The organism is Nonomuraea sp. NPDC050643, from assembly GCF_040654715.1.
Classification (GTDB): Bacteria; Actinomycetota; Actinomycetes; order Streptosporangiales; family Streptosporangiaceae; genus Nonomuraea.
On record NZ_JBFAIM010000058.1, the window covers coordinates 1 to 90,516 of the forward strand.

The following is a 90,516-nucleotide window of genomic DNA, read 5'->3' on the forward strand; positions in this document are numbered from 1 at the left end:
CGCCTACCTGCGGCGCAGGATCCGGGTCCGCCTCGGCAACCGCCAGCTCGCCGGCCTCGGCCGCCCGGTGGCCGCCACCGTCCGGTGGAGCCCGGCGCCCCGCCGTTCGGCGGCCAGGTCCGGCCCACTGGCCGGTGTTGCGGGCAGGGCCTTCGTAGCAGGCTGAACGCATCGGGCCGACGACGGGCCCGAGCCCGGGAGGACGCCCGCGGGCCACCGGCATCGGTCATGTGCCCGGCCGTCGCGGTCCGCCGGTTCCGCCGGCAATAGACTCGGCGCGGAGAGAGGGATGTGAGCAGGGTGGTCGTGAAGCCGGCAGGGAGCCACCGATGACCGAGCCCCCGATCCGGTTGCTGATCGCGGACGATCATCCCGTCGTCAGAGACGGGCTGACCAGCATGTTCGCCGCCGCGCCGGGATTCGAGGTGGTGGGCGAGGCCGCCGACGGCGCCACGGCCGTGCGGCTCGCCGAGGAGCTGCGGCCCGACGTGGTCCTGATGGACCTGCGCATGCCGGGCATGGACGGGCTGACCGCGATCACCGAGCTGACCAGGCGCGGCGTCACGGCGCGCGTGCTGGTGCTGACCACCTACGACACCGACGCCCACGTCCTGCCGGCGATCGAGGCGGGCGCGACCGGCTATCTGCTCAAGGACTCACCCCGGGAGGAGCTGCTGCGCGGTGCGCGGGCCGCGGCCAGGGGAGAGACAGCGCTCTCTCCCTCGGTGGCCGCCTGGCTGATGAACCGGGTCAGGACGCCCGCGCCGCAACTGCTCAGCCAGCGGGAGCTCGAGGTGCTCGAACACGTGGCGGCCGGCAACACCAACCGTGAGGTGGCCGCCCGGCTGTTCATCACCGAGGCCACGGTCAAGAGTCACCTGCTGAACATCTACGCCAAGCTCGGCGTCAGAGACCGCGCCGCCGCCGTGGCGGAGGCGTTCAACCAGCGCCTGCTCACCCCCGAATCGCCGGAGTCACCCTAGCGGCCGTGCGGGTTCCTCATCGTGGAGACGCGGTGGGAGTGGCGAGACGGGAGTCGGCCTCGCCGAGGACGCGCTCGATCGGGGCGCAGGCGTCGCAGGTCCACAGGCGTACGGTGCCGTCCCCGTGCGCGGTGGCCAGCCGTACGGCGGTGTCCCCCAGAGCGGTGGGCGGGCGGAAGGTGATGGCCTCCACGCTGGCGGCGAACCCGCTGACGGCCAGGGGAGTGCCCGGCCTGCCGTCGTGCCAGATGCGTACCGTGTCGTCGTGCCCTCCCGCGGCCACCCAGCGGCCGTCCGGGGCCAAGGCCGCCTGCCAGACCGCCCCCTGGTGCCCGCGGAGCACGACAGGGGCGCCGCCGCGGGCGGGGATGTCCCATAAGCGGACGGTGGCGTCGGTGCCCACGCTGACCAGGCGCCGCCCGTCCGCGCTGAACCGCACCTCCCACACCATGCCCTCGTGCCCGCGCAGCACCGTCGGCGGGCCGAACGAGGCCGTGTCGTACAGGCGGACGAGGCCGTCCAGCCCGGCCGTGGCCACGAGGCGGCCGTCGGGGCTGTAGGCGACGTACCGGAGCATCTCGGGGCTGACCTCGATCACCCGAGGCTCGCCCGCCTCGTCGACCGGCCAGACGCGCAGGGTTCCGTCGTTGCTGACGCTGGCCACGTGGCGTCCGTCGGGGCTGAAGGCCACGGCGCCGACCGGCTGGGTGTGCCCGCTCAGCACCCGGGGTTTGGCCGCGCCGGTGAGGTCCCACAGGCGTACGGTGCTGTCGCCGCTCCCGGTGGCCAGCAGCCGGCCGCCGGGGCCGAAGGACACGCCGTACACCCCGCCCTTGTGGCCGCTCAGCACGCGGGGCTCGGCCGTGCCGGTGGTGTCCCACAGGCGGACGGTGGCGTCGTCGCCGGCGCTGGCGATCATCGTCCCGTCGGGCGACAGGCACAGGTTCCACACCGCGCCGCGGTGGCCGTGCAGGATGACGGGCTCGCCCATGACCATGGCGTCCCAGACGCGGATGGTGCCGTCGTCGCCGACGCTGACCAGGCGGCGTCCGTCCGCGCTGAACTCCGCGTTCCACACCACCCGGTCGTGGCCGCGCAGCACCAGCGGATCCCCGCCGCCGGCGGGGTTGAAGACGCGGATCGAGCCGTCGTCGCCCGCGGTGGCCAGGCGGTGCCCGTCGCGGCTGAACGCCACCCCCTCCACGCTGCCCTCGTGCCCGCGCAGCACGACCGGCTCGGCGCCACGCTTGCCCATCGTCCAGACCCTGATGGTGCCGCCGACGTCAGGGGTGGCCAGCAGGGTCCCGTCGGGGCTGAACGCCATGCGCTTGACCGCGTCCGTGTGCCCACGGAGCACGACGGGGTCCGCCCGGCTCCTGAGGTCCCAGACCCGGACCAGGGTGTCGCCGCCGCCCGAGGCCACGTACCGCCCGTCGGGGCTGACGGCCAGGCCCGACGCCGCGCCCTCGTGGGCCTTCATGACGATCGGGTCCGCGCGGCCGGTCAGGTCCCACACCCGTACGCTGCCGTCGTCGCCCGAGGAGACCACGCGCCGCCCGTCGGGCCCGAACACCACGTTCCAGACCGGGCCCTTGTGCCCGCGGAGCACGACCGGGTCCGCGCCGCCCGCCAGGTCCCACACCCGTACGGTGCCGTCCAGGCCGGCGGTCGCCAGCCGGCGGCCGTCCCGGCTGAAGGAGGGGCTCCACACCTCGCCCTTGTGCCCGCGCAGTTCGACCGGCGGCTGCGCGGACAGGTGGTCGCCCTGCCAGGCCCACACTCGTACGAGCCCGTCGACCGTGGTGACGGCGACCCGGTCACCGCCGGGGGCGAAGGCGACGCCGAGCGTACGCCGGAACCCCGGCAGCGTGACCAGCAGCCGATCCTCGATCAGCGCCTGCCGCAGGGCCGTCTCGGCCTCCACCGTCGGCCACATCCCGTAGGCCTGCCTGGCCAGGCGCAGCCCGCGCCCGGGGCTGAGCGGCAGCTCGCCCTGGGCCTCGGCGGCGAGCTGGCGGGAGACGGCGGTGTCCCGCTGGTCGGCGGCCTCGCGGGCCTGCGTCCCGGCGATGCCGGCCAGCACGCTGACCACGAGCACCACCGCGAGCAGCGCGCCCACCAGCAGCCGGGCCAGCCGGCGGCGCCGGGCCCTGGCGATGGTCTGGCTGCGGCGGGAGGCGTCGAGGAAGGCCTGCTCCAGGAGGTTCAGCCGGTCGGCGGAACGTCCGTCCCAGCCCGACAGCCGCACCCCCCGATACAGGAACGCCTCGTCCCTGCCGTGCTGGTCCCACTCGGTGGCGGCCTCGGTCAGCCGGCGGTGGACGAGCAGCAGTTCGCGGTTCTCATTCAGCCAGCCGCTCAGCCGGGGCCAGCCGTGGATCAGCGCCTCGTGCGCGATCGTCACGCTCTCCTCGTCGGCCGTCACCAGGCGGGCGGCGATGAGCCGGTCGAGCACCTCGGCGGCCGTGTCGTCCCCGGTCAGCTCGGCGCGCGGGGCCCGGCGGCGGGCGTCGTCCGTGCCGTCGCCCGGGGTGATCAGGCGCAGGAAGAGGTGCTGGACCAGCTCGCGTTCGCGCGGGGCCAGAGCGCCGTAGACGCTCTCGGCCGTCTGCGCGATCGCGCCGCTCACCCCGCCCGTCGCGCGATAGCCGGCGACCGTGAGCGCGTTGCCGCGCCGGCGGCGCCAGGTCTCCAGGAGCGCGTGCGAGACCAGCGGCAGCCCTCCCGGCTGCCCCCTCGCCTCGTCCACGACCAGTTCCACCAGCTCCGCGCTCACCTGTACGCCCATGCGCCTGGCCGGCACCTTGACCACGTCGCGCAGGTCGTCGTCGTCCATCGGCCCGACGAGTAACTGGCCGTTCTGCAGCACGGTCACGAGCTGGGCGTATCCGGCGCACCGGGCGTAGAAGTCCGCGCGCACCCCCACGACGACCCGGGACGAGGGCTCGCCGGCGACGGACTCCAGCGCGGTGATGAACGCCCTGCGCTCTGCCTCGTCCGGGCACAGCGTGAAGATCTCCTCGAACTGGTCGACCACGACCAGGATGGGGGAGACCGTCCCGGCCACCTGACGGACGACGCCGGCCGCGTTGCGCGGATCCGCGCGTACGAGGCCGAGCACGGCGTCCGCGCCCAGGCCCGCCGTGTCGGCGAGGCGGCCGGCCAGCGCCCGCAGCGGTTGTTCGCCGGGCGTGAGGAAGGCCACCGGCCAGTCGGCGCTCCCCTCCACGGCCTCGGCGCCCAGGGCGGGGAGCAGGCCCGCGCGCAGCAGCGACGACTTGCCCGAGCCCGAAGGGCCCACGACGACCAGGAAAGAGGCTTCGAGCAGTCGTTCGCACAGCGTCGTCACCAGCCGCTCGCGTCCGGCGAACAGCCGCGCGTCCTGCGGCTGGAAGGTGCGCAGCCCGAGATAGGGCGCCTTGCCGTCCTCCGCCGCCGGATCCAGGCCCTGCAGTTGCTCGTTGAGCAGGCGCCAGCGCTCCTCCCACTGTTCCGGCTCCCCGCCGCAGGCGCGCACATAGGCGAGGGTGACCGCGAGGGTCGGGACCATGGTGCCGCTGGCCGCCTCGGCGAGCGCGGTGACCGAGAAATGCGCCCGCCGCGCCAATTGGCGATAACTCGGTGTGCCGGCTTTGGCGCGCAGTTCCCTGAGCTCGGAAGCGAACTGGTGTAATGGGCCGCTGCTCGGGTCAAGCTTCCGCTCGGGTCGCCCCATAAAGCACATGATATCCCGCAACGGTCAAGGGCCATCGTGGGCACCATTACGAACACGGTCTTTGTCACGGCGATATCGCGGGCGCGTACGGCTTTCGGCCGTACGCGCCCGCGATCACTTCCGCCGCTCCGATCAGTGGCAGCTCGTCAAGCTGAACCGGAAGGAGCTGTACCTGTTGTCATAGACGGCGTTGTAGGTCCGCCCGTCGCTCCATACGGTCTGGCTGTCGCCCCGCCAGAAGGAATCGGTGTAGAAGATGGGGTCGCAGCCCGAGGTGGCGCTGATCGAGGAGATCCGATCGTTGACCCCGGAGCCGTCCTGGAAGCGGTTGTTGCTGAAGTTGTTGTCGGCGGTGGTGAAACCGGCCACGGTGCCGCCTCCGCCGCGCCCCTCGTAGACGCACACCTGGTCGGTGCACGCCGCGTTGGCGGACGAGGCCGTGCCCGCGATGAGGGCGCCGCCGGCGAGGATCCCGGCGACGAGCGCGCGCTTGATGAATACCATGATCATCCCTTCGTGGGGTGAAGCCGGGAGCGGTCGCCCCCGGACACTCGTGGGGCAGGCGGTGCTCAGCCGGTCGCGCGTACGCGGGTGGCCGCCGCGACCTGGGCCGCCACCGCCTTCCTGACCTGCTCCAGGCGGGCGGCGTGCTCGCCGATCGCCTCGCGCTGGTAGGCGGCCTCGACGTTCGCCCACACCCGCGCCAGGCCGGTGCTCTCCTTGCAGCGCACGTCCGCGACGGCCGTGGCCCGCTCGCGCCGGGTGGGCTCCGCGCTCGCGAACCGGGGGTCGTTGTTGGCGTCGGACGGGGTCCGGTAGTGGTGGCCGGCGTCCTTCATGCACGCGGACCACGCGGCGAAGACCTGCCGGACGCGCTCGTCGGCCTGCGACCGGTTCCAGGTCAGGCCACGCAGATTCTGGACGAACTGCAGGTCGGGGGCGGGCCCCGCCGGGTTCAGGGCGTCGGCGGCCGCGCCCCGGCAGCCGCCCACCGGGACCTCCTTGCCGCCCAGCAGGTACGGCCCCCGCCCCGTGGCCGCGGTGACGTGCTCCGCCGGCAGGCTCTCGCCCTCGGACCGCCCCGGCGCGTCGGGCTCCGGCTGGTGGTAGCCCCGCGTACGGGCCGCCGCGGCGTCGGTGAGCAGGTACCGATCGCGGTTCGGCTCCGTGGTGACCGGCGTCGGCCGTTCGCCGCCGGTCCTGATCCCCAGCCGGGACATGCAGCTCCGGTACAGGATCGTGGAGGCGTCGGCGATGATCCGCTGCTGGGCCGGAGAGGGGGTGAAGGCGTCGAGCGGGAGCGTGAAACCGGGAACCGCCGGGTCGACGCGTTCGATCCCGGCCGGCTCACCCGCGGTCGTACGCGCCGCCGGCTCCGGTGAGAGCGCGCAGCCGGTGAGCGCCACCGCCGTCACGGTGAGCAGGACCCGTGACATCGGCGCGGTCGACGGCCGTTTCTGCTGCCTCATGATGTTCCTCGTGAATCGACGGCATGGCGGAAAGCCTGCGAATCGCCGGACGAGGATGCCCCTTGCTGGTTATTCGGGCGTGCCGAAATCAAGGCCAGAGCCACAATTCGGCGCGCTCGTGTTGATCCACCCGTCGACGACGGAATTCGTCGCCGGCAGGGAATCCTCCCCCGGATCACAGCGAATTCATGGAGTTTCGCGGTGCTGCGTCCAATCCCTCGGCCGATTCCCCGGCGTCCCCCGTGGAGCGTTGGGAGCGGACGCCCATCAACGTAGGCGGGCCGCCGCGTCGTCCGACAGTGGCAGGACGCGCAGAACAAACAAGGGGACCCGCTGAACAAACAAGGGTTCGCGCCGCAGCGTGGACGTTCCCGGCCGGTGGCCCGTCTAGCCTGGGTCAGGGCGTGCGGTCACCCGGTGGGGCCGCGTTCGGCGAGTGAGGGAGACGATGTCGGCGACGCGACTGCTGGTCCTCGGCGTGGTACGTCGGCTCGGCCTGGCACACGGCTATCTGGTCGGCGCCGAGCTGGAGTCGTGGGAGGCCGGGCAATGGGCCGGCCTCAGGTCGGGATCGATCTACCACGCACTGCGTCAACTGGCCAAGGACGGCCTGCTGGACACGACCGAGGTGCACGAGTGGCCCGGCCGCGTCGACTACGCAATCAACGACAAGGGTGAGGCGGAGTTCCTGCGGCTGCTCAGGTCCGCGTTGAGCGTGCCCGACCGGCGTCCGGAGGTGTTCGGCGCGGCCCTCGCGTTCCTGTCGGCGCTGCCGAAGGAGGAGACGATCGCGCTGCTCAAGGAGCGGTCGCGCGCCCTGGAGGACGAGGAGGCGCGGATCGTGACCGCGGCGCGGGAGGGCACGCGTCCGGAGCACCTGGCGGGGCTGTTCGACCTGCACGCGAAGCAGGCGGCGGGCGACGCGGCATGGACGCGCGGCCTGATCGTACGGCTGGAGCGGGGTGAGCCGCCGGCCTGAGCGGTCCGGCGCCGGTTTGACGGTGAGCGCGCGCATGCCTCATAGTTCGATAACCAAATTTGGTTAACCAAATTTGGTTACCCTCCGAAGGAGCTCCATGCGCGTCCCCACCGCAACAGCGGCACTCCTCCTCACCCTCACCCTGGCCCCACCGGCGGCCAACGCCGCCACCACCACCTGCGAGCCCATTCGCGCCGACGTGGCGATGACCTCCGGCGGCCCCGCCGACCAGCGGGTGGCCGGCACCCTGTGCCTGCCACGCGGCCGCGCCGCCACGGTCCAGTTGCTCATCCCCGGCGGCTTCTACGGCCAGGCGTACTGGCAGATGCGCGGCGACCGGCGGCGGCCCTCCTACGTCGAGACGATGACCATGGCCGGCTACGCCACCCTGGCCATCGACCGGCTCGGCACCGGCGCGAGCACCCACCCGCCCAGCACCCGCTTCACGCAGGACACCCACCAGATCGTCGTGCGCCGGCTCATCGACCGACTGCGCACGGGCCGCATCGGCGGCCATCGCTTCGCCAAGGTCGTCCTGGTCGGCCACTCGCTGGGCTCCACCCTGGCCCGCACGATCGCCGCCGCCCACCCGGCCGAGGTCGACGGCGTCATCCTCACCGGCGAGTCGAGCGCGCCCGACCAGAGCGCCTTCGAGAAGATGGGCGCGCAGATCCACCGCGCCGCCGACGATCCGCGCTTCGCCGGGCAGGGACTCGACGACGGCTACCTCACCACCCGCCCCGGCATGCGGGCCACCTGGTTCTACCACCGGCCCAACACGGCGCCCCACGCCATCGCCGCCGACGAGGCCGCCAAGACCACCGACGTCTTCCCGCCGGGCGACTCCTACACCCCGCCCTCCATCAACAAGAACATCCAGGTGCCGGTGCTGATCGTCAACGGCGAACACGACCGGCTGCTCCTCCCGGCCCGCTCCTCCGCCGCGCTGCGCGCCCAGGAGGCCCCGTTCTACGGCCCCCGTGCCAAACTGGAGGCCATGGTCGTTCCTGACACCGGGCATGTGCTCAACCTGCACCGCACCGCGTCCACCTGGTTCTCCAAGGTCCGCGACTGGGCCGACCGTCGCGTGGGCGGGGCCGCCCGATGAGCTCCGAGCCCCTCGACAGCCCGACCGGGTGGGTGGCCGACCACGTCAGGAAATACGTCGAGACCGACGGCGCCCGCGGTCACGTCTTCCATGGCGCGCCCACCCTGCTGATCACCACCACCGGCCGCCGCTCAGGGCTGCCCCGCCGGACCGCGCTCATCTACGGCCGCGACGACGAGCGCTATCTGGTGGTCGCCTCCAACGGAGGCGCCGACGACCATCCGCTCTGGTTCCACAACCTGCTCGCCCAGCCGCGGGTGCGGATTCAGGTCGGCGCCGACGTGTTCGACGCGGTGGCCCGACCGGCGACCGGGGATGAGCGGCCCCGCCTGTGGGAGATCATGGCGGAGCTCTGGCCGAACTACACGGGCTACCAGCGCAAGGCGGCCAGGGAGATCCCGGTCGTGGTCATCGAACGCTCCTGATCCGGGCCCTGCGTCACCTGCGCTGCGTGACCAGCCCCGCGTCACCTGCGCGCGGTGCGGATGGTCAGGCGGCCGTAGGGGAGCTCGCCGGTGATCTGGACGTGGAGCCGGCCCGGACGCGGGGTGCCCGCCACCTTGGAGCGCACGCTGCCCCATTCGGTGCGCACCCCGTCGGCGTTCGCGCTCGCGCCGGCGGGCAGGATGATCGTGGCGCCGCCGTACGTGAGCCGGAGCTCGATGTCGACCCGTGCATGCCGGACGAGGGCCCGGGACAGGTCGAGCCGCACCCTGCCGTACTCGGAGTCGATGCGCAGGTGGCGCGGCACCTGCCAGTCGCCCGCCCGGACGATCTGCCCGCCGGTGGACCCGAGCCGGACCGTCTCGTCCGGCAGGTCGCCGACGATGGGCCGCAACTCCTGGAAGGAGGTGGCGGTGAGCGCCAGTTCGAGGCGCTGCTCCAGCTCGGCCGGGGTGAGCCGGCCGTCCGCGTACGCCTGCTGGACCAGCTCCACCGCCGTGTCACGATCCTGGTCGGAGACGTGCGCCGTGGCGCGGTTCATCGGCTGACGGCTCTCTTGTACAGCCGCGTGGCCAGCGGCACGAACACGATCAGGATCACGATCGACCACGCGAACGACACCGGCACCGCGTGCCGCAGCGGCCAGGCGGTGGGCGCGGGAATGGCCGGGCTGATGTTCCCGAACAGCTCGCGCGCGGCCTGGACGAGCGTGGAGACCGGGTTCCATTCGGCGATCGGCCTCAGCGCCCCGGGCAGGCGTGCGCTGTCGACGAAGGCGTTGGACAGGAAGGTCAGCGGGAACGACACGATGGTGGCCACGTTGTTGAAGGTCTCAGGCGTGCGCAGGGCCAGCGCGACCGTCGCCGTCACCCAGGAGAAGGCGTAGGAGAACAGCAGCAGCATCACGAATCCCAGCGCGGCCTCAAGCGGCGAGGTGTGGACCCGCCACCCGACGATCAGTCCGACGAGCGCCATCGTGGTCACGCTGGTCACGTTCATGATCACGTCGCTGACGGTCTGGCCGGTCAGCACCGCCGAGGGGGACATCGGCAGCGTGCGGAACCGGTCGAAGATGCCCTTCTGCAGGTCCTGCGTCAGCGTGTAGCCGGTGATCTGCGCGCTCATGACGATCGTCATGACGAAGATCCCGGGGAGCAGGTATTCGCCGTACGACATGCCGGGCAGGTCGATCATGCTGCCGAAGATGTAGGTGAAGAGCAGCACGAACACGATCGGCAGCATGATGACGCCGCCCAGCAGGTCGGGGGCTCGCCGGATCTTCAACGCGTTGCGCTTGGCGATCGTCACGCCGTCGGCGACGGCCATCTGCAGGGTGTTCATCGGACGGTCTCCTTGGTCTTCTCGTCGGCCTGGTGTCCCGTGAGGGTCAGGAACACGTCGTCCAGGGTCGGCCGGCGCAGCCCGGCATCGCGTACGACGATCCGCTCGGCGGCCAGGTGGCCGAGCGCCTGGGTCAGGGCGGCGACGCCGCCGGCGACCGGGATCGTCACCTGGAGGGTGGCGGCGTCGCTCTGCGGCTCGCCCACGGCCAGCGGCGCCAGCGTCCGCGTGGCGGTCGCCAGGTCGGCCAGGTTCGTCACCGACAGTTCGATCCGGTCGCCGCCGACCTGGGCCTTGAGTTCGTCGGCGGTGCCGAGCGCGATCACGTGGCCGTGGTCGACCACCGCGATGCGGTCGGCGAGCCGGTCGGCCTCCTCCATGTACTGGGTGGTGAGCAGCACCGTCGTGCCGCCCGTGACGAGCTCGGAGATGACGTCCCACAGGCCCGCCCGGGCCCGCGGGTCCAGGCCCGTGGTGGGCTCGTCGAGGAACAGCACCGGCGGGTTGGCGACCAGGGCGCCGGCCAGGTCGAGCCGCCGCCGCATGCCGCCCGAGTAACCCTGCACCGGCCGGTCGGCCGCGTCCGTCAGGTCGAAGCGGTCGAGCAGTTCGCGGGCGCGCTGTCGGCTGCGCTTGACGCCCAGGTGGTAGAGACGGCCGACCATCTCCAGGTTCTCGGCGCCCGTGAGGTGGTCGTCGACGGCGGCGTACTGGCCCGAGGCGCCGATGTGGGCGCGCAGCGCCTGCGCGTCGCGTACGACGTCGAACCCGGCCACCGTGGCCCGCCCGGCGTCCGGCTTCAGTAACGTGGTCAAGATCCGTACGGTGGTGGTCTTGCCGGCGCCGTTCGGGCCGAGCAGCCCGAACACCGTCCCCTCGGGAACGGTCAGATCCATTCCGTCGAGGGCGGTCACGTTGCCGTACGTCTTGACCAGACCCTCGGCCACTATCGCGTCAGGCATGACAATCTCCTTCGTCGTCAGGAATGGTGGATGGCGATGTCGCCGTAGGTGGTGTGCGCCCGCACCTCGACGACCTGGTCGGACGGGCCGGGGCCGTCGCTGGGGGCCAGCGAGACGTCCACGGTTCCGTACGTCGAGCTCACGTCCAGCCACGCGGCGGTGCCCTCGCGGATCCCGAGCTCCAGCCCGCCGCCGGTGGTCTCCATGACGACCGAGCCGGACACGATCTCGCCGATCCGCACGCTGCCGTACGCGGTCTTGGCGGCCACGCCGTCCAGGGCGCGGTCGACGGTGCTGTCGCCGTGGGCGGAGTTCAGCCGCAGCTCGCCGGTGATCTCGCGCAGGCGGATCTCTCCGTGGGAGTTCCTGATCACCGCCGTGCCGTCGATCTCGCCGATGCGGATGCTGCCGTGGGTCGTCGTGACGTCGGCGTGCCCGGACGACCGGGTCACCGAGATGTCGCCGTGCGTCGTCTTCAGCCGCAGCCGGCCGGCCTGTTCCACCCGGATGTCGCCGTACGAGGTGGTGAACGTCACCTCGCCGACCGGCCCCCGGCAGCGCAGGCCCGCCGCGCTCTTGGCGTCCACGTGGGAGCCCGCCGGCAGGTCGATCGTCACGTCGATCGAGCCGTCGCCGTGCAGCAGCGAGCGGGCCCAGCTCGTGGGGGACTCCACGAGTTTGTCGAGCGAGAGGCCCCAGCCGGACGTCGACCCGGCCCAGTCCTTGTCCGTCCGCACCAGGAGACGGCCGTCGGTGTACTCGATCTCGGTGTGCTGGGCGGCCTGCACGTCGGCGTCGTTGTGCGCGTCGCTCGGGCGGACCTCGACGACGGTGTCGGCGCGGTCGCTCGCGTTGATCCGGATGGTGGCGGTCGCCGTGTCGATGGTGACGAGAATGGGTTCGGGGGTGTCGAAGGCCGGCATCGCGGTCCCCTTGTCGTAGGTTTGCATGGTCGTCAGCGCACCCAGCCGCTGTAGCGCTTGCCGCTCTGCTGAGCCGGGCCCCGGCCGGCGGACCGGCCCGCCTGGCCGGGGTCGAGCGCGGCGGAGACGGCGCGGACCAGCCAGGCGTTGACCGACAGCCCGTCCCGGGCGGCCGCCTCTTCGATGCGCGGCTTGAGCTGCTCGGGGACCCGGAGCGAGATCCGGGACGTGCCGCCCTCTTCGGTGTCCGGTTGCGGCGGTGGCGGGGCGGGTGGCGGGGCGGACGGCCGGCCTCTTTCGCCTTCGTCCTCGAACGACCCGCCGGGCGTCGATGGCGTCACGACGAAGCCGGGGTCGCGGCCGCGCAGGCGCACCTCGACCGAGCCCGGCGCGAGATCGCGGGTGATTTCGTCCGCGGCGGCGGACAGGGCCTCCAGCAGCGCGAGGCGGGTGGCCGACTCGAGCGTCGCGGCGAGCCGCTCGGCCAGCGCGCGAGCCTCCTCGCCGCCGGCCGCGGCGGCGATCGCCAGTTCGCGGCGGAGGTGATCGACGTACGGAGCAAGGTCCATGGCGTCACTATGACATCATGATGGCGTCAACTCAACCCATAGTCGTGAATGGGTGACGTCATCGAGGCGTCATGACCCGCCGTCCCGGCCGGGAGAACGACGGTACGGGGCCGTTACCAGCGCGGACACGGCCAGGTCTCGGCGGTTGCCGGAGGCGTCGTCGGGCAGGCCGGGACTCGCCGCCGACCCCTCCCGGCGGGACGGTGACCAGCGCCGCTCCCGTCAGGCGAGCAGGAGCGCGTTCGCCGGGGTGATTCGCCGAGGCCGAGGGCGGCGACGGCCGCCTGGCGGATGGTCGCCGGCACGCCGACCAGGGCGAACGCCTGCGTCAGCGGATGGCTCAGAACCCCGCGCACGGCCGGAGTCGGAAGGATGGGAGGGTCGGATTCGTCCTCCGGCGCGAGCTTCGCGCCCTGTGAGGCTCAGCCGAGGGGAGTCCGGACGAGCGCGGAGCCAGACCCCCGACCGGTCCGGGGATCTGGCGTCCCGTGGTCAGCGCGCGCTGGAGGCCGCGCGATAGTGCAGGTCCTGTACGTACGGCGCCGCGGTGATCGCGTACGGCGAGACGACCTTGGCGACCGTGGCGGAACCCCTGGTCACCGTGGCCGAGGCGGTGCCCGCCTGCAGCGGGAGCGTCTTGGCCGACACTCCGGCGGGCGCGTCATAGGTCTGCGTCGTGCCGCCGACCGTGACGGACACCTTGCCCGCCGCGGTCAGCATGGTCAGCACCTCGACCGTGTCGCGGGCCGCCGTGCTGCCACCGCGCAGCTTCATGAGCTTGGTCTGCGCGTACGACGGCGCCGCCGCGACCGGCTGGATCCTGTGGGTCAGGTACGCCACGTCCTTGGTGACCTTCGGGCAGCCGAGCTTGTAGCAGGTCAGGTAGTAGGCGTTGATGTCCAGATAGGTCCACCCCGCGTTCCTGGAGGGGGCGAACTGGGTGTTCTCCGAGTAGTCGTTCCAGGTGGTGAGCTGGACCCAGTCGGCCTTGCCGTCGATCGCACCCTTCCACGAGGCCCGGAGGTTCTCGGTGTTGCCGGCCTCGTCGAAGATGCCCTGGTTCGGACGCTCGTCCTGGACCGACACCGGCTGCATCCAGATCTTGTCCATGCCGTGGGCGCGGTCGATGTTGGTGCCCAGGCCGGCGTTGCCCGCCGGGTTGCGGTTGCCCCAGTTCGAGAAGCCGTAGCTGATCGAGGCGAAGGCGTCACGGTGCTTGTTGAAGTCGAGGAAGCAGGGCACCAGGGCCACCTTGATCCCGTGCTCCGTCTCCATGGTCTTCATCCAGTCGGACCACCAGGCGGCGGTCCGGCCTTCGGCCTTGAACGGCGCCACGACCAGGCGGTTGTCGGCGAGGCGATAGACCGACTTCGAGGCGGCGAGCTTGGCCATGGCCGTGGCCAGTGCGGCGCCGTCCACCGAGGCCAGTCCGTTGGTGTCCGGCATGAGCACGATCTTGAAGCCGGGGTCGACGGCTTCGGCGGCCTTGATGAGGTTCTGCACCCGGGTCCAGTGCGCGCTGGTCACCGACAGGATGTCGACGGTGAAGCCGTCCAGCCCTGCGGCGATGGCCTGCTTCACCTCGGTCTTGAAGTCCGCCACCGCGTAGTCGCCGGTGAGCGGGCCACGTCCCAGCGGCCGGTCGCGGAGCAGGCCGCCGTACGCGGCGTGCTTGCCGCTCTCGCCTTCCGGCTTGAGGTAGTTCCTGGCGTAGTAATCGTTTTCCGGTGCCTGGTTGTCGAGCGAGAGCGGGTAGGGGGTGAAGTAGTGCGCGAAGACCTTCTTGCCCGAGGCCCGCAGCGCCGCCGTACCGGCGAGGGTGAAGGGCAGCGGCCCGTCGGTCTGCTCGTCCTCCCCGCTCCCCTCGGTGTAGGTGACGGTGAGCTTCGGCCCGCGGTTCCCGGTCTCACGCGAGGACATCAGGACGGTCGTCGTGGCGGACGTCCCCGTGAGGGCGAACGCGTAAGTGCCGTCACCCTCGACGGCGGACGAGACGTCCAGTTTGGCCGTCGCGCCGGTCGTGAAGCCCGTGTGCGAGGCGATGACGCTCTCGCCGACGGCCGGCCGGGTGTTCCAGGTCGTGGCGGCCTCGGTCCACGAGCCCGTCACCTGGCGGGCGGAGACGGTGGTGTCGGTCGTCCTGGCGGAGACGACGTCGAGGGTGACCTTGACGTCCTCGGCGTCCTCCGGGATGCCGGTGACCTTGAAGCGGGCCAGGGCGATGCGCTGCCCCGCGGTGGCGCTGCCGCAGCCGGCGCCGCAGACGCTCACCCAGGTCGCGGCGGCGAAGCTCTTGGCGGGTTCGGCCTGGCTGATGAACACGTCCTCCGCGGCGGCGAAGGTCACGCTGACCGGTGCCGCGGCGGACGCCGGTAAGGGCGCGACGACAGCGGTGCCCAGCGTGGCGAGGCCCGCCACCGTTGCCAGGAGCGCCCGATATCGGTTGATCATGAAACTCCCTTGACTCTCGATACGGCTCCGCCGAAGCGGAGCCGCCTTGCGTGGCCAAGGATGGAACAGATCAAGCCTCTGTTCCGACCATTCCGGATAAATGATCATATTTGGAACGTTGCCAGTTTTCCGGGACACGCGGTGTCATGTCGCCTTCCGCGCGGATGGCAGCCGCATGTGCCGGCTGAGCACCGACCGTGCCGTACGTACGTCGACCAGCGCGAGGCCGGACCCCAGCGCCGCCTCGGCGATCGCATGGGCGTTCACCCCGCTGATCGTCGAGGCGCGGGCGCCGAGCGCGCTCCCGAGCGCGGCCAGATCGGGAGGCGGCACGATGGCCGCGCCGGCGTCGCCGCCTTCCAGGTTGAGTCGCTGATACTCGGTGCCCAGAGCCTGGTCGTTGAGGACGAACACGGTCAGATCCGCTCCGGCCCGCGCCGCCGTGTCGAGCTCCGCCGCGTGCATCATGAACGCGGCGTCCCCTTCGAAGACCACGGTCTTGCGCCCGGGAGCGCCGAGTGCCACGCCGATCGCCGTCGTGAGCGCCTGCCCGATGGACCCGAAACCCTGCGCGGCGAAGAACCGGCCCTTCGCTGGCGCGGTGACGAACGCGGCGGCGAAGCCCGAGCAGTGCCCGTTGCTGATGACCACGTTCGCGTCTTCGGGGATGTGCTCGTCGATCTCCGCCAGCGCCCGCCGGGGATCGACCGTGCCGTCCGGGATCGGCGGGGCGAAGTCGCGCAGGTCCCCACGCCAGCAGTCGGCGGACGGGCCGACCGGTGTGAACCACGGCTGCCGGCCGGCCGCGGAGCGCGTCAGGGAGACCACCTGCTCCAGGGTTCCGGCCGCGTCGCCGTGCAGGGTCTCGGTCTTCCCGGCGCCGGCGGACTCGCTGACGACTCTCACGACGTGGGCCTCGGCGAACAGACGCGCCGATTGCGTGGTGCTGCGGCCCATGGTGGCGCCGATCGCCACGACCAGGTCGGCGCGACCCAGGACGCGCTCGGCCGCGGGATGCGCCAGCCCTCCGGCGATCCCCAGGTCGAGACGGTGGCCGTCGAACAGCCCCTTGGCGGGCAGCGTCGTCGCCAGACCGGCGCCGAAGCGGTCGGCCAGCGTCCGCAGCAGGCCGGGGGACACACCGTCCACGGCGCCGCGCCCCGCGATCAGCACGGGACGCGCCGATGCGGCGAGAAGGCGGGCCAGCCGTCCGGCGGCGGCCACGTCGTCGCCGCGCGGGGGCGGCGCGTGGGTGCGGCAGGGCGCGACGCTCTGCTCGTCCACGGGGGAGGTCAGGAGGTCGGCGGCGACGCCGAGCACGACGGGCCTCGACTCGGCCCGCGCGCGGGCGATCGCGTCGCCGAAGGCCGCGGCCGGGCTCTCACCTGGCGTCATCCGCCGGTAGACCGCCTCGCACGAGGCGGCGAAGGAGGCCTGGTCGAAGGTCTGGGCTCCCTGATAGCCCGCGGGCGTCTCCGCCGCGACGAGGACGAGTGGCGACCGGTTGCGGGCGGCCACGAGCAACGAGGTCGCCACGTGGCTGAGCCCGGGACCGTGCGTCACCGAGCAGATCCCGGTACGTCCCGACGACCACCCGTATCCCTCGGCCATGGCCACCGCCGCGCTCTCGTGCCGGACCTCGACCACATCCACCCCGCGGCGCCGGAGCGCGATGAACAGGTGCATGTTGCCGTCGCCCATGAGGCCGAAGACATGGGTGCACCCGGTTTCCGCGACGGCCTCGGCGAACGCCTGCGCGTGGGTGGGAGTGATGCCGCCGGGCGCGCTCAAATCGCATGCCTCCTGAATCCGTGGCTGCCCATGAAGAATCTCCTTGAAATGCACGAGGTCACCTACCGGCCGCCCGCGACAAATGCTCCGAGAAGAACGGGAGCACTTTCGTCTCGATTCGCTCGGGAATTCGGTTGGTGTGATTGCCGCGGTAGATTTCGAAGGTGTGCGGAACGCCGTAGTCGCTCAGAATGCGATCGAACTCGGTGAGATTCGCCGCGATGTTCGTGTCCTGGTCGCCGACGTCGAAGGCGATGTCCTGCCTCCTCAGGTTGCCGACGTACTGGTCGACCATGGCCAGCGGCCGGTTGGCGGTCATCCGGGCCAGGACCGACGCCTGGGGCTCGCCGTTCCTGAAGGGCGAGTCGTAGTAGAGCGGCGGGTTCTTGGGGTTGGGCGCCCACGACGCCGCCGCGGCGACCGCGCTCCTGATGCTCGCGGGGATCTGGCTGTAGTGCTCGGGCGGCGCCTTGAGCGCCTCGAACGCGGCGATCTCCTCCGGGGTGTCCGGGATGTTGCTGGTGGGCGAGATGCAGCACGAACTCAGCACGTAGAGCGCCGAGAAGACGTCGGGGTGCTTCATGCCGATTCTCAACGCACCGTAGCCGCCCATGGAGTGACCTGCCAGTCCGCGGGCCTCGGGGCGGCGGATCGTGCGGAAGTGCGCGTCGACGTACGACACCAGTTCCCGCGCGACGAAGGTCTCCCAGTCGCCGGTGGTCGCCCCGCTGGAGTAGTTGCCGCCCCCATAGACGGTCATCGCGTTCGGCGTGACGATGATCATCTCTTTCGAGGCGCCGGCCCGGATCGCCCGATCGGCGAGGGTCGGGATGTGCGTCCCCGCCCCTGGCCCGAAGTAGCTCAGATCCGTCTCCGTGAACCCGTGCAGCATGTAGAGGACTGGGTAGCTCCGGCCCGACCGGTAACCGGGAGGCAGGTAGATCGAGACGTCGCGGTCGGGTGAGTCGCCCTCGAGGTTTCTCTCCAGTGATTTCGCGTGCACCTGGACGCGTACGACGGTGCCGGTCGCGCTCTGCTCCGGCCGGGCCGGGGGTGTGCTCCGTTCGGCCGCCGCGCGCTGCTGGGGAATGCCCACGGAAATGGCGGCGAGAACACCGGCCAGCACTATTCTGCCGCCCCGCGTCCTGCGATTGGTCATGCTGCCTCCTGGTGCCGGGCATTTCACTATGTGCCTTGTTCGCCGGTGTCTCCATAGGGAAGTCGATACGGCCGGATAATTCAATGCGTCAAAGAGAAGGATTCGTGATCGACCGATAAGGCGCGGTCACCGGGGCAGATGCCGGCGGACCTGGGCCGGCAGGACGGCGGCGCCGGCCCCGGCGAGGACGGCGAGCGCGACGCAGGCCACCGGCAGCGAGAACGCCCCGGTCAGCGCCGCCACCGCGAGCGGGGCGACGGAGGGCCCGAGATCGGTCGTCAGCCGCCACGAGCTGAGGAACGGCGCGGGCGAGCGCGGGTCGGCCAGATCCGACCCCATGGTGGCGACGACACCGCTGCTCCACCCGTTGGCCACCGCCATCACCAGCGTGCTGGACAGGTGCCACCAGGGCCCGCCGGGCAGGTGTGCCGCGAGCGCGAGACCGAGGTGCGACAGCCCGAACGCGATGAGAGCCGGCACCGCGACCGCCAGCCGCCCCCAGCGGTCGGTCACCACCCCGCCCAGGTAGAACAGCGAGAAGTCGATCCCCGACGCGACCCCCACGATGAGCGCGATCGTCACGTCGTCGAAGCCGGCGGCGGCGCCCACGAGGGGCACGAGTATCCGCCGGGTGCCGCGCAGCGTGCTGATGACGGAGATGGTCAGGCCGAGCGTCAGCAGGACGTCGCGGCGCTCCCACATCGTGCGGAACACCCGCGGATCCGCTCCGGCTCCGGCGTCGTCCCGCGCTCCGGCCGGAAAGGGGGTCAGCGCCACGACGACGGCCAGGATGCCGGACGCCCCCACGACGGTCAGGAAGCCGCCGCGTACGTCGCCGGTGAGATGCAGGGCGGCGGCCGCGAGGAACGGCCCGGCGAACATGCCCAGCCGCGTGGACCCGGCGAGGACGGAGAGCGACCGGCCACGGACCTCGACCGGGACGGCCACGGTGACCCACGCGTGGCGGGCCATGGCGAAGACGGCGACCCCGCCCCCGATCAGCAGCGCGGCGGCGGTCAGGACCACCAGGGACGGGGCGAGGTAGGCCCCGAGCCCGCCGAGCATCGTGGCCGCCGTCGACGCGAGCATGACCGGCCGCTCCCCGAACCTGGCTACCAGCCACCCGGCGGGCAGCGCCATCGCCAGTTGACCGACGGTCGTCATGGCGGCGACCACGGCCCCCATGGCGGTGGACCCCGTCAGCGACATGGCGGCCAGCGGGAGGACGGGAATCACCGCGCCCTGCCCGCAGCCGTGCAGGACGTTCGGGATCAGGACGGTCGGCACCAGGTCGCGCCACGGCACCTTCGGTCGCGGGGTGGTCGTCAAGCCGGCCCCGCAACGGGCGGCCACGCGTGACGACGATCGCTGGGCACATCCATGGAACTCCTCAACGGCATCCGGCGTAGGCTCGACGGTACGAGAGATTGTTGACAATGTGAAGAACAATTTTGGCGATCGTCTACGCGGACGGACCGATAAGCCCAGCCTTATCGGTCGAGTAGTAAGTCAACGCTTTTGGGGTCTGACGTCCGGTTCTAGTGTTTCTGGCAAGTTACGCGGAGGCCATCTCGTGCTCAGTGAGGAATGCATCCGAATGTGGAAGCCGATAACCATGAGGCTCAGAACGGTACTCGTCGGATCCGTGGCCGTGAGCTCCCTGCTGCTCGCGGGATGCGGGAGCGCCGGCGATGGGGCGGACGTCGCGAACCTGCCCAACAGCGCCGCCGCCGCGGGCGGCCTTGACGCCCTGGTGCAGAAGGCCAAGGAGGAGGGCGAGCTCAGCCTGTACGCGGCCACCACGGAGAAGTCCACCACCGCCTGGGCCAAGCATTTCGAGCAGAAGTACGGGATCCCCGTCAAGCTCTACCGGGACGGCAGCACCACCCTCTTCCAGAAATGGGCGCAGGAGGTGGGCGGTGGTGTCGACAACGCCGACATCGTCATCCAGAACGTCTACCAGCTCTGGCAGGACGCCAAGACCAAGGGCTGGATCACCGGCTACAAGAGCGCCAACTACGACGGCTACGACTTCGAGAAGGTCCTGCCCGGCACCGGCCTGGCGGGGGTCGTCTACCCTCTGCACCAGAGCATCGGCGCGGTGGCGTGGAACACCAAGGTGACCACGCCCGCCCAGCAGGAGCTGCTGCGCAAGGATCCGGTGGCCGCGCTGACGGACCCCTCGTTCAAGGGCCAGATCGCCCTCGGCGACACCGGCGGCGCGACCACCGGCGGAAACTACGCCAACGTCATCCTCCACCAGGCGGACAGGTACGGCTGGAAGTGGCTGGAAGGCGTCGCGGCCAACGACCCGGCGCTCTTCGAAAGCCAGATCCCCATCGCCGAGCAGCTCGTGAAGGGCGAGTACGCCCTGACCTTCGGCACCGACACGCTGTACAACGACTACATCGCCAAGGGAGCCCCCATCGAGTACAAGTACCCGGACCCGACGAACGCCGCCCTCTGGATGATCGGGCTCCCGACCCGCACCCCGCACCCGTACGCAGCCCGTCTCTTCCTGGAATGGGCCACCTCCGACGAGGGCCACGACCTCATGGCCACCCTCGGCTCGGGCCTCGGCACCCGCACCGGATGGGCCGACGAACGCGCGATCGCCAGGCAACCGTGGTACGCCGACCCCGTCATCTGGTACGGCATGGCCGCCGCGCCCGAGCTCCAGGGAAAGGGCTTCGCCGACTTCGTGAGCAAGGTGAACGCCACCCTCGGCAAATGACGGATCCCACGGGCGGCCGGACGGCCGCCGGTCCACCGGCAACGCGTGGACCGGCGGCCGTCTTCGGCGTGCCGGAGCCCACGCGACCTCCCCACCTCGACGAATAGGATGCGACGATGACGCCCCCAAGCAGCGATTGGCGGCACACCAGCCGCCAGAGGCTCATCGCGGGCCTGACGTTCGACCAGCTCTACACCTTCCAGACACTGGCCCGCGCCGGCTCGTTCCGGGCCGCCGCCGCCGAGCTGATGCTCACCCAGCCGGCCGTCTCGCAGCGCATCCGCCACCTGGAACACCTGCTGGGCTGCACCCTGTTCGAGCGCCGGCAGGGCGCGCGGTCGGAGGTGACGGCGGCCGGCCGGGAGCTGATGAGCTTCGCGGAGGACATGCTCGGGCGCGCCGATCAGTTCCACCACCGGCTCGAGCAGATGAAGGACCTCCCCGAGAACTCCACGCTCACGGTGGTCAGCGACTCCGACCACATCAAGCATCTGCTGGTCGAAGCCGTGATGGCCATGAAGGAGGCGGCGCCGTCCATCCGCGTGATCATCAAGCACGAGCCGTCGCGGCAGGCGTGCACGCGAACCCTGTCCGAGGGCCAGGCCGACCTGGGCATCTGCCGCTATCCGGCGCCCAGCGAGTTCCCGAGTCTCGGGATGATCGAGGAGCGGATGTATCTGTACGCCCGCCCGGACGACCCGATCCACCTGCTGGCGGAGGGCGACCGGATCGGCCACCTCGGGCAGGCGGACTTCGCGACCTTCGCCGAGGGGATGCGCAGCCGCCAGCTCGTGGAACGCTGGGCGGAGAAGGTCGGCGCGTCGCTGCGGATCGTCCTGGAGTCCCGTGGCCTGGAGGCGATGCGCACCTACGTCACCCGAGGGCTGGCCCTGGCGATCCTGCCGGAGTTCTGCGTGGGGGAGGACCTGCGCGGCGGACAGCTCCGAGCCGTCGAGGCGCCGGGCCTTCCCCTGCTCAGGCGTGCCGTCATCCTGACCCCACCTGACCGGGAGGTCGCCCCCGCGACCCATGCGTTCCTCGGCATGCTGCCGGTCAAGCTCGGCGCGTCACTGACCGCCGCGCCGCCCTCGGTGCCGGTGACCGCCTGACCAGCGGGTCTCAGCTTCCGAGCACCGTGGTCGGCTCGCCGGCGGCGTCCTCATGCGCGGAAGGGGCCGGGTCGCCGGCGTCCTCCCGGTGGAACCAGGTCAGGTTCTCCGGGGTGACGAGCAGGGTCTGCTCGGCGCCGATCTCCGGCGGCCGGGACGTCGGCCCGGTGACCGCCTGCACGCGTAGCCGGTGCCGGCCGGCCTCGTACGTGCGCTCGAAGTGATCGCCGAGGAACTCGCTCGAGACGAGCCGGGCCCTGAACGTGTTCCCGCCGGACGAGGCGGTGCCCGTCTCCTCCGGCACGCGTACCCACTCGGGGCGGAAGACGACGGAGATCGCGTCACCCTTCGCGGGGCAGTCGGCCGCCGTGGCGCGGGCGATGTCGAGCACCGTCCCCGGCCCGAGACCGGTGACCTCCACCGTGAAGGCGTGGGCGCCGACGTCGGCCACCGTGCCGGGCACGACGTTGGCCTCGCCGACGAACGTCGCGACGAACGCGTTCTCCGGCCGGTGGTAGAGCGCCCACGGGTCGCCGACCTGCTGGATGACGCCCTGGTTCATGACCACCACGCGGTCGGACATGGACAGCGCCTCGGACTGGTCGTGCGTCACGTAGAGCACGGTGATCCCGGTCCTGCGCTGGATCTGCCGAATCTCGTCGCGCATCCTGGCCCGGAGCTGGGCGTCCAGGTTGCTCAGCGGCTCGTCCATGAGCACCAGGCTCGGTTCCGTGGCCAGCGCGCGGGCCAGGGCGACGCGTTGCTGCTGCCCGCCGCTGAGGTCGGTCGCGTGCCTGCCGGCGAACTCTCCGAGGCCGACCAGGTCCAGCATCTGCTGGGCCTTGGTGCGGGCCTGGGCCCTGGGCATCTTCTTCGCCTTGAGGCCGTACATGACGTTCTCGAGCGTCGTCATGTGCGGCCACACGGCATAGGACTGGAAGACCATGTTGATGTCCCGCTTGTGCGGCGGGATGTTGACGGCGGGGGAGTAGAGCCGCGCACCGCCCAGGGTGATCTCCCCGGACTGCGGGACGTGCAGCCCGGCGACGCAGCGCAGCGTCGTTGTCTTCCCGCAGCCGCTGGGGCCCAGGAGGGTGACGAACTCGGAGCGGCCGATCTCCAGATTGACGTCGGAGACCGCCCGCGCGCGGCCGTAGCCGGCGAAGAGCCCCTTGACCACCAGGCCGTCGTCCACTGATCCGTTCACCTCGTTCATGTCTTTCTTGCGGTGTCGTCCGCGCCCATCAGACGCGGTTGTGCAGGTTGCCGGGGCGGAGCACGGCCCGCATGATGACGATCCACGCGATCATGAGGACGGTCTCGATCAGGCCGACCACGGCGGCCGCCGGCAGCGAGGCCTGCTGGGCGTAGTTGAAGGACAGGATGGACAGCAGCATGGTGTCGGGGGTGTAGAGCAGGATCGCGGTGTTGATCTCGCGGACCGTGAACAGGAAGACCATGATGACGGCGGCCGCTATCGACGGCCGCATCAGCGGCAGCAGCACGGTGGACACCATCCGGGCCCGGCTCGCCCCGCACATCCGCGAGGCCTCCTCCAGGGACTTGTCGATCTGGGCGAAGCCGTTGCCCGTGACGCGGGTGGCGTGCGGCAGGTACGACGCCACGTACGCGACCACCATGACCGCCAGCGTGCCGTAGAGCGGCGTGCCCAGGTACAGGGCGAACACGCCGGTGGCGAAGACGATCCCCGGGACGGCCAGGGGCGCCATCGCGACGGAGTTCAGCAGCCCCGAACCCCGGTGCCGCACCCGCTCCGTCACGTACGACGTCAGCGTCCCCACCGCGACGGCCGCGAGGGCCGTCGCCACGGAGACCACCACCGTGTTGACCAGCGCGCCCTTCAATTCGGGCGTCGACAGGACCCCCATGAAGACCTCGGTGGTGAACCGGATCTCGTCCAGACTGCTCGACGTGCTGAAGGCGCGCAGGCTCAGAGCGGCGTACGGCAGGATCGTGGTCACGAGGGCGTAGACGACGAGCAGGAGGATCACCGCGTACCTGCTCCCGCCCAGGTGGATCCTCTTCCTGTTCTGGGACTTGCCGGTGACGGTGACGAACTTCGACGACTGCCGCAGGCCGCGCTGGTACAGCCACAGGCCGACCACGCTGAGCAGCACCAGCATCGTGCCCAGGGCGGCCGCGAGGGCGTAGTCGCTCGGATAGCCGTTGGTGGCCCGGTAGACCGTCACGGCCAGGGGCCGGAAGCTCATCTTCGCGCCCAGCAGCGCGGGCACCGAGAACATCCCGGTCGCGCTCACGGTGACGAACATGACCGACGACAGCATCGCGTGCCGGACGGCCGGCAAGGAGATGCGCAGCGCCGTCTGCAGGGTGCCGCGCCCGTTCATGTGCGAGGCCTCCTCCAGGCTCGCGTCCATGTTCTGCAAGCTGCCCGACACCAGCAGGTAGCCGTACGGCACGTAGTGGAGCGCCAGGATGACGATCAGCCACTCGAACGTCATGACGTTGATCGAGGCCCAGGCCGGCAGGCCGAGGTCACGCGCGAGCTGGTTCAGCAGCCCGGTACGCGGCGCCCCCAGCTCCAGGAACGCCAGAGCGCCGATGAACGGCGACAGGAACAGCGGCGCGATCACGACGAGCTCGAACAACCGCCGCATCGGCACGTCCGTGCGCGCCAGGATCCAGGCCAGCGCGGCGCCCAGAGCCGTGGCCAGGACCCCGCAGGCCAGCGACATCCCCATGGTCTCGGCCAGGACCCGCCAGATCTGGGGCGAGCCGTACGAGTTCGCCAGCGCCTCCAGCGTGAAGGTGGCCAGCGGGTCGCGGGGATTCTCCGAGATCGCGCCGATCAGCACCAGCGCGGTCGGCAGGAACACCAGAAAGGTGAGGAGCAGGATGACGAGGACGATGAGCGCCCGATTGCCCCGCGGACCTCTTCCGGGCGACGTGCGCCTCATCCGCAAAACCTCCAGATCCGTGATCGAGCGATGGTCAGCCGTCAAGCCGCAGTCTGCCGACCCCTCCATCGATCTCGATCGCCGTATCGTACTCAGCCGAAAGGTGCCGGTATCGCTCCAGGACGCGGGCGCCGTTGACCTGGTCCGCGGCGAGGGGCCGGCCCTCGGTCAGCGGATGTCGCGCCGACTTGCCGGTCTGGCGAGTGATCTTCGCCTCCTTGGACACCTCCCGGCCGAGCTCGACCGGGTGGAGCGTGACGCCGGTGAGTCTGCCGCCGGTGAAGCCGACCTTGATGACGGCCGAGCTCCACCACGTCTCGGAGGGGCCGTCGAGCCCCGGGTGCAGCGGGTGGAGGTCGGGGGTGAGGGTGGGCAGCGCGTCGACGTCGTGCCCCCAGGTCTCGTAGCTGTCGAACGGGACGTGCTCGAGGAACTCCGACTGGGCGAAGAAGTTGCCCAGGCCGTAGAAGATGGGCTTGCCGCGGTAGATCTCGATGCCGAGGGTCCGGTGCCAGCCGTGGCCGACGAAGACGTCGGCTCCCGCCTCGATGGCGCGGTGGGCGAACTCGCGGACGAACCGGGGCGGCCGGTCGCCGCGCGGGCCGTCGGCGATGTTGAAATGATGGGCGACCATGACCAGGTCGGCCATGGCGGCGGCCGAACGGATCGACCGCAGGTTGTCCTCCAGATCGCCCCGGTGGCACTCCGAGACGATCTCGTACGTCTCGCCCTCGCGGAAGACCATCTCACCCGCCGCCGACTGCCCGCCCGGCAGGTTGTACTGGAACTCCTCCTCGGTCAGGACCCGGCCGGTCTTGCCCGGCCCGCAGTCCTCGCTGGTCCGCAGGATGTTCAGCCGGTCCGCCGCCGACCTCAGGTGCCGCGCCGCCTCCGCCGGCACCGTGTAGGTCATCGTGACCCGCAGCGGGTTGATGCCCGGTCGGCCGGCCATGGTCTCCTTGGGCCGTCCGGCCCATTCGTGGGGGCGGTTGCCGGAGCTGGTGGCGATCAGCGCCATCCGTCCTTGGGGGGTCTCGACGTACACGGGGGCACGTGCGTCGTCGAGGTCCTGGCCGGTGCCGGCGCAGGCCAGCCCGGCGGCCCGGCAGGTCTCCAGCGTGGCGAGCAGGCCGCGCTCACCGAAGTCGAGGCTGTGGTTGTTCGCCGTGGACATCACGTCCACGCCGAGCCAGCGCAGATCCCGTGCGATTCGGGGGTCGGCCAACATGTAACTGCCGAACCAGTCTCCGCGGCCCGGATGGACTTTCGAGAATTCGGCGAAGTTCATCTCCAGATGCGCGTACGCGACGTCCGAGCCTTTGAACAGGTCGCGTACCTCCTGGAATTCCTTCTCCGCATGCATGGAGAACGGCCTGGTCACCATGCACTCTCCGGCGATCGCAACCGACCAGTCGGCGTTGTCGGACATGCAGCCTGCACTTCCTTTCCGGCGGAATTCTGACGGCAATCGCCCGTGGCGACGCGACTGTCAATGAGGTTTCCGCCAGGTTAGGCGGGCCGTCGAACGCCCAAAAGTGCACACTTTCTGCTCGGCCTATCAGCGGCACTTATCACCCGCCCGGCGGATCGCCGGGCGGCTCGTGCCGTGGCGTCAGCTTCCCGGGCGCGGCGACGGCGTCGCCCTCAGGCCGTCGAGGGTGAGGTCGAGGAGGCGTTCGGCCTGCTCCCGCTGCTCGGGCCGGGCCGAGGTGAGGGCGATGCCGGCGAGGGCGGCGAACATGTCGGCCGGGCGGATGTCGGAGCGGATCGTCCCCGCGGCGGCCTCCATGAGGGAGGCGAGGGCGGCCTGGATCATCGCGTGGCTCTCGGCGTGCGGGTTGGTCCCGGAGGCGACGAGGGCCCGCAGGGCTTCGGCCATGCCGAGTTTGGCGGTGGCGTAGTCGATGAAGCGGCGCGTCCACGCCCGCAGGGCCTCATCGGGCGGCAGCGTCGCCAGCAGGTCGGGAACGGCGTCGCACAGCCGGGCCACCTCGTTGCGGTAGGCCGCCTCGATGAGGAGCTCGCGGGTGGGGAAGTTGCGGTAGAGGGTGCCGGTTCCGACGCCGGCCTCCTTGGCGATGCTCTCGAAGTGCGCGTCCAGCCCCTCCTCGGTGAACACGCGCACCGCGGCCGCCAGGATCTTGTCCCGGTTGCGCTGCGCGTCGGCCCTCAGCGGACGTCCCGCGTCCCGGCTCATCGGCGGCCCACTCCTCTCCCCGTTTGCTAAGTGGAGGCGTCGCCACTTACTGTGAGACGAAGTGGCGGCGCCTCCACTTTCACTTTAGGGCATGCACCGGCCTGCCCTTACTCACCTACGGAAGGACTGTCGACCATGTCGGGAATCGAAGGCAAGGTCGTGGCGATCACGGGCGCCGGCAGCGGCATCGGCGAGGCGACCGCGCTCCTGCTCGCCGAGCGCGGAGGCAGGGTCGTGCTCGGGGCACGCCGTTCCGAGCGCCTCGAGGCCCTGGCCGCCCGCATCGTGGCGGCCGGCGGCGAGGCCGCCTGGGCCCGTACGGACGTGAGACGGCGCGAGGACCTGTCCGGCCTCGTCGACCTGGCTCGCGACCGCTACGGCAAGCTCGACGTCCTCGTCGGCAACGCCGGGGTCGGCCTGATCTCACCCCTGGACGACCTGCGCGTCGAGGACTGGGAGGAGATGATCGACGTCAACCTCAAAGGCGTCCTGTACGGCATCGCCGCCGCCCTGCCCGTCTTCCGCGAGCAGGGCTTCGGGCACTTCGTCAACATCGTCTCCACCGCCGGCCAGCGCGTCGTCCCGCTCCAGTCGGTGTACGCCGGCACGAAGAGCGCCGTCAGCACCATCTCCGAGGGCCTGCGCCAGGAGGCCGGCGACAGCCTGCGCGTCACCGTCGTCTCACCCGGCTTCGTCCGCACGGACCTGGCCGAGCGCATGGAGCCGGGGGTGAAGGCCCGGATCGTCGACCAGATGGACAGGATCGGGCTCTCACCGGAGGCGGTCGCCCGCGCCATCGCCTTCGCCATCGAGCAGCCGGACGGCGTCGACGTGGGCGACATCGTCGTCCGTCCTACGGCCCAGGCCTAGGGAGCGCCGCCACGGCCGCCCGCCCCTCTCGACCGCCGGAGTCTCGTGGGTAACAATCGGCGCAGACGCCACGAACGCGCCACAGAGCACAGGCGAGGAGCAGGGCTGTGGTCGATGCGATATACAACGTCCTGGGCCCGGTGCGGGTGTGCGGACCGCACGGCCCGCAGGTTCACCTGAGCGGCATGCAGCGCGCGGTGCTCGCCGGCCTTCTCCTCAACGTCAACACGCTGGTGTCCAGGGAACGGCTGGTGGAGGCACTGTGGGAGAAGCCCCCGCTGTCGGCGGTCTCCAATCTCCAGACCTACATCGCTCGGCTGCGCAGGGTGCTGCCGCCCGGCACCAGGCTGCTCACCAAGGAGACGGGGTACCTTTTCGAGGCGCGCGTCGAGGAGGTCGACCTCCTGCGCTTCGAGCAGGCGATCCGGCTGGCACGGAGCGAGGCCAGGGTGGGCGACGTCCGCGCCGCCGTCCGGCAGCTCGAAACGGCCCTGTCCATGTGGCGGGGAAGGCCCGCCGAAGGCACCAGGCTCGCCGGGGGCATGCTCGCCCGGGTGACCGAGCTGGAAGAGCTGGCGGCCACGGCGCGACTGGACCGGGCCGAGGCCAAGCTCGCTCTCGGCCTGCCCGCGGAGGTGATCGAGGACCTGCGCCTCTTCGTCGCCGAGCAGCCGCTGCGCGAACGCGCCTGGCAGTTGCTCATGCTCGCGCACTCACGTACGGGACAACGGGACCGGGCGCTCGAGGACTTCCGGCACGCCCGCTCGGTGCTCGTCGACGAGCTGGGCATCGAGCCCGGCGAGGACCTCCGGCACCTTCAGGCCGCCATCCTGGCCGGCACCAAGCCGGTGAGCGACCCCGCCCCGTGGACACCGATCTGCCAGCTCCCGTCGGACGTCAACCACTTCAGCGGCAGGGAGGCCGAGCTGGCCACCCTGGACGCGCTGCTCCCGCTCCGGGACGACGAGCCGCCACGTGCCGCCACGACCTGCGTGATCAGCGGCACGGGCGGGGTCGGGAAGACCTCGTTCGCCGTACGCTGGGCCCACCGGGTGCGCGACCGCTTCCCCGACGGCCAGCTCCACGTGGACCTGCGGGGATTCAGCCCCGCCGCGCCACCCATGCCGGCGACCGAGGCGGTGCGGATCCTGCTCGGCCTGCTCCTGCCGCCCCACCACCGGATGCCGTCCACGTTCGACGAGCAGATCGGCCTCTACCGGACCCTGCTCACCGGCCGGCGGGTGCTCGTCCTCCTGGACAACGCCCGCGACCCGGATCAGGTGCGCCCGCTGCTGCCTCCGTCGCCGGGAAGCCTCACCCTGGTGACCAGCCGGACCGCGTTCACCGGTCTGATCGCCGCCGAGGGCGCCCATCTGCTGCCGCTGGCGCCGCTCTCCGAGACCCAGGCCGGCGAGTTGCTGACCCGCCGCCTGGGCGAGGACCGGGTGGCGGCCGAACGGGAGGCGGTGCGCGACATCATCAGGGCGTGCGCGGGGCTGCCGCTGGCCCTGGGCATCGTCGCCGCGCGGGCCATCATCGACGCCGGCCTGCCGCTCGTCGCCCTGGCCGAGGAGCTCCAGGCGGAGACCACCCGGCTGGACGCCCTGCGAACCGACGAGCTCACCACCGACCTGCGGGAGGTCTTCGGCGCCTCCCGCAACGTGCTCGCCTCCCCGACCGCCGGCGTCTTCGCCCATCTGGGCCTGGCGCCCGGCCACGACATCAGCCTGCCCGCCGCCGCCGGCCTCATCGGCCGCCCGGTCGCGCACACCCGTACGCTGCTGCGCGCCCTGGAAACCGCCCAGCTGCTGCACCAGCACGTCCCCGGCCGGTACCGGATGCACGACCTCGTCCGCCTCTACGCCATCGAACGCGCGAACCTCGACCTCAGCGCGGACGACCGTGCCGCCGCCGTGCGCCGTCTGGTGGACTTCTACCTGCACACGTCGTACGAGGCCGACCGTCTGCTCTCCCCCCACCGCCGGGGCGTCTTCGAGCTGGACGCGCCGGCTCCCGGCCGTCACCCGCCCGCCCTGCCGGACGCGGCGGCGGCCCAGGCCTGGTTCAGAGCCGAGCACTCCTGCCTGCTCGACGCGCAGCGGCTGGCCGTCGAGCACGATCTGCACGTCGCCGCCTGGCAGTTCGCCTGGACCCTCGACACCTTCCACCTACGCCAGAACCTCCTCCAGAACGGCGTCTCCGCATGGTCGACGGCGTCCAGAGCCGTCGAACACCTGAAAGACCCCTCCGTGCACGCCTTGGCGCGTCAGATGCTCGGCCGCGCCTGCGCCCGGGCGGGGCGGCACGCGGAGTCCCTGTCCCGTTTCGCCGACGCCCTGGCTCTGTACGAGCGATCGGGAGACCTCGCCGGCCAGGCGCATGTCCACCACTCGCTCGCGATCGCCTGGGAGGATCGGGAGGAGCACGAGCGGGCCCTGTTCCATTTCGAACGCGCGCTGCTCCTGCACAGAGATCTCGGCGACTCCGTGGGAGAGGCCAACGCGCTCAACTCCCTGGGCTGGAACCACGCGTTGCTCGCCGACTTCGCCCAGGCCCAGCGGCACTGCGAGCGGGCGCTGGTCCTGCAGCGGCGGCACGGCGACCTGGTCGGCGAGGCGGCGACTCTCGACAGCCTCGGCTACATCGCCCACCACCTCGGCCATCTCGCCCGTGCCCGCACCTACTACCACCACGCCCTGACCCTGCGGCGCGAGAACGGCAACGCCGGCCAGGAGGCCGAAACCCTCACGCATCTCGGCGACACCCACCACGCCCTGGGCCAGCGGGCCGAGGCCGCCCGGGTATGGAGCCAGGCACTCGCCATCTACCGGGCCCAGCACCGCACCGCGAGAGAGCGGCACGTACAGGCCAGGCTGGACGCCTTGAACGCGGTCGAGGAAACCGGAGCCGCCGCGCTAGCGTGACGGCATGGCGGAGACCCAGCGTGAGCCCGTGCCACGCGTCGACTCGGGTGAGCTCGACACGGCCCTGGCGTTCCTGTCGTTCGCCCGGCACTGCGTGCTGAAGAAGGCCGGCGGGCTGCCGGACGAGCACCTGCGCCGCGCCCTGGTCGGCAGCGGCACCTCCATCCTGGGCCTCGTGCAGCACCTGGCCGAGGCGGAGCGCTACTGGTTCGGCCACCACCTCGCCGGGGCCGCCTGGGACGCGGACGGGGAGCACGGCATGACCGTCCCGGCCGGCCGCGCCGCCGCCGACGTGCTGCGTGACTACCGGGCGGCGATCGAGGAGAGCGACCGCGCCATCCGCGCCGCCGGCGACCCGGAGGCACGCTTCGCCGTCCCGGTCGACGGCAACCGGCACACGCTCCGGTGGGTCATCGCCCACATGACGAGCGAGACCGCCCGGCACGCCGGGCACGCGGACATCCTGCGGGAGCAACTCGACGGCACCACCGGCCGCTGATCGCAGGACCGCCCGACGTCACGAGGGAGCGGCCTCGTCGTCGCGGGACCGGCGGCCCCTTCTTCCCCGTCGTGGCGGCATGCTGAGCGCGACGCCACCACGGCCCCGGCGATGACCTCCAGCGACGCCACGGTGGCGCCCACCGCGGCCGACAGCCGCCGCACGGCGTTCACCCCCAGGATGTACGCCACCACGGTCGCGACCAGCACCATCCACAGGTACGCCACCAGCACCGGCAACCCCTGACCACCCGCGGCGGGCCTGACGGGCCCCGCGAACGCCTCCCACGGGACGTCCCAGGGCCGCGCGAACGGGATCAGCACCACGACCGCCCCCGCCATCCCCCAGGCGATGAGCCCGAGCGGGTCCATCTCGTCCCCGAAGCTATCGTTCATCAGGAAATATCCGGCGGAGCACGCCCCGGCCAGCAACCCCAGCACCAGGCCCAGCCCGTCCAGCCGTACCTCCCGCCACACCTCGACGACGATCCCGAGGCCCACGACCGCGACGACCGCCCCGACGTACGCGGCCCGCGCGAGCCGTACCTTCCGTACGAGCCGGACCCACGCCACCACCATCACCGGCGCCGTGCACAGTGCCGAAGTTCGAGGACCAGGGCGCGATGGTCGGACACCTCGGGTGCGGTCATGATCTCGAACCGTTTCACGGCCGCGGGCTCGGAGACGAGCAGGTAGCTCGCATGCCGTACGGGCTTGGGGTAGCGGGCGGTCCTGGTGTCGGCCTCCCGTACCAGGTCGGTCAGTCCGAGCCCGGCGAGGACCTCGAACGTCTCGCTGCCGGGCAGCAGGTTGAAGTCGCCGCACACCACGGTCAGGTCGCCGTTCTCGCGCAGGCCGGCGATGAGTTCGGCGAGCCGTTCGGCCTGTGCGCGGCGAGCCGGGGTGTCGGCCTTCCCGCGCGCGTCCCGCAGGCCGTGGAGGTTGACGACGGTGACGAACCGCCGCGCCTCGGGGTCGAGGACGCGTACGGCCAGAGCGGCACGGGGCCGGCCGTCGCTCGGCCACTCGTCGCGGTGCTCGGCGTAACCGCCGTGCACGAACGCCGACCGCATGCCGACGATGGGCAGCGTCTCGGCGACGAAGGTGGCGACCCCGAAGTCCTGCTGGTGCGAGCGGTGGCCGTGGTCTCGCGCTTGGACGGGCCCGGAGTCGCTCGCGACGAACAGGCCCTGATGGTGGGGGAGCCGCGAGCGTACGTCGGCGAGGAGGTTCGCCCGCTGCGGCAGCGATCGCTCCGCGTCGTCGAACCGTGTCCAGCCGTGGACGGACGGGGTGCGCGTGACCTCCTGCAGGCACAGGATGCCGGCGTCGCAGGTGTCGAGCCAGGGGGCGAGTTCGTCGAACATCGCGCCGCCCCAGGCGTTGAGGGAGATGATCCGCACGGTGACGAACCTAGATCAAGGCCGACGTCACGCTGGGGGCCGGGTTCGCTGCTTGCTGACCGATAGAACCAAAATGGTCAGTCTGTTGGGTAGGGTGGCGGCAACACGACGGGAAGGAGCCGCCATGAAGGACGAAGCCGGGCGTGGCCGGGCACTGGTGGTGGGGCTCGGGATCGCGGGCATCGCCACCGCGCTCCGGCTCCGGCAGGTGGGCTGGGAGCCGGTGCTGGTGGAGCGGGCCCCGGCACGCCGCTCGGGCGGGTACTTCATCATGCTGTTCGGCACCGGCCTGGCCTCCGCGCGGCGGCTGGGCGTGCTGGACGCGATCGGCGACCGCACCCCGCGGCTCGCCCCCTACGAGGCGAACCGGGCCGGACGTCTCACCGCCGGCATGAGCCTGGCCGGCCTGCCCGGCAAACCGCGGGTGGTGCTGCGCGGCGACATCGAGCGGGCGCTGTTCGCCGCGCTGCCGGCCGACGTGGAGATCCGCTACTCCACCGTGCCCACCCGCATCACCCAGGACGACTCCGCGGCGGAGGTCACCCTCCACGACACCGCCTCAGGCGCCACCGTCACCGAGCGCTTCGACCTGGTGGTGGGCGCCGACGGGATGCGCTCGACCGTACGCGGGCTCGCCTTCGGCCCCGAGGACCATCTGCACCCGCTGAACTACATGATCGCCGCCACCGTCCTGGACCGGCCGGTCGAGGGCATCGACCAGGACCAGGGCCTGACCCTGGCCGAGCCTGGACGCTCAGCGTGGATCTTCCCCTTCGCCGACCACGCTCCGGGCCTGCTGTTCTCCTATCGCGCCGACGACATCGACGCCCAGTTCGCCCGCCCGCCGATCGAATCCATCCGCGCCGCCTTCGGCCCCCAGCCCACGGGGCCGCTCCTGGAGAGGCTGCTCACGGCGTTCGAGCAGGCTCCGGAGTTCCTGTTCGACTCGGTGAACCAGGTCAGGATGCCGAGCTGGCATCAGGGCCGGGTCGTGCTGGTCGGCGACGCCGCCTGGTGCGTGACCTTGTACGCGGGCATGGGCGCCTCCAGCGGTATCGCCGGAGGCGAGCTCCTGGGCACCATGCTGCGGCGCCATCCCGGCGACCTGCCCGCCGCCCTGGGTGCGTGGGAGGCCCGGATGCGGCCGTTCATCCAGACCGAGCAGGACACGGCGCTGATCATGCGCAGGATCTTCACTCCCCACGACCGCAAGGAGCAGATCCTGCGCTCCGCGATGCTCCGCCTGATGCGCGCGCCGGTCATCGGGCGGGCCATGGGCAAGATGATGAACGGCGCGGACATGAAGAACAAGCAGTTCGACGTCGCCGCCGTCTGACACGTCCGGGGTGACGCCCGGGTCAGTGGTGGCCGCGGGTGCGGGCTTCGGCGGTGGTCTTCAGGTCGTGCAGCCAGGCTTCGAGACCTTTGCCGAGGAAGTCGGTGGCGAGGGGCACGTCGGTCTCGATCTGGTCGCCGGCATGGGTCTCCTCCGTGCGTACGAGGACGCCGCCCTTGACCGGTGTGAAGGTCCAGACGTGGACGCCCCGGTCGATGCGCAGTCCCTTGCCGATCGCGGGGCCGGTCCAGCGGATGCACTTGCCGTGCTGGAGCTGCCGGACGGTGGAGGTGATGACCAGCGTGGTGGGCGGGCTGACGGGCGTGGCGGGCACCGGTGTGGTCCACCGGAACCGCGAGCGCTCGCGGAGCGGGCCCGGGTCCAGGCGCTCGGCGGTGGCGACGGGCTTCTGCCACGAGGGCCAGCGCTCCACGTCGGTCTGCACCTTCCAGACGGTGCTCAGCGGCGCCTTGATCAGGGTCTCGGTCCGATACCGGATCTTCGCGGTGGAGTCGACGCCCTTCCCGCGACACTGGAGCCCACCGCCGTGGTCGGCGCCCGAGCGGGCCTGCGCGGCGGGGACGCCGCCCGCGAGTACGCCGGTGACGGCGAGCGAGATCGTGAGCGCGGCGACGCGGGCGCGTCGGCGGGACGAGCGGTTGCTGGACCTGGTCATGGAGATTCCTTCCGTTGTGGAGCGAATACTTGGGTCGGGCACTGCGTAGGAGGGCCGGCTTCAGCGCCGGCGGGCCCGGAGGATCGCCACGATGAGGGCGGCGGACGCGGCGACGATCAGCCCGGCGAACGCGGGGTGCATGTCCTTGGACAGGCTCGGCGCGCCGTCGGGCCGGGTCAGCCAGATGACGAGCGGAACCGCGTACGTGGCGGCGACGAGCACGGCCGCCCAGCGAACCGTCCGGTCGCGGGCGTGGCGGACGGCGCCGACCAACGCGATCACGACCGGGATGATCGCCAGCATGGCGAACTGGCCGAGCACCATCACGGGGACCGCCCAGGAGGAGACGGTCACCGCCCGCGGAGTGGGCCGGCCGGTGCTGACGAGTGACGTGGATGGAGCGGTCATGACGGTCTCCTTCATCTGCTGGAGCTTCGTGCTTTCGTTAGAAGTTATAACTAACGGACGAAGGAGAGTCAATAAGATGGGTGATAGCATCTAACTAAATCTTCAAGATGAAGCTTCACAGCCGGGAAGGTGGCCGGGGTCATGGCCCAGACGGACACGAAGACCCCTCGCGAGCGCTATCGGGCTCAGGTACGCGCGGAGATCAAGCAGCACGCGTGGGAGCAGATCGCCACAACGGGGGCGTCCGCGCTCTCCCTCAACGCGATCTCCAAACAGATGGGCATGAGCGGGCCCGCGCTCTACCGCTACTACGCCAGCCGGGACGAGCTGATCACCGACCTCATTAGGGACGCCTACCGCAGCGTCGCCGACACTCTCCGCTCGGCCTCCGCCGCAGGCGCCGACCTGGCCGAGCTGGCGCACACCCTGCGCCGCTGGGCGCTGGAGGACCCCCAGCGGTATCTCCTCATCTACGGCACCCCCGTCCCCGGCTACCACGCGCCCGACGACATCACGAGCATCTCATTCGAGACCATGGCGATCCTGCTCGATGCCAGCGCGACGCTGCCCTCGGACGGTCCCGCGACGCCGTTCGACACGCACCTGGCGGAGCACCGCGACTGGGCGGGCGACCACCCCGCCTCACCCGCGGTCCTGCACCGGGGCCTGAGCTTCTGGACCCGGATGCACGGCGTACTGTCCCTGGAACTCGCCGGCCACTTCACCGGAATGGGCTTCGACCCCGCCCTGCTCTTCACGGCCGAACTGGACGCCCTGCTGGCGCACTGAACGACGCCGTGATCTGGAGCAGGACGGGGTCGCGACGCTGACATGAGCGGCCGTCCCACCTTCACCCGCCGATGCAACCCCCTACCGGGCGGCCGGAAGCACGGACACCGCCTTGGCCATCGCCGGATCGCGGCCCTCGCGCAGGGTCGGCTCCTCGGCGAAGCCGACGCCGGCGCGACCGTTCGACCCCGACCGGTTGCAGCACGATCGCGGCCTCCATGAGCTTGGTCTGGGACGCGATGCGGTAACGAGAACCCGGGGGGATACGCCCGCCCCTGCCCCCGAGCAGCCGCGAACCCGCCGTCCCCTGCCCCACCCGCTTGCCGTCGACGTACACCTCTCCGATGACGCCCACCACTCCGTCGGTCTGCGCCACGACCTCCACCGCCTGCCGGACGTCTCCCAGCTCGACCTGGCCGGCGGCGGCCGCGGGTCCTGGGACGCTCAACGCCGGCGCCGCGCATGCCAGCCCGGCGGCTCTCCCACGCATCATGGTCGATCGCCCTTTCCTGGCGGGACTTCGAGGGTGATCACATCTACCGTCCGGCACCGACCGCCAGCCGATCGGCCGGCCATATGCGGCCCATATGCGGGCGTTGCGATACTGCCCGGATGCGCGTGCTCCTGGTCGAAGACGAGCAGCCCCTCGCCGGGTACATCGAAGCCGGTCTGCGCAAGCACGGCTTCACCGTCGACGTCGCCCTCGACGGCCAGACGGCTCTCGACAAGTGCGACATCACGCCGTACGACGTGGTGGTCCTGGACCGGGACCTGCCGGTCGTCCACGGTGACGCGGTGTGCCGCCGGCTCGCCCAGCGGGGGGTGTCGCGGGTGCTGATGCTGACCGCGTCCGGCGCCGTGGAGGACCGGGTCGGCGGGCTGATGCTGGGCGCGGACGACTACCTGGGCAAGCCGTTCGCGTTCTCCGAGTTGGTCGCGCGGGTCCACGCCCTGGTACGGCGCAGCGCACCGGCCCGCCCGCCTGTGCTGCGCGCCTCCGGCGTGGCCCTGGACCCGGCCCGGCGTAGCGCCGAGCGGGACGGGCGGCTGCTGCGCCTGACGCCCAAGGAGTTCGGCGTGCTCGAGCAACTGCTGGCCGCCGGCGGTGACGTGGTCCGCGCGGAAACCCTGCTGGACAAGGTGTGGGACGAGCACGCGGACCCGTTCACCAACGCGATCCGGATCACCGTCGGCACGTTGCGCCGCAAGCTCGGCGACCCGCCGCTGATCGAGACCGTCACCGGCGCCGGCTACCGGATCGGCGGCGCAGGATGGCCCGGCTGACCGCGCGGGCCCGGCTCGCGGCGCTGCAGACCGCCCTGGTGCTGGTCGCCGGTGCCGCGTTGTCCGCGTTGACGTACCTGCTGATGCCGTGCCGCGCGTACTTCACCCACCTGGACTCGACCGGCTCCGCCCTGACGACCATGCCCCAGCCGATGCCGGCGCAGACCGAGGAGTTGCGCGCGCTGGCCGACCGGGTGCAGGCCGACACCCTGTCCGCGCTGCCGGCCCAGGCCGGTCTGGCGCTCATCGTGGTGACCGCCCTGGCCGCCGTACTGAGCTGGCTGGTGGCCGGCAGGGTGCTGCGGCCGATCCGGGTGATCTCGTCGACCGCCCGGCGGCTCTCGGCCGAGAACCTCACCGAGCGGGTCCCGGTCACCACCCCCGCCGACGAGCTGTCGGCGCTGGCGGGCACGGTCAACGGGATGCTGGACCGCATCCAGCGCGGCGTTGCCGAGCGCGACCGGGTCCTGGACAGCCAGCGCCTGTTCACCGCCAACGCCGCCCACGAGCTGCGTACGCCGCTGACCACGGCCCGTACGGCGATCGACGTGACCCTGGACGGAGACCCCAGCCGCGCCGAGCTGATCTCGATGGCCGGCGACGTGCGCGGCGCCGTTGAGCACATGCAGCGCGTCCTGGACGGGCTGCTGCTGCTGGCCCGCAGCCAGGCCGGCCAGGGAGCGCGCGAACCGGTCGACCTGGCCGCCATCGCCGCCGCCACCCTCGCCGCCGCCACGGCGCGGACGGCGGCCGCCGACGTCGCCGTACGACCCCGGCTCCGGCCGGCGCTGGTCAGCGGCGAACCGGTCCTGCTGGAACGGATGATCGGCAACCTGGTCGACAACGCCATCCGCTACAACCACGCGGGCGGGCACCTGGCCGTCGACACGGACACGGCGGGTGGCCGCGCGGTCCTGCGCATCTCCAACACCGGCCGGCGCATCCCGCCCGACGAGGTGCGGACCCTGCTGGAACCGTTCGTCCACGGGCAGGGGACCAGGGTCCGGACCGATGGTCTGGGGCTGGGACTGTCGATCGTACGCGCGGTCGCCCTCGCCCACCGCGGTCGAATCACCCTGACCGCCCGTGGCGGCGGCCTCGACATCACCATCGACCTCCCACGGAGCCGAGATCGCCGGCCACCGCATCAAGATGATCCGAACGGACCGATCCGGCCGGCGACAGCCTGACCGTCCGCCTCGGACGCCATGACAGGCCGGTTGATCAGCGGCCGCACGACGGGCTTCGAGACGCGCCATAGGAGCGCCCACGCCGACAAATGCCGTGACGAGATAATTCGTCACGGCATTTGTCGTTCAGCTTTTCAAGCGGGCGAGGACGATTTCGACTTGATCGCCGATCGTCATGCTACGAGATGCCCGCGCGCTAGTCGCCGGCGTAGTGGTGATCGAACTCGTTGTGGCCCCACTTGTCCTGGCGGCGGTCGAATTCCTTGTGACCCCACTTGTCGGACTTGTCGGCTTTGTCGCTGTGGAATCTGTCCACGTTGCCGTAAACGAACTTACCGAAGACGAGCTTGTCGTGGCCCCACTTGTCCTGGCCCCACTTGTCGTGGTGGCGGCCCCACTTGTCCTGACCCCACTTGTCGTAGTGGCGGTCGTACTTGTCGTGGCCCCACTTGTCGTGGTGGTGGTCGGCCTTGTCGTCGTGGTGGTGGGACTCGTCGTGACCCCACTTGATGGGCTGGTCGTCCTTGTCGCCCTTGTGAACCTTGTCGGACTCGTCGTGGTCGTCGTGGTCGGTCTCCTTCTGCTCGTCCCACCAGAAGGGGCCGCACGCGCTCGAGACGAAGCTCGGGCAGCCGACGGCCAGCATCTCCGTTGACACGTAGCCGGCGTTGGCCTGGAGGGCGACTGAGCTCGCGCTCGCCACTCCCTGGAGCGGCGGGACGAACATGAGACCGGCGGCCGAAGCGGCCAGAGCTAGCGTCACGATGCGCCCGTGATGGGGCGTACGCGATCGCTTGATTTCGGTATTCACGTGTTTTTGTTTCCATTCATGGGTAAATCGGCGCGAAATCCGGCGGCCATATTTCAATAGACATCCGGACGGAAGCAGACATACCCACTAGGATCATTTCATTTACCTCAATGAAGCTAAACAACCATTCAAATCCAGCGGTGTCAAAGAGGCCATCGCCCAACAACGATTTTGGCGCTGTTTGCACGTCGCGAGGCATATCACGACACTCGTTCCCATGAATTGACGTTCGGGCACCCCGTGACGGAGTGGCGATCAAGGAACGCGCCATGAGGCCCAAGCCACATTGATCTTGCCGTAAATCCATTTGATCACGACAGCACCGACGGAGGCGGCGGCAGCGGCCACCACACGGTTGACCAGGACCCACCGGAGCAGGGACCAAACGCCCTCGACCCCCATGGTCGATCGAGACGCTGCCGATGCTGAGCCCGGTTGTGGCGTCAGGCGGAGCGGGCGTGGCCGTTGAGTGCTTCGCGGCGGTATTTGCGCCCGGTGGTCTCGTGCACCCCGAGCGCACGGGCGAGCGCGGCCCCGGTCATGGTGGGATCCTGCGCGAGCAGGGCCGCCACCTGGGCTCGCCGGTCGCTGTCCTCCCGAGCCTCGCCCGCCGGTGCGTCCTGGCTTGCCCGTGGGGCCGCCACTTCGGGCTCGGCGGGCACCGACCGGCGCTCGACGGGTTCCTGTGCCGGCTCGCCTCGGTCGATCCGTGGCGTGGCGGGCACCACCGGTCCGGGCTGCGGCACCCGTGGGGCCTGGTCCGAGGGGACGCTCGGGGGCGCGGGCTCGGCCGGCGCTTGCTCGGGCTGTTCAGAGTCGCGTGCGCGATCGGCGAGTTCGCGACCCGAGCGGACCACCCACATGATCAGCTCATAGGAGATCACCAACGCGATCGCCGGCCAAGCGGCCAGCGCTGCGGCCAGGGGGCCTCGCTCGATCCCGTGCAAGATGTTCGCCGCCAGCGTCGCGGCCACTCCCAGTGCCAGCGCCCAGCGGGCCAGCGCCGGCACCGCCAGGCGGTAGCGGGCACACCACAGCAGCACCATGGAGGAGGCGTAGATCATGCCGTCCACCGTCGCCGGGACCAGATGCGCCGACAGTTCGTCCTCGGCACCGTACTTCTCGATCACCGCCACCGCATGCCAGTACGACACCCACGCGGCCACCGCCGCGACCGCCAGCACCACGACCGTCATCGACACACGGATCAGCCGATCCCCGCCCCGCGGCTCCTGCTTGACCCCATTCACCCCAGAAATGGTGCCATGCCCGATGCCTCACCATGTGCGCATCAGTCACTTCTGCGACGCCCTAGGCCCTCAGCCTCACGCCAGACGGTCTCGCGATGAGGTGTACAAGGACGACTATTCCCCGGTCGCCAGGAGGTGGAACCGCAGGCGGACTGAGCCCCCCGGGGCTTCGGCCGAGGTCGGGATCACGCACCCTGACATCGAACGACTCGAATACTCGTCGGCCGGTCTGCACCACCAGGTGGAGCAGGGCATGGTCGCGGCGTCCGTGTCAGGTCGAGCGGTCGGCGAGGTCTCGGCCCGGCCGCCACGCCGAGCGCATCATCGCCGTGGCTTCTTCCATGCGTACCGACACGACGAAGTCGTCAGGTGAAGTTGGCGAGGATGGTGGCGAAGTCGAGCATCTGCCCGGCCGGCTGCCGCCCCGTCTCCACCGTTCCCGCCGCCTTGACCTCGCCGTAGAGTGCGCCGACGTGCGACACCACGGCCTCGCGCACCCCGGCCGGGTCGCGCTTGAGCAGGGCGGCGAGCATGGCCCGGTGGTGGGGGTCGAAACGCTCGTCGGCCCGGTTCAGTGCCAGCGTGTGCGCGCGGAACTCGGCCATCTGCGGCACCAGCGCCAGGTACATCTGCAGGAGCAGGTCGTTGTGCGCGGCGCGGATCAGGCTCTCATGGACCAGCTCGTCGGTGCGGACCAGCACCTTCAGGTCGCCCTTGCGCCGGGCCGCCTCGTGCTCGCGGCAGCGCGCCGCCACCTCGTCGAGGTCGGCCTGCTCGGCGCGCACGCAGGCCAGCCCGGACGCGGCCAGCTCCAGCCCGATCCTGACCTCCAGCACTTCGGCGATGGCCGGGCCCTGAGTGGCGCTCCAGTGCACGAACTGCGGCGTCGGCTCCGGCTCCGTGCGATGCCGGACGAACGTGCCGCGCCCCCGCACCACCTCGACCACGCCCAGCGTGTGGAGCTTGCGGATGGCCTCGCGCAGCGAACTGCGCCCGACCTGGAGCTGGCGGGCCAGCTCGGGCTCTGAGGGCAGCCGGTCACCCGGTCGGAGGGTGCCGGAGTCGATCTCGGCCATCAACTGCTCGGCGATGACATCGGGCAAGGGGGTGCGAGCGAGCGACTCGTACCGAACCTGGTCGCGCGTCTGCTCGATGCTCACGCCGATATTCTGCCACACCCGTTGACTGATGTCAGACAGCAGACTAGCTTGCGGGACTAATCCCAGAAGGAATGGTGGTGATCTCGTGATCAAGGTGGGTGTTCGCTTTCCGCCGGCCAGGCGGGCGGACCAGATCGCCGAGGAGGTGCGGCGCGCCGAACGCTACGGGTTCGACGTGGCCTGGATCGCCGACTCCCAGCTCCTGTGGCGAGACGTGTACGCGGCCATGGCCGTGGCCGCCACCAAGACCGATCGCATCGCGCTGGCCACCGCCGTGACGAACGTGGTCACCCGGCACCCGACCGTGGTGGCCTCCGGCATCAACACGGTGGCGGAGCTGGCGCCGGGCCGCGTCATCCTGGGCCTGGGCACGGGCGACAGCTCGGTGAAGCCCATGGGCATCCGCCCCTCGAAGCGGGCCGAGCTCCAGGCGGCCATCGAGCAGATCCGCGCGCTCCTGAACGGCCAGGACTGGGAGTACGGCGAGCGGCGGCTGCGCCTGCGCGACGCCGGCGGCGCGGTGCCCGTGCACATCGCCGCGAGCGGGCCGCGCACGCTGGAGCTGGCCGGTGAGGTGGCCGACGGGGTCGTCACCCTGGCCGGCGTCTCGCCCGAGACGCTCGCCCAGACGACGGCGGCGGTACGCAAGGGCCTGGACGGGTCCGGCAGGGACTTCGAGTTCACCGTCGGCGCGTTCTGCAAGGTCACCGACGACCTCGAACGCGACGCGGCCGTGCTGAAGCCGATCTGCCTGCACATGGCGACCATCGGCGGCCAGGACTTCCTGCGGATCGCCGGCATCGAGCTGGCGCCTCCACCACACGTGCCCGAGGTCTACCCGGACATGGTGCACGCCGAGGACTGGGAGCTGGCGATCGAGCACGCGTCGAAGTGGGTGACGGACGAGATGGCGGTGCGGTTCGCACGCACGTTCTGCCTGTTCGGCACCGTGGACGACATCGTGGAGCGGGCCAGGCGGGCGGTCGAGCTGGGCGCGACGGGCTTCTACCTGCGGCACGTCGGCAACTACACGCTGCCGAGCGAGCTGATCGAGAGCTTCGGCGGCGACGTGCTCCCGCGTCTGCGAAAGCTCACATGACCGCCACCGTGAGCACGACCGCCCCCCTCACCGGTGAGTACGTCGTGGACACGCTGGCGGCCCTGGCCCGCGTGCCCTCGGCCGTGCCGCTGGGCGTGCGGACGCTCATCGACCCGGACCACCCGACGCTCGTCCACTACGTCCAGGACCACCTCCGCCCGAAATTCCTGGAGGCCGGCGCGACGGACATCATCGACCTGCCCGCCAACCAGTTCGCCGTGCGGTTCGGCGACGGGCACGGGCCGGTGCTGGCGCTGATGGCGTACACGCCGACGCAGCACCACAACCTCATGCCCGATCCCTGGTCGGGCCGCATCCGCACGCCCATCGAGCGGGGCGTGGACGAGCCCTGCCTGTTCGGTCAGGGCGTCTCGCAGAACAAGGCGCACCAGGCGTGCCTGCTGGACCTGGCCAGGTGGATCGTGGCCGAGCGGGTCCCGCTGAACGGCACGCTGCTGCTGTGCGTGAACAACGAGGGACGCAGCAGCCACGACTGCTCACGGGCGATCCTCGACGCCCTCCCTTACCGCCCCGACCTGGTCGTCCAGCTCTTCTGCACCGGGTTCGAGGTGTCGGTCGGCAACCGGGGCCGGGTGGACGTGATCATCGACGTCACGGGGCAGGCGACGCACTCGTCGAGCCCACCGAACGAGGGCCGGGTCATCGATATCGTCGCCGACGTGGTCATCAGGCTCCGCGAGCTCGACGCGACCGTCCGGGCCCGCGCGGAGCACCCCGAGCTCGGCCGCGAGCAGGTGGTGCCGTACCTGGTCGGCTACGAGCCGCTGGCCCCGCACACCCTGCCGGCGTCGGCGCGGATCACGGTGGACCGGCGGCTGCTGCCCGGCACCGACCCCGCCGAGGCGGCCGCGGAGATCGCGGCGGCACTGGAGGGGATCGAAGGCTGTGAGGTCAGGCCGGGGGTCACGATGCTGCCCGCCTACCTGCCGCCGGAGCGCCGCGAGGTGCTGGGCGCGCTCGACGCCGCCGTCGCGGCCCGGCTGGGGGAGGCCAGGCACGGCGTCTACGGGGGTTCGTTCGACGCGGGCGGGCCGTCCGAGCGCGGCATTCCCACCGTCATGTTCGGGGTGCCCGCCGAGGGCGATCTTCTCGGCGACGACTTCGTACGGCTGTCCGCCGTACGCGACGAGGCCGCCGTGCTTCGTGACACCGTCACCCGCTTCCTGAGGAAGTGACCTCCATGGCCCATCAGTCCAGCTCCACCCGGGTCGTCCTGGCCAGCCTGGCCGGGACCACGATCGAGTGGTACGAGTTCTTCATCTACGGCACCGCCGCGGTGCTGGTGTTCGACAAGCTCTTCTTCCCCAGCTACGACGACCTGGTCGGCACCCTGTTGTCGTTGTCGACGTTCGCCCTGGCGTTCGTGGCCAGGCCCATCGGCGGGGCGCTGTTCGGGCACTTCGGCGACCGGCTCGGCCGCAAGTCCATGCTGGTCGTCACGCTGTGCCTGATGGGCGGCGCGACGCTGTGCATCGGCCTGCTGCCCACGTACGAGACCATCGGCGTGGCCGCCCCGATCCTGCTCGTGCTGCTGCGCGTGGTGCAGGGGCTGTCGCTGGGCGGCGAGTACGGCGGCGCGGTCCTGATGAGCGTCGAGCACGCGGCCCGCGAGCGGCGCGGCTTCTTCGGAGCGCTGGTGAACACCGGCGCCGCCTGGGGCCTGCTGCTCGCCAACCTGGTGTTCCTGCTCACCTCGCAACTGTCCGACGACGCCTTCCTGACCTGGGGCTGGCGGATTCCGTTCCTGCTGAGCGCGGTCCTGGTCGGCCTGGGGCTGGTCATCAGGCTCAAACTGGCCGAGAGCCCCGACTTCCAGGAGGTCAAGGAGCGCGGCGAGGTCAGGAAGACGCCGATCGCCGAGGTGCTGACCGAGCACTGGCCGAGGGTGCTGCTGATGTGCCTGGCCTACATCCCGGCCGGCGCCACCTTCTACATCGCCACCGTCTACTCGCTCAGCTTCGGCGAGAAGCAGCTCGGGCTGGATCGCGACATGATCCTGGAGCTTGTGCTGCTGGTCAACGTGTTCAGCATCGTGGCCATCCCGTTCTTCGGGTGGCTGTCGGACCGCGTCGACCGCAAGCGGATCTTCTGGATGAGCATCGTGCTGATGGCCGCGCTGCCGTACGTGTGGTTCACGGCCTTCCAGACCGGCTCCTTCTGGCTGATGCTGCTCGGCTTCATCGTGCTGTTCATCCCCTACACCGCCAACTACGGCACGATGCCGACGTTCTTCGCCCACGTCTTCCCGCCCGCGGTGCGCTACACGGGCATGTCGGTCGGCTACACGCTCGGCACGGTGTTCGGCAGCGGCCTGGCGCCGATCATCGCCACCTGGCTGTACGACAGCACGGGCTCCTGGCTCGCCATCGCGATCTACATGACCGCCGTCGGCGTGGTGGGGACGGTGGCCGCGCTGTTCCTGACCGAGCGGGCCGGCTCCGGTCGGACTGAGCGGGTGGTGGCGTGACGGAGTTCCACACCGCGTTCCACACCGCGTTCCACACCGCGTTCCACACCGCCACGGACCTGCGGCACGCCTGCGAGCTGAGGGCCGCCCACCCGGAGGCCACCCTGCTCGCCGGCGGCACGGACGTCATGGTGGGGCTCAACTTCGGGCACCGATCCGCGACCGCGCTGCTCGATCTTTCCCGCGTTCCCGAGCTGCGCGAATGGTCGCGCGACGGTGACACGGTCACGCTCGGCGCGGGCGTGCCGTACACGCGGATCGTGGCGGAGCTCGGCGGCGCGCTGCCGGGGCTGGCGCGGGCCGCGCGCACGATCGGCTCGGCGCAGATCCGCAACCGGGCGACGGTCGGCGGGAACGTCGGCACGGCCTCGCCCGCCGGCGACGCGCTGCCGCCGCTGCTGTCGGCCCGCGCCTCGATCGAGCTGGCCTCGATCCGGGGCACGCGCTCGGTGCCGGCCCGCGAGTTCTTCCTCGGCCCAGGGCGTTCCGTGCTGGCCGGGGACGAGATCGTGACGGCGGTGCGGATGCCGGTGGCCGCGGGCGAGTTCGCCAAGCTCGGGCCGCGCAACGCGATGGTGATCGCGGTGGCGTCCGTGTCGGTCACGCTGGACCCGGCCCGGCGGCAGGTGGGCTGCGCCGTCGGGTCGGCCGCGCCGACGCCGCTCGCCACGGTGGAGGCGGAGGAGTTCGCCACCGCCGAGCTGGACTGGGACGGCGGGCGCGAACTGCCCGCACCGGCCGCGGCCCGGTTCGGCGAGCTGGTGGCACGGGCCACCGCGCCCATCGACGACGTGCGCGGCAGCGCCGGCTACCGCCGGCACGCCGTCGCCGTGCTCGCCCGGCGCACGCTGGAGTGGGCCTGGCGGGAGAGTCGCGCGAACACGGGAGGAGCCGGCCGATGAGGGTCGATCTGGAAGTGAACGGGGCTCGCCGCAGCCTCGACGGGGTGGAGGGCGGCGAGAGCCTGCTCTTCCTGCTGCGCGAGCGGGTGGGGCTGCCGGGCTCCAAGAACGCCTGCGAGCAGGGGGAGTGCGGCTCGTGCACGGTCTACCTGGACGGCACGGCCGTGTGCGCCTGCCTGGTGGCCGCCGGGCAGGCGCACGGCTCGGCGGTGGTGACCGTCGAAGGGCTGGCCGACGGGGACGAGCTGCACCCGGTGCAGCGGGCGTTCGTGGACGCGGGTGCCGTACAGTGCGGATTCTGCACCCCCGGGCTGCTCGTCGCCGTGCACGACCTGCTGGCCAGGCGCGCCGACCCGGACGAGCCGGAGATCCGCGAGGCGCTGGCGGGCAACCTGTGCCGCTGCACCGGCTACGAGAAGATCTTCGAGGCCGTCCGGCTGGCCGCGGGGCGGTCCCGATGACGATGACGCGCCCGATCACGGCCGACGGCGTGGGCACCTCGGCCCGCCGGCCCGACGCGGTGGCCAAGGTACGCGGCGACTTCGCGTACTCCTCCGATTTGTGGCACGACGAGATGGTGTGGGGCGCCACCGTCCGCAGCCCCCACCCGCACGCGCGGATCCTGTCCGTGGACGCCTCCGCCGCGCTCGCGCTGGACGGCGTGCACGCCGTGCTCACCGCCGCCGACGTGCCCGGCGTCAATCGGTACGGGCTCGAACGCCGCGACCAGCCCGTGCTGGCCGAGGACCTGGTCCGCTACGTCGGCGAGGCCGTCGCGATCGTCGCCGCCGACACGCCCGCGCTGGCCCGCCGCGCCGCCGGGCTCGTCCACGTCGGCTACGAAGAACTGCCCGCGGTGACCGACGCCGAGCGGGCGCTGGAGAGCCCCGCCCTGCACGAGGGCGGCAACCTGGTACGCCACCTGCGCATCCGCCGCGGCACGCCGCGCCAGGCGGACGTGGTCGTGACCGGCGAGTACGAGGTCGGCATGCAGGACCAGGCGTTCCTCGGCCCGGAATCCTGCCTGGCCGTCCCCGACGAGACGGACGGCGTCGACCTCTACTGCTCGACGCAGTGGCTGCACGTCGACCAGGACCAGCTCGCGGACTGCCTGGCCCGGCCCAAGGACAGCGTGCGGCTCACGCTGTCGGGCGTGGGCGGCGCGTTCGGCGGCCGGGAGGACCTCAGCGTGCAGGCCCACGCCTGCCTGCTGGCGCTGCGGCTCGGACGCCCGGTGAAGATGAGCTACGGACGGGAGGAGTCGTTCTCCGGCCACGTGCACCGCCACCCCGCCCGGATGCGCTACGAGCACGGCGCCACCCGCGACGGGCGGCTGCTCTACGTCAAGGCCGACATTCTGCTCGACGGCGGCGCCTACGCCTCCACGTCGCCCGCCGTAACCGGCAACGCGGGCTGCTTCGCGACCGGCCCCTACGAGGTGCCCGCCGTGGAGGTGGACTGCCGGGCCGTCTACACCAACAACCCGCCCGCCGGGGCGATGCGCGGCTTCGGCGCCGTCCAGGTGTGCTTCGGCCACGAGTCGCAGATGGACAAGCTGGCCGCGGCGCTCGGCCTGGACCCGGTCGAGCTGCGGCGGCGCAACGCCGTGCGCACCGGCTCGGTGATGGCGACCGGGCAGCGGGTCGACGGGCCCGCCCCGGTCGCCGAACTGCTGCGCCTGGTCGCCGGTAAGCCCATGCCCCCACCCGCCGGCGACGACCTCCGGCTGCTGCCCGGCGGCACGTCGAACTCCACGCGCGCCGCGGAGCTGGTGCGCGGCGTCGGCTACGCGCTGTCGGTGAAGAACATCTGCAAGTCCGCCGGGTATGACGACTTCGGCACCGCCCGCGTACGGATGTACGCGCACGAGGGCGGCCCGGCCGCCGAGGTCCACACCGCCGCGGCCGAGGTCGGCCAGGGCCTGGTGACCGTGCAGGCGCAGATCGCGCGGACCGAGCTGGAGATCGCTCTGGTGACGATCCTGCCCGCCGACACGGCCGTCGGCGACGCCGGCACCTCCTCGGCCTCGCGGCAGACGTGGATCTCCGGCGGAGCCGTACGGGCGGCCTGCCTCGCCGTGCGGGCCACGCTCCTGGAACGCGCGGCCGGCCTGCTCGGCGAGCCCGCGGCGGACCTCGTCTACGGAAGCACGGTGTCATCGCCGTCGGGCCGGACCGTCGAGCTGGCGGAGCTGCTGGCCATGGGAGACGTCGACGAGACCGCCGTCTTCCGCCACCGCCGGACCGAGCCGCTCGACCCGGAGACCGGGCAGGGCGAGGCCCACGTGGCCTACGCCTTCGCCGCGCACCGGGCGGTCGTGGACGTGGATCCCGAGCTCGGTTCGGTCCGCGTGGTGGAGATCGCCTGCGCGCAGGACGTCGGGAAGGCGATCAACCCCGTGGCGGTCGAGGGCCAGATGCACGGCGGCATCGCGCAAGGGCTCGGGCTGGCCGTGATGGAGGAGATCCAGGTGCGCGACGGCCGCATCCTGAACCCGTCGTTCACCGACTACCTGATCCCTACCACGATGGACATGCCGCCGACCGTGCTCGACATCCTCGAACTGCCCCGGCCCGACTCACCGTACGGGCTGACCGGGGTGGGGGAGCCACCACTGCTGTCGGCACCGGCCGCGATCGCAGCGGCCATCCGAGCCGCCGTAGGCGGCACCGCCGCAGGGGCGCTCGACCGGATCCCGATGACACCAGAGGCCGTCGCAACCGCCGTCCTCGCCTTGGCTGTGGAGCCTATGGCGTGAGGGCTGGAGTCGTGAGCCGGGCCACCTCGATATCGTCGATGCCTGGGAACACGTCGAAACATCCCTTGGACAGGGATTTCCTGTCGATCCAAACAGAAATCGGAGTCGACAGGCGAAGATCGAGGCTGTGAGGCCACTCGCGCGGCGTCAGGCGAGGTCGGCCTCCTCGGCAGGTGTGAGGTGACGTTGATCGACGATCAGGCCGAGGTGGTGGGCGTTCCAGAAGAGCGGCAGCGCTCTGGCGGGCGGCTTCCTCCTAGGTGTCGATTGTCATGAATACCATAGGGGGGTATGGTATCGCCACGGACGGTGACCTGAGGAGGGGTGGGCATGGCCGGATACAGCGGCACCAAGCAGGACCACGCGATGCGGTTGCGTCGCGTGGAAGGGCAGATCCGCGGCCTGCAGCGGATGGTCGAGGAGGACACCTACTGCGTCGACATCCTGACTCAGGTGTCCGCGGCCACCAGTGCACTGAAGTCGTTCTCATTGTCGCTGCTGGAGGAGCATCTGGCTCACTGCGTGGCCGAAGCCGCTCGGGAGGGCGGACCGGAGGCCGGCGCGAAGGTGAAGGAGGCCAGCGACGCCATCGCCAGACTGGTGCGGTCCTGACCCGCGCGCGAAGGCCAACGCGGCTCGCAAACTCCCCTGCCGCGAGCCTGCAACTCTGTCCACTACGCCCTTCGTAGCAGCTAGAGGGTCAGGAAGGAATGGCAGTGATGGGCGAGGAACGCCACCACGCCGGGCGCCGTCGCCAGTGTGGCTGGACCACTGAGAAGGGTTGTGACGGCCAGGACCCCAGTGATGCGCTCACGGCGACCGAGCGGCGCCTGCGGGTGCAACATCCGGCGGACGCGGGTCAGCGCCGTTTCCCCGCCTGCGCCCAGCGCGAAGGCCGGCACCTTGCCCGTCGCTAGACCAACCAGGGCTGCCGCAAGGTGGACACGCTGGTGTCGGCGTGCCGCAACGTCATCGGCCAGTAGTTCGATCAGGCGCGCGACCTCCCTGCGGGCCTGCTCGAAAAGGGGCACGCGGGGGAAGGCCCGCGCCATGGCCTCGGAGATGGCGAGCACCAGGTGGTGACGCCCCCGCAGATGCGCTCGCTCGTGGGCGAGTACGGCGGCGACCTGCTCGGGGGCGAGCGAGCGCAGCGCGCCGGTCGTGATGACCGTGTGCCCCTTCCGGCCAGGCAGGCAGTATGCCAGGCGCTCGTCGTAATCGACCACGAGCGCGTCGAGGTCGAAGTCGTGTCTCCCCAGGAGGGTAAGGGCCTCGGCGTGCCGGCGCCGCTCACGGCGGGCGCGTAGCAGGACCGCCGCGCCCATGTAGGCCACACGGGTCAGGATGAGGCCGCCGACCACGAGAGCCACACGGGCGCTGGTCGAGTTCAGGGCCGCCTCGTCGCTGAGCAGGGCCGCGCAGGCCTCGAACAACTCGGCCAGGCCATGCCCCACCACGGAGGCGGGCACGGCGGCGGCGAATGCCGACAAGAGTGCCGAGGCGATCACCGACACGCCCGCCGCCTGCCACATGGCGATGGCCAGCCGTGGCGCCCGATCGGCCCAGGCGGCTCGCCTCAGTAGCCTCGGCAGTGTCAGAGCTGCGAAGACGACGTACAGGGCGAGGACGATCGCCACTGTCATGAGCGACGTTCCCTGGGTGGGTAGACCTGAAGTGCCGCCTCCAGTGCACTGGCCTCCTCGGCACTGAGTCGCTCGAGGAAGTGCACCAATGTGGCAGCCCTGTTACCGCTGTTGGCCAGGGACTCACGCATCACCTCGGCGGTGTAGGCCTCCTTCGACGACACCGCCTCGTAGATGTATGCCCGCCCGACAGGCTGCCGCTTGAGCAGACCCTTGGTGTGCAGCTTGTCCATCACGGTCATGACCGTGGTGTAGGCGATGACGCGGTCTTTCTGGAGATGCTCCAGGACATCCCGCACCGAGGCCGGTTGCCTGATCGCCCACATGCGGTCCATGATCGCGGTCTCCAGTCCTCCCAGGCCACGCACCATTTGACAGTCTCCTCCGGAGCCGATCCGGTTATCCTACCGAGGATCGTAGACGCGTGGCCGGGAGAGTCTTCTTCACGACAGCGAGTGCAGGCGGTCACCTGGTGAAGGCCGAAGTGGGCAAGATCTCCGGCGTCACGGCCGTTGACGTCGATCTGGTCACCGGCAAGGTCACCGTGACGGCGAACGAGCCCGTCGGTGAGGCTCTTGTGCGTGATGCCGTGGAAGAGGCGGGATACGAGCTGACCTCTGCCTGACCGAGGCGTTGGAAAGAGGAGTTTCTGACGCTCCTGGTGAACGCCCGGGAGCCGGGTGCCGTACGTCTATGTGTGGCGGCACCCGGTCGGCTTTTCGCTGGTTCTACGAGCCGCCTTAGTACACTGATGGGTATCATGACGTGCTGATATCCAGGGAAGGGCGGTGGGATTATGCGGAAAGACCGTATGGCGCGTGTGGCGCGCGCCGTCCTGCTCGTTGCCCTCGCCCTTGGTGTGTGCGGCATGCATACCTTGGGGCATCTGGATGGCCGGCATGGTGGCACCGCCGCCGGCGGGCACGCCATGGAGGTCGTTGCGCCTACGCCCCTCCCGGTTGTTCCCGCTGGGCTCCAGGCCTTCGTTCCTGACCGTGGGATGCCCGGGTTCGACCCGACGGACGTGTGCCTGGCCATTCTGATGTCGTTCGTCGTCCTGCTGTTGACCGCTGCCTGGATCAAGGTGGGACGGCGGGCCGGTGCCAGGGGTGGACCGCTTTCGTCCGTCCAGCAGATCGCCCGACCGCCGCCAAAGCACATTTCCCGGCGGCTGGCGATTCTCTCGATGTTGCGCATATAGGCCGATGGCTCGTGTGGACAGGCTTCGGAGCCTGCCCGCGCACAGGCCGACGGTTCGACACATCGAGAGAAGAAACAACCATGCGTATCAACCGCAAGATGTCCATTGCCATGGCCGCGGGCGCCCTTGCCCTGGTGACCGCCTGTGGTGGGAGCAGCGATTCCATGGCAGGACATGAGGGAGTGAGCAGCAGCAGCGCGCCGGCCGCGACCAGCGCCGGCGCCCAGCCCTCGGGGACCTTCAACGACGCGGACGTCATGTTCGCGCAGATGATGATTCCGCACCACGAGCAGGCGGTCGAGATGGCCGACCTCGCGGCGACGCGTGCGAGCGATCCGGAGATCAAGGAGCTCGCGACGAAGATCAAAGCGGCTCAGGACCCAGAGATCCAGACCATGAAGGGCTGGCTGACCGAGTGGGGCAAGGCCGCGCCCGAGGCCGGCATGGGGCACGACATGCCCGGCGTCATGTCCGAGGAGGACATGAAGAAGCTCGACGGCGCCAAGGGCAAGGAGTTCGACAAGCTGTTCGCGCAGCAGATGATCGCCCACCACAACGGCGCGATCGAGATGGCCCGCACCGAACAGGCGAATGGTTCGGACCCGAAGGCCAAAGAGCTCGCCAAGGCGATAGAAGCCACGCAGCAGGCCGAGGTGGAGCAGTTGCAGAAGATTCTGGATCGGCTCTGACCTCATGACCCGTCCGAGTGTGGTCCGCACTCGGACGGGTCAAGGGGCTCGTTTGGGCCGGTTGGTCGCCGCTCGATCACATTTGACGGCGGTTGCGGTAGGCGGCGGTCTTGGCGCGAGCCGTACATGCTGCGCTGCAGTAGCGGCGGGAAGCGTTGCGAGTCAGGTCGATGTAGACCGCCTCGCATTGGTGCGCCTCGCACGCCCCGAAGCGTTCGGGGCCGTAGCCGTCGACGATCAGGGCCAGCGCCGTGGCGAACTCGCCGCCCAAGGCTTCCACCTGAGTGCCGCCCCAGCCGTGGAAGTGCAGGTGGAAGGGCTGGCCGACGTCCTCGACCAGGTACGGCTGCGCGCCGTACCTGCGGATCATCGCATTGATGTGGGAGGCCTGGCCCGCCGGTCGTTCGGCCAGCAGCGCCTGCCGTAGCTCGGCGGCCAGCTCGGCCAGGCGCGGGCCCGCGTCCGGAAGGGCGCGCAGGGACGCGCTCGCCTGGTCTCCGAGCTGGGCGGCGAACGCCGTCACCAGGTCCTCGCCCGCCAGCGGCTGAACCGAGGCGCCACCCCGCCGGCGCGCCGTCGCCAGGTTGACCAGCTCGGCTATGAGCGGAGCCTGCCGGGTCACGTTACAGGCTATTTCCACTTGACTAGTAACACCTCTCCGTGTGTCATAGGCGTAATCCAGTTAGATGGTAACGGAGCTGCCGTGTTCGTGTCCTATCGCCGTTTACTCGCCCATCCGGGTGTCCCTTACCTGCTCGTCGCCGGGCTCATCGTCAAGCTGGGCACGCCCGTGCTGAGCTTCGCCCTGTTGCTGGACGCCGTCGACAAGCTCGGCTCCTATGCCGGCGCCGGGCTCGTCCTCACCGGCCACGCCCTGGCCCTGGCCTTGTGCGCGCCGCTGGGCGGGCGCATCGCCGACCGATACGGCCCGCGTCCTGCCTTGACCGGCTACCTGGCAGCTCACGCTCTCGCTTACGCCCTGCTCCTGCTCGCCCCGCCGACTCTGATGATCGGTGCCGCGGTGCTGCTCGGTGCCACCACCCCGCCCGCCGGATCGGTCATCAGAAGCGCCTGGCCACGCCTCGTCCCCGCCACCTCGCTGCCTGCCGCCTACGCGATCGACAACGCCGTGAACGAACTGATGTTCATTGTCGGCCCTCTGCTCGTACCGGTCCTGACCTGGTTCATCCCGGCCCATGGCGTGGTGACGGCCGCTGGGGCCGCCGTGCTGCTCGGCACCGCACTGCTGCGGATGTCCTCCGCAATGAGGCAGGTCGCGCCCGCCCCGCCGGGCCGGTTTCATCTGGCCGGGCCGCTCACCCACCGGCGCACCCTGCTGCTGCTGATCATCGCCGCCTCCGGCACGTTCACCTTCGGCTGTCTGCGCATCGCCACGGTCGCCTCGGCCGCCACGTTCGGCTCGGCAGCGTCCGCCGGCGTGCTGATGGGCCTGCTGTCAGCCGGCGCCCTCCTCGGCACCCTCGGGTACGGCGCCCGAGCCTGGCCCATCACCGGCGGACGCCTGCTCGTCGTGCTTCCGCTCGCGGAAGCGGCCGTTCTGCTGGGCGCAGGCTGGGCACCCGGCTTCGTGTCGCTCGCCGTACTGATCACTCTTGTCGGGCTGGTGACCGGGCCGCGCGACGCCGCCGTGCCGACTCTTCTCGCCGACCACGCTCCAGCCCGCTACCGCACCGAGGTCTTCGCCTGGCTCAACACCTTCATGTGGGCCGGCTACGGCCTGGGCACCGCCGTCGCCGGTCGGCTCATCGGCCCTGAGGACACCGGCACCGCCGCCTTTGCGGCGGCAGCCGTCGCAGCCGTGGCAGGAGCGATCCTGGCGGTCGTCACCCACCGATACTCCTCGCCGGCGCCGGCCAAGGCGCCTTCCCATGAGTCCGATCACATAACCGATGGTTGAGGCAGGCTTTCACCGCCGGGCAAGGACAGGGCCGTTCCCTGCCCGGTGTGGCAAGGGGGGCCCGTCAGTGACGTGGTCGTCTGCTGATCGCGTTGGCGATCGCCGCCGCCACTCCGAACACGGGATCCCGGCCGGGTTCGCATGAAGAGAACAAGGGCTGGCAAATTGCCTTGGTTCACCCACTCGACCTGGTCAATGCCCTCTTGGGCTTCTCGTCTGTCAGTGCGGTACGACGCCCTCGGCCAGGACCCGCCGGTAGTTCGTCACGCGATCTTCGACGGTGTCCAGGCAGCAACTGGAGCACTTCACCTGCTCCGCGGAGGTGTAGTAGAGGCAGCAGGTGTTGCGTAGATAGAACAGGCCTTCACGGTCGTTCTCCCTGAGGCGGATGACACTGCCCAGGCGGCCGAGATCGCCGGTGGCTGCGGTCAAGAAGCTTTGGTAGGCGCCCTCCAACTGATCGATGTCACCGCCGCGGCGGCTGGCGATGCAGAAGGCCGCCGCGCAGCCGTGGGCCACGCCGCCGTAGAGCTGCCGCAGCCCGGCGCGGGTACGTACGCGCATCGCCCGCGCCAGCGGCAGCAGATGATCGTCCAGCACCCACGAGACCAGCGTCTCCACAGGTGCCTCGGCGACGGTGGGTTCGCGGAGACCGACGGCTTCGAAGCCGTGGTGCGGGGAGAGCCGGATGGCGACGTTCCGCGGACGCATGTCGATCACCTTGCCGTCCACGGCCCAGGCGAGGAGGGCGGAGGCGGTCACGGTGCCCGCGTAGACCGCCATGACGGTCAGTGCGGTCGCGTGGTCGGAGACCTGGCCGCTCGCGTGTCGCTCGGCGTCGAGCACCTGGCCCAGCTCGTCGGAGGATGGGTCCAGCAGCCGGTCACAGCCGATCCAGTCCTCTCCTGGTGCGAGCCCGCGCTCCAGCCGGAAGCGGTCGCCGAAGGATTCCAGGCGTGCGAAGACGTCCGTCAAGTCTGTTCGTCCTTTCATGCGGTACGAGCCGCGTCGAGCAGTTGTGCCGTGTAGACGTGGGCGGGCGCGTCGGCCAGGTCCGCGGAGAGTCCCTGCTCGACGACCGTGCCGTCGCGCAGCACCACGATCCGGTCACACGACTGCACCGCTTCACCGAGGTCATGGGTGACGAACAGCACGGCCAGGGCGCGATCGGTGGCCAGGGCACGCAGCGTCGTGGCGATGCCGGCGCGGGTGGAGACGTCCAGCATCGAGGTGGCCTCGTCGGCGACCAGGAGGAGCGGATCGGCCACAAGCGCTCGGGCGATGGACACGCGCTGCCGCTGGCCGCCCGACAGTTGACCGGGGAAGCGCTGCAGGAACTCGTCCGTCGTCGGTAGCCCGGCGGCGCTCACCGCGGCACGCATCCGGGCGGCTCGCTGGTTCCGCGGTGCGCCGATTGTGGTGAGGGGTTCGGTGACCAGGCCGGCGACGCGCATTCCGGGATGCAGCGCGTCGTAGGGGTCCTGGTGCACGAAGCCGATCCGCTGCTGGAGGCGGCGCAGCGCCCGGCCGCGCTGTGCGGTCAGTTCCTCGCCCGCGATCTCGACCTGGCCGCTCGACGGGCGGAGCAGGCCGAGGATGATCCTGGCCAGGGTGCTCTTGCCCGAGCCGCTCTCGCCCACGAGTCCGACGATCTCTCCGGCATGGATGTCGAGATCCACGCCACGCAGCGCCTCCACGGTCCTGGACCGCGTCCGGTAACGGTGATGGACGCCGGTGACACGCACGACCGGTGCCCCGGGGGTGTGGACGCTCCGCGGCACCACCGGGTAGGTCGGCTTGTCGTGGTGGTGGCAGGCCACCTGAGCTTTGCTGCGCGTGCGCAGCGGTGGCTCTTCCAGCGAACACTGGCCGGTGGCCAGGGGACAGCGCGGGGCGAACCGGCATCCGTCCGGCAGCAGCTCAAGGGCGGGGGCGGAGCCGGGGATGCTGCCCCACGGCACCTGGCGGTCCGCGACCGGCGTGGCGGTGAGCAAGCCGGCCGTGTAGGGGTGGGCGTGCTCGGCGGCGAGCGTACGTGCCGGGCCCACCTCGGCAAGCCGTCCCGCGTACATGACCGCGACCCGGTCCGCGTACGGCATCAGCCCGGCGAGGTCGTGCGAGACGACGAGCATGGTGGTGCCGAGTCCGGCGAGCAGTTCGAGGACCTGCCGCTGGGTGAGCACGTCCAGTCCGGTGGTGGGTTCGTCGGCGATCAGCAGTCGCGGCTCGCCCGCCAGCGCCAGGGCGATCGCCACCCGCTGGCGTTGCCCGCCGGACAACTCATGCGGGTAACACCGCAGCATGGCCGGCTGAAGTCCGACGCGTTCGAGCAGTTCGGCGGGATCCGCGCGGCCACCGTGCAGGGTGAGCATCTCGGTGATCTGGGCGCTGATGCGATGCACCGGGCTGAGACCGGTCATCGCGCCTTGGGGAACGATGGCGATCTGGCGGCCGCGGACGTTCGTCCAGTCGGTACGGCCGGCCAGCTCCTCCTGGCCGAGCCTGGCGGACCCGGTCACGGTCGCGGCGGCCGGGAGCAGCCCGAGCAGGGCGCGGGCGAGCGAGGTCTTGCCACAGCCACTCTCGCCGACGAGCGCCACGACCTCGCCTTCCCCGACGTCGAGGGTGATGCGGTCCACCGCCGTCAGTCCGCCGTAGCCGATCGTGAGGTCGCGCAGTGAGAGCGTCATCGGGTGGCCTCCCGGAGCGCGGGGTTGAGGCGTTCTTCGACGGCGATGCCGATGAGGGCCAGGGCGAGCACGGTGAGTGTGATGGCAGCGCCCGGCGGGAGCGCCCACCAGAGCCACGCGTCGGAGAGGAACACGCCGTTGGTCTGCACCCAGAACAGCGTGGTGCCCCAGCTCGGCGCCGTGGGGTCGCCCAGGCCGAGGAAGGAAAGGGTCGCGTCGTAGATGACCGCCCGCATGGCCGTACGGACGAAGACCGGGATGAGCAGCGGGCCGATCAGGTACGAGCCGTGCCGCAGGAGCAGCCACCAGCGCGGCGCGCCCATCGCGCGGGCCACCTCCAGATGACCGCGCGACCACGCGGTCAACACGGCGGCCCGCAGTACGCGGGCCGGGACCGGCCACAGGATCAGGGCCAAGATCGTCACCCGGACACCGAACGACTGCCCGAGGAAGGCAGCCGCCAGGATGTAGAGGATCAGCTCGGGCAGCACCAGCATGACGTCGGTGCCGCGCATCAGCATCGCCGACAGCCAGCGCGGCCCGATCCCGGCCGCCCCGCCGACCAGCGCCGCGAGGACGGTGGTGGCCACGGCGACGATGAAGGCCAGGCTGAGTGAGGTGCCGGCGCCGACGATGAGCTGGTCGAGCAGGTCCCTGCCGAGATCGTCGGCGCCGAGCGGAAGCCCATCGCCCGGAGAGGCGTAGGGCTCCGCCACCCGGGCGCGGCCCGCGTCGTCGGGCAGTGCCGTGCCGTACAGGGCGACGCCGACGACCACGGTGAGGATCCCGGCACCAATGAGCCCCTGGGTGCCCAGGAGGTCACGGCGGGGTGCGCGCAGGAACATCATCGGCCGCCTCCGGTTCTGGCGCGGGGATCAAGCAGCGGATAGGTGGCGTCGGCCAGCGCGTTCATCAGCACGACCATCAGCGTCAGCACCAGGAACGCGCCCTGCATCAGCGGATAGTCGCGGGCCGTGATCGCGTCGAAGGTCAGACGGCCGAGTCCCGGATAGGCGAAGACGGTCTCGACCACGATCGAGCCGGCGGCGAGGAAGCCGATCTCCATCATGAGGATCGTGTGCACCGGCAGCAGCGCCGGCCGCAGGGCGTGCCGCCGGACGAGCCGCCCGTACGGGACGCCCCGGGCGTGCGCGTGCTGGATCGGCTCGCTGGTCAGCACCGTCAGCAGCGACGAGCGGGTGTAAAGGAACAGGTACCCCATCCCGGTCAGGGTCAGGGTGCTCACCGGCAGGATCAGGTGCACCAGCACCCCGGAGACCGTCACCCCCTCGACACCGGACACGCCGAACGTCGGCAGCACCTGGAGCTGCACGCCGAACAGCACGATGAGCAGCATCCCCAGCCAGAACTGCGGGAACGAGTCCAGCACGATGGCCGTGCCGAGCAGCCCCGAGCCCTTGCCCCTCCGCCTTCGGAGCGCGCCCACCACACCGAACGTCACCCCGACCAGCGCGGTGGCCACGATGCTGGTGCCGACGAGCAGCAACGTCCACGGCAGCGCCTCGCCGAGCGCCTGGGTGACCGGGCGCCCGTCGGACAGGGACGTGCCGAGGTTCAGGGTGAAAACGCCGCCGAGGTAGTCGAGGAACTGTTCGGGCAACGGCTTGCCGAAGCCGTACTGAGTGGCGATCTGGGCTCGTTCGTCCGCGGTGAGCCTGGCCAGCGCCTCCGGGCTGCCGAAGAGCTTCAGCGGGCCGCCGGGCAGCGCGCGCGGCAGGGCGAAGTTCAGAGTGAGCGCCACCGCGAGGACGGCGGCGTACTCGGCCAGGCGGCCGGCCGCGTAACGCCAGGTCATTGGAGCTTGAAGTCGACGAGCGAGAACTTGTTGAGCACGGCCGAGCCGTCCTGCCAGGTCCAGCCGCCGTAGACGTCCTTGCGGAAGGCGTAGGCGCCGTTGCGGTAGTAGAGCGTCAGGAACGGCATCTGCTCGGCGATCTGGGCTTGGAGCTGCTTGGCCGCCGCCGTTTTGGCCTCCATGGTGGGGGCCGTGGTGAGGGTCTTGACGGTGGCATCGACCTGGTCGTTCTTGAGCCCGACGATGTTCAGCGAGCCGTCGTCCGGGTCGGAGGCCACGAGCTGGGCGATGGTGCCGCTGCTGAGCATGACGGGGGCCGACCAGCCCCACATGGACATGTCGTAGTTGCGGCCCTTGCGCACGTCGTAGTCGGGCCACACCTTCGCGTCCAGCGAGTCGGAGTCGAGCGAGGCGACCTTCACGGCCACGCCCGCCGTCTTGAGCATGTCGCGGATCAGCTCGGCACTGCGCAGCCGGTCGGTGGACGTGCTCTGGACCAGCAACTCGTACGACATCGGCTTCCCGTCGAGCACCCGGATTCCGTCGGCTCCCGGCTTGGCACCCAGGGCGTCGAGCTCGCGCTTGGCCGCTTCGACGTCGTAGACGGGGGTCAACGGGCCGGGCTTGATGGGGGAGCCGGCGTGGATGAAGCCAGGGTCGCCGGGCGTGCCCTGGCCGAGCAGGGCGGTCTTCACCAGGTCCGTCACGTCGATCGCCTTGGCCAGGGCGCGCCGTACCTCGGGCTTGTCGAACGGGGCCCTGGTCGTGTTGAAGGCCAGCAGCGTGGAGGCGAACTCGGTGCCCTTGACGACGCCGATGTTCGGCTGTCTTTCCAGGGCCTGGAGTTGCTGCGGGGGTACGGTGCGGGCGGACAGGTGGATCTCGCCCGTGCGCAGGGCGGCGAACTGGGTGGACTCCTCGGGGATGACCACGACCTTGACGGTGTCGACCTTCGGCTTGCCCAGGGCGTAGGACGGGTTGGCGGTCAGTGTGTACCCGCGGGCGTTGTCGTACTGGGTGAGTTTGTACGGCCCCGAGCCGATCGCCTTGTCCGTCCCCGCCTCGCTCACCTTCTCCACCGACGACCACAGGTGCTTGGGCAGGATCGCCATGTCGGCCAGGATGCGCCGGGGGAACTCGGGATCGGGCGCCTTGAGGGTGAGGGTCACGGTGTCGCCGCTTGCGGTCACGCTCTCCACCGGTCGGACGTCGATGGAGGAGTCGCCCTCCATGTTCTTCTTGTAGAACTCGACGCTGAACACCACGTCGTCAGCGGTCAGCGGTTTGCCGTCATGCCAGGTGGCCCCGGGCCGGAGGGGCAACGTGAAGACCTTGTTGTCCGTGGTCTGGATCTGCTTGGCCAGCAGCGGCGTGACCGAGTCGCCCTGGACGATCACCAGTGTGTCGAAGATCAGCTTCACCAGGTTGTTTCCCGGGTAGCCGGTCTGGCTGGTGAACGGGGTCAGCGTGCCCTCGTCGGAGGAGATGGCGATCGTGACGCTCTTCGCCGCTTTCCCGCTCTGTGGAGGCTCCGTACCCGTGCCGCATGCGGTCAGAGCTAACCAGAGCGTGGCCGCCGTCGCGAAGAACTTCCTCGGTTGCCGGATCACGGAACCTCCCGGGGGTATAAGAGGTCGAGACCGCCGCCGCGCGGGCGAGCGGTGTTTCATGCGACTCTATAGAGGTTTTCCGTAGATACAAGAGCTCAATATGTAAACTCCGAAATTCCCCATCGGGGCACGCAAGATGCCGATGAACTGCAGATATATGGCGGACGAGCCCTGGACCGGCGATCCGGAAGAAGTCTCTCAGTGTGTCCGTAACCGTTGCGAAGCCCGAACTACTAAGAGCAGTCGTAGGCTGTTGGTCCGCTACGCCTGCGTGGTGACGCGGTCGATCAAGGCCGTCGCTGTTCTGCGCATGCGGTCGCGCAGGTCGGTGGCGTGCGGGCCGCGGGTGAGCAGGAGTTGGTGCGCGGCGCCCACCAGGGCAAGAGCGAGCGCCTCGGCGTCCGCGTCGGCCACGATGCGGCCGTGTTCTTGCTCCGCCCGTAGGTAGGCGGCGAAGGCGCGCTCGCCGGCGTCCATTTCCAGGGTGCCGTCGGCGAGTGCTTCGCCCAGATGGCTGATGATGCTCGGTCTGGCCATGGCGAGTCCGGCGAGTGCGAGCAGGTTGCCCGCGAACAGTACCTCGATGCCGTCCATGAGGTTATCGACCACATCGCCCGTGCCGGCACGCCCCGGCAGGCGCGCCATCCCCGTTCCCGCGCGGCCGGCCCGGTCGAGGAGCAGCGCGGCCAGGAAGGTGTCCAGGTCGGCGAAGTGGTTGTAGAGCAGGCCGGTCGCGCAGCCGGCCTCCTTGGTGATGGCGCGCCCGGTCAGGCCGGCGGGGCCCTTCTCCTGGAGCACGCGTTCGGCCGCGTTGAAGAGCTGTTGCCGTAGGTCCGGGATCGCAACGCCGCGCGGTGACATGGCCAGCAAATCTACCCGATTGCCAAGAATGAGCATGCGCTCATATAGTATGAGCGAGTGTTCATTCTCGACTTGAGGAGGCTTGTGGAGACGCGGGAGTGGTGATCGCCGCAGGGGCATTCATCCGCTACCCGTCGCCGGGCACCGCGCCGGATTCGGCGTCGCAACAGGGGCGATGGCCGTTGTCGTCATCATCGCTCTCACCGTCCTCCGAAGGGAAAGATCATGACCAGAAGAGCCGTCATCGTGGGCGCCGGGATCGCCGGACTCGCCGCCGCGCTGAAGCTGAGCCAGATGGGCTGGGAGCCGGTGGTGATCGAGCGGGCGCCGGCCCGGCGCAGCGGCGGATACATCGTCGCGTTCTTCGGCCGCGGCTACGGCGCCGCCGAGCGCATGGGCATCCTGCCCGCCCTGCGCGAACGTCATGTCGGCGCCGTGGACATGGTCTACCGGAAGGCCGACGGCCGGCACCGATTCGCGGTCTCGGGCGACACGGTGGGCGCCCTGCTCGGAGATCGAGGGCTGACGCTGATGCGCGGCGACATCGAGGCGGCGCTCTACGAGGCGGTGGCGGGCAAGGTGCCGATCAGGTTCGGCGCCACGCTCACCGCCGTGGTGCAGGACGAGGAAGGGGTACGGGTCGAGCTCGGCGACGGCACCGTACTGGAGGCGGAGCTGCTGGTCGGAGCGGACGGGCTGCACTCGAAGGTCCGCGAGCTGGTCTTCGGCCCCGAACAACGCTTCCGCCGCGACCTCGGCCACATGGTCGCCGCCACAACGCTGGACCACCTGCCGGAGGGCGCCCGCGAACACGCCTTCACCACCGTCGGTCGCGTCGGCGGCATCTTCATGATCGCCAACCTGGGGCCGGGCCGTACCGCGGCCTTCTTCACGTACGGCACCCCGGACCCGGCCGCCGAACTGGCCAAGGGCCCACGGCGAGCGCTGGCGGACGCCTACCGGGACATCACCTGGGCCGCTCCCGACCTGATCAGAACCATGCCGGCCGACAACGTGTACTTCGACAGCGTCAGCCAGATCATCGCCGACCGCTGGAGCGACGGGCGCGTGGTGCTCCTAGGTGATGCCGCCTGGTGTGTCACGCTCTTCGCCGGCTATGGATCCTCGCTGGCGGTCGGCGGTGCCGAAGTCCTGGGTGACGCGTTGAGCCGCCATCCCGACGACATTCCGGCGGCGTTGCGTGCATGGGAGGCCGAGCTACGACCAGAGGTCGAGGAACGCCAGGCCATGGGCCGCCGTAGCACCGGCTCCCACGCCCCCGCCAGCCGGCTGGACCTCCTGAAACGCGATCTGCCCCTCCGGTTGGCTGCCTTCCCGCCGGTCACCCGCTGGCTCCGCAGACATCTCCGCCTTCACTGATGTCTCCGTTTGCCACTATATTGCATAGTAGGTGGAGCCGATCGGCGGCTATGGAAGGGCATCATCTTGGCTCTGTGCGCGATCAGACCAGACGATGAATCGTAGTAGCTTTTCGCTGATCTTCCTGCTGTCCGCGGCGATCGCCGTCGTGCTGGCCACGGGTGTGGTGGTTCTCGCCACGTTGAAACCCCTTCCCGAGATCACCAGGCCGGTTGAGCGTCCATCCAGCATGGGCAGGCGCATTCCCCCCACGTCGCCGGCGGCCGAACCGGTCGCGCCGCTGAAGCGGCGTCGCGAGGCCCACCTTCTGGTTCTCGGCGACCGCACGCTGTCCGAGATGGTGGTGGCGAGCGTCCGCGGGCGGACGGGAGTGTCTGCGGTGGAGCCGGTTGATGCGGCCCGGCTGACGATCGCGGGCAGACAGGTGTCCACCATGGGCGTGGACCCGTCGTCATTCCGCTCCTACACGCCCGGTCCCACGGCCCGCTCGGATCCGTTGTGGCAGAGCATCGCAGCAGGTGACGCCGCCATCTCCTTCGGCTTGGGGACGGACGGCGGGTTGGCGCCGGGTAGTTCGGTGAACGCGGGAAGCCTGCGGTTGCGGGTCGGTGCCGTGGCCACCATGGGGCTGGGGATCATCGACGCGGTCGTGTCCAGGCCCACCGCACGGCGCTTGGGGTTGCCGCAGGGGAACGCCCTGCTGGTGAGCGCGCCACGGGCCGACTCCGCCAAGCTCAGGAACGCCCTGTCACGTACGCTGCCCAAAGGGCTCCAGGTCGTCGTCCTCAAGCCCGTGTTCACGCCTGCCCGTACCGGAAGAGCGCCCAGTTCGTTGCCCGGCGACCGGATCCGTACCGCCCTGACCGCCGCCGCGAGCAAACTCGGCGCCCCCTACGTCTGGGGCGCTGAGGGACCCGATGCGTTCGACTGCTCCGGGCTGATCCAATGGGCCTTCGGACGCGCGGGCATTCGCCTGCCCAGGGTGACACACCAGCAGTTCGCCAGCGGCCCGCAGGTGCCGTTCGCGGAGATGCAGCCGGGCGACCTCATCTTCTGGCGGCTCGACCCGACGAACCCCGGCTACATCTCCCACGCGGCGATCTACTGGGGTGACGGGAAGATGATCCAGGCACCCAGAACGGGCGACGTCGTCAAGATCGTGCCCGTGCACACACGCAATCTCGCCGGAGTCGTCAGGGTCTCTCCCGGTTGAGAACTCAGCTTCAGAAGTCCTCCCGGCGCCCGGGCGGCGACGCGCAGATCAGAGTTCGCCGGCGGAAGCCGAGATCCCGCTCGCGCACACCGCTTCGGTCCACGCCGAGATCAGCGGGGCCGCCGCGAAGCCATACGTGCTGCCCTTGCATCGACGACCGATCCATGCGCGGGGACGGGCGCACATGTGGCCATGGCCGTCCGCTGCGCAGCAGGTGCACCTCGTGGATCAAGGCTCGAGAACGGCGTCTCCGTTGAGGTAGCGGCCAGGTGAGGTGCCGACGGTACGGCGGAACGCCGCGAGGAAGGCACTCGGGGTGGCGTATCCCACGGTGTGCGCGACCTGCGCCACCGGCCGTCCTTCGGCAAGGAGAGGCAGGGCGGCGCGCAACCGCATGTGGGTGCGCCAGCGGTCGAAGCTCATGCCCGTGTCGCGGACGAACAGCCGGGTCAGGGTGCGTCGGCTCACGCCGATGGCGCGTGCGTGGGCGTCCAGGCCGCGGGGGTCGGCGGGGTTGTCCAGCAGGGCGTCGGCCACGGCGCGTACCCGGTCGTCCACGGGCGGCGGAACGTCGATCGGCAGGGCCGGCAGCGGGCGCAGCAGGTCCAGCACCACCGCCTCTGCGCGAAGCCGCGCGTCGTCGGCGAGGTCCTCGCGGGCGAGGTAGGCGATCAGGTGGGCCAGCAGCCCGTCGACGCCGACCGCGGTGGGCTCGGTCCAGTCGAGGGCGCATCGCTCCGGGTCGAGGTAGAGGCTGCACAGTATGGCGTCGCGGGTGGCGCCTGTCCGGTGGACGACTCCCGCTGGTAGCCACAGGGCCCGGGTGGGTGGCAGGATCCAGTACGCGTCGTCGACGGCGACGCTGAGCACGCCGCTGCGCGTCCAGGCGAGCTGGTGGTGGGTGTGGCTGTGCGGGGAGATCCACTGCCCCGACTCCAGCGGGAAGCGCCCGACGACGATCACCCCGGCCGAGGCGGGGACGGTGGTGTCGACGGCCTCGATCATGTCCTCAGGGCGTGTCCTCATGGCGTTATTGTCCGGCCTCATCGCGGATTGTGGCCAGCACCGGGCGGCGCATAGCGTCGTCGGGTGCTGATTAATCCTCTATCTCTCCACTCGGCAGACGTATCCGTGGGACACCTGTCATGACGCCGGTGGCTCCTGAGGTCGCCGGTCGCCCTCGGGCGGCGCTGGTCGTGCTGTGCTTCGTACAGTTCATGCTGATCCTGGACGACAACGTGGTGTCGGTCGCCCTGCCCAGCCTCCGAGACGAGCTGGGCTTCAGCGATTCTGGGCTGGCCTGGGTCGTCAACGCGTACTTCCTGACCTTCGGCGGGTTGTTGCTGCTGGCCGGCCGCGCGGCCGACCTGCTGGGCCGGCGCCGTGTCTTTCTCGTCGGGGTGGCCCTGTTCGGGGCGGCGAGTCTGGCCTGCGGGCTCGCCCAGGAGCCGTGGCAGCTCGTGGCCGGGCGGTTCGTCCAGGGCGGGGGAGCGGCCATGGCGGCGCCGACCGCGCTGTCGCTGATCACCCTGCTGTTCCCCGGTGCCGAGGAGCGCACCAGAGCGCTGGGCGTCTGGGGCGCCGTCGCGGCCCTGGGCGGCACGAGCGGCCTGGTGATCTCCGGTGTGCTGACCGACCTCATCTCCTGGCGCTGGATCTTCCTGATCAACCTGCCCGTGGCGGCGGTGGCTCTCGCGCTGCTGCCCCGCCTGGTCGCGGAAAGCCGAGCCACGCGCCGGCCACGCCTGGACGTACCCGGCGCCCTCCTGAGCACGACCGCCGTGCTGTCCCTCGTCTATGGCCTGCTCCAGGCCCGCGAATCGGGCTGGGCGGACGTGGTCGTCATCGCGCCCTTGCTGCTGGCCGCCGTCCTGGCGGCCGGGTTCCTCGCGGTGGAGTCGCGGGCGGCCGAGCCGCTGGTGCCGATGTCGTTCCTGGCCCATCGGACGCGTGCCGTCGCCAACAGCGCGACCCTGCTGTTCTCCGTGGCCATGTACGCGATGGCCTACCTGCTGATGATCCACCTGCAGACCGTGCTCGGATACAGCCCACTCCAGGCCGGCATCGCCTACCTGCCCTACGGTGCCGGGATCCTCGCGGGCATGTGGCTTTCCGCCCGCGCGCTGACGAGGCTGGGCATGCGCTGGGCTCTGGTCCTGGCCTTCCTGGTCAGCGCGGCCGGCCTGCTGATGTTGTCGGGCGTGGCGGCGGGCGACCCGTACGCGACCGGTGTGTTGCCGGGCATGCTCGTCACGAGTCTGGGATGCGGGCTGAGCCTGCCGGTCCTGACGGCGGCCGGGGTTACGGGCACCACCGAGGAGAACGCCGGTCTTGGCTCGGCCTTGTTCACCTCGGTACAGCAGGTGGGCGGGGCGGTCGGAATCGCGGTCCTGGTCACCGTGAGCGCACGTCACAGCGATTCCCGAACCGGTTCGCCGGGCGCCGCGACGGAAGGTTTCGCGTTCGCGCTCACCATCGCCGCCGCCCTCGTAGTCCTTGGAGCCCTCCTCATAGGCGCTCTGCTTCGAGTCCGCCGCTCGGTCTCCGCGTCTGACCCCACCCGCCAGACGCCGGCCCGTCACGGGTGAGAATCAGCCGGCTCGCCCGGAGAGTCGCCAGACCCCCGATCCGTTCGGGCAGGGCTATATGGCCATAGGCGTCGCCTCGGTGGCGGGGGGAGGGGCGGACCGCTCGGCCCGGGAGGGTGGCGAAAGCATCCGCTGTCGATATACCCTCTAGGGGTATTGGTGCGCTCGACTGAGGAGATCACATGCGACGCCTTACCGCCCTGGAACCTGCCGAAGCGCCCGGGAAGTCACGTGAACTGCTGGAGGACATCGTCGGCAGGAGTGGCGGCGTGGGGGAGATGGTCGCCACCATGGCTCATTCGCCGGCTCTGCTGCAGGGCTACCTGGAGTTGTCCCGAGCCATGAAGCGCGTCAAGCTGCCCCGTGCCCTGAGCGAGAAGGTCTCGCTGGCCGTGCAGGAGTGGATTGGCTGCGCCTACTGCCTGGACGCGCACGCGGAGGCGGCCCGCGCGGCGGGGCTCAGCGAGACCGACATCGCGCTCGCCCGCCAGGGCACCTCGACGGACGCCCGTGAGGCGGCCCTCATCGCGATGGCGGTCCGCATTCTGGCCGAGCCGTCGGCCATCGGTGACGAGGACGTGGCGCAACTGCGTGCGCATGGCTGGAGCGATCGGATCATCGCCGAGCTACCGGGGTTGGTCGCTTTGAACCAGCTCACCGGCACGTTCAACCTTCTGGCAGGGCTCGAACCCGCGACGCAGGACGCTTAGGGGCGGCTTGCTCGACGCGTTCGGTCAGCATCGTCGGGAGCACGCTCCCCGCGCTGCGGGCGATTCGTGACCAGGGAAGGATCACTGTCCGGGAGTTAGGGTCCCGTGGGACAGGGGGCCCAGGGTTTCCTGGTCAGCCCGTGGTTTCAGTGAGACGAGCTTCACGGTCATGGGTGCTTCGCGGAAGCGAACTGTCCCGTGGCGATCAGAATCACGACGAGCGCGAGCGGCACGATCCACCCGCTCCAGCCGAGGATCGTCGCCTGCGTGGTGTCGATGCGCTCGCCGGCCTTGGCGAAGACGAGGTAGGTCCCGCCCGCCCCATTGAACGCGGCATGCGCGAGGGCCGCGGGCCACACGGACCCCGATCGGAGCCGCAGCCAACTGAAGACCGCGCCGACCAGGATGCACATGGCGACCATCGCGGTCATGCCGAGCCAGCCCGGCGCATCCGGGTAGTTGTATCCGAGGAGAATGAGCGGAGCGTGCCAAAGGCCCCAGATCACGCCCGAGATCAGGAGGGCTGGGAGTGTACCGAGCGGCATCAGTTTCGGCAGCAGCCACCCTCGCCACCCGAGTTCCTCCCCCAGCGCGGGGATGAGGTTGATGAACGCCGCCGAGGGGAGTGCGGCGAGCTGGATGACGATGAGCGCGCCGATCGGTATCGGGATTTCGGCCACTCCCGCGGCGCCCGCTTGCTCGTCGAGGACCTGTTGGAACGCGGAGAAGTTCACGAAATCGGCCGGGTAGACCCCCAGCAGCGCGCCGATCGGGAGCGCCACCAGGACGAGCGCGATGGACACGATGATCCCCAGCGCCGCGTAGCCGAGCAGGCTCCGGGCCGGTTGCAACGGCCACAGTCCGAGCGTCCACGTCTTGTGCTGCGGCCGCTCGACGAAGAACACGACGACGAGGGCGGCGATCGCGGGGGTCGTCATCGTGGCGACGGCCACGACTGTGAACCAGGGGCCGGCGAGTCCGTCACCGAACCAGAGCGGGAGCGCGAGGAGCCAGGCGAGCGCGAACGCCAGGGTGGTGAACACACCGATGGATCGCAGATCGCGCCTGCTCATGCGGGGTCCGCCTCGGGGCGTGGCCGTCGTCGATCCGCCCGGAGCTGCGATGGTCACGACGTCTGCCTTTCGAGGATGTGCAGACCGGCGATGGTGCGGTCGTCGCGGAACGCGATCCGTACCGTGTAGTCGCCCGCCTCCAGCGCAAGCGGCGTGTTCGTGATCGTCACGTCGCCGGCCCGGGTGACCTCAGGCTCTCCATGCCCTTCGAAGGCTCCCGACAGGCCGACGATCTGCGCCCACGCGGCCGCGAGCGCGTCCTCCGACAGGCCGTCGCGCATGCTCGGATCGAACTGCTCGGTGACACGCGTCCATTGCCCGGATGCGAGGCCCTCGATCACCGAGGCGGCCAGTTCGGCGACGCCGGGTAGGGGCGTGGTGTTCATGGGTTCTCCTGTTCTTGGATCGATCGGTTTGCCGTAGCGCTGAAACGCCGCCTGCCGGCTCACGCCGAGCGCATCACCGATGACCTGCCACGTGGCGCCGTTCTGGCGCGCCTGCTGCACGACGGCACGCACGACGTCATCGGCGGCGGCCTGCATGCTCACGGCGCGCCCTATCGAGTCGGCCCAGTCGTCGCTCCTCGTCAGGACACGTGAGGCGAGGAACGCCTCCATGCGCGCTTTCAAGGCCCGCACCGCCTCTGTCAACGTCTCTTGCACTTGTAAATCATAGCTTTACAAATGGACTGTGCGTCAAGAGAACTTGCCGGGACCATCTGGCTGGAATCGAACGCTAGAGAGCGTTTCCGCAGCTCAGAACCGAAGAGTGGCCGTTAGGGAGTCGGCGGGTCCACGGCGCGCATGGCGTCGGCGATCCAGGCATAGGGCATGGAGTCATGGTCTTCCTCGCTCGCAGTCCCGTTGATCAGCGCCACCAGGGATAGGTACCGGCCGTGAGCGTCGTCGTAGGTGGGGCCCTCGGAGGCGGCTTCCTCTTCAGCGATCTGGCGCATGATGTCGGGTATCTGCCGATACCCGTCGGCCATCCGGTTTCGAACTTCGGGGGTGAGCGGTGTGTCGGACAGCGCGGTGGCCGCTTCCATGAAGCGTGTGACGGCATGCTGGGCCCAGGGGGACCGGGGAGACTCTCCGGCGCGGTACGCGGCGAGGAGTCCCTCGACGAGCGGGGCCCCACTCACATGCATGAAGTCCTGAAACGGCTCGCTCGCCAGGACTCGGGTCTCCGGTGTGGACCAGATGTCGTGCAGGTAGGTACGGACCGCGTCGCGGAACACCGGGTTCGACACCAGGTCGGCCAGGTCGATCCACGCCTCGAGCTGGGCGGCCGTGGGGTCCGCGGGCAGGACTGGGCGCATCGTCCGCAACCGGTCGACGACGCTCTCGGGGACGTCCAGGTCCTCGCCGACGTCGTTCCAGAAATCGTCGATGATCTGTTCGCGTTCCTCGTCGGCCATCCAGACGAGCTTGTGCATCAGGTCGGCCTGAGCGGTGCCGCCCTGTTTGATCAGGGTTCTGAGCACCGCCCGCCTGGCCCGCAGGGTGCGCTCCTGGCGCTCGACGAACTCCAGGTGTGTGGTGAGCAGGTCGTGCAGGGTCGTGCCGCCTTCGAGCAGACGGCGAATCTCCTCCAGGTCGGCGTCCAACTCGCGCAGGGTGCGGACGAGTTCCAGCCGGGCGATGGCGTGGATGTTGTACATCCGGTGGCCGGCCTCGTTCAGGCCCGTGGGCTCGATCAGCCCGGTGTCGGCGTAGAACCGGACAGCGCTCACACTCAGGCCGCTGCGGCGCGCGGCGTCTCCGATGGGGTACAGCTCGTAGTCGTTCATGGGGCCACTGTCGTACCTCAGGCCGCTTGAGGCGCAAGCCGATTACGGATGCAGCCCACCGCGGTGAGGTCGTCCATCTGGCGGTCCAGGAGCCGGCCGGCCGGGCCGCCTCGGATGCGAGCGCGCCCCCTCCAGAACACGACACCGCACCACTCACGCATAACAGCGGTCATCCGGTCGCGGTTGGTGAACGCCCGGAACTCCGCTTTCCCTCACCGGCCAACCTCTCGGCTTCATGGTGCAGGGCCTCGATCAGGAGGCTGCGCCGTCTACTTGAGCGTCGTGAAGCCGGCGTGCGCCTGCTCCACCGCCTCGGGGTGGGCGCTCGTCTTCTCGTGCTCGGCCAGCGCGGTGAACTCGGCGGCGCCACGGCCCAGGCGCTTCATCTCGTAGACGGTGAGGATGACGCGGCGGTGCAGGGCGTGGGCTTTCACCTCGCGGGCGGCCGCGAGGGCGGCCTCGAACTCGGGGCGGACCTTCACCCGGGTGGAGATCTTCTCGCGGGGGATACCGTGCCGGGCGAGGCTGGAGTCAGACGGTGGTGCTGATGGCGGCGATGCGAGGGGCGGCCAGGCGGAGGTAGTCGCCGGTGGCCAGGGCGATCGAGCGGTCCAGCCGAGCGGCGTTGAAGAACAGCTCTGGCACGTGCAGCAGTGCCGGATCGGCGATCACCTCCAGCTTGGGGTGGTAGCTGAAGGGCAGTACGGTGCCGCTGACGCTGCCGGCCAGTTCCTCGGCTTTGCCGCGCTCGGCGAAGGCGACATAGGTGCCCTCCAGCAGGGCTTTGACCGCTTGCAGATCCAGGCGGGCATCACCGGGCACCACGGCCAGCACGTACCGGCTCTGCTTCTTGCCGACCTTGACCATCACGACCAGGCACTTGGCGGCCTGCGCGACGTCGTGTCCACGCAGAGCGCTGACCACCTCGGTGCGCCCCTCGGGTGGATGGTCGATCAGACGGTAGTGCGCTCCGGCCGCTTCCAGATCGGCGATCAACCGCTCATAGAGCCCCACGTCCAGGCTCTCGGGTGCGGGGGAACCGCCGCCCAACTCACCACTCACCGCTCAGCAACTCCTTCGCCTCGGAAATACGGTCTTCGTCGCGTTGGTAGAACACCCACTGCTTGATCTTCCTGCTGTTCAACAGGCCGGCCTGAGCGAGCACTTTCAGATGTTCACCGCAGGTCGGCTGACTCACCCCCAGCTTCTGGGCGATGAACAACGAGCAGACTCCGTCGCGCGCCAGATCGCCATCGCGCTGCGGCGGAAAATGGCGTTCAGGGTCGCGCAGCCACTCCAAGATCAGCAGACGCTTGTCGTTGGCCAGCGCCTTCACGAGATCTACGTCCAACACAAAGGAATTATGGCAATTAGCTAACTACCTGTCTACACACTGGATGTGTCGGGCCGGGGCGGGGGATGCTCACCCGGCGGCCATGGCGCAGCCGGCGGCCAGCCCGCCCCGCCGACCGGCACAAGCGGCACGCTCGGTTGCTCGCCCCGATCCAGAAGTTCGGCGGCGACGGTGCCGCCACCCCCGATCACCTCCGGCGAGTCGGCCGAGGACACCACCGCCAGGCCGCGCCGGGTGGAATGCGCGTGCTGAACGGACAAGCCCGGCGAACTGCAGGCGGCCACACCCCTGTCGCTGGCCAAGTCCCTCCGCTGAACGGCGCCGGGGTTTCAGGTCACCCGCAAGCCCGCCGCCTGGACGGCCCTCAGAGCGAAGGGCCGTCGTCAGGCTCGGCGCGGTGTGGGCGTGCGCGGGCCGCCGCGCAGTGGTGATGGAAGCCTTGGGAGGTGAGGCCGAAGGCCGCGTTGATGCGGGAACGCTGATTCTCCACCGCGATGACGGCGGTGAGCTCGACGGCCCGCGCCTTGGTGAAGTGGCTCAGCAGGTCGGCCAGGAGTTCGTCGGTGACGTTGGGCGGAGTGTCGGTCATCGCCTCGGCGTAGCGCAGCACCAGGCGTTCCAGGCCGGTGAACAGCACACTGGTGCGCCAGACCGGTACCGCCTCGATCTTGGCGGCCGGGGTGCCGTGCGCGAGGCTCTCCCGATGGCGGAAATCGATGCACCAGCCGCAGCCGATCTTGACCACGACAGCCACGGCGGCCAACTCCTTGACGGCGCGGGACACGGTGTCCCAGCGGGCCAGGCCACGTTCGAAGGCCGCCATGGATTCCAGTACCTGGGGCTGGTGGGCCTGCACGGTCAAGGGATCGAGGCCGTCGCCCAGCACTCGGGCGAAGCGCTCTTGCAGCGCCTCCAGCAGCGGCGAGGGCGGCGGAGTCAGAGAGATCCGGCTCCCCGAGAACCACCTTTGCTCAGGACACGTGCGGTGAAGCGGGCCGTGTCGATGACGGCACGCTCGTGGGTGCCGGCGCTGATGAGGTCGTGACCGTCGTGCGCGTGCACCTCGAAGGTCAGCCGGCGGCCGTCGACGCCGGTCAGGCGGGCCCGGCAGGTGACGCTCAGTCCGGGCGGGGTCGCCGCCTGGTGGCTGACCGCGATGTGGGTGCCGACCGTCTGCTCGCGCGGCCAGTCCAGATACGGCACCAGCGCGCGCACGCACGTCCACTCCAGCAGCCCGACGAGGAAGCCGGTGGCCAGCACCGCAGGCATCGCGGCGAACTCCGGCGACTCCGGGTACAGCGCGGGGACGGTCTTGCTTTCGGGGATCGCAAAGGTGAATGCGTGCTCCAGGCCGACCGGCGGCTCACGCATCGGCCACCCCGATCAGCATCGCCGCCGTGGCCTTGGCGCGCAGCATCGCCGTACGGTCGTCATCGACCACCACCCGGGCGTTGGCGCCATCGATGAGCAGCAGCAACGCGTACCCCACCTCCTCCGGCCGGTCCAGCCCGGCCTGCTCGGCCAGCTCGGCCAGCTCGGCCAATGTCCGGCACAGCCACCGCTTGTACGCCGAGATCACCACGCGAGCCGGATGCCCGGGATCGACCCCGCCCCGCGCCGCAGCGGGCCGACATGGAAGCAGTTCCTGACAACCCAAGCCGAGCACATCTGCCGTTGCGCGGCTTCACCGACTGGGAGCAGCACGCCACCACCGACACCGACCGCATCGCCGCCTTCTGGCCGCGCCAGCCGTACAACATCGGCATCGCCTGCGGCCCGTCCCGGCTGGTCGTGATCGACCTCGACCAGCCCAAGCCCGGCGACCGCCCGCCCGCCGGCCTCGCCCATCATCACCCGCAGAACGGAGAGCACGTCTTCCGTCTGCTGTGTGCCGAGCGCGGCCAGCCCTATCCCGGTGACACCTTCACCGTCCGCACCCGGCGCGGCGGCAAACACCTCTACTTCACCCCGCCTGACGGTCTACGGCTGCGCAACAGCGCAGGTCATAAGGGCGGACTCGGCTGGCTGATCGACACCCGCGCCTGCGGTGGCTACGTCGTCGGCACCGGCAGCTACGTCGTCCAGCCGGACGGCACCGGCCCTTACGAGATCATTTACGATCTACCACTCGCACCGCTCCCGGCCTGGCTCGCCGAGGCGCTCGCACCCGCCGCACCGCCTTCGATGAGCGCCGCCGATCTGCTGGTCAGCCTGCCCAATCACCGGCTGACCAAGTACGGCGAGGCCGCGCTACGCGGCGAGGTCGAACGCGTGGCCGCTGCTCAACGCGGCATTCGCAACCGCGCGCTCAACACCGCCGCCTTCAACCTCGGCCAGCTCGTCACGCGCGGCGTGCTGCCCACCGAGGTGGTCATCACCGCCCTCCAGTCCGCCGCCGAGACCGCGAACGCCGAAGGCGATCCGAACTCGCCTCGCGAGATCGCCGCCGTGATCGCCTCGGGCCTGTCCGCAGGCATGAACGCCCAGCCACGCCGTCGCAGGGCCGCATGAACGCCACGCAAGGAGCACCAGTTATGAACGACCGCACACTTACCGGCGCCGCCCTGCTCGACCGACTCCGCGCCGCGCTCACCCGCTACGTCATTCTGCCAAGCCCCGAGACCGCCGACGCCGTCACCCTGTGGATCGCCGCCACCCACGCTCAGCCCGCATGGGCGCACGCGCCCCGCCTGGTCATCCGAGGCCCGGAGAAACGCTGCGGCAAATCCCGGCTCCTGGACGTGGTGGAGGCCACCTGCCACGAGCCGTTCATCACCGTCAACTCCTCCAGCGCCGCCGTCTACCGCTCCATCACCGACGACCCGCCGACCATGCTCGTGGACGAGGCCGACACCATCTTCGGCCCCAAGGCCGACGGCAACGAAGACCTCCGCGGCCTGCTCAACGCCGGACACCAGCGCAACCGCCCGGCCAAGCGCTACGACGCCGCCACCAACCGCGTCGAAAGCATCCCGACCTTCGCCATGGCCGCACTCGCCGGCATCGGAGCCATGCCCGACACCATCGAAGACCGCGCCGTCGTCATCCGCATGCGCCGCCGCGCACCCGGCGAGAACGCCGCCCCCTACCGCCACCGCCGAGACCGGCCCGCGCTGCGAGACTTGGCCGCCGACTTGAATCTGTGGCTGCGTGCTGACCTGTCCGTCTTGGAAGCGGCAGAGCCCAGCATGCCGGTAGAAGACCGCGCCGCCGACACCTGGGAACCGCTCGTCATCGTCGCCGACCACGCGGGCGAGAGCTGGCCGGATCGCGCCCGCGCCGCCACGCTGACGCTCACCGCCGAGGCTGACGACAACGGCCAGACCTCAGCCCGTGTGCGTCTACTCGTTGCCTGCCGCACCGCGTTCGGCCCCGACACCGCCCTACCCACAGCTCTCCTACTGGAGCGACTCAAAAGCGACCCCGAGAGCGAGTGGGCCGACCACGGCCCCGCCGGACTGACCGCGATGAGGCTCGGCACGATGCTGCGCGAATACGACATCCGCTCAGCCAACATCCGCTTCCCCAATGGCCAACAGGCCAAGGGCTACCAGCGGACCGACTTCGCCGACTCCTGGTCGCGCTACTGCCCGGCCCTCGGACCCATCCCAGAGGCCGACGTGGTGCCGATCGACAGGGAGACCCGTCCCAGCCGTCCCAGCCTCGTCACCGCAGGTCAGAGCGGGACGGCTCCCATCGCTGGGACGGCATGACCCGTCCCACCAAAACAAGCCGTCCCAGGCTTGACCTGCGGAAATGACCCTGGGACGGCTGGGACGGCTCACCCCTCCACAACCATCCACGAGCACCCTCGGCGACCAGCCGCCAAGCACAACCGCCGAGGCATCGCCCAGCACCGATCACGATGCCCGAAAGGCAGTCACCACCATGACAACGCGTCCCAAGACCTTGCTCACCATCGCCGAAGTCCTCGACGAGATCGACGTCCCGAAATCCACCTTCTACCGCTGGCTGAACACCGGCCGCGGCCCGCGATCCCTGAAACTCCCCAACGGCAAGCGCAAGGTCCGCCGCTGCGACCTGGACTCCTGGCTCACCACCTTCGAGCAGACCGCAGCCTAGGAAGGAGCGACATGCAGACTCACGATGTCGTGATCTGGAGCATCCGGAACCGCAAGGGCCGCGCCAAGCCGTACCAGCTCCGATGGAAGGTCGGCACTGAGCCGAAGTCCAAGGCGTTCCTGACCAAGGCACTCGCCGACAGTTTCCGCGCCGACCTACTCAAGGCCGCCAAGAGGGGTGAACTCTTCGACACGCTCACCGGCCTACCTGCCTCCATGACAAAGACGGAGAAGGTTGCTCTGAGCTGGTACGACTTCTGCAGGAAGTACGTGCGCATGCGCTGGAAGGGTGCCGCCGCCAAAACCCGAGAGGCCATCGTGGACAGCCTCACGGTAGCCACGTTCGCCCTCCTAGCCGATGAGGCTGCCGGTCTCTCCAAGAAGGAAATCAGAGCCGCGATGCAGTGGGCCCTCCTACCGCGCCAGGAGGACGAGGCGGCACCGACTCATCTCGGCTACGCCGTTCGCCTCCTCCAGAAAGGCACCGTCAACGTGAGTGACCTCGCAGACCCCATTGTGGCGCGCAACATCTGCGAGGAACTGACCCTCACACGCGACGGCAAACGCGCAGCGGCCGACACGACGGCCCGCCGCCGGCGCGGCCTAAACACCGCTCTTGAATACGCAATCGACCTCGGCGAGCTGGCCGAGAACCCACTCAAGCGCGTCAAGCAAAAGAGGGTGGCTAGGGACAACACCGTTGACCGGCGATGCGTGGTCAACCCCGTTCAAGCCCGCGAACTCCTCGTAAGCCTCTCCTACGTTGGTAGCTGGCATCGTGCGCGAGGGCGCCGCCTCGTGGCCTTGTTCGCCACGCTCTACTTCGCCGGCCTCCGTCCGGCCGAGGCGATCGGGCTCCGGGAAACCGACTGCTTTCTGCCGGAGGAGGGATGGGGATTGCTCACCCTCGAAGTCACCCGCCCGAGCAGCGGGAAGCAGTGGACTGACAGCGGGTCTGTGCACGATCAGCGCTGGCTCAAGCAACGAGAGGAGTGCGAGGTCCGGCCCGTGCCGATCCCGCCGGAACTGGTTCGCATGCTGCGAGTGCACCTCGAAGAGTTCGGCACGGCCCCAGACGGCCGACTGTTCCGCAACGAGCGAGGGGGCATTCTCGGCGCCTCCACCTACTCACGGGCCTGGGAAGAGGCCCGCCACTTCGCCCTAACCCCGCAACAGGTCGCCTCACCCCTCGCTGGAAGGCCCTACGACCTGCGCCACGCCGCCCTATCCACATGGCTTAACGCTGGAGTTGACGCGACGGCGGTGGCGGAGCGCGCGGGCAACAGCGTGGAGGTTCTCCTCAAGCGGTACGCCAAGTGCCTCGATGGGCGCGACAGCCAGATTAATCGCCGGATCGAGGCCGCCCTTGATACCTGATCGAATTCTGTCGACAGGAATCTGAACCACGCCCTCAATGCGATGAAGGTGAGGCCAACGAGGACGGCCGGGTACTCGGCGCGCCAACGGTACCTCCGCAGGTGACGGCGCCCTCCCCGGAGCGGATCTCTACGGTGCATCCGCCTCTATCGATCTTGTCGACGCACACAGTTACTTGTCACGACTCCACGGATACATTGTGATCAACGCCGAGTTGGCGCAGTCCTTCGTTAACCACCAGGTCAAGCGTCTGACGCGAGATTCCCCCAGACGCATCGGCAGTGATGGTGAAGTTGATCTCAAGAGTTGCCCCTTGAGCCGCGAGTGGCAGAACAGCGACCTTGAGTACGTCTCGCGCTTTGTCCGCTGGCACTCGGTTCACTTGGATAGTCAAGCGCGTCGGATCAGCAGGGGCTATCGGAGGGGAGGGAGTGGGCCCCGGGCCCGGTCCTGGGTCACCAGGGGCAGAGCCGCCGCCCACTGGGGGCTCATTCACGGTTGGTAGGGCTGGGGAAGGCGATACCGGTGGCTCGGGATTTCGCTGTTCGAGGAGGGTTTTGGCCAAGGTGGCTCGAACGAGCCAGGTTCCTGGCTGGAACTGGACCTCGGTGCGATCTACGTGGGTGCCGAATTTAATGATCGAATCGTCGGCGTCCCATGAAGATCCTGATGCTAAGGCGAAAACTTTCTGCTGGACACCGTTGATGAGACAGGTTCGCAGGACCTCTGGCGAAGCGATCTTGGGCAGGCGCGGGTACCTGTGGAAGGCATCAAGGAGCTTTGAGATCTCGACCATCTCTTGGTCGGCAGGCAGGAGAGCGAAGCGTTCCGAGAGTAGGGCGGCGGGTGCTAGCCCGTCGAGAAGTCTATCGGTGGCTTTGAAGTGCTCGGTTACTCTGGCTGGGATCGTGTCATTGACCTTGGCTGGGCCGAGGTCAATGTGGTCGACGACCACCCCTCCGCTTCCATTGGTATCTGCGCCGAGTACTAATACGTGTCGGTAGGCCATTACCAACTGTGCCGGGAGACGGTCCTCGTACTTCTTGATGCGCGATGAGAGATCCTCGCGCTGCTCTTCGTTAAACCTCTTGAGCCGGTGCTTGTCCTCACGCAGGTCTATCATCGCGGCCAATGTGCGCGCTGTGGCACGCGCCTTGGAAAGGGCATTGCCGTCGGCAGCTACGAGGATGCTGACGTTCTTGTTCGTACGCCCGGCTGGGCCGCGCTGGGTCAGGACCGTTTGGGCGTGTGCCTTGGTCGTTTCGGTGACACCGATGCCGATCGTGTGCTCGTAGTCGAGGACGCCCAGAAAGAGGCGGCCTTCATCAGGTAGGTCAGAGCTCTCATCGACATGGAGCTCCACTCGCCAGGGAGTCTGGTTAGAGGCCACTCTTGACAAGGCGCCGTTGAGGAGTTCGACGATCGGCTCTTCACCGATTGCTCCTTCCCTTTCGACGATGACCTTGTTGAGATTGGGATCAGTGGTGAACCGGTATCGGCCCCCCTCGTAGCGCATGTACCACGCGGCGTTCTTGAAGGCGTCGCGGACGTCCTCGATTACACCTCGTGACAGGCCAGGACGCCCGACTCCGAGAAGCATCTGGGGTGCGGACGCGCCAACCACTCGGTCAGCACCGAATGAGTTGAGGAATGCTGTGGTGGCCAGCCCTACGGCAACGCGACTGGCGGCGACCTCGCCACCACGTCGCTTGTCCTCCTGGACGGCCCGCGAGTCATCCCGGATGAGGTCGGCGTTCAGGGCAGCCTTGTAAGACTCGCCGGCGAAACGAATTACCTCAGCGCGAACCCCAGCGTCACCTAATGGGACATCGCCTGGGTGGATGAGTGGGGCCTTGTGCTTGGCCTGCGCGAGCGCCTTGACTGTGTGAGCAAGGGACCGCAAGGCACCTCTGGTGCGCTGGAAACCGGAAAGCGATCCCCAGCGATTGGTGAGGATATCGATCAATTCCGGATGGAACGGGTAAGCCGCTTCGATCCGGTCCCGATATTCCGCGTCTCGGAAGGTTGAAGGAAGAACATCGCCGAGCTGCTCATAGTAGGCGCCATAGGCATCGGCCACGGCACGGCGGTCTTTGGGGGCACCGACGGTGTCGAACAGTCGTGTATGCAGGATTGGGAAGATGTCGTCTCCCTCGACCGGGGTGACGATGCTTTCAGTACGGCCCACGACCTTAGACAGACGCTCCTGCATTTCCTGACCGGCAATGGTTGAGTAATCCTCCATACGCGATGAGGTCAGCGTCGCCAATAGGCAGGCACCCCTGACGTTGGACGCTGCGGAGGCGAGTTCCTTGATGACGGTCAAGGTCGTAGCCGCCAGTGACCCTTCGTGGCTGCGAACTTCAAGCGCCTTATTGAGGTACTCCAGCGTCTCGTCCATGAGGATCAAGCACGGCGAGTAACGCTCAAGGATTTCGACCATCTGCGAGGTGGACGTGCCGCGAAGTCCCTTGTCCTGTTCCCGAACAAGCGCAACTCCATCGGAGCCACCAAGCTGCCAAACCAAATGTCCAAGGAATGAGTGGACAACGGTGCCATCTGGCATTGTTTCAGGATCAACAAGCATCGCGGAGCCATCAAGGACCACTGTCCGTGCCTCCGGTAGGGTCCCTGATTTGAGCAAGGAAGCGAGACCACGGGCGAGCTTGGTGTGCGCAACCATGTCGGGGGAGCGGAACAGGTGATATGCGGCGAGCAGCGTGTGTGTCTTTCCGCCGCCGAACTCCGTCTGCATTCGGTGAACTGCCGCCGCTGAGGGGTCGCCGCCGAGGCGGTTGCCGATCTCGACCAACGCCGCCCGCAGGTTGGCAGTGAGGAATGTTTTGGCGGCGAATAGCGCTGGATCAAGGTAGTCGGTAGGGCCCTTGCCCCGCGCAACGAGCCCAAGATCCGCCGCGAACAGGGATTCGTCGAACGATCCGTCAGCAATATCCCCATGGGGTACTGCGACGTTCAGCCAGTTCTTCAGGTCCGCCATGATGATCTCCGTTCAGAACAGCCGATTCTCCGAAGTCCCGACATGCTTGGCCGCCGCTTCCGACAAACCCTCGCGATTGCCCCCCAATCCGAGTAATAACGTACGTTCTCGCTCGCCTTCTGGGAGGGCCTCCGTGATCGCCGAAACCATCGCCCAGAAGCCGGGCTCGTTGCCGGCCCCGGTAGCACTTAAGAGCTCAACGAGCTCGTTGCGACGCCCCAGGTCATGAAGCTGGGCTGCCAGATGAAGCACGTCCACCAACGCTGGAGCCGGGCCAAGAACAATCTTCTTGCGGTCATCCGGGCCGGCAAGGCGATAGCTGACGTCCTTGCCAGTACCCTGCTTCTGGACGAGGCCGTAGGGACGTGTGAGCTCTTCGAGATCGATCTCGAAGGCACGGCAGAGCATGTACGCCTCATCAGCTGGAATAGCAATGCCGTCGTAGGCCCAGCGCCAGGTAAGGTAGAACAGAGAGCGGCTGTCGAGCGCTACGAGTTGCTCCCCGCCAAGAAGCCGCCGCATAGCATGCCGGGCCACCGCTTGACGTGCGAGAACCATGAGCTGGGCAACATCAACCTCCTCACCAGAGAGCCGTACCACGCGGGAGTATTGAGCGAACACCTCGAAAGCAGGGCCAATCGCGGAAACGAAGTAGTCAGCCCCGGAGAGTTGCATCTCCTCGAATGTCGCTAAGCGCTGCTCTAGACGGGCTTCAAGCTCACGGACGACGTCGTCATAGAAGCCATCCTTGTGCGTCTTGACCTTGCGGCATACGAGCACGACGGAGGACCCCAGGACGGATCCAACGTTGGCCGTGGTCCGGCCTTCCCGCTCGGACTGCATAGGCCACGACGTCGTCACGACGAGTCCCGCACCACGGAGCGCCTTGAGGAGTCGCTCCCATGCATTGACATCGGTGTGCGCGAATACGACAGACACGATGCCATCGTCCTTGACAACCCTTGCAACCTGATTGAGTGCGTTCTGGAGACGCCACTCGAACTCTTCATGTGAGATATATTCGGGTGACTTCTTGTCCGCCCGATTCTCAATGACTTCGGCCTGCTTAGGTGTCAAGGGGGTCAAGAACAGATCCGGATAGAGGTGTCCGATGCTCCGCTTGAGCCAGACGTAAAAGAAGTCAGATAGGTCACCATACTGGAAGGCGTCATAATAGGGTGGGTCAATGATGACTGCATCAAATTCCCCATCCACAAACGGCAACTCCTGGGCATTGGCTCGAAGCACATGACTCGGATTACCCACGGTCGCGTTGGCGCAGTGGACGAAAGCCTTGCAGATCCAGTCGATGGCGCCATCCCAGTTGCTTGGGCCATCAGCCATTGGATCAATCTCTGTGAAGTCCCAAGCCATTCGTATGGATTGCTGTGGAAACGTGCCGCGGGGCGCTTCCACCGTTGGTCGCCAAGAAGTGAAAGAGGAGTTGTAGTCGGCAACTCGATCCACCGCTAAGCCAAGGTATGTCGCAAGAGCCTTAGCACGGTCCGAAGCCATTCCCTCGTTGAGCATTTCTTGGTGCGCGACACGTACAGTCTGCGCCATGACCGCTAGTGTGTAGCACTGTCTGGGTGTGAACATCGCCATCCACGTGTCGATGCCATAAGTCAGTGGCCGAAGAGTCCTATATTGCGACTTGACCACGAGTTCATCAGGGACAGCGGTTGTGCCCTCGGGATACTCATCAAGTTCCTCTAGGCGAGGAGCGGCCGTGTCGACAGCATCGATCTCTTCCTTAGTTGGCTCGCGATAAGAACGAATCCCGTTTCGGATCTCCATGACGGCGTAAAGATAGCGTCCGAAGCCGTTCTCCCGGGCATAGCCCCGCAGTTCTTTGTCGGGCCACGACGCCGGACAGACGGGGCAGGAGACGGTGACGACGGATCCACGGCTCGTCTTTGTTCCCTTGGACCAATCGGTGCCATCGTTCGGTGCTCCCTCTGCCAAACGCAACTCGACGCGGTGGGGCAGCACATCGTAGTCCACGCGAACCTTGCGACGTGACGAATCAGCCAACTTCCGGGACGAGATGATAGGGATGATTCGCCCACAGCTTGTGTCCGGGCACGGGATAGTACGCGCCCAAAAGTAAACCGCTACACGCGCGTCATCGGTCCCACTACGAGGGAAGACTTCAGCGAGCTGTTTATCCGCTCTTTCCTTCATCCATTCGGCCCAGTGAGTCAGGTCGTCGACAAAGGGGCGCGCACCCTGCTCGTCGACGTCACCGTACAGAGCTGGGTACTCAAGGACACAACGCTGAATCAGATGTGCCACGGGGTTGATGTCGGTGGCGGTGACGTCGCACCCGAGGCGAGAGGCTTCAAGTGGGATAGCGCCGCCCCCAGCAAAACAGTCAAGGACTTTGGGACGCCCCCCCGGCCATGCCTTGTTGAGAGCCTCACGAAGGGGTGCCATACGCCCACGGTCTTGATTGGCCGCCTCGAATGAGGCGGTGTGTGCGATGGCTTGGAGCAGGCCCTTTCGCGTTACTTCGTCATCAGGGTCGGGAACAAGACTTGCGAAAACAACTGCTCGTGCCATGGCGAGCGGCCGACGTGCCCACCACAGGTGCATCGTTGAGATGTTGCCGTGCCGGAGGTGCTTTTCTCGTCCGGACTGCACATTGACCTCGGCGAGAGGGAGCTCCTCCTCGATGAGTGCACGTTTCATTAGCTCTCCGATGCATCGATCACAGGTTGGGGGGCTACACCGAAGCGCACGTCGAGATGAGGCTTGATGCTTCCGATGAGAGCCTTGGCAGGGTTCTGCACGCGGTAAAGCCGAGGGTTCACGCTTGCGCAGTCAAGGACGACGTAGAGCCAGTAGTCGTTGCCGAGCTCAACCGCCTTGGCGTACTCCGACCACGTGAGCACGACGTCTCCGACGCCGCCGCGCCCCTTGACCTCAATGCAACGCCGCTGGATCCCGCGTACGGAGAGCACGTCGAAGCCGACGTTGTCGGCCTCCACGGACTTGACCAGGACCGCGCCGTTCGCATGCTCGTGCGCCATCGTGATCTGGACCGCGATCTGCTCGACTTCCTCATTGCTCGTGCCGAGGTCTGGTGCCGTCGAAGCCCCACCTTCACCTGTTCGTGAAAGGTGAGGAGTGATAAGGCATGTGGCGAGTACGCGGACAGGTCCACGGCGCACGGTGCGTCCTCGGAGCGCCTCGGCAAGGCGGTGATCACGCCGCTCCTGGGTCTGGGCCTTGGCGATCTCAGCCTTCCGGAGTCTGCCTTCGGCCCCGATCACGCCATTTTCGATGTCCTCCTCAACACTGAGGATCTCCTGGTCCTGTCGTGCCAGAACCGCCAGAAATGACCTCGTCAGAAAATCGTCCTGCACGGCTGCGACCTCGTCGCGCTCCACCTTCGCCTGCTGGTAACGGCGCTCGAAAACGTTCCTGCGCGCCCAGGCCACAAGACCAACAGTTCCTTCGGGAGCGGGCTCATTCCCTGTGAGCGCTGCCCTTTTGGCTGGAACAAGATCGTAGAGAAACTGCCGGGCAGCCTCATAGCCAGACGCTGTCTCAGTAATCGTCGCCAACGCCCTGTGGACAAGCTCACCGTTGCCATCAACCGCGTCACCAGTCACGACATGTAGCAACGTTGCCTCACCCGCATCAGGATCTTGGAAGACACAGCCGCGGTCGAGATCGCGTTCGGTTCGCTCGATAACGAAGTCAAGGAGTGCATCGAAGAGCGGGTGACCGGGGCCGCACAGCTCAGCTTGAGGGGCGCCCTGGTCTCCATCGGCGCCTGGGGGGCGCATAGCGACGGACTTCTCAAAAGTGAGTCGCGCGTACTCTGGGGCCACGCGTCGGGTGGCGTTTCCGACTCGGGACCGGGCGACTAGTACGTCCGGCGTGCGGGTCACACGCAGTGTTCCGGGATCCAGCCGATCCGCGACCTGTCCGCCGGCATAGGTAATCGCGTCGCGGAAGAAGCGCTCCAGGTAATGAGGGGGCAGACGACGCTCTTCAGCGCGGTTCGCCCGATCGCGCTCTGCCTGCCAGTCGATGTGCTCGGTGGCCAGTGCGCGGTCCAGGAGTTCCCGAGCACGGGCGACTGTGGCTGGATCGAACTCATCAGGATCGGATCCGAAAGCATTGACAGCGTCGGCGGTGGAGACAGATCCGGCGATGACGTCTTCCAGAAGATCGCGAAGACGGTATCCGTCGAAGATTTCCCCGATTACATCGAACACCGGATCGCCTAGCGACTGGCCCATCCGCTCCAGCTTGCGCAGCAACGTGGCGAGGACTGCGCCTTCCCTTGTGTTGCTTGCGACCAAATTAAAGATGTGAACATCCTGAGTTTGGCCGATCCGGTGGATGCGGCCCATGCGTTGCTCGAGCCGGTTCGGGTTCCACGGGATGTCGTAGTTGACCATCAAATGGCAGAACTGGAGGTTAATGCCTTCGCCGGCCGCCTCGGTAGCGACCATTATCTGTGCGCGCTCTCGGAAACGGCGCTCGGCCTCGATCCGTTCGGGAAGCTTGAGACGGCCGTGGATGACCGCTACGTCGAAGTCTCCCGAGAGCTTTTCGACGAGATAGTCGAGCGTGTCCTTGTGCTCAGTGAAGATCAGTAGTTTCTTGGACGGGTCATCACGCAAACCCTGCTCGGCGACTACATCGAGAAGTTCATTGAGCTTGCGCTCAACTCCACTTGCCTCGGTTTGCTGCGCCTGTATCACCAATGGCTCTAGGGCTTCAAGCTCCATCCGCAACTCGGACTCTGTCTGCGGAAGCCACTCCTCCAGAGCTTGCTCCTCAAGGGCCCACCGCTCATCTTCGGTGAGGTCTCTGGACTCATTGTCTCCGTTGGCAAGCACGGAATCACGGAATTCGCGGCGTCCACGCAGGTACTGCTCTGGGTCCTCCAGCGCTTTCTCCAGGCGGTCCATGCGGCGCTGTAGAGTTCGGCTGATGGCACGCACCGATGACGCCAACCGTCGCTGCATTGTCGTGAGGGCGAATCCGGCGGCGGAGCTGCCGTTGCCCTCACCCCGAATTTCAGCAAGCTCCCTGGAGACGAAGTTGGTAACCGCGCGATAGAGGTCCCACTCCGCACCTTCGAGATCGTACGCGACGGTATGCGGGTGGCGCGGCTTGAAGAGACGCCCGCCTCGCAGGTCAACCATCTGCTCCTTGGAGGTCTTCGAATAATGGCGAGGGCTGAACTCGATGCGTTTGGGGCACCGGTTTCCATATGCATCGGAGTCAAGTAGACGAAGAAGTCCCCACAGTGATTCGTTGCGACCAGAGTGGGGGGTGGCTGTCAACAGGACGAGTCTGTGTGCCCGGTCGGCGATCTGCTCGGCTGCCTTATATCGCTCTGACTTCTTCGAGATCAACCCTTTAGTATCCACCTGCAGCGTGAACCCGTGAGCCTCGTCAATGACAGCGAGATCCCAGTCCTTCTCGGTTGCGACGAAAGCCGCCAAAACTTCCTCAGAGCGCATGAAGTCTCGCGAGACGATGACGAAATCGTGAACGTCCCACGGGTTCTGCGTCGGGGCGGAATCGAACACTGCTCTGTCGAAGAGGACCGCATCGATTTGGAATCGTTCCGCCAACTCGCGCTGCCACTGAGGACGCAGGTTGGCGGGGGTGACGATGAGGACACGATCTGCCGCTCGACGAAGCTGGAGCTCTTTGATGTAGAGCCCAGTCATGATGGTTTTGCCGGCGCCCGGATCATCAGCGAGCAGGAATCGAAGACGGGGCTGCTCAAGGAAGTGGCCATAGACCGCCTCCAGCTGATGTGGAAGCGGCGTGATGTTCGAGACAGCGAGAGCCGCCATGTCATGTTGGAACCCGATTCGGATACGGCGGGCTTCGACTCCAAGGCGGAAGTTGTTGGGGTCCGCGTCGAACGAACGAGCATCCCCTGTGTCTATGAGTTGGACGTCATGAAGCTCATCCTCGGCCAAGGTGATCTCGCCAAGAACGCCCTCTACGTTGCGGTACACGAAGTCCCAAAACGGACCGGGCTTAACCTGCACCAATGTGACGGGGGCGATGTGGCCAGGAAATCGAACGCGCGCGTCGGTGCGAAGCCGGCCCGGATCGTGCACGTCAGATGACCCCACGCTTGCTCCTTGAGCGCCGAACCAGATACAACACGACCCCGTGGGGCGTCCACTCCGCAGGCCTCTAAACCCATCGACGAGCCTCAGTACGGTGCCGCCACATTGGATACCTTAAGCATCATTGCCCACAACTTTGCCTGTCCGGTGGGAACGGTTCAACACAGTTGCGCATCATTGGTTTCCGCTGCCCGGAAACTGTTTTCGGGCTTCCACAAATTCGTTCTAATGATCGCCCGAAATATCAGCCGAGCTACTATCGGGCCATCTTGAAGCGATACGAGAGACGGTCATATAGGACTTTAATTCCTATATCTGCACAAATCTCTAAGCGAGGAAAATCGAGAGCGGTAATGGTGGACCGCTTCCGTGCCCCGGTGCAGTGGCGATCGAGGCGCAACAACTGTCTGGGAGCTTTTTCTCTGGAAGCTAATCGCGCGTGGGCTGCGCGGGGCCGCGATCGGCCGGAGAGTCGTAGCGCGGCATGCGGGGCAGCCCGAAGCTTCCGCCCATCAGCCTCGCCACCTTCGAAGAGTTCGCCGTCCCAACGGGGGCCGCCAAGAACGGCCAGCCACCCGACTCCACGTAACACTTGCCGAAGATCACATCGCCTGCAGAGCCGGGCGGAGGCGCCGGGGACAACGGTTCAATGCAGAGATCATGGTTGGTCCACAACTGGTCCACAACCAGCGAACTACAACGAGAACGGGCGAGACTCCGTGAGACTGGAGGCCCGCCCGTTCCTGCGATGTCTGCCCTGGTCAGCGGCCGGAACCGCTGATCAAGATCGAGTGCCCCCTGTAGGATTCGAACCTACGCACCCGGCTCCGGAGGCCGGTGCTCTATCCCCTGAGCTAAGGGGGCTCGACAGGTGATAAGGCTATCAGCATCAGGAGACCACTCGGCACCAGATAACGCTCCTTGAACGCTTCCCCCGAAAACCGCCCGTGACCGGCCCGCTACAGGTTACCTTGACGCCCGTGGGCGAGGTTCTTGGGAAAGTACTGGTCGTGGACGACGACGAGGTCATCCGGCAGCTCATCGCGGTCAACCTGAACCTGGAAGGGTTCGAGGTCTCGACCGCCACCGATGGGCAGGACTGTCTTGAGCGCGTGCTCGACGTCATGCCGGACGTCATCACGCTCGACGTGATGATGCCGTGTCTGGATGGTTGGGCTACGGCGCAGAGGTTGCGGACCGAGGCGGCCACCAGCCATATCAAGGTCGTGCTGATCACGGCCAGGGCGCAGGATGACGACAAGCGGCGAGGCCGGGGGATCGGGGTGGATGCCTATCTGACCAAGCCGTTCGATCCGGCGGAGCTGATTCAGGTGGTACGGGATCTGGCTTCGGGGGCTCGGGCTTGATCAAAGCGAGTGAGGCGTAGCCGGGTCGAGTGAGGCTTGGCCGGGTTGAGTCGGTCTGTCCGAGGTCGGTTTGGGGTGCTCTGGCGTGGTGGGTGGGCCGGAGGTTGCGGGTTAGACTGCGGGTCCTTACACGGTGCGGGGTGACGCATGGGGCCGTTAGAGCGGGCTGGGCAGGTCTACGAGCAGGCGGTGTTCGGCGGGGACCACAGCGGGGTGGTGGAGGCCGAGCAGGGGCTTGAGCGGCTTGAGGCTGAGGTCTCGTTGGCGCGCGGGCGGCTGCTGCACGCGCGGTTCCTCCGTCAACGAGACGGAGATCGAGATGCGGATCGAGATGCGGATCGAGATGCGGATCGAGACCGAGATGATGAGGGGTTGCTCCAGCAGGGGGTGACGGATGGAGGGCGGCCTCTCCGGCGGGGTGTGGATGAGGCGGAGGAGTTGGCGCTTTTCGAGCGGGCTGTGCGGCTTTACCGGGGGCTGGGGGATGTCCGGGGTGAGGGTGAAGCGCTGTTCTGGGTGGGGGTTTGGCATCAGGTCGTGCGGGGGGATCAGGGGGCGGCGCGGCCGGTGTTCGAGCAGGCCCGGGAGCTCGCCGTCCAGGCGGGTGACAAGCTGACCCTCTCGTACGCCCTCCGCCACCTGGGCATCGACGAGCACGGCGCCGGGCGGCTGGTGCGGGCGCGGGAGTTGCTGGAGGAGTCCGTACGCCTGCGCAGGGAGGTCGGCTTTCCTGCCGGGGTGGCCGCTAACCTGGTGGGGTTGGCCTATATCGCCCTCGACGAAGGGCGGCGGGATGACGCGGTGGCGCTGCTCGATGAGGCGGGCGCCCTCGCGGAGGACGATGGCGCCGGGGGCGTCATGCGCCATGTCCAGGAGGCTCGTACGCTGCTGTAAGTCCAGACCTTAGGGAGAAACGTGCGTAGCTCGATCTTCGGCAACCTCGACCCCCGGCAGTTGCCCCCCGGCTTCGCCCTCGAGAACGGCAAGATGCTCCGCGTCCAGTTGCCCGAAGAGGTGCTGGCCAAGCAGGGGTCGATGGTCGCCTTCCAGGGGCAGATGGACTTCGACTACGAAGGCTCGGGCGGGCTCGGGAAGATGTTCAAGAAGGCCATGACGGGTGAGGGGGCCTCCCTCATGCGTGTACGCGGCCAGGGGTTGCTCTACCTGGCCGACAATGCCGACGACATCCACCTGTTCTACCTCGAGAACGAGGGGATCACGGTCAACGGGCGCAACCTGCTGGCATTCCAGCCGCAGCTCGCCTGGGACATCCAGCGGGTCCAGGGGGCCGGTGTGGCGGCCGGGGGGCTGTTCAACACGACCATCACCGGCACGGGGTGGGTGGCGGTCACGACGCACGGCACGCCCGTGTTGCTCGATGCCGCTCGCATGCCCACGTTCGCCGATGGGCAGTCCGCCGTCTGCTGGAGCACGGCGCTGCAGGTCGGGGTCAACCGGACGATGAAGATGGGGGCCCTCATCGGGCGGGGGAGCGGGGAGGCGATGCAGCTCTCGTTCAGGGGGCAGGGGTTCGTGCTGGTGCAGGCCAGTGAGGGTGTCCCGGTGGTCACGCAGCGTTCGTAGCCGGCGAGCCGAACGCGACATCCCCGTCGGCGTGACGGTGACCTCGATCGAGCACGCGTACCGGCGAGGTCAGCGCCCTGCGCGGGCGCGATGTCGCGCAGGCGGCCAGGTGTCTCATCGTGATGGTCAAGAAGCGGACGTGGCACGTGCCGGGTGACGCCCGGCTCGATCTGCGGGCGGTCAAGGAGCTGCTGGAAGGCGCGTACGTCACCTTCGCCGGCAAGGACAAGGCCGAGGAGCCGGCGGGCAGCGTCAGCGGGACCGTGCTGCCCTTTCGGCTACGACCCCGCCACCGGCTAGGAGCAGGTCGGGGCCGGGGCGGTGTTGGTGCCGTTCCAGGAGGCCAGGAAGCCGAACGTGGTCGACGCCCCGGGCGTCAGCAGGCCGTTCCAGCCCGCGTTGCGCACGGTCACCGAGGCGCCGCTCGTGCTCAGCGTGCCGCCCCAGATCTGGGTGATCTGCTGGCCGTTGGCGAACGTCCAGCCCACCGTCCACGCGTTGATCGCCGTGGCGCCGGTGTTCTTGACGGTGACCTCGCCCTGGAAGCCGCCCTGCCACTGGCCGCCGTTCTTGTACGTCGCCGTGCAGCCGCCCGTGGGCGGCGGGGTCGTGGTGGTGGCGGTGGGCGTGGCGGTGCCGCCCAGGGCGTTCACCAGCGGCTGATACCACTTGTCGGACATCTTCTGGTCGCCGGCGGCGTTCGGGTGCACCCCGTCGTAGGTGTCCGAGCTCGTGCTGAACCCCGTCCACTGGTCGACCACGGTGATCGGGGACTGCGCGGTGGAGGTGGAGGCGGCCCAGGCGGGGATGGCGTTGTTGAAGTTCACGGCGCGCTGGGCGCAGTCCGCGCAGCTCGACGGGTTCATCGGGATGATCTTGGCGACGAGGATCTTCATGCCGGGATTGCCGGCCCGCATCTGGTTCACCAGGGTCGTGAACGCGCTGAGGATCGTCGCCGGCGCGATGTTGCTCCACACGTCGTTGGTGCCGAGGTGCATCAGCACGACGTCGGGCCTGGTGGCGGAGAGCCAGCCGGGTAGCTGGTTCTGGTTGGCGATGTTGGTGGCCAGGTAGCCGCCGTGGCCCTCGTTGTCGCCGTCGTGCGCGACCCCGCAGCCCTGGGTCGGCAGGGTGCCGACGAAGTCGATGTTCGTGTGGCCGGCGCTTTGGAGCCTGTTCCAGAGCAGGGCCCGCCAGCAGCCGGGGGATCCGGTGATCGAGTCGCCCAAGGGCATGATCCGTACGGCGGCGGCACTGGCCGAGGTGGTCGCGGCGAACACCGTGGTGGCCAGGAACGCCGCCACGGTCAGTGCCAGCGCGGCCGTCAGCACGGCGCTGGTCTTGCGCATCGTCTGCTCTCCCGTCGTAGCCTGCGCAGATCGTAGGATCACCGGGCTATGGCGGAAAGGGAGATGCTCGCGGGGTGGCCCCGACCTGCGGCGACAGGGGGCCCAGGCATGTAACTTTCAGCGCCGGACCACCACGAAGGGGCAGGGCACGTGGTGCAGCATGGCCTGGCTGACCGAGCCGATGAGCATCCCGGCGAGCTGGCCGTGCCCGCGCGAGCCGACCACCAGCAGGTCGGCCCCGGTGGCGGCCGCTCTCAGCACCTCGATCGGGTGCCCGTGTACGACCTCGGCCACCGCGTCCACGCCGGGATGCCGCTCGCGGTGCCCGGACAGCAGCTCGTCGAGCGACCGTAGCGCCTTCTGCTCGCTCTCCCGGTCGGCCGGCTCGA

Annotated in this window: 83 protein-coding genes, 1 tRNA gene and 1 pseudogene; 35 read left to right on the forward strand and 50 right to left on the reverse strand. The window is 69.2% G+C overall.

Annotated features, from left to right (window positions below):
• Positions 1 to 329 precede the first annotated feature (329 nt).
• The gene (locus AB0I15_RS48975; protein WP_358113022.1) at positions 330 to 983 is read left to right on the forward strand and encodes a response regulator transcription factor; all 654 of its coding nucleotides are present in this window, start codon (positions 330 to 332) and stop codon (positions 981 to 983) included.
• 16 nt (positions 984 to 999) lie between these two features.
• On the opposite strand, the gene AB0I15_RS48980 is transcribed toward AB0I15_RS48975, so the two are convergent.
• The 3 genes from AB0I15_RS48980 to AB0I15_RS48990 form a co-directional block, all read right to left on the reverse strand.
• A complete protein-coding gene (locus AB0I15_RS48980; RefSeq protein ID WP_358113025.1) occupies positions 1,000 to 4,590 on the reverse strand; it encodes a hypothetical protein in 3,591 nt (1,196 codons plus the stop codon).
• A 240-nt stretch (positions 4,591 to 4,830) separates the two neighbouring features.
• Positions 4,831 to 5,202, reverse strand: a complete 372-nt coding sequence (locus AB0I15_RS48985; RefSeq protein WP_358113027.1) for a peptidase inhibitor family I36 protein — start codon at positions 5,200 to 5,202, stop codon at positions 4,831 to 4,833.
• Between the two features lie 65 nt (positions 5,203 to 5,267).
• A complete protein-coding gene (locus AB0I15_RS48990) occupies positions 5,268 to 6,167 on the reverse strand; it encodes a hypothetical protein (RefSeq protein ID WP_358113029.1) in 900 nt (299 codons plus the stop codon).
• A 448-nt stretch (positions 6,168 to 6,615) separates the two neighbouring features.
• Between AB0I15_RS48990 and AB0I15_RS48995 the strand changes: the two genes are divergently transcribed.
• From AB0I15_RS48995 to AB0I15_RS49005, 3 genes are all read left to right on the forward strand, one after another.
• Positions 6,616 to 7,146, forward strand: coding sequence for a PadR family transcriptional regulator (locus tag AB0I15_RS48995; protein WP_358113031.1), 531 nt, complete (start codon positions 6,616 to 6,618; stop codon positions 7,144 to 7,146).
• Positions 7,147 to 7,243: 97 nt separating this feature from the next.
• Positions 7,244 to 8,254 (forward strand): alpha/beta fold hydrolase, encoded by a 1,011-nt coding sequence (locus AB0I15_RS49000; protein ID WP_358113033.1) that lies wholly within the window; start codon positions 7,244 to 7,246, stop codon positions 8,252 to 8,254.
• Positions 8,251 to 8,679 carry a nitroreductase family deazaflavin-dependent oxidoreductase gene (locus tag AB0I15_RS49005; RefSeq protein ID WP_358113035.1) on the forward strand — a complete coding sequence of 143 codons (429 nt, stop codon included), beginning with the start codon at positions 8,251 to 8,253 and terminating at the stop codon, positions 8,677 to 8,679. The genes AB0I15_RS49000 and AB0I15_RS49005 overlap by 4 nt, the downstream gene beginning before the upstream one ends.
• 41 nt (positions 8,680 to 8,720) lie before the next feature.
• Here the strand turns inward: AB0I15_RS49005 and AB0I15_RS49010 are convergent, their stop codons facing one another.
• From AB0I15_RS49010 to AB0I15_RS49050, 9 genes are all read right to left on the reverse strand, one after another.
• A complete protein-coding gene (locus AB0I15_RS49010; protein WP_358113037.1) occupies positions 8,721 to 9,239 on the reverse strand; it encodes a DUF1707 domain-containing protein in 519 nt (172 codons plus the stop codon).
• Positions 9,236 to 10,039: an ABC transporter permease gene (locus tag AB0I15_RS49015; protein WP_358113039.1), complete on the reverse strand. Its 804-nt coding sequence runs from the start codon at positions 10,037 to 10,039 to the stop codon at positions 9,236 to 9,238. Before AB0I15_RS49015 ends, AB0I15_RS49010 begins: the two co-directional genes overlap by 4 nt.
• Complete coding sequence (locus AB0I15_RS49020; RefSeq protein WP_358113041.1) at positions 10,036 to 11,001, reverse strand: ATP-binding cassette domain-containing protein; 966 nt, start codon at positions 10,999 to 11,001, stop codon at positions 10,036 to 10,038. The genes AB0I15_RS49015 and AB0I15_RS49020 overlap by 4 nt, the downstream gene beginning before the upstream one ends.
• 17 nt (positions 11,002 to 11,018) lie before the next feature.
• Positions 11,019 to 11,951, reverse strand: a complete 933-nt coding sequence (locus AB0I15_RS49025) for a DUF4097 family beta strand repeat-containing protein (protein WP_358113043.1) — start codon at positions 11,949 to 11,951, stop codon at positions 11,019 to 11,021.
• 5 nt (positions 11,952 to 11,956) lie between these two features.
• Complete coding sequence (locus tag AB0I15_RS49030; RefSeq protein WP_358113045.1) at positions 11,957 to 12,493, reverse strand: toxin-antitoxin system HicB family antitoxin; 537 nt, start codon at positions 12,491 to 12,493, stop codon at positions 11,957 to 11,959.
• A gap of 492 nt (positions 12,494 to 12,985) precedes the next feature.
• Positions 12,986 to 14,944, reverse strand: coding sequence for an endo-1,3-alpha-glucanase family glycosylhydrolase (locus AB0I15_RS49035; protein ID WP_358113047.1), 1,959 nt, complete (start codon positions 14,942 to 14,944; stop codon positions 12,986 to 12,988).
• Between the two features lie 144 nt (positions 14,945 to 15,088).
• Complete coding sequence (locus AB0I15_RS49040; protein ID WP_358113049.1) at positions 15,089 to 16,735, reverse strand: thiamine pyrophosphate-binding protein; 1,647 nt, start codon at positions 16,733 to 16,735, stop codon at positions 15,089 to 15,091.
• A 58-nt stretch (positions 16,736 to 16,793) separates the two neighbouring features.
• Positions 16,794 to 17,894, reverse strand: coding sequence for an alpha/beta hydrolase-fold protein (locus AB0I15_RS49045; protein WP_358113051.1), 1,101 nt, complete (start codon positions 17,892 to 17,894; stop codon positions 16,794 to 16,796).
• A gap of 126 nt (positions 17,895 to 18,020) precedes the next feature.
• Positions 18,021 to 19,223 carry an MFS transporter gene (locus tag AB0I15_RS49050; protein WP_358113053.1) on the reverse strand — a complete coding sequence of 401 codons (1,203 nt, stop codon included), beginning with the start codon at positions 19,221 to 19,223 and terminating at the stop codon, positions 18,021 to 18,023.
• 286 nt (positions 19,224 to 19,509) lie between these two features.
• Between AB0I15_RS49050 and AB0I15_RS49055 the strand changes: the two genes are divergently transcribed.
• Together AB0I15_RS49055 and AB0I15_RS49060 are read left to right on the forward strand one after the other, a co-directional pair.
• Complete coding sequence (locus tag AB0I15_RS49055; protein ID WP_358113055.1) at positions 19,510 to 20,628, forward strand: extracellular solute-binding protein; 1,119 nt, start codon at positions 19,510 to 19,512, stop codon at positions 20,626 to 20,628.
• Positions 20,629 to 20,744: 116 nt separating this feature from the next.
• Entirely contained in the window at positions 20,745 to 21,737 is a 993-nt protein-coding gene (locus tag AB0I15_RS49060; protein WP_358113057.1) for a LysR family transcriptional regulator, read from the forward strand.
• A gap of 10 nt (positions 21,738 to 21,747) precedes the next feature.
• Here the strand turns inward: AB0I15_RS49060 and AB0I15_RS49065 are convergent, their stop codons facing one another.
• From AB0I15_RS49065 to AB0I15_RS49080, 4 genes are all read right to left on the reverse strand, one after another.
• Positions 21,748 to 22,953, reverse strand: coding sequence for an ABC transporter ATP-binding protein (locus AB0I15_RS49065; RefSeq protein ID WP_358113059.1), 1,206 nt, complete (start codon positions 22,951 to 22,953; stop codon positions 21,748 to 21,750).
• 28 nt (positions 22,954 to 22,981) lie between these two features.
• Positions 22,982 to 24,676 (reverse strand): iron ABC transporter permease, encoded by a 1,695-nt coding sequence (locus tag AB0I15_RS49070; RefSeq protein WP_358113061.1) that lies wholly within the window; start codon positions 24,674 to 24,676, stop codon positions 22,982 to 22,984.
• A 34-nt stretch (positions 24,677 to 24,710) separates the two neighbouring features.
• Entirely contained in the window at positions 24,711 to 26,105 is a 1,395-nt protein-coding gene (locus tag AB0I15_RS49075; protein ID WP_358113063.1) for a CapA family protein, read from the reverse strand.
• Positions 26,106 to 26,288: 183 nt separating this feature from the next.
• Positions 26,289 to 26,873, reverse strand: a complete 585-nt coding sequence (locus AB0I15_RS49080; RefSeq protein WP_358113065.1) for a helix-turn-helix domain-containing protein — start codon at positions 26,871 to 26,873, stop codon at positions 26,289 to 26,291.
• A 135-nt stretch (positions 26,874 to 27,008) separates the two neighbouring features.
• On the opposite strand from AB0I15_RS49080, the gene AB0I15_RS49085 reads away from it, so the two are divergent.
• From AB0I15_RS49085 to AB0I15_RS49095, 3 genes are all read left to right on the forward strand, one after another.
• On the forward strand, positions 27,009 to 27,743 hold the full coding sequence (locus tag AB0I15_RS49085; RefSeq protein WP_358113067.1) for an SDR family oxidoreductase: 735 nt from the start codon (positions 27,009 to 27,011) through the stop codon (positions 27,741 to 27,743).
• 107 nt (positions 27,744 to 27,850) lie between these two features.
• Positions 27,851 to 30,667 carry a BTAD domain-containing putative transcriptional regulator gene (locus tag AB0I15_RS49090; RefSeq protein WP_358113069.1) on the forward strand — a complete coding sequence of 939 codons (2,817 nt, stop codon included), beginning with the start codon at positions 27,851 to 27,853 and terminating at the stop codon, positions 30,665 to 30,667.
• Positions 30,668 to 30,671: 4 nt separating this feature from the next.
• On the forward strand, positions 30,672 to 31,166 hold the full coding sequence (locus AB0I15_RS49095; protein ID WP_358113071.1) for a DinB family protein: 495 nt from the start codon (positions 30,672 to 30,674) through the stop codon (positions 31,164 to 31,166).
• A gap of 152 nt (positions 31,167 to 31,318) precedes the next feature.
• Here AB0I15_RS49095 and AB0I15_RS49100 read toward each other — a convergent pair.
• Positions 31,319 to 31,744, reverse strand: a pseudogene (locus AB0I15_RS49100) (EamA family transporter); the annotation flags it as partial.
• The gene (locus AB0I15_RS49105; RefSeq protein WP_358113073.1) at positions 31,744 to 32,568 is read right to left on the reverse strand and encodes an endonuclease/exonuclease/phosphatase family protein; all 825 of its coding nucleotides are present in this window, start codon (positions 32,566 to 32,568) and stop codon (positions 31,744 to 31,746) included. The gene AB0I15_RS49105 and the pseudogene AB0I15_RS49100, both read right to left, overlap by 1 nt.
• A 124-nt stretch (positions 32,569 to 32,692) precedes the next feature.
• Between AB0I15_RS49105 and AB0I15_RS49110 the strand changes: the two genes are divergently transcribed.
• Positions 32,693 to 33,904 carry an FAD-dependent monooxygenase gene (locus tag AB0I15_RS49110; protein ID WP_358113075.1) on the forward strand — a complete coding sequence of 404 codons (1,212 nt, stop codon included), beginning with the start codon at positions 32,693 to 32,695 and terminating at the stop codon, positions 33,902 to 33,904.
• A gap of 22 nt (positions 33,905 to 33,926) precedes the next feature.
• Here the strand turns inward: AB0I15_RS49110 and AB0I15_RS49115 are convergent, their stop codons facing one another.
• Positions 33,927 to 34,580 carry an SRPBCC family protein gene (locus tag AB0I15_RS49115; RefSeq protein ID WP_358113077.1) on the reverse strand — a complete coding sequence of 218 codons (654 nt, stop codon included), beginning with the start codon at positions 34,578 to 34,580 and terminating at the stop codon, positions 33,927 to 33,929.
• Between the two features lie 60 nt (positions 34,581 to 34,640).
• Positions 34,641 to 34,988, reverse strand: a complete 348-nt coding sequence (locus tag AB0I15_RS49120; protein WP_358113079.1) for a hypothetical protein — start codon at positions 34,986 to 34,988, stop codon at positions 34,641 to 34,643.
• A 141-nt stretch (positions 34,989 to 35,129) separates the two neighbouring features.
• Between AB0I15_RS49120 and AB0I15_RS49125 the strand changes: the two genes are divergently transcribed.
• The gene (locus tag AB0I15_RS49125) at positions 35,130 to 35,777 is read left to right on the forward strand and encodes a TetR/AcrR family transcriptional regulator (RefSeq protein WP_358113081.1); all 648 of its coding nucleotides are present in this window, start codon (positions 35,130 to 35,132) and stop codon (positions 35,775 to 35,777) included.
• Positions 35,778 to 35,838: 61 nt separating this feature from the next.
• On the opposite strand, the gene AB0I15_RS49130 is transcribed toward AB0I15_RS49125, so the two are convergent.
• On the reverse strand, positions 35,839 to 36,270 hold the full coding sequence (locus AB0I15_RS49130) for a hypothetical protein (RefSeq protein ID WP_358113083.1): 432 nt from the start codon (positions 36,268 to 36,270) through the stop codon (positions 35,839 to 35,841).
• A gap of 119 nt (positions 36,271 to 36,389) precedes the next feature.
• Here AB0I15_RS49130 and AB0I15_RS49135 point away from each other — a divergent pair, with 119 nt between their 5' ends.
• Entirely contained in the window at positions 36,390 to 37,061 is a 672-nt protein-coding gene (locus tag AB0I15_RS49135) for a response regulator transcription factor (protein ID WP_358113085.1), read from the forward strand.
• Complete coding sequence (locus AB0I15_RS49140) at positions 37,049 to 38,251, forward strand: ATP-binding protein (protein WP_358113087.1); 1,203 nt, start codon at positions 37,049 to 37,051, stop codon at positions 38,249 to 38,251. The genes AB0I15_RS49135 and AB0I15_RS49140 overlap by 13 nt, the downstream gene beginning before the upstream one ends.
• Before the next feature lie 196 nt (positions 38,252 to 38,447).
• Here the strand turns inward: AB0I15_RS49140 and AB0I15_RS49145 are convergent, their stop codons facing one another.
• From AB0I15_RS49145 to AB0I15_RS49155, 3 genes are all read right to left on the reverse strand, one after another.
• The gene (locus AB0I15_RS49145; RefSeq protein ID WP_358113089.1) at positions 38,448 to 39,014 is read right to left on the reverse strand and encodes a hypothetical protein; all 567 of its coding nucleotides are present in this window, start codon (positions 39,012 to 39,014) and stop codon (positions 38,448 to 38,450) included.
• A 491-nt stretch (positions 39,015 to 39,505) separates the two neighbouring features.
• Positions 39,506 to 40,312, reverse strand: coding sequence for a DUF2637 domain-containing protein (locus tag AB0I15_RS49150; protein WP_358113091.1), 807 nt, complete (start codon positions 40,310 to 40,312; stop codon positions 39,506 to 39,508).
• Between the two features lie 365 nt (positions 40,313 to 40,677).
• Complete coding sequence (locus tag AB0I15_RS49155; protein ID WP_358113093.1) at positions 40,678 to 41,472, reverse strand: FadR/GntR family transcriptional regulator; 795 nt, start codon at positions 41,470 to 41,472, stop codon at positions 40,678 to 40,680.
• Positions 41,473 to 41,557: 85 nt separating this feature from the next.
• On the opposite strand from AB0I15_RS49155, the gene AB0I15_RS49160 reads away from it, so the two are divergent.
• The 7 genes from AB0I15_RS49160 (at position 41,558) to AB0I15_RS49190 (ending at position 49,331) form a co-directional block, all read left to right on the forward strand.
• Complete coding sequence (locus AB0I15_RS49160) at positions 41,558 to 42,571, forward strand: LLM class flavin-dependent oxidoreductase (RefSeq protein ID WP_358113095.1); 1,014 nt, start codon at positions 41,558 to 41,560, stop codon at positions 42,569 to 42,571.
• On the forward strand, positions 42,568 to 43,767 hold the full coding sequence (locus AB0I15_RS49165; protein ID WP_358113097.1) for a peptidase dimerization domain-containing protein: 1,200 nt from the start codon (positions 42,568 to 42,570) through the stop codon (positions 43,765 to 43,767). The genes AB0I15_RS49160 and AB0I15_RS49165 overlap by 4 nt, the downstream gene beginning before the upstream one ends.
• A 5-nt stretch (positions 43,768 to 43,772) precedes the next feature.
• Positions 43,773 to 45,059, forward strand: a complete 1,287-nt coding sequence (locus tag AB0I15_RS49170; RefSeq protein ID WP_358113099.1) for an MFS transporter — start codon at positions 43,773 to 43,775, stop codon at positions 45,057 to 45,059.
• Positions 45,056 to 45,961, forward strand: a complete 906-nt coding sequence (locus AB0I15_RS49175; protein ID WP_358113101.1) for an FAD binding domain-containing protein — start codon at positions 45,056 to 45,058, stop codon at positions 45,959 to 45,961. Before AB0I15_RS49170 ends, AB0I15_RS49175 begins: the two co-directional genes overlap by 4 nt.
• Positions 45,958 to 46,422: a (2Fe-2S)-binding protein gene (locus AB0I15_RS49180; RefSeq protein ID WP_358113103.1), complete on the forward strand. Its 465-nt coding sequence runs from the start codon at positions 45,958 to 45,960 to the stop codon at positions 46,420 to 46,422. The genes AB0I15_RS49175 and AB0I15_RS49180 overlap by 4 nt, the downstream gene beginning before the upstream one ends.
• Complete coding sequence (gene pucD, locus AB0I15_RS49185) at positions 46,419 to 48,719, forward strand: xanthine dehydrogenase subunit D (RefSeq protein ID WP_358113105.1); 2,301 nt, start codon at positions 46,419 to 46,421, stop codon at positions 48,717 to 48,719. Before AB0I15_RS49180 ends, pucD begins: the two co-directional genes overlap by 4 nt.
• A gap of 330 nt (positions 48,720 to 49,049) precedes the next feature.
• On the forward strand, positions 49,050 to 49,331 hold the full coding sequence (locus AB0I15_RS49190) for a metal-sensitive transcriptional regulator (RefSeq protein WP_358113107.1): 282 nt from the start codon (positions 49,050 to 49,052) through the stop codon (positions 49,329 to 49,331).
• A gap of 80 nt (positions 49,332 to 49,411) precedes the next feature.
• Here the strand turns inward: AB0I15_RS49190 and AB0I15_RS49195 are convergent, their stop codons facing one another.
• Complete coding sequence (locus tag AB0I15_RS49195) at positions 49,412 to 50,362, reverse strand: M56 family metallopeptidase (RefSeq protein ID WP_358113109.1); 951 nt, start codon at positions 50,360 to 50,362, stop codon at positions 49,412 to 49,414.
• Positions 50,359 to 50,733 (reverse strand): BlaI/MecI/CopY family transcriptional regulator, encoded by a 375-nt coding sequence (locus AB0I15_RS49200; protein ID WP_358113111.1) that lies wholly within the window; start codon positions 50,731 to 50,733, stop codon positions 50,359 to 50,361. The genes AB0I15_RS49195 and AB0I15_RS49200 overlap by 4 nt, the downstream gene beginning before the upstream one ends.
• A gap of 101 nt (positions 50,734 to 50,834) precedes the next feature.
• Here AB0I15_RS49200 and AB0I15_RS49205 point away from each other — a divergent pair, with 101 nt between their 5' ends.
• The 3 genes from AB0I15_RS49205 (at position 50,835) to AB0I15_RS49215 (ending at position 52,252) form a co-directional block, all read left to right on the forward strand.
• The gene (locus AB0I15_RS49205) at positions 50,835 to 50,987 is read left to right on the forward strand and encodes a heavy metal-associated domain-containing protein (RefSeq protein WP_358113113.1); all 153 of its coding nucleotides are present in this window, start codon (positions 50,835 to 50,837) and stop codon (positions 50,985 to 50,987) included.
• A 186-nt stretch (positions 50,988 to 51,173) separates the two neighbouring features.
• Positions 51,174 to 51,563 (forward strand): hypothetical protein, encoded by a 390-nt coding sequence (locus AB0I15_RS49210; protein WP_358113115.1) that lies wholly within the window; start codon positions 51,174 to 51,176, stop codon positions 51,561 to 51,563.
• 80 nt (positions 51,564 to 51,643) lie between these two features.
• A complete protein-coding gene (locus AB0I15_RS49215) occupies positions 51,644 to 52,252 on the forward strand; it encodes a DUF305 domain-containing protein (RefSeq protein ID WP_358113117.1) in 609 nt (202 codons plus the stop codon).
• Between the two features lie 76 nt (positions 52,253 to 52,328).
• Here the strand turns inward: AB0I15_RS49215 and AB0I15_RS49220 are convergent, their stop codons facing one another.
• Positions 52,329 to 52,874, reverse strand: a complete 546-nt coding sequence (locus AB0I15_RS49220) for a CGNR zinc finger domain-containing protein (protein WP_358113119.1) — start codon at positions 52,872 to 52,874, stop codon at positions 52,329 to 52,331.
• 81 nt (positions 52,875 to 52,955) lie between these two features.
• Between AB0I15_RS49220 and AB0I15_RS49225 the strand changes: the two genes are divergently transcribed.
• Positions 52,956 to 54,170, forward strand: coding sequence for an MFS transporter (locus tag AB0I15_RS49225; RefSeq protein ID WP_358113121.1), 1,215 nt, complete (start codon positions 52,956 to 52,958; stop codon positions 54,168 to 54,170).
• A 219-nt stretch (positions 54,171 to 54,389) separates the two neighbouring features.
• Here AB0I15_RS49225 and AB0I15_RS49230 read toward each other — a convergent pair whose 3' ends face one another.
• The 6 genes from AB0I15_RS49230 to AB0I15_RS49255 all read right to left on the reverse strand — a co-directional run bounded on the left by AB0I15_RS49230 (position 54,390) and on the right by AB0I15_RS49255 (position 61,147).
• A complete protein-coding gene (locus AB0I15_RS49230; RefSeq protein WP_358113123.1) occupies positions 54,390 to 55,145 on the reverse strand; it encodes a (2Fe-2S)-binding protein in 756 nt (251 codons plus the stop codon).
• 14 nt (positions 55,146 to 55,159) lie between these two features.
• On the reverse strand, positions 55,160 to 56,860 hold the full coding sequence (locus AB0I15_RS49235) for an ABC transporter ATP-binding protein (protein WP_358113125.1): 1,701 nt from the start codon (positions 56,858 to 56,860) through the stop codon (positions 55,160 to 55,162).
• The gene (locus AB0I15_RS49240) at positions 56,857 to 57,708 is read right to left on the reverse strand and encodes an ABC transporter permease (protein ID WP_358113127.1); all 852 of its coding nucleotides are present in this window, start codon (positions 57,706 to 57,708) and stop codon (positions 56,857 to 56,859) included. Before AB0I15_RS49240 ends, AB0I15_RS49235 begins: the two co-directional genes overlap by 4 nt.
• Entirely contained in the window at positions 57,705 to 58,676 is a 972-nt protein-coding gene (locus AB0I15_RS49245; protein ID WP_358113129.1) for an ABC transporter permease, read from the reverse strand. The genes AB0I15_RS49240 and AB0I15_RS49245 overlap by 4 nt, the downstream gene beginning before the upstream one ends.
• On the reverse strand, positions 58,673 to 60,097 hold the full coding sequence (locus AB0I15_RS49250) for an ABC transporter substrate-binding protein (protein WP_358113131.1): 1,425 nt from the start codon (positions 60,095 to 60,097) through the stop codon (positions 58,673 to 58,675). Before AB0I15_RS49250 ends, AB0I15_RS49245 begins: the two co-directional genes overlap by 4 nt.
• Before the next feature lie 450 nt (positions 60,098 to 60,547).
• Positions 60,548 to 61,147, reverse strand: a complete 600-nt coding sequence (locus AB0I15_RS49255; RefSeq protein WP_358113133.1) for a TetR/AcrR family transcriptional regulator — start codon at positions 61,145 to 61,147, stop codon at positions 60,548 to 60,550.
• Between the two features lie 225 nt (positions 61,148 to 61,372).
• Here AB0I15_RS49255 and AB0I15_RS49260 point away from each other — a divergent pair, with 225 nt between their 5' ends.
• On the forward strand, positions 61,373 to 62,527 hold the full coding sequence (locus AB0I15_RS49260) for an FAD-dependent monooxygenase (RefSeq protein WP_358113135.1): 1,155 nt from the start codon (positions 61,373 to 61,375) through the stop codon (positions 62,525 to 62,527).
• Between the two features lie 94 nt (positions 62,528 to 62,621).
• Positions 62,622 to 63,740, forward strand: coding sequence for a C40 family peptidase (locus AB0I15_RS49265; RefSeq protein WP_358113137.1), 1,119 nt, complete (start codon positions 62,622 to 62,624; stop codon positions 63,738 to 63,740).
• Positions 63,741 to 63,968: 228 nt separating this feature from the next.
• Here AB0I15_RS49265 and AB0I15_RS49270 read toward each other — a convergent pair whose 3' ends face one another.
• Entirely contained in the window at positions 63,969 to 64,766 is a 798-nt protein-coding gene (locus AB0I15_RS49270) for a helix-turn-helix transcriptional regulator (protein WP_358113139.1), read from the reverse strand.
• A 128-nt stretch (positions 64,767 to 64,894) separates the two neighbouring features.
• On the opposite strand from AB0I15_RS49270, the gene AB0I15_RS49275 reads away from it, so the two are divergent.
• Both AB0I15_RS49275 and AB0I15_RS49280 read left to right on the forward strand, forming a co-directional pair.
• The gene (locus AB0I15_RS49275; RefSeq protein ID WP_358113141.1) at positions 64,895 to 66,328 is read left to right on the forward strand and encodes an MFS transporter; all 1,434 of its coding nucleotides are present in this window, start codon (positions 64,895 to 64,897) and stop codon (positions 66,326 to 66,328) included.
• A 182-nt stretch (positions 66,329 to 66,510) separates the two neighbouring features.
• Positions 66,511 to 67,038 (forward strand): carboxymuconolactone decarboxylase family protein, encoded by a 528-nt coding sequence (locus AB0I15_RS49280; RefSeq protein ID WP_358113143.1) that lies wholly within the window; start codon positions 66,511 to 66,513, stop codon positions 67,036 to 67,038.
• Positions 67,039 to 67,205: 167 nt separating this feature from the next.
• Here the strand turns inward: AB0I15_RS49280 and AB0I15_RS49285 are convergent, their stop codons facing one another.
• From AB0I15_RS49285 to AB0I15_RS49325, 9 genes are all read right to left on the reverse strand, one after another.
• Positions 67,206 to 68,111 (reverse strand): CPBP family intramembrane glutamic endopeptidase, encoded by a 906-nt coding sequence (locus AB0I15_RS49285; protein ID WP_358113145.1) that lies wholly within the window; start codon positions 68,109 to 68,111, stop codon positions 67,206 to 67,208.
• 53 nt (positions 68,112 to 68,164) lie between these two features.
• Positions 68,165 to 68,728 carry a DUF3887 domain-containing protein gene (locus AB0I15_RS49290; protein ID WP_358113185.1) on the reverse strand — a complete coding sequence of 188 codons (564 nt, stop codon included), beginning with the start codon at positions 68,726 to 68,728 and terminating at the stop codon, positions 68,165 to 68,167.
• Positions 68,729 to 68,886: 158 nt separating this feature from the next.
• Positions 68,887 to 69,900, reverse strand: a complete 1,014-nt coding sequence (locus AB0I15_RS49295) for a MerR family transcriptional regulator (RefSeq protein ID WP_358113147.1) — start codon at positions 69,898 to 69,900, stop codon at positions 68,887 to 68,889.
• A 269-nt stretch (positions 69,901 to 70,169) separates the two neighbouring features.
• The gene (locus tag AB0I15_RS49300) at positions 70,170 to 70,382 is read right to left on the reverse strand and encodes a hypothetical protein (RefSeq protein WP_358113149.1); all 213 of its coding nucleotides are present in this window, start codon (positions 70,380 to 70,382) and stop codon (positions 70,170 to 70,172) included.
• 49 nt (positions 70,383 to 70,431) lie between these two features.
• Entirely contained in the window at positions 70,432 to 70,962 is a 531-nt protein-coding gene (locus tag AB0I15_RS49305) for a YbaK/EbsC family protein (RefSeq protein ID WP_358113151.1), read from the reverse strand.
• Positions 70,952 to 71,254, reverse strand: coding sequence for a helix-turn-helix domain-containing protein (locus tag AB0I15_RS49310; protein ID WP_358113153.1), 303 nt, complete (start codon positions 71,252 to 71,254; stop codon positions 70,952 to 70,954). The genes AB0I15_RS49305 and AB0I15_RS49310 overlap by 11 nt, the downstream gene beginning before the upstream one ends.
• Positions 71,255 to 71,618: 364 nt before the next feature.
• Complete coding sequence (locus AB0I15_RS49315; RefSeq protein ID WP_358113187.1) at positions 71,619 to 72,110, reverse strand: carboxymuconolactone decarboxylase family protein; 492 nt, start codon at positions 72,108 to 72,110, stop codon at positions 71,619 to 71,621.
• A gap of 80 nt (positions 72,111 to 72,190) precedes the next feature.
• Complete coding sequence (locus AB0I15_RS49320; RefSeq protein ID WP_358113155.1) at positions 72,191 to 72,625, reverse strand: thioesterase family protein; 435 nt, start codon at positions 72,623 to 72,625, stop codon at positions 72,191 to 72,193.
• Complete coding sequence (locus tag AB0I15_RS49325) at positions 72,618 to 72,836, reverse strand: hypothetical protein (RefSeq protein ID WP_358113157.1); 219 nt, start codon at positions 72,834 to 72,836, stop codon at positions 72,618 to 72,620. Before AB0I15_RS49325 ends, AB0I15_RS49320 begins: the two co-directional genes overlap by 8 nt.
• A gap of 50 nt (positions 72,837 to 72,886) precedes the next feature.
• On the opposite strand from AB0I15_RS49325, the gene AB0I15_RS49330 reads away from it, so the two are divergent.
• The 4 genes from AB0I15_RS49330 (at position 72,887) to AB0I15_RS49345 (ending at position 76,713) form a co-directional block, all read left to right on the forward strand.
• Entirely contained in the window at positions 72,887 to 73,765 is an 879-nt protein-coding gene (locus tag AB0I15_RS49330) for a bifunctional DNA primase/polymerase (RefSeq protein ID WP_358113159.1), read from the forward strand.
• Between the two features lie 23 nt (positions 73,766 to 73,788).
• Positions 73,789 to 74,967: a DUF3631 domain-containing protein gene (locus AB0I15_RS49335; protein ID WP_358113161.1), complete on the forward strand. Its 1,179-nt coding sequence runs from the start codon at positions 73,789 to 73,791 to the stop codon at positions 74,965 to 74,967.
• Between the two features lie 175 nt (positions 74,968 to 75,142).
• The gene (locus AB0I15_RS49340; protein WP_358113163.1) at positions 75,143 to 75,337 is read left to right on the forward strand and encodes a helix-turn-helix domain-containing protein; all 195 of its coding nucleotides are present in this window, start codon (positions 75,143 to 75,145) and stop codon (positions 75,335 to 75,337) included.
• Positions 75,338 to 75,348: 11 nt separating this feature from the next.
• Entirely contained in the window at positions 75,349 to 76,713 is a 1,365-nt protein-coding gene (locus AB0I15_RS49345) for a site-specific integrase (protein WP_358113165.1), read from the forward strand.
• A gap of 178 nt (positions 76,714 to 76,891) precedes the next feature.
• On the opposite strand, the gene AB0I15_RS49350 is transcribed toward AB0I15_RS49345, so the two are convergent.
• The 4 genes from AB0I15_RS49350 to AB0I15_RS49365 form a co-directional block, all read right to left on the reverse strand.
• The gene (locus tag AB0I15_RS49350; protein ID WP_358113167.1) at positions 76,892 to 79,711 is read right to left on the reverse strand and encodes a DUF499 domain-containing protein; all 2,820 of its coding nucleotides are present in this window, start codon (positions 79,709 to 79,711) and stop codon (positions 76,892 to 76,894) included.
• A gap of 12 nt (positions 79,712 to 79,723) precedes the next feature.
• Complete coding sequence (locus tag AB0I15_RS49355) at positions 79,724 to 82,402, reverse strand: DUF1156 domain-containing protein (protein WP_358113169.1); 2,679 nt, start codon at positions 82,400 to 82,402, stop codon at positions 79,724 to 79,726.
• Complete coding sequence (locus AB0I15_RS49360; protein ID WP_358113171.1) at positions 82,402 to 85,830, reverse strand: helicase-related protein; 3,429 nt, start codon at positions 85,828 to 85,830, stop codon at positions 82,402 to 82,404. The genes AB0I15_RS49355 and AB0I15_RS49360 overlap by 1 nt, the downstream gene beginning before the upstream one ends.
• A 789-nt stretch (positions 85,831 to 86,619) precedes the next feature.
• Positions 86,620 to 86,691 (reverse strand) — tRNA-Arg (locus tag AB0I15_RS49365).
• Between the two features lie 116 nt (positions 86,692 to 86,807).
• Between AB0I15_RS49365 and AB0I15_RS49370 the strand changes: the two genes are divergently transcribed.
• Positions 86,808 to 87,194, forward strand: a complete 387-nt coding sequence (locus AB0I15_RS49370) for a response regulator (RefSeq protein WP_358113173.1) — start codon at positions 86,808 to 86,810, stop codon at positions 87,192 to 87,194.
• A 156-nt stretch (positions 87,195 to 87,350) separates the two neighbouring features.
• On the opposite strand, the gene AB0I15_RS49375 is transcribed toward AB0I15_RS49370, so the two are convergent.
• Positions 87,351 to 87,725 (reverse strand): hypothetical protein, encoded by a 375-nt coding sequence (locus AB0I15_RS49375; protein ID WP_358113175.1) that lies wholly within the window; start codon positions 87,723 to 87,725, stop codon positions 87,351 to 87,353.
• Positions 87,726 to 87,731: 6 nt separating this feature from the next.
• Here AB0I15_RS49375 and AB0I15_RS49380 point away from each other — a divergent pair, with 6 nt between their 5' ends.
• Together AB0I15_RS49380 and AB0I15_RS49385 are read left to right on the forward strand one after the other, a co-directional pair.
• Positions 87,732 to 88,088: a tetratricopeptide repeat protein gene (locus AB0I15_RS49380; RefSeq protein WP_358113177.1), complete on the forward strand. Its 357-nt coding sequence runs from the start codon at positions 87,732 to 87,734 to the stop codon at positions 88,086 to 88,088.
• Between the two features lie 21 nt (positions 88,089 to 88,109).
• Positions 88,110 to 88,778 carry an AIM24 family protein gene (locus tag AB0I15_RS49385; protein ID WP_358113179.1) on the forward strand — a complete coding sequence of 223 codons (669 nt, stop codon included), beginning with the start codon at positions 88,110 to 88,112 and terminating at the stop codon, positions 88,776 to 88,778.
• 296 nt (positions 88,779 to 89,074) lie between these two features.
• On the opposite strand, the gene AB0I15_RS49390 is transcribed toward AB0I15_RS49385, so the two are convergent.
• Positions 89,075 to 90,127, reverse strand: coding sequence for a cellulose binding domain-containing protein (locus AB0I15_RS49390; protein ID WP_358113181.1), 1,053 nt, complete (start codon positions 90,125 to 90,127; stop codon positions 89,075 to 89,077).
• A 117-nt stretch (positions 90,128 to 90,244) separates the two neighbouring features.
• Positions 90,245 to 90,516: universal stress protein (locus AB0I15_RS49395; protein ID WP_358113183.1), on the reverse strand; the 272-nt coding region annotated here is incomplete at its 5' end.

What these genes read in the sequence shown, in the direction of transcription:
- AB0I15_RS48975 (WP_358113022.1), top strand. Translation starts at nt 330, where the DNA reads ATGACCGAGCCCCCGATCCGGTTGCTGATCGCGGACGATCATCCCGTC.
- AB0I15_RS48985 (WP_358113027.1), bottom strand. Translation starts at nt 5,202, where the DNA reads ATGGTATTCATCAAGCGCGCGCTCGTCGCCGGGATCCTCGCCGGCGGC.
- AB0I15_RS48990 (WP_358113029.1), bottom strand. Translation starts at nt 6,167, where the DNA reads ATGAGGCAGCAGAAACGGCCGTCGACCGCGCCGATGTCACGGGTCCTG.
- AB0I15_RS48995 (WP_358113031.1), top strand. Translation starts at nt 6,616, where the DNA reads ATGTCGGCGACGCGACTGCTGGTCCTCGGCGTGGTACGTCGGCTCGGC.
- AB0I15_RS49000 (WP_358113033.1), top strand. Translation starts at nt 7,244, where the DNA reads ATGCGCGTCCCCACCGCAACAGCGGCACTCCTCCTCACCCTCACCCTG.
- AB0I15_RS49005 (WP_358113035.1), top strand. Translation starts at nt 8,251, where the DNA reads ATGAGCTCCGAGCCCCTCGACAGCCCGACCGGGTGGGTGGCCGACCAC.
- AB0I15_RS49010 (WP_358113037.1), bottom strand. Translation starts at nt 9,239, where the DNA reads ATGAACCGCGCCACGGCGCACGTCTCCGACCAGGATCGTGACACGGCG.
- AB0I15_RS49015 (WP_358113039.1), bottom strand. Translation starts at nt 10,039, where the DNA reads ATGAACACCCTGCAGATGGCCGTCGCCGACGGCGTGACGATCGCCAAG.
- AB0I15_RS49020 (WP_358113041.1), bottom strand. Translation starts at nt 11,001, where the DNA reads ATGCCTGACGCGATAGTGGCCGAGGGTCTGGTCAAGACGTACGGCAAC.
- AB0I15_RS49025 (WP_358113043.1), bottom strand. Translation starts at nt 11,951, where the DNA reads ATGCAAACCTACGACAAGGGGACCGCGATGCCGGCCTTCGACACCCCC.
- AB0I15_RS49030 (WP_358113045.1), bottom strand. Translation starts at nt 12,493, where the DNA reads ATGGACCTTGCTCCGTACGTCGATCACCTCCGCCGCGAACTGGCGATC.
- AB0I15_RS49035 (WP_358113047.1), bottom strand. Translation starts at nt 14,944, where the DNA reads ATGATCAACCGATATCGGGCGCTCCTGGCAACGGTGGCGGGCCTCGCC.
- AB0I15_RS49045 (WP_358113051.1), bottom strand. Translation starts at nt 17,894, where the DNA reads ATGACCAATCGCAGGACGCGGGGCGGCAGAATAGTGCTGGCCGGTGTT.
- AB0I15_RS49055 (WP_358113055.1), top strand. Translation starts at nt 19,510, where the DNA reads ATGAGGCTCAGAACGGTACTCGTCGGATCCGTGGCCGTGAGCTCCCTG.
- AB0I15_RS49060 (WP_358113057.1), top strand. Translation starts at nt 20,745, where the DNA reads ATGACGCCCCCAAGCAGCGATTGGCGGCACACCAGCCGCCAGAGGCTC.
- AB0I15_RS49065 (WP_358113059.1), bottom strand. Translation starts at nt 22,953, where the DNA reads ATGAACGAGGTGAACGGATCAGTGGACGACGGCCTGGTGGTCAAGGGG.
- AB0I15_RS49070 (WP_358113061.1), bottom strand. Translation starts at nt 24,676, where the DNA reads ATGAGGCGCACGTCGCCCGGAAGAGGTCCGCGGGGCAATCGGGCGCTC.
- AB0I15_RS49075 (WP_358113063.1), bottom strand. Translation starts at nt 26,105, where the DNA reads ATGTCCGACAACGCCGACTGGTCGGTTGCGATCGCCGGAGAGTGCATG.
- AB0I15_RS49080 (WP_358113065.1), bottom strand. Translation starts at nt 26,873, where the DNA reads ATGAGCCGGGACGCGGGACGTCCGCTGAGGGCCGACGCGCAGCGCAAC.
- AB0I15_RS49085 (WP_358113067.1), top strand. Translation starts at nt 27,009, where the DNA reads ATGTCGGGAATCGAAGGCAAGGTCGTGGCGATCACGGGCGCCGGCAGC.
- AB0I15_RS49095 (WP_358113071.1), top strand. Translation starts at nt 30,672, where the DNA reads ATGGCGGAGACCCAGCGTGAGCCCGTGCCACGCGTCGACTCGGGTGAG.
- AB0I15_RS49110 (WP_358113075.1), top strand. Translation starts at nt 32,693, where the DNA reads ATGAAGGACGAAGCCGGGCGTGGCCGGGCACTGGTGGTGGGGCTCGGG.
- AB0I15_RS49115 (WP_358113077.1), bottom strand. Translation starts at nt 34,580, where the DNA reads ATGACCAGGTCCAGCAACCGCTCGTCCCGCCGACGCGCCCGCGTCGCC.
- AB0I15_RS49120 (WP_358113079.1), bottom strand. Translation starts at nt 34,988, where the DNA reads ATGACCGCTCCATCCACGTCACTCGTCAGCACCGGCCGGCCCACTCCG.
- AB0I15_RS49125 (WP_358113081.1), top strand. Translation starts at nt 35,130, where the DNA reads ATGGCCCAGACGGACACGAAGACCCCTCGCGAGCGCTATCGGGCTCAG.
- AB0I15_RS49130 (WP_358113083.1), bottom strand. Translation starts at nt 36,270, where the DNA reads ATGATGCGTGGGAGAGCCGCCGGGCTGGCATGCGCGGCGCCGGCGTTG.
- AB0I15_RS49135 (WP_358113085.1), top strand. Translation starts at nt 36,390, where the DNA reads ATGCGCGTGCTCCTGGTCGAAGACGAGCAGCCCCTCGCCGGGTACATC.
- AB0I15_RS49140 (WP_358113087.1), top strand. Translation starts at nt 37,049, where the DNA reads ATGGCCCGGCTGACCGCGCGGGCCCGGCTCGCGGCGCTGCAGACCGCC.
- AB0I15_RS49165 (WP_358113097.1), top strand. Translation starts at nt 42,568, where the DNA reads ATGACCGCCACCGTGAGCACGACCGCCCCCCTCACCGGTGAGTACGTC.
- AB0I15_RS49170 (WP_358113099.1), top strand. Translation starts at nt 43,773, where the DNA reads ATGGCCCATCAGTCCAGCTCCACCCGGGTCGTCCTGGCCAGCCTGGCC.
- AB0I15_RS49180 (WP_358113103.1), top strand. Translation starts at nt 45,958, where the DNA reads ATGAGGGTCGATCTGGAAGTGAACGGGGCTCGCCGCAGCCTCGACGGG.
- pucD (WP_358113105.1), top strand. Translation starts at nt 46,419, where the DNA reads ATGACGATGACGCGCCCGATCACGGCCGACGGCGTGGGCACCTCGGCC.
- AB0I15_RS49190 (WP_358113107.1), top strand. Translation starts at nt 49,050, where the DNA reads ATGGCCGGATACAGCGGCACCAAGCAGGACCACGCGATGCGGTTGCGT.
- AB0I15_RS49195 (WP_358113109.1), bottom strand. Translation starts at nt 50,362, where the DNA reads ATGACAGTGGCGATCGTCCTCGCCCTGTACGTCGTCTTCGCAGCTCTG.
- AB0I15_RS49200 (WP_358113111.1), bottom strand. Translation starts at nt 50,733, where the DNA reads ATGGTGCGTGGCCTGGGAGGACTGGAGACCGCGATCATGGACCGCATG.
- AB0I15_RS49210 (WP_358113115.1), top strand. Translation starts at nt 51,174, where the DNA reads ATGGCGCGTGTGGCGCGCGCCGTCCTGCTCGTTGCCCTCGCCCTTGGT.
- AB0I15_RS49215 (WP_358113117.1), top strand. Translation starts at nt 51,644, where the DNA reads ATGCGTATCAACCGCAAGATGTCCATTGCCATGGCCGCGGGCGCCCTT.
- AB0I15_RS49235 (WP_358113125.1), bottom strand. Translation starts at nt 56,860, where the DNA reads ATGACGCTCTCACTGCGCGACCTCACGATCGGCTACGGCGGACTGACG.
- AB0I15_RS49240 (WP_358113127.1), bottom strand. Translation starts at nt 57,708, where the DNA reads ATGATGTTCCTGCGCGCACCCCGCCGTGACCTCCTGGGCACCCAGGGG.
- AB0I15_RS49245 (WP_358113129.1), bottom strand. Translation starts at nt 58,676, where the DNA reads ATGACCTGGCGTTACGCGGCCGGCCGCCTGGCCGAGTACGCCGCCGTC.
- AB0I15_RS49255 (WP_358113133.1), bottom strand. Translation starts at nt 61,147, where the DNA reads ATGTCACCGCGCGGCGTTGCGATCCCGGACCTACGGCAACAGCTCTTC.
- AB0I15_RS49260 (WP_358113135.1), top strand. Translation starts at nt 61,373, where the DNA reads ATGACCAGAAGAGCCGTCATCGTGGGCGCCGGGATCGCCGGACTCGCC.
- AB0I15_RS49265 (WP_358113137.1), top strand. Translation starts at nt 62,622, where the DNA reads ATGAATCGTAGTAGCTTTTCGCTGATCTTCCTGCTGTCCGCGGCGATC.
- AB0I15_RS49270 (WP_358113139.1), bottom strand. Translation starts at nt 64,766, where the DNA reads ATGAGGACACGCCCTGAGGACATGATCGAGGCCGTCGACACCACCGTC.
- AB0I15_RS49280 (WP_358113143.1), top strand. Translation starts at nt 66,511, where the DNA reads ATGCGACGCCTTACCGCCCTGGAACCTGCCGAAGCGCCCGGGAAGTCA.
- AB0I15_RS49285 (WP_358113145.1), bottom strand. Translation starts at nt 68,111, where the DNA reads ATGAGCAGGCGCGATCTGCGATCCATCGGTGTGTTCACCACCCTGGCG.
- AB0I15_RS49290 (WP_358113185.1), bottom strand. Translation starts at nt 68,728, where the DNA reads ATGGAGGCGTTCCTCGCCTCACGTGTCCTGACGAGGAGCGACGACTGG.
- AB0I15_RS49295 (WP_358113147.1), bottom strand. Translation starts at nt 69,900, where the DNA reads ATGAACGACTACGAGCTGTACCCCATCGGAGACGCCGCGCGCCGCAGC.
- AB0I15_RS49320 (WP_358113155.1), bottom strand. Translation starts at nt 72,625, where the DNA reads ATGCGTGAGCCGCCGGTCGGCCTGGAGCACGCATTCACCTTTGCGATC.
- AB0I15_RS49330 (WP_358113159.1), top strand. Translation starts at nt 72,887, where the DNA reads ATGGAAGCAGTTCCTGACAACCCAAGCCGAGCACATCTGCCGTTGCGC.
- AB0I15_RS49335 (WP_358113161.1), top strand. Translation starts at nt 73,789, where the DNA reads ATGAACGACCGCACACTTACCGGCGCCGCCCTGCTCGACCGACTCCGC.
- AB0I15_RS49340 (WP_358113163.1), top strand. Translation starts at nt 75,143, where the DNA reads ATGACAACGCGTCCCAAGACCTTGCTCACCATCGCCGAAGTCCTCGAC.
- AB0I15_RS49345 (WP_358113165.1), top strand. Translation starts at nt 75,349, where the DNA reads ATGCAGACTCACGATGTCGTGATCTGGAGCATCCGGAACCGCAAGGGC.
- AB0I15_RS49350 (WP_358113167.1), bottom strand. Translation starts at nt 79,711, where the DNA reads ATGGCGGACCTGAAGAACTGGCTGAACGTCGCAGTACCCCATGGGGAT.
- AB0I15_RS49355 (WP_358113169.1), bottom strand. Translation starts at nt 82,402, where the DNA reads ATGAAACGTGCACTCATCGAGGAGGAGCTCCCTCTCGCCGAGGTCAAT.
- AB0I15_RS49375 (WP_358113175.1), bottom strand. Translation starts at nt 87,725, where the DNA reads ATGCCAAACCCCCACCCAGAACAGCGCTTCACCCTCACCCCGGACATC.
- AB0I15_RS49390 (WP_358113181.1), bottom strand. Translation starts at nt 90,127, where the DNA reads ATGCGCAAGACCAGCGCCGTGCTGACGGCCGCGCTGGCACTGACCGTG.